General features: G+C 59.5%; 115 protein-coding genes and 1 tRNA gene (2 of these 116 only partly in view). 62 read left to right on the forward strand and 54 right to left on the reverse strand.

What is annotated here, in order from left to right; translation table 11 throughout:
• A protein-coding gene (locus tag JL05_RS06570) for a quinone oxidoreductase (protein ID WP_004936764.1) crosses the window boundary here: on the reverse strand, positions 1–720 show its 5' portion. It extends 264 nt beyond the left edge of the window; only the first 720 of its 984 coding nucleotides appear in the window; it begins with the start codon at positions 718–720; its stop codon lies beyond the left edge, outside the window.
• 167 nt (positions 721–887) lie between these two features.
• Between JL05_RS06570 and dnaB the strand changes: the two genes are divergently transcribed.
• Positions 888–2,312, forward strand: coding sequence for a replicative DNA helicase (gene dnaB / locus JL05_RS06575; protein ID WP_033631974.1), 1,425 nt, complete (start codon positions 888–890; stop codon positions 2,310–2,312).
• Positions 2,313–2,329: 17 nt separating this feature from the next.
• Positions 2,330–3,409 carry an alanine racemase gene (gene alr / locus JL05_RS06580; protein ID WP_033631975.1) on the forward strand — a complete coding sequence of 360 codons (1,080 nt, stop codon included), beginning with the start codon at positions 2,330–2,332 and terminating at the stop codon, positions 3,407–3,409.
• Between the two features lie 44 nt (positions 3,410–3,453).
• Here alr and JL05_RS06585 read toward each other — a convergent pair whose 3' ends face one another.
• On the reverse strand, positions 3,454–4,221 hold the full coding sequence (locus JL05_RS06585; protein ID WP_033631976.1) for a transporter substrate-binding domain-containing protein: 768 nt from the start codon (positions 4,219–4,221) through the stop codon (positions 3,454–3,456).
• A 215-nt stretch (positions 4,222–4,436) separates the two neighbouring features.
• Between JL05_RS06585 and JL05_RS06590 the strand changes: the two genes are divergently transcribed.
• From JL05_RS06590 to maa, 5 genes are all read left to right on the forward strand, one after another.
• Positions 4,437–4,904, forward strand: a complete 468-nt coding sequence (locus JL05_RS06590; RefSeq protein ID WP_004936775.1) for an Lrp/AsnC family transcriptional regulator — start codon at positions 4,437–4,439, stop codon at positions 4,902–4,904.
• An 83-nt stretch (positions 4,905–4,987) separates the two neighbouring features.
• Positions 4,988–6,181 (forward strand): amino acid aminotransferase, encoded by a 1,194-nt coding sequence (locus JL05_RS06595; protein ID WP_033631977.1) that lies wholly within the window; start codon positions 4,988–4,990, stop codon positions 6,179–6,181.
• Between the two features lie 124 nt (positions 6,182–6,305).
• Positions 6,306–6,722, forward strand: a complete 417-nt coding sequence (locus JL05_RS06600; protein ID WP_004936779.1) for a secondary thiamine-phosphate synthase enzyme YjbQ — start codon at positions 6,306–6,308, stop codon at positions 6,720–6,722.
• Between the two features lie 4 nt (positions 6,723–6,726).
• Complete coding sequence (locus JL05_RS06605; protein WP_004936783.1) at positions 6,727–7,080, forward strand: MmcQ/YjbR family DNA-binding protein; 354 nt, start codon at positions 6,727–6,729, stop codon at positions 7,078–7,080.
• Positions 7,081–7,228: 148 nt separating this feature from the next.
• The gene (gene maa / locus JL05_RS06610) at positions 7,229–7,786 is read left to right on the forward strand and encodes a maltose O-acetyltransferase (RefSeq protein ID WP_021505134.1); all 558 of its coding nucleotides are present in this window, start codon (positions 7,229–7,231) and stop codon (positions 7,784–7,786) included.
• Positions 7,787–7,817: 31 nt separating this feature from the next.
• Here the strand turns inward: maa and JL05_RS06615 are convergent, their stop codons facing one another.
• A complete protein-coding gene (locus JL05_RS06615) occupies positions 7,818–8,870 on the reverse strand; it encodes an NAD(P)-dependent alcohol dehydrogenase (RefSeq protein ID WP_004936787.1) in 1,053 nt (350 codons plus the stop codon).
• A gap of 229 nt (positions 8,871–9,099) precedes the next feature.
• Entirely contained in the window at positions 9,100–11,928 is a 2,829-nt protein-coding gene (uvrA, locus tag JL05_RS06620; RefSeq protein ID WP_033631978.1) for an excinuclease ABC subunit UvrA, read from the reverse strand.
• Positions 11,929–12,205: 277 nt separating this feature from the next.
• Here uvrA and ssb1 point away from each other — a divergent pair, with 277 nt between their 5' ends.
• Positions 12,206–12,736, forward strand: coding sequence for a single-stranded DNA-binding protein SSB1 (gene ssb1 / locus JL05_RS06625; RefSeq protein ID WP_004936793.1), 531 nt, complete (start codon positions 12,206–12,208; stop codon positions 12,734–12,736).
• Between the two features lie 85 nt (positions 12,737–12,821).
• On the opposite strand, the gene JL05_RS06630 is transcribed toward ssb1, so the two are convergent.
• The 3 genes from JL05_RS06630 to JL05_RS06640 all read right to left on the reverse strand — a co-directional run bounded on the left by JL05_RS06630 (position 12,822) and on the right by JL05_RS06640 (position 15,193).
• Complete coding sequence (locus tag JL05_RS06630; protein ID WP_033631979.1) at positions 12,822–13,778, reverse strand: cyclase family protein; 957 nt, start codon at positions 13,776–13,778, stop codon at positions 12,822–12,824.
• 219 nt (positions 13,779–13,997) lie between these two features.
• Positions 13,998–14,210: a YdgH/BhsA/McbA family protein gene (locus JL05_RS06635; protein WP_004936800.1), complete on the reverse strand. Its 213-nt coding sequence runs from the start codon at positions 14,208–14,210 to the stop codon at positions 13,998–14,000.
• 233 nt (positions 14,211–14,443) lie between these two features.
• The gene (locus tag JL05_RS06640) at positions 14,444–15,193 is read right to left on the reverse strand and encodes a 3-oxoacyl-ACP reductase family protein (protein WP_033631980.1); all 750 of its coding nucleotides are present in this window, start codon (positions 15,191–15,193) and stop codon (positions 14,444–14,446) included.
• Positions 15,194–15,320: 127 nt separating this feature from the next.
• Here JL05_RS06640 and JL05_RS06645 point away from each other — a divergent pair, with 127 nt between their 5' ends.
• Positions 15,321–16,238: a LysR family transcriptional regulator gene (locus tag JL05_RS06645; protein WP_033631981.1), complete on the forward strand. Its 918-nt coding sequence runs from the start codon at positions 15,321–15,323 to the stop codon at positions 16,236–16,238.
• Between the two features lie 55 nt (positions 16,239–16,293).
• Here JL05_RS06645 and bhsA read toward each other — a convergent pair whose 3' ends face one another.
• Positions 16,294–16,554 carry a multiple stress resistance protein BhsA gene (gene bhsA / locus JL05_RS06650; RefSeq protein ID WP_033631982.1) on the reverse strand — a complete coding sequence of 87 codons (261 nt, stop codon included), beginning with the start codon at positions 16,552–16,554 and terminating at the stop codon, positions 16,294–16,296.
• Positions 16,555–16,749: 195 nt separating this feature from the next.
• Between bhsA and JL05_RS06655 the strand changes: the two genes are divergently transcribed.
• The 5 genes from JL05_RS06655 to JL05_RS06675 all read left to right on the forward strand — a co-directional run bounded on the left by JL05_RS06655 (position 16,750) and on the right by JL05_RS06675 (position 21,855).
• Positions 16,750–17,193, forward strand: a complete 444-nt coding sequence (locus JL05_RS06655) for a lipocalin-like domain-containing protein (protein ID WP_033631983.1) — start codon at positions 16,750–16,752, stop codon at positions 17,191–17,193.
• Positions 17,190–17,858, forward strand: coding sequence for a glutathione S-transferase family protein (locus JL05_RS06660; protein WP_033631984.1), 669 nt, complete (start codon positions 17,190–17,192; stop codon positions 17,856–17,858). The genes JL05_RS06655 and JL05_RS06660 overlap by 4 nt, the downstream gene beginning before the upstream one ends.
• Positions 17,859–17,905: 47 nt before the next feature.
• Positions 17,906–18,313, forward strand: coding sequence for a VOC family protein (locus JL05_RS06665; protein ID WP_015379207.1), 408 nt, complete (start codon positions 17,906–17,908; stop codon positions 18,311–18,313).
• Positions 18,314–18,646: 333 nt separating this feature from the next.
• Positions 18,647–20,008, forward strand: a complete 1,362-nt coding sequence (locus JL05_RS06670) for an NCS2 family permease (protein WP_004936819.1) — start codon at positions 18,647–18,649, stop codon at positions 20,006–20,008.
• Between the two features lie 197 nt (positions 20,009–20,205).
• Positions 20,206–21,855 carry a Na+/H+ antiporter gene (locus JL05_RS06675; protein ID WP_004936822.1) on the forward strand — a complete coding sequence of 550 codons (1,650 nt, stop codon included), beginning with the start codon at positions 20,206–20,208 and terminating at the stop codon, positions 21,853–21,855.
• Positions 21,856–21,928: 73 nt separating this feature from the next.
• Here the strand turns inward: JL05_RS06675 and JL05_RS06680 are convergent, their stop codons facing one another.
• Positions 21,929–22,816 carry a LysR family transcriptional regulator gene (locus tag JL05_RS06680; RefSeq protein WP_004936826.1) on the reverse strand — a complete coding sequence of 296 codons (888 nt, stop codon included), beginning with the start codon at positions 22,814–22,816 and terminating at the stop codon, positions 21,929–21,931.
• Positions 22,817–22,956: 140 nt separating this feature from the next.
• Between JL05_RS06680 and JL05_RS06685 the strand changes: the two genes are divergently transcribed.
• Positions 22,957–23,379 carry a CidA/LrgA family protein gene (locus JL05_RS06685; RefSeq protein ID WP_004936830.1) on the forward strand — a complete coding sequence of 141 codons (423 nt, stop codon included), beginning with the start codon at positions 22,957–22,959 and terminating at the stop codon, positions 23,377–23,379.
• Positions 23,372–24,061: an LrgB family protein gene (locus tag JL05_RS06690; protein WP_004936833.1), complete on the forward strand. Its 690-nt coding sequence runs from the start codon at positions 23,372–23,374 to the stop codon at positions 24,059–24,061. Before JL05_RS06685 ends, JL05_RS06690 begins: the two co-directional genes overlap by 8 nt.
• Before the next feature lie 41 nt (positions 24,062–24,102).
• Here JL05_RS06690 and JL05_RS06695 read toward each other — a convergent pair whose 3' ends face one another.
• The 4 genes from JL05_RS06695 to lpxO form a co-directional block, all read right to left on the reverse strand.
• Complete coding sequence (locus JL05_RS06695; RefSeq protein WP_033631985.1) at positions 24,103–28,041, reverse strand: non-ribosomal peptide synthetase; 3,939 nt, start codon at positions 28,039–28,041, stop codon at positions 24,103–24,105.
• A gap of 702 nt (positions 28,042–28,743) precedes the next feature.
• The gene (locus JL05_RS06700) at positions 28,744–29,439 is read right to left on the reverse strand and encodes a CTP synthase C-terminal region-related (seleno)protein (RefSeq protein ID WP_238545835.1); all 696 of its coding nucleotides are present in this window, start codon (positions 29,437–29,439) and stop codon (positions 28,744–28,746) included.
• A gap of 115 nt (positions 29,440–29,554) precedes the next feature.
• A complete protein-coding gene (lpxP, locus tag JL05_RS06705; protein WP_033631986.1) occupies positions 29,555–30,475 on the reverse strand; it encodes a kdo(2)-lipid IV(A) palmitoleoyltransferase in 921 nt (306 codons plus the stop codon).
• A 298-nt stretch (positions 30,476–30,773) separates the two neighbouring features.
• Complete coding sequence (lpxO, locus tag JL05_RS06710; protein WP_004936848.1) at positions 30,774–31,679, reverse strand: lipid A hydroxylase LpxO; 906 nt, start codon at positions 31,677–31,679, stop codon at positions 30,774–30,776.
• A 248-nt stretch (positions 31,680–31,927) separates the two neighbouring features.
• On the opposite strand from lpxO, the gene JL05_RS06715 reads away from it, so the two are divergent.
• Both JL05_RS06715 and JL05_RS25305 read left to right on the forward strand, forming a co-directional pair.
• Positions 31,928–32,269, forward strand: coding sequence for a hypothetical protein (locus JL05_RS06715; RefSeq protein WP_004936850.1), 342 nt, complete (start codon positions 31,928–31,930; stop codon positions 32,267–32,269).
• A 152-nt stretch (positions 32,270–32,421) separates the two neighbouring features.
• Positions 32,422–32,652 carry a hypothetical protein gene (locus tag JL05_RS25305; RefSeq protein ID WP_131165448.1) on the forward strand — a complete coding sequence of 77 codons (231 nt, stop codon included), beginning with the start codon at positions 32,422–32,424 and terminating at the stop codon, positions 32,650–32,652.
• A 74-nt stretch (positions 32,653–32,726) separates the two neighbouring features.
• Here the strand turns inward: JL05_RS25305 and fis are convergent, their stop codons facing one another.
• The 16 genes from fis to acuI form a co-directional block, all read right to left on the reverse strand.
• Complete coding sequence (gene fis / locus JL05_RS06720) at positions 32,727–33,023, reverse strand: DNA-binding transcriptional regulator Fis (protein ID WP_000462905.1); 297 nt, start codon at positions 33,021–33,023, stop codon at positions 32,727–32,729.
• Positions 33,005–34,009 carry a tRNA dihydrouridine synthase DusB gene (dusB, locus tag JL05_RS06725; protein ID WP_004936856.1) on the reverse strand — a complete coding sequence of 335 codons (1,005 nt, stop codon included), beginning with the start codon at positions 34,007–34,009 and terminating at the stop codon, positions 33,005–33,007. Before dusB ends, fis begins: the two co-directional genes overlap by 19 nt.
• 393 nt (positions 34,010–34,402) lie before the next feature.
• On the reverse strand, positions 34,403–35,284 hold the full coding sequence (prmA, locus tag JL05_RS06730; protein WP_033631987.1) for a 50S ribosomal protein L11 methyltransferase: 882 nt from the start codon (positions 35,282–35,284) through the stop codon (positions 34,403–34,405).
• Between the two features lie 11 nt (positions 35,285–35,295).
• A complete protein-coding gene (panF, locus tag JL05_RS06735; RefSeq protein ID WP_033631988.1) occupies positions 35,296–36,741 on the reverse strand; it encodes a sodium/pantothenate symporter in 1,446 nt (481 codons plus the stop codon).
• The gene (locus JL05_RS06740) at positions 36,731–36,973 is read right to left on the reverse strand and encodes a YhdT family protein (protein ID WP_004936865.1); all 243 of its coding nucleotides are present in this window, start codon (positions 36,971–36,973) and stop codon (positions 36,731–36,733) included. Before JL05_RS06740 ends, panF begins: the two co-directional genes overlap by 11 nt.
• Positions 36,974–37,192: 219 nt before the next feature.
• Positions 37,193–37,269, reverse strand: a tRNA-OTHER gene (locus tag JL05_RS06745).
• A gap of 196 nt (positions 37,270–37,465) precedes the next feature.
• Positions 37,466–38,671, reverse strand: a complete 1,206-nt coding sequence (locus JL05_RS06750; RefSeq protein ID WP_033631989.1) for an MDR family MFS transporter — start codon at positions 38,669–38,671, stop codon at positions 37,466–37,468.
• A gap of 47 nt (positions 38,672–38,718) precedes the next feature.
• On the reverse strand, positions 38,719–40,950 hold the full coding sequence (locus JL05_RS06755; protein ID WP_033631990.1) for a hypothetical protein: 2,232 nt from the start codon (positions 40,948–40,950) through the stop codon (positions 38,719–38,721).
• Complete coding sequence (locus tag JL05_RS06760; RefSeq protein WP_015379200.1) at positions 40,950–41,903, reverse strand: lactate/malate family dehydrogenase; 954 nt, start codon at positions 41,901–41,903, stop codon at positions 40,950–40,952. The genes JL05_RS06755 and JL05_RS06760 overlap by 1 nt, the downstream gene beginning before the upstream one ends.
• A gap of 25 nt (positions 41,904–41,928) precedes the next feature.
• Complete coding sequence (locus tag JL05_RS06765) at positions 41,929–43,011, reverse strand: cupin domain-containing protein (RefSeq protein WP_238545836.1); 1,083 nt, start codon at positions 43,009–43,011, stop codon at positions 41,929–41,931.
• A gap of 404 nt (positions 43,012–43,415) precedes the next feature.
• The gene (gene accC / locus JL05_RS06775; RefSeq protein WP_004936886.1) at positions 43,416–44,765 is read right to left on the reverse strand and encodes an acetyl-CoA carboxylase biotin carboxylase subunit; all 1,350 of its coding nucleotides are present in this window, start codon (positions 44,763–44,765) and stop codon (positions 43,416–43,418) included.
• A gap of 12 nt (positions 44,766–44,777) precedes the next feature.
• On the reverse strand, positions 44,778–45,245 hold the full coding sequence (accB, locus tag JL05_RS06780; protein WP_004936889.1) for an acetyl-CoA carboxylase biotin carboxyl carrier protein: 468 nt from the start codon (positions 45,243–45,245) through the stop codon (positions 44,778–44,780).
• Positions 45,246–45,277: 32 nt separating this feature from the next.
• On the reverse strand, positions 45,278–45,730 hold the full coding sequence (aroQ, locus tag JL05_RS06785) for a type II 3-dehydroquinate dehydratase (protein ID WP_004936891.1): 453 nt from the start codon (positions 45,728–45,730) through the stop codon (positions 45,278–45,280).
• Positions 45,731–46,017: 287 nt separating this feature from the next.
• Positions 46,018–46,617, reverse strand: coding sequence for a protein-methionine-sulfoxide reductase heme-binding subunit MsrQ (gene msrQ, locus JL05_RS06790; RefSeq protein ID WP_033631993.1), 600 nt, complete (start codon positions 46,615–46,617; stop codon positions 46,018–46,020).
• Complete coding sequence (gene msrP, locus JL05_RS06795) at positions 46,618–47,619, reverse strand: protein-methionine-sulfoxide reductase catalytic subunit MsrP (RefSeq protein WP_033631994.1); 1,002 nt, start codon at positions 47,617–47,619, stop codon at positions 46,618–46,620. It abuts the gene before it with no gap.
• 156 nt (positions 47,620–47,775) lie between these two features.
• Positions 47,776–48,753 carry an acrylyl-CoA reductase (NADPH) gene (gene acuI / locus JL05_RS06800; protein WP_004936902.1) on the reverse strand — a complete coding sequence of 326 codons (978 nt, stop codon included), beginning with the start codon at positions 48,751–48,753 and terminating at the stop codon, positions 47,776–47,778.
• 203 nt (positions 48,754–48,956) lie between these two features.
• Between acuI and csrD the strand changes: the two genes are divergently transcribed.
• From csrD to JL05_RS06850, 10 genes are all read left to right on the forward strand, one after another.
• Positions 48,957–50,891 (forward strand): RNase E specificity factor CsrD, encoded by a 1,935-nt coding sequence (csrD, locus tag JL05_RS06805; protein ID WP_033631995.1) that lies wholly within the window; start codon positions 48,957–48,959, stop codon positions 50,889–50,891.
• A gap of 412 nt (positions 50,892–51,303) precedes the next feature.
• Positions 51,304–52,347: a rod shape-determining protein MreB gene (gene mreB, locus JL05_RS06810; RefSeq protein WP_003855260.1), complete on the forward strand. Its 1,044-nt coding sequence runs from the start codon at positions 51,304–51,306 to the stop codon at positions 52,345–52,347.
• Between the two features lie 94 nt (positions 52,348–52,441).
• On the forward strand, positions 52,442–53,467 hold the full coding sequence (mreC, locus tag JL05_RS06815) for a rod shape-determining protein MreC (RefSeq protein ID WP_028127540.1): 1,026 nt from the start codon (positions 52,442–52,444) through the stop codon (positions 53,465–53,467).
• Positions 53,464–53,952 (forward strand): rod shape-determining protein MreD, encoded by a 489-nt coding sequence (mreD, locus tag JL05_RS06820; RefSeq protein ID WP_004936918.1) that lies wholly within the window; start codon positions 53,464–53,466, stop codon positions 53,950–53,952. The genes mreC and mreD overlap by 4 nt, the downstream gene beginning before the upstream one ends.
• A 10-nt stretch (positions 53,953–53,962) precedes the next feature.
• Positions 53,963–54,547, forward strand: coding sequence for a Maf family protein (locus tag JL05_RS06825; protein ID WP_004936921.1), 585 nt, complete (start codon positions 53,963–53,965; stop codon positions 54,545–54,547).
• Positions 54,548–54,585: 38 nt separating this feature from the next.
• Positions 54,586–56,055: a ribonuclease G gene (gene rng, locus JL05_RS06830; protein ID WP_004936922.1), complete on the forward strand. Its 1,470-nt coding sequence runs from the start codon at positions 54,586–54,588 to the stop codon at positions 56,053–56,055.
• Positions 56,056–56,143: 88 nt separating this feature from the next.
• A complete protein-coding gene (gene yhdP, locus JL05_RS06835; RefSeq protein WP_033631996.1) occupies positions 56,144–59,947 on the forward strand; it encodes an AsmA2 domain-containing protein YhdP in 3,804 nt (1,267 codons plus the stop codon).
• Positions 59,944–60,804, forward strand: coding sequence for a deaminated glutathione amidase (gene nit1 / locus JL05_RS06840; protein ID WP_033631997.1), 861 nt, complete (start codon positions 59,944–59,946; stop codon positions 60,802–60,804). The genes yhdP and nit1 overlap by 4 nt, the downstream gene beginning before the upstream one ends.
• Positions 60,805–60,811: 7 nt before the next feature.
• Positions 60,812–62,257: a metalloprotease TldD gene (gene tldD, locus JL05_RS06845; protein ID WP_016930234.1), complete on the forward strand. Its 1,446-nt coding sequence runs from the start codon at positions 60,812–60,814 to the stop codon at positions 62,255–62,257.
• A gap of 151 nt (positions 62,258–62,408) precedes the next feature.
• The gene (locus JL05_RS06850; RefSeq protein WP_033631998.1) at positions 62,409–63,173 is read left to right on the forward strand and encodes a CDP-diacylglycerol diphosphatase; all 765 of its coding nucleotides are present in this window, start codon (positions 62,409–62,411) and stop codon (positions 63,171–63,173) included.
• Between the two features lie 59 nt (positions 63,174–63,232).
• Here JL05_RS06850 and JL05_RS06855 read toward each other — a convergent pair whose 3' ends face one another.
• Together JL05_RS06855 and uriH are read right to left on the reverse strand one after the other, a co-directional pair.
• The gene (locus JL05_RS06855) at positions 63,233–64,915 is read right to left on the reverse strand and encodes a PglL family O-oligosaccharyltransferase (RefSeq protein WP_033631999.1); all 1,683 of its coding nucleotides are present in this window, start codon (positions 64,913–64,915) and stop codon (positions 63,233–63,235) included.
• Between the two features lie 692 nt (positions 64,916–65,607).
• A complete protein-coding gene (gene uriH / locus JL05_RS06860; protein WP_033632000.1) occupies positions 65,608–66,549 on the reverse strand; it encodes a uridine-preferring nucleoside hydrolase UriH in 942 nt (313 codons plus the stop codon).
• Between the two features lie 207 nt (positions 66,550–66,756).
• Here uriH and JL05_RS06865 point away from each other — a divergent pair, with 207 nt between their 5' ends.
• Positions 66,757–67,032: a double zinc ribbon domain-containing protein gene (locus JL05_RS06865; protein WP_033632001.1), complete on the forward strand. Its 276-nt coding sequence runs from the start codon at positions 66,757–66,759 to the stop codon at positions 67,030–67,032.
• Entirely contained in the window at positions 67,029–67,373 is a 345-nt protein-coding gene (locus JL05_RS06870) for a hypothetical protein (RefSeq protein ID WP_033632002.1), read from the forward strand. Before JL05_RS06865 ends, JL05_RS06870 begins: the two co-directional genes overlap by 4 nt.
• Here the strand turns inward: JL05_RS06870 and aaeR are convergent.
• Positions 67,364–68,275, reverse strand: coding sequence for an HTH-type transcriptional activator AaeR (gene aaeR / locus JL05_RS06875; RefSeq protein ID WP_015379188.1), 912 nt, complete (start codon positions 68,273–68,275; stop codon positions 67,364–67,366). The two genes, JL05_RS06870 and aaeR, sit on opposite strands and share 10 nt — an antisense overlap.
• Positions 68,276–68,589: 314 nt before the next feature.
• On the opposite strand from aaeR, the gene aaeX reads away from it, so the two are divergent.
• The 5 genes from aaeX to JL05_RS06900 all read left to right on the forward strand — a co-directional run bounded on the left by aaeX (position 68,590) and on the right by JL05_RS06900 (position 72,756).
• Positions 68,590–68,793, forward strand: a complete 204-nt coding sequence (aaeX, locus tag JL05_RS06880; RefSeq protein ID WP_004936952.1) for a p-hydroxybenzoic acid efflux pump operon protein AaeX — start codon at positions 68,590–68,592, stop codon at positions 68,791–68,793.
• 7 nt (positions 68,794–68,800) lie between these two features.
• Positions 68,801–69,736 (forward strand): p-hydroxybenzoic acid efflux pump subunit AaeA, encoded by a 936-nt coding sequence (gene aaeA, locus JL05_RS06885; protein WP_004936954.1) that lies wholly within the window; start codon positions 68,801–68,803, stop codon positions 69,734–69,736.
• Positions 69,736–71,703, forward strand: coding sequence for a p-hydroxybenzoic acid efflux pump subunit AaeB (aaeB, locus tag JL05_RS06890; protein WP_033632003.1), 1,968 nt, complete (start codon positions 69,736–69,738; stop codon positions 71,701–71,703). The genes aaeA and aaeB overlap by 1 nt, the downstream gene beginning before the upstream one ends.
• 280 nt (positions 71,704–71,983) lie before the next feature.
• Complete coding sequence (locus JL05_RS06895; RefSeq protein ID WP_033632004.1) at positions 71,984–72,451, forward strand: ribonuclease; 468 nt, start codon at positions 71,984–71,986, stop codon at positions 72,449–72,451.
• A gap of 5 nt (positions 72,452–72,456) precedes the next feature.
• Entirely contained in the window at positions 72,457–72,756 is a 300-nt protein-coding gene (locus JL05_RS06900; protein ID WP_004936963.1) for a barstar family protein, read from the forward strand.
• 30 nt (positions 72,757–72,786) lie between these two features.
• Here JL05_RS06900 and yjgA read toward each other — a convergent pair whose 3' ends face one another.
• A complete protein-coding gene (gene yjgA / locus JL05_RS06905; protein WP_004936968.1) occupies positions 72,787–73,335 on the reverse strand; it encodes a ribosome biogenesis factor YjgA in 549 nt (182 codons plus the stop codon).
• 179 nt (positions 73,336–73,514) lie between these two features.
• Between yjgA and pmbA the strand changes: the two genes are divergently transcribed.
• Both pmbA and cybC read left to right on the forward strand, forming a co-directional pair.
• Positions 73,515–74,855: a metalloprotease PmbA gene (gene pmbA / locus JL05_RS06910; protein WP_004936970.1), complete on the forward strand. Its 1,341-nt coding sequence runs from the start codon at positions 73,515–73,517 to the stop codon at positions 74,853–74,855.
• 138 nt (positions 74,856–74,993) lie between these two features.
• Positions 74,994–75,380 (forward strand): cytochrome b562, encoded by a 387-nt coding sequence (gene cybC / locus JL05_RS06915; RefSeq protein ID WP_015379185.1) that lies wholly within the window; start codon positions 74,994–74,996, stop codon positions 75,378–75,380.
• Positions 75,381–75,384: 4 nt separating this feature from the next.
• Here cybC and JL05_RS06920 read toward each other — a convergent pair whose 3' ends face one another.
• Complete coding sequence (locus tag JL05_RS06920) at positions 75,385–76,167, reverse strand: AraC family transcriptional regulator (protein ID WP_033632005.1); 783 nt, start codon at positions 76,165–76,167, stop codon at positions 75,385–75,387.
• 283 nt (positions 76,168–76,450) lie between these two features.
• Between JL05_RS06920 and JL05_RS06925 the strand changes: the two genes are divergently transcribed.
• From JL05_RS06925 to JL05_RS06935, 3 genes are read left to right on the forward strand one after another with little or no spacing between them, the layout of a single operon-like run.
• Positions 76,451–77,905: an FAD/NAD(P)-binding protein gene (locus JL05_RS06925; RefSeq protein WP_033632006.1), complete on the forward strand. Its 1,455-nt coding sequence runs from the start codon at positions 76,451–76,453 to the stop codon at positions 77,903–77,905.
• Positions 77,902–78,783, forward strand: a complete 882-nt coding sequence (locus JL05_RS06930; protein ID WP_033632007.1) for a formyltransferase family protein — start codon at positions 77,902–77,904, stop codon at positions 78,781–78,783. Before JL05_RS06925 ends, JL05_RS06930 begins: the two co-directional genes overlap by 4 nt.
• Positions 78,776–79,564 (forward strand): sulfite exporter TauE/SafE family protein, encoded by a 789-nt coding sequence (locus JL05_RS06935; RefSeq protein WP_033632008.1) that lies wholly within the window; start codon positions 78,776–78,778, stop codon positions 79,562–79,564. The genes JL05_RS06930 and JL05_RS06935 overlap by 8 nt, the downstream gene beginning before the upstream one ends.
• A 37-nt stretch (positions 79,565–79,601) precedes the next feature.
• Here JL05_RS06935 and rnk read toward each other — a convergent pair whose 3' ends face one another.
• Positions 79,602–80,012 (reverse strand): nucleoside diphosphate kinase regulator, encoded by a 411-nt coding sequence (gene rnk, locus JL05_RS06940; RefSeq protein WP_004936993.1) that lies wholly within the window; start codon positions 80,010–80,012, stop codon positions 79,602–79,604.
• Between the two features lie 444 nt (positions 80,013–80,456).
• On the opposite strand from rnk, the gene JL05_RS06945 reads away from it, so the two are divergent.
• The 10 genes from JL05_RS06945 (at position 80,457) to JL05_RS06990 (ending at position 89,262) form a co-directional block, all read left to right on the forward strand.
• Positions 80,457–80,783, forward strand: coding sequence for a glycine dehydrogenase (locus JL05_RS06945; protein WP_089192640.1), 327 nt, complete (start codon positions 80,457–80,459; stop codon positions 80,781–80,783).
• Positions 80,784–80,819: 36 nt separating this feature from the next.
• On the forward strand, positions 80,820–81,185 hold the full coding sequence (locus tag JL05_RS06950) for a glycine-rich SFCGS family protein (protein WP_004937000.1): 366 nt from the start codon (positions 80,820–80,822) through the stop codon (positions 81,183–81,185).
• A complete protein-coding gene (locus JL05_RS06955; protein ID WP_004937003.1) occupies positions 81,185–81,481 on the forward strand; it encodes a DUF4312 family protein in 297 nt (98 codons plus the stop codon). Before JL05_RS06950 ends, JL05_RS06955 begins: the two co-directional genes overlap by 1 nt.
• Before the next feature lie 30 nt (positions 81,482–81,511).
• Positions 81,512–82,288: a DUF4311 domain-containing protein gene (locus JL05_RS06960; protein ID WP_004937006.1), complete on the forward strand. Its 777-nt coding sequence runs from the start codon at positions 81,512–81,514 to the stop codon at positions 82,286–82,288.
• Between the two features lie 11 nt (positions 82,289–82,299).
• Positions 82,300–82,950 carry a DUF4310 family protein gene (locus JL05_RS06965; RefSeq protein WP_004937013.1) on the forward strand — a complete coding sequence of 217 codons (651 nt, stop codon included), beginning with the start codon at positions 82,300–82,302 and terminating at the stop codon, positions 82,948–82,950.
• A gap of 63 nt (positions 82,951–83,013) precedes the next feature.
• A complete protein-coding gene (locus JL05_RS06970) occupies positions 83,014–84,153 on the forward strand; it encodes an amidohydrolase/deacetylase family metallohydrolase (protein WP_004937015.1) in 1,140 nt (379 codons plus the stop codon).
• Entirely contained in the window at positions 84,137–85,255 is a 1,119-nt protein-coding gene (locus JL05_RS06975) for a DgaE family pyridoxal phosphate-dependent ammonia lyase (protein ID WP_033632009.1), read from the forward strand. Before JL05_RS06970 ends, JL05_RS06975 begins: the two co-directional genes overlap by 17 nt.
• A complete protein-coding gene (gene dagF, locus JL05_RS06980; protein WP_033632010.1) occupies positions 85,252–85,992 on the forward strand; it encodes a 2-dehydro-3-deoxy-phosphogluconate aldolase in 741 nt (246 codons plus the stop codon). The genes JL05_RS06975 and dagF overlap by 4 nt, the downstream gene beginning before the upstream one ends.
• 87 nt (positions 85,993–86,079) lie before the next feature.
• Positions 86,080–87,294 (forward strand): lactonase family protein, encoded by a 1,215-nt coding sequence (locus JL05_RS06985; protein ID WP_033632011.1) that lies wholly within the window; start codon positions 86,080–86,082, stop codon positions 87,292–87,294.
• Between the two features lie 51 nt (positions 87,295–87,345).
• Complete coding sequence (locus JL05_RS06990; RefSeq protein ID WP_033632012.1) at positions 87,346–89,262, forward strand: BglG family transcription antiterminator; 1,917 nt, start codon at positions 87,346–87,348, stop codon at positions 89,260–89,262.
• A gap of 3 nt (positions 89,263–89,265) precedes the next feature.
• On the opposite strand, the gene JL05_RS06995 is transcribed toward JL05_RS06990, so the two are convergent.
• The 13 genes from JL05_RS06995 to JL05_RS07055 form a co-directional block, all read right to left on the reverse strand.
• Positions 89,266–89,688 (reverse strand): helix-turn-helix domain-containing protein, encoded by a 423-nt coding sequence (locus tag JL05_RS06995; RefSeq protein WP_033632013.1) that lies wholly within the window; start codon positions 89,686–89,688, stop codon positions 89,266–89,268.
• Complete coding sequence (locus tag JL05_RS07000; RefSeq protein ID WP_004937033.1) at positions 89,685–89,996, reverse strand: type II toxin-antitoxin system HigB family toxin; 312 nt, start codon at positions 89,994–89,996, stop codon at positions 89,685–89,687. The genes JL05_RS06995 and JL05_RS07000 overlap by 4 nt, the downstream gene beginning before the upstream one ends.
• A 282-nt stretch (positions 89,997–90,278) precedes the next feature.
• A complete protein-coding gene (gene npr / locus JL05_RS07005) occupies positions 90,279–90,551 on the reverse strand; it encodes a PTS phosphocarrier protein NPr (protein ID WP_004937034.1) in 273 nt (90 codons plus the stop codon).
• Entirely contained in the window at positions 90,548–91,402 is an 855-nt protein-coding gene (gene rapZ / locus JL05_RS07010; protein ID WP_015379177.1) for an RNase adapter RapZ, read from the reverse strand. Before rapZ ends, npr begins: the two co-directional genes overlap by 4 nt.
• Positions 91,403–91,529: 127 nt before the next feature.
• Entirely contained in the window at positions 91,530–91,991 is a 462-nt protein-coding gene (gene ptsN / locus JL05_RS07015) for a PTS IIA-like nitrogen regulatory protein PtsN (protein ID WP_016930212.1), read from the reverse strand.
• A gap of 155 nt (positions 91,992–92,146) precedes the next feature.
• Positions 92,147–92,434 (reverse strand): ribosome hibernation promoting factor, encoded by a 288-nt coding sequence (gene hpf / locus JL05_RS07020; RefSeq protein WP_004937038.1) that lies wholly within the window; start codon positions 92,432–92,434, stop codon positions 92,147–92,149.
• 23 nt (positions 92,435–92,457) lie between these two features.
• Positions 92,458–93,891, reverse strand: coding sequence for an RNA polymerase factor sigma-54 (rpoN, locus tag JL05_RS07025; RefSeq protein ID WP_021505109.1), 1,434 nt, complete (start codon positions 93,889–93,891; stop codon positions 92,458–92,460).
• Positions 93,892–93,943: 52 nt separating this feature from the next.
• Complete coding sequence (gene lptB / locus JL05_RS07030) at positions 93,944–94,669, reverse strand: LPS export ABC transporter ATP-binding protein (RefSeq protein ID WP_004937040.1); 726 nt, start codon at positions 94,667–94,669, stop codon at positions 93,944–93,946.
• Between the two features lie 6 nt (positions 94,670–94,675).
• Positions 94,676–95,215 (reverse strand): lipopolysaccharide ABC transporter substrate-binding protein LptA, encoded by a 540-nt coding sequence (lptA, locus tag JL05_RS07035; RefSeq protein WP_004937045.1) that lies wholly within the window; start codon positions 95,213–95,215, stop codon positions 94,676–94,678.
• The gene (gene lptC / locus JL05_RS07040; RefSeq protein WP_004937047.1) at positions 95,184–95,762 is read right to left on the reverse strand and encodes an LPS export ABC transporter periplasmic protein LptC; all 579 of its coding nucleotides are present in this window, start codon (positions 95,760–95,762) and stop codon (positions 95,184–95,186) included. Before lptC ends, lptA begins: the two co-directional genes overlap by 32 nt.
• Entirely contained in the window at positions 95,759–96,313 is a 555-nt protein-coding gene (gene kdsC, locus JL05_RS07045; RefSeq protein ID WP_021505108.1) for a 3-deoxy-manno-octulosonate-8-phosphatase KdsC, read from the reverse strand. The genes lptC and kdsC overlap by 4 nt, the downstream gene beginning before the upstream one ends.
• A 17-nt stretch (positions 96,314–96,330) precedes the next feature.
• A complete protein-coding gene (kdsD, locus tag JL05_RS07050; RefSeq protein WP_033632015.1) occupies positions 96,331–97,317 on the reverse strand; it encodes an arabinose-5-phosphate isomerase KdsD in 987 nt (328 codons plus the stop codon).
• A 16-nt stretch (positions 97,318–97,333) separates the two neighbouring features.
• Positions 97,334–98,311: a calcium/sodium antiporter gene (locus JL05_RS07055; RefSeq protein ID WP_033632016.1), complete on the reverse strand. Its 978-nt coding sequence runs from the start codon at positions 98,309–98,311 to the stop codon at positions 97,334–97,336.
• A gap of 303 nt (positions 98,312–98,614) precedes the next feature.
• Between JL05_RS07055 and mlaF the strand changes: the two genes are divergently transcribed.
• The 7 genes from mlaF to murA all read left to right on the forward strand — a co-directional run bounded on the left by mlaF (position 98,615) and on the right by murA (position 103,426).
• Positions 98,615–99,430, forward strand: a complete 816-nt coding sequence (gene mlaF / locus JL05_RS07060; RefSeq protein WP_004937055.1) for a phospholipid ABC transporter ATP-binding protein MlaF — start codon at positions 98,615–98,617, stop codon at positions 99,428–99,430.
• A 4-nt stretch (positions 99,431–99,434) separates the two neighbouring features.
• Entirely contained in the window at positions 99,435–100,217 is a 783-nt protein-coding gene (gene mlaE / locus JL05_RS07065) for a lipid asymmetry maintenance ABC transporter permease subunit MlaE (protein ID WP_004937059.1), read from the forward strand.
• A gap of 4 nt (positions 100,218–100,221) precedes the next feature.
• On the forward strand, positions 100,222–100,770 hold the full coding sequence (mlaD, locus tag JL05_RS07070) for an outer membrane lipid asymmetry maintenance protein MlaD (RefSeq protein WP_004937061.1): 549 nt from the start codon (positions 100,222–100,224) through the stop codon (positions 100,768–100,770).
• A gap of 14 nt (positions 100,771–100,784) precedes the next feature.
• Entirely contained in the window at positions 100,785–101,414 is a 630-nt protein-coding gene (gene mlaC, locus JL05_RS07075) for a phospholipid-binding protein MlaC (protein ID WP_004937063.1), read from the forward strand.
• The gene (gene mlaB / locus JL05_RS07080; protein ID WP_004937064.1) at positions 101,414–101,716 is read left to right on the forward strand and encodes a lipid asymmetry maintenance protein MlaB; all 303 of its coding nucleotides are present in this window, start codon (positions 101,414–101,416) and stop codon (positions 101,714–101,716) included. The genes mlaC and mlaB overlap by 1 nt, the downstream gene beginning before the upstream one ends.
• Before the next feature lie 140 nt (positions 101,717–101,856).
• Positions 101,857–102,111: a BolA family iron metabolism protein IbaG gene (gene ibaG / locus JL05_RS07085; protein ID WP_004937066.1), complete on the forward strand. Its 255-nt coding sequence runs from the start codon at positions 101,857–101,859 to the stop codon at positions 102,109–102,111.
• Positions 102,112–102,166: 55 nt separating this feature from the next.
• Complete coding sequence (murA, locus tag JL05_RS07090; RefSeq protein ID WP_004937068.1) at positions 102,167–103,426, forward strand: UDP-N-acetylglucosamine 1-carboxyvinyltransferase; 1,260 nt, start codon at positions 102,167–102,169, stop codon at positions 103,424–103,426.
• A 71-nt stretch (positions 103,427–103,497) separates the two neighbouring features.
• On the opposite strand, the gene degS is transcribed toward murA, so the two are convergent.
• From degS to zapG, 3 genes are all read right to left on the reverse strand, one after another.
• Positions 103,498–104,556: an outer membrane-stress sensor serine endopeptidase DegS gene (degS, locus tag JL05_RS07095; protein WP_004937070.1), complete on the reverse strand. Its 1,059-nt coding sequence runs from the start codon at positions 104,554–104,556 to the stop codon at positions 103,498–103,500.
• 88 nt (positions 104,557–104,644) lie between these two features.
• On the reverse strand, positions 104,645–106,015 hold the full coding sequence (gene degQ / locus JL05_RS07100; protein WP_004937072.1) for a serine endoprotease DegQ: 1,371 nt from the start codon (positions 106,013–106,015) through the stop codon (positions 104,645–104,647).
• 180 nt (positions 106,016–106,195) lie between these two features.
• Positions 106,196–106,597 carry a Z-ring associated protein ZapG gene (gene zapG / locus JL05_RS07105; RefSeq protein ID WP_004937074.1) on the reverse strand — a complete coding sequence of 134 codons (402 nt, stop codon included), beginning with the start codon at positions 106,595–106,597 and terminating at the stop codon, positions 106,196–106,198.
• Positions 106,598–106,828: 231 nt separating this feature from the next.
• On the opposite strand from zapG, the gene zapE reads away from it, so the two are divergent.
• From zapE to sspB, 5 genes are all read left to right on the forward strand, one after another.
• Positions 106,829–107,956, forward strand: coding sequence for a cell division protein ZapE (zapE, locus tag JL05_RS07110; protein ID WP_033632017.1), 1,128 nt, complete (start codon positions 106,829–106,831; stop codon positions 107,954–107,956).
• A 264-nt stretch (positions 107,957–108,220) separates the two neighbouring features.
• Positions 108,221–108,649, forward strand: coding sequence for a 50S ribosomal protein L13 (gene rplM / locus JL05_RS07115; RefSeq protein ID WP_004937079.1), 429 nt, complete (start codon positions 108,221–108,223; stop codon positions 108,647–108,649).
• A 15-nt stretch (positions 108,650–108,664) separates the two neighbouring features.
• Positions 108,665–109,057, forward strand: coding sequence for a 30S ribosomal protein S9 (rpsI, locus tag JL05_RS07120; protein ID WP_004937080.1), 393 nt, complete (start codon positions 108,665–108,667; stop codon positions 109,055–109,057).
• Between the two features lie 325 nt (positions 109,058–109,382).
• Positions 109,383–110,024 (forward strand): stringent starvation protein SspA, encoded by a 642-nt coding sequence (gene sspA, locus JL05_RS07125; RefSeq protein ID WP_004937082.1) that lies wholly within the window; start codon positions 109,383–109,385, stop codon positions 110,022–110,024.
• 5 nt (positions 110,025–110,029) lie between these two features.
• Entirely contained in the window at positions 110,030–110,530 is a 501-nt protein-coding gene (gene sspB / locus JL05_RS07130; RefSeq protein ID WP_004937084.1) for a ClpXP protease specificity-enhancing factor, read from the forward strand.
• Positions 110,531–110,594: 64 nt separating this feature from the next.
• Here the strand turns inward: sspB and JL05_RS07135 are convergent, their stop codons facing one another.
• The 3 genes from JL05_RS07135 to gltB form a co-directional block, all read right to left on the reverse strand.
• Positions 110,595–111,074 carry a hypothetical protein gene (locus tag JL05_RS07135; RefSeq protein ID WP_033632018.1) on the reverse strand — a complete coding sequence of 160 codons (480 nt, stop codon included), beginning with the start codon at positions 111,072–111,074 and terminating at the stop codon, positions 110,595–110,597.
• Positions 111,075–111,238: 164 nt separating this feature from the next.
• Positions 111,239–112,657 (reverse strand): glutamate synthase small subunit, encoded by a 1,419-nt coding sequence (locus JL05_RS07140; protein ID WP_015379170.1) that lies wholly within the window; start codon positions 112,655–112,657, stop codon positions 111,239–111,241.
• A gap of 14 nt (positions 112,658–112,671) precedes the next feature.
• Positions 112,672–112,827: the end of a glutamate synthase large subunit gene (gene gltB / locus JL05_RS07145; protein ID WP_015379169.1), read on the reverse strand. It continues 4,305 nt past the right edge of the window; 156 of the gene's 4,461 nt are visible here — the last part of the coding sequence; its start codon lies off the right edge, out of view — the gene reads right to left on this strand; its stop codon occupies positions 112,672–112,674.

Below are 112,827 nucleotides of genomic sequence, written 5' to 3' on the forward strand. Positions count from 1 at the left end.
GTTGCCGAAGCTGACCATCAGGCCGCGCCGCTTCAGGCTGTTGAGCGAGGCCTGCCAGGTGCTTTGCCCCACTGAATCGTACACCACGCCAACCTTCTCGCCGTGCGTCAGCTCGGCCACCCGCTGGGCGATATCCTCTTTGTGGTAGTTGATGGTGGCCCAGGCGCCGGCCTGTTTCGCCAGCGCGGCCTTCTCGTCGGAGCCGACGCTGCCGATCAGGCGCGCGCCCAGCGCTTTGGCCCATTGGCAGGCGATCAGCCCAACCCCGCCGGCGGCGGCATGGAACAGGAACACTTCACCCGGTTGCACGTCGTGGGTCTGGCGCAGCAGGTAATGCACCGTCAGCCCTTTCAGGAAAGAAGCGGCGCCCTGCTCAAAGCTGAGGTTGTGCGGCAGCAGCGCCACTTTTTCTTCCGGCACATTGTGGACTTCGCTGTAGGCGCCGAGCGACGACTGCGCATACACCACCCGGTCGCCCGGTTTGATCGCGCTGACCCCGGCGCCAACCTTGACCACCACGCCGGCCGCCTCGGTGCCGAGGCCGCTCGGCAGGCTGGGCGGCGCGTACAGCCCGCTGCGCACATAGGTGTCGATGTAGTTGATGCCGATCGCTTTGTTCTCGATCTGCACTTCGCCGGCGGCGGGATCGAGCGGTGTAAAATCAACGTATTGCAAGACTTCCGGCCCGCCGGTGGCGGAAAACTGAATGCGCTTGGCCATATCGTTACCTCGTTTGAGTGTCTGATTTCACCCTATTCTTTTTAGTATCGGAGATCCAGTTCACCCGTGCGGGATTCAATACCTTTTTTGCATCGGTTATGACGCAAAAATCACGTATACTCTCGCGTCAAGATCCTTCATTCGCAACCGGATAAAGACTACGTTTCATGGCAGGAAAAAAACCAACCAACAAAACAAACGCGGACGAAACCAGAGAGCGTTCCAGAGATCGTCAGATGGAAGGGCTGAAGATGCCGCCGCACTCGCTGGAGGCCGAGCAGTCGGTGTTGGGCGGTTTGATGCTGGATAACGAGCGTTGGGACAACGTGGCGGAGCGCGTGGTCGCCAACGACTTCTTCAGCCGCCCGCATCGCCTGATCTTTTCCGAGATGCAGCGTCTGCTGGAGATGAGCAAGCCTATCGATCTCATCACCCTGTCTGAATCGCTCGAACAGAAGGGCGAGCTGGACTCGGTCGGCGGCTTTGCCTACCTGGCCGAGCTGTCGAAAAATACCCCGAGCGCCGCCAACATCGGCGCCTATGCCGACATCGTGCGCGAGCGCGCGGTGGTGCGCGAAATGATCTCGGTGGCTAACGAGATCGCCGACGCCGGCTACGATCCGCAGGGGCGCAGCAGCGAAGACCTGCTCGATCTGGCGGAATCCCGCGTATTCCAAATCGCCGAGAACCGCGCCAGCAAAGACGAAGGCCCGAAGGGCATCGAGCGCATCCTGGAAGACACCGTATCGCGCATCGAGCAGCTGTATCAGCAGCCGCACGACGGCGTGACCGGGGTCGATACCGGCTATCAGGACCTCAACAAGAAAACCGCGGGCATGCAAAAGTCCGATCTGATCATCGTCGCCGCCCGTCCATCGATGGGGAAAACCACCTTCGCCATGAACCTGTGCGAAAACGCCGCGATGACTCAGGAAAAACCGGTGCTGATCTTCAGCCTGGAGATGCCCGGCGAACAGATCATGATGCGTATGCTGGCGTCGCTGTCGCGCGTGGATCAGACTCGCATCCGTACCGGCCAGCTCGATGACGAGGACTGGGCGCGCATTTCCAGCACCATGGGCATCCTGCTGGAGAAGCGCAACATGTACATCGACGACTCCTCTGGCCTGACGCCGACCGAAGTGCGCTCGCGCGCGCGGCGCATTTTCCGCGAGCACGACGGGCTTAGCCTGATCATGATCGACTACCTGCAGCTGATGCGCGTGCCGGCCCTGTCCGACAACCGTACGCTGGAGATCGCCGAGATTTCGCGCTCGCTGAAGGCGCTGGCGAAAGAGCTGCAGGTGCCGGTGGTGGCGCTGTCGCAGCTGAACCGCAGCCTGGAGCAGCGCGCCGACAAACGCCCGGTCAACTCCGACCTGCGTGAATCCGGCTCTATCGAGCAGGATGCCGACCTGATTATGTTCATCTATCGTGATGAGGTGTATCACGAGAACAGCGATCTGAAAGGGATCGCGGAAATTATTATCGGTAAGCAGCGTAACGGCCCGATCGGCACCGTGCGCCTTACCTTTAACGGCCAGTGGTCGCGTTTCGATAACTACGCGGGGCCACAATACGATGACGAATAATCAGCTAAGGAACTGAAATGAAAGCGGCAACCGCTGTAATCGACCGCCGCGCTCTGCGACATAATCTGCAACAGGTGCGCCGCCAGGCGCCGCAAAGCCGCCTGATTGCCGTTGTGAAAGCAAACGCTTATGGACATGGCCTGCTGGAAACAGCACACACCCTGCAAGACGCCGACTGCTACGGCGTAGCGCGCATCGGCGAGGCGCTGATGCTGCGCTCCGGCGGCATCGTCAAACCGATCCTGCTGCTGGAAGGCTTCTTCTGTGCCGAAGACCTGCCGGTGCTGGTGGCGAACAACATCGAAACCGCGGTGCACAGCATCGAACAGCTCGAAGCGCTGGAGCAGGCCGAGCTGGCGCGTCCGGTGCCGGTGTGGATGAAGCTCGATACCGGCATGCATCGGCTGGGGGTGCGTCCCGAACAGGCGGAGGCGTTTTATCAGCGCCTGTGCGCCTGCCGCAACGTGGCGCAGCCGGTCAATATCATGAGCCACTTCAGCCGCGCCGATGAGCCGGAGTCCGACGCCACCCTGAAACAGATCGCCTGCTTCGAGCAGTTCGCGCGCGGCAAACCGGGCCAGCGCTCGGTCGCCGCCTCCGGCGGCACGCTGCTGTGGCCGGACGCCCACAACGAGTGGGTGCGCCCCGGCATCATTCTGTATGGCGTGTCGCCGTTGGATAACGGCAGCGGCGCCGAGCATGGTCTGCAGCCGGCGATGACGCTGAAATCCAGCCTGATCGCGGTGCGCGAGCACAAGGCTGGTGAAGCGGTGGGCTATGGCGGCACCTGGGTAAGTCCGCGCGATACTCGCCTTGGCGTGGTGGCGATGGGATACGGCGATGGCTACCCGCGCAGCGCGCCGACCGGCACGCCGATCCTGATTAACGGCCGCGAAGTGCCGATCGTCGGCCGGGTGTCGATGGACATGATTTCGGTCGATCTCGGGCCGGCCGCCGCCGATAAGGTAGGGGATGAAGCGGTGCTGTGGGGGCCGGCGTTGCCGGTCGAGCGTATCGCCGTCTGTACCGGCATCAGCGCTTATGAACTGATCACCAAGCTCACGCAGCGCGTGGCGATGGAATACATCGGCGACTGATACGCCGCAGGGGCCGACGCGCGTCGGCCCCGTTTCTCAGCGCGTTACTTCTTTACCGCCAACCACTTGTCGATAATCTTCTGATACTCGCCGGTCGCCTTGGCCAGGTGCAGCCACTGATCCACATACAGTTTCCAGCTCAGATCGTCGCGCGGCAGCATGTAAGCCTTCTCGCCGTACTGCATCGGTTTGGTCGGATTCACCGCGCACAGCTTCGGATAGCGCTTTTGTTGGTACAACGCCTCGGAGGCGTCAGTGATCATCACGTCCGCCTTGCGATCCACCAGCTGCTGGAAAATGCTCATGTTGTCGTGCGTCAGCGTCAGTTTGGCCTTCGGCAAATAGGCGTGCACGAAGGCTTCATTGGTGCCGCCCGCCGGTTCCAGCAGGCGCACCGACGGTTTGTTGATCTGTTCTATCGTGCGGTATTTCTTCACGTCAGTGCAGCGCACCAGCGGAATTTTGCCGTCGGTATCCAGCTTGTCGGCGAAGAACACCTGCTTTTGCCGCTCCAGCGTGACGGAGATGCCGCCCATGGCGATGTCGCACTTGCCGGAGGCGAAGTCCGGCGTCAGGGTTTTCCAGCTGGTTTTCACCCACTTCACCTTGGCGCCCAGGCTCTTCGCCAGCGATTCCGCCATATCGATGTCGATGCCTTCATAGCCGCCGTCTTCCTTGAGGAAGGTGTAGGGCTTGTAGTCGCCGGTGGTGCAGACCTCCAGGGTCTTTTGCTGCAGCACTTTGTCCAGGTGGGATTGCGCGCCGGCGCTGCCGGCGGCGAGCAGCAGCGCGAGGGGGAGTAGCTTTTTCATCTGGCGTCCTTTTTATACATTCGTGGTTTTATGCGTTACTTCGCCGTTAATTGTCGTTTGCCTGCATGAGTTAGCCGTTTTTTATGCCGCTTACCGGCGAAAACGCCGGGCGTTGCTGCTGTACGCGATTTAAGCGCCAGGGTGTGACGTCGGCAACGGTAAAAAAACTGGTAGGCTGTAACGTCAACATTTATTAACACAGTTTACAGGTGGCTATGTACAACATTGACGATTTTGATATGAAAATCCTGACGCTGTTACAGGCCAACGGCCGTCTGACCAATCAGGAGCTGAGCGAGCTGGTGGGGCTCTCCGCTTCCCAGTGCTCACGGCGGCGCATCAGCCTGGAGCAGGCGCAGCTGATCCGCGGTTACCACGCGCGGCTGGCGCCGGAGGCGGTCGGCCTGGGGCTGGTGGGGCTGATCGAAGTCAGCCTGATCACGCACGCGCAGGAGCAGATCGACAGCTTTCATCAGATGCTGGAGGAAGTGGACGCGATCCTGGACGCTTACAAGACCACCGGCGACGCCGATTACCTGCTCAAAGTGGCGGTGGCGGACCTGCCGGCGCTGAGCGAGTTCATCAGCCAGACGCTGTCGCCGCACAAAAGCGTGGCGCATATCAAAACGGCGGTGGTGCTCAATCGCATCAAGGAAAACGGTTTATTGCCAGTGGCGAGATAAAGCTAAAACCGAATGCGCTTTTCCGTCTATATTAGGAACGTAACGCTGTGCCCAAAACCACAATAAACCAGGAGAAAAACCCCGTGTTCCAGAACGTTGACGCCTATGCCGGCGATCCCATTCTGTCGCTGATGGAAAAATTCAAACAAGACCCGCGCGCGCACAAGGTGAACCTGAGCATCGGCCTGTACTACGATGCGCAGGGCATCATTCCGCAGATGCGGGCGGTCGCCGCGGCGCAAGCGCAGTTGAACAGCGTCGAGCATGGCGCCTCGGTATACCTGCCGATGGAAGGGCTGCAGTCTTACCGTTCCGCCATCCAGCAGCTGCTGTTCGGCGCGCAGCACCCGATGCTGCAGCAGGGGCGCATCGCCACCATTCAGACCGTCGGCGGTTCCGGCGCGTTGAAAGTGGGCGCCGACTTCCTGAAAAGCTATTTCCCGGATTCGCAGGTGTGGGTCAGCGATCCGACCTGGGAAAACCACGTCGCCATCTTCAGCGGCGCCGGTTTCAAAGTGAATACCTATCCATATTTTGACAGCGAAAGCCTGGGCGTGAAGTTCGACGCCATGCTGGCCGCGCTGAAACAGCTGCCGAAGCACAGCATCGCGCTGCTGCACCCGTGCTGTCACAACCCGACCGGTTCCGACCTGACCCCCGCCCAGTGGGATGAGGTGGTCGAGGTGATCGCCGAACGTGAAATCATTCCGTTCCTCGACATCGCCTATCAGGGCTTCGGCGGCGGCATGGAGCAGGACGCCTACGCCATTCGCGCCATCGCGGCGGCCGGTTTGCCGTGCCTGGTGAGCAACTCGTTCTCGAAGATCTTCTCGCTGTACGGCGAGCGCGTCGGCGGCCTGTCGGTGGTGTGCGAAAGCGAAGAGGCGGCCGGGCGCGTGCTGGGCCAGCTGAAGGCCACCGTGCGCCGCAACTACTCAAGCCCGCCAAACTTCGGCGCGCAGCTGGTGGCCAAGGTGCTGAACGACGCCCAGCTCAAAACCCAGTGGCTGGACGAGGTGGAGAGCATGCGCACCCGCATTCTCGAGATGCGTCACGCGCTGGTGGACACCCTGAAGAGCGCGCTGCCGCAGCGCAACTTTGATTACCTGTTGGCGCAGCGCGGCATGTTCAGCTACACCGGCTTCAGCGCGGCGCAGGTCGATCGTTTGCGTGAAGAGTTCGGTGTCTACCTGATCCACAGCGGCCGCATGTGCGTGGCCGGCCTGAACCACAACAACGTGCGCCAGGTGGCCGAGGCGTTTGCCGCGGTGCAGTAACGCCTGTTAGTCTGAACGGACGTTGATCGGAGCGATAGCGATATCGCTCCTTTTTTATTGCCGGCGCGCCGCCGAAGTTGCCGCAAACCGGAGAGAGAATATACTGATTGAGGGGCGCTCACTCATGTGGCATCAGCAAACGCTAATCCTCAGCGCAAAAGCGCGTGGCTTTCATCTGGTTACCGACGAGATAGTCAACCAGTTAACCCACTTACACCGCCTGCAAACCGGCCTGCTGCATCTGTTGCTGCAGCACACCTCGGCCTCGCTGACGCTCAACGAGAACTGCGATCCCACGGTGCGAGCCGATATGGAGCAGCATTTCCTGCGTCAGGTGCCGGAAAACGCACCCTATCAGCATGACTACGAAGGGCCGGACGACATGCCGGCGCACATCAAATCCTCGCTGCTGGGCGCTTCCTTGACGCTGCCCGTCAGGCACGGGCGGCTGATGTTGGGCACATGGCAGGGCATCTGGCTGGGAGAGCACCGCATCCACGGCGGAGCACGCCGTATTGTGGCCACGTTACAGGGGGAATAACCCAATGAATAACAGCGCATTGCTGGAGTACTGCATGGCGAAGCCGGGCGCGGAGCAGAGCGACCAGAACCAGTGGCAGGCCAGCCAAATCAAGGTGGGCGACGTGATGTTCGCCATGGTGTGCGAGGTCGAAGGGCGGCCGGCGCTGGCGGTCAAGTCCAGCCCGGAGCTGGCGGAAAGCCTGCGTGAACACCATCCGGAGATCGTCGCCTGTGACGGCCTGAACAAGGCGCACTGGAATACGGTGTTTCTCGACGGCAACCTGCCGAACTCGCAGTTTTACACGCTGATCGACAGCTCCTATCAGCTGGTGGTGGACGGCCTGCCCGAACACGTGCGCCAGGAACTGCGCGCCTGATTGCCGGGCGGCGGCGCCGCCCGTTTTTCTTCTGTTTTTTCATGTTAAAGCGTGATCGCGGCCTGGATTTGGGAACGTTCCCCTTTTTATTGCGGCACTAAAACAGCTACGCTTGGGCATTCAAGACACGCGGATGAAGGAGGCCGACATGGCCATGAGCGAAGAAAAGCGCAAGATGATCGCCGGGGAACTGTACGACGCCGGCGATGAACTGCTGCGCAGCGAACGCCGGCGCGCACGCCAGCTAACGCATCGCTATAACCACTCCTCGCCGGAGGAGGGCGAGCTGCGCAAACAATGGTTGGGTGAGTTGCTGGGCCGCTATCAGGGCGGTACCATCGAGCCGACCTTCCGCTGCGACTACGGCTATAACATCTATCTCGGCAAGAACTTCTACGCCAACTTCGACTGCGTGATCCTCGACGTATGCGAGGTGCATATCGGCGACAACTGCCTGCTGGCGCCGGGCGTGCATATCTATACCGCCACCCATCCGCTGGACGCCGAGACTCGCGTCGGCGGGGCGGAGTTCGGTAAGGCTGTCAGGATTGGCGACAACGTGTGGATCGGCGGGCGCGCGGTGATCAATCCGGGAGTGACCATCGGCGATAATGCGGTCGTGGCCTCCGGCGCGGTGGTGACCAAAGACGTGCCGGCCAATTGCGTGGTGGGCGGCAACCCGGCCAGGATCATCAAGCAGCTATAAAAAAACGGGCGCCGCCGGGCGCCCGCCGTCATCAGGCGCGCAGCGAGTCGATATCCACCACGAAGCGGTACTTCACGTCGCTTTTCAACATGCGTTCATAGGCCTCATTAATTTGCTGCATCGGGATCAGCTCGATATCCGACGTGATGCCGTGCTGCCCGCAGAAGTCCAGCATCTCTTGCGTTTCCGCGATGCCGCCGATCAGCGAACCGGCGATGCGGCGACGCTTCATGATCAGGTTGAACACCTGCGGCGACGGATGATCGTGCTCCGGCGCGCCGACCAGCGTCAGGGTGCCGTCGCGGCGCAGCAAGTTGAGGAACGGGTTCAGATCGTGCTGAGCCGCTACCGTGTTGAGGATGAAGTCGAAGCTGTTGACGTGCTGCGCCATCTCATCCGGGTTGCGCGAAATCACCACTTCATGGGCGCCGAGGCGCTTGGCGTCTTCGATTTTCGACGGCGAGGTGGTGAACAGCACCACATGCGCGCCCATCGCCCGCGCCAGTTTGACGCCCATGTGCCCCAGCCCGCCGAGCCCGACGATGCCGACCTTTTTGCCTGGCCCCGCGCCCCACTGGCGCAGCGGCGAATAGGTGGTGATGCCGGCGCACAGCAGCGGCGCGACGCCGGCCGGATCGAGGTTTTCCGGCACGCGCAGCACGAAGTCCTGATCCACCACCAGATTGGTGGAGTAGCCGCCGTAGGTCACGGCGCCGGTGTGGCGATCCTGGCCGTTATAGGTACCGGTAAAGCCGTTCTCGCAATACTGTTCCAGCCCCTCATCGCAGCTCGGGCAGCTGCGGCAGGAATCCACCATGCAACCGACGCCGACCAGATCGCCGATTCGGTAACGCGAGACATGGTCGCCGACGGCGCTAACGCGGCCGACGATTTCGTGACCCGGCACCACCGGGTAAATCGTATTGCTCCATTCATTGCGCGCCTGGTGCAGATCCGAGTGGCAGACGCCGCAGAACAACACCTGAATTTGCACATCGTGGTCGCGCAGGGCGCGCGGCTGGTAATCGAAAGGCACCAGCGCAGACTTCGCGTCATGCGCTGCATAGGCATGAGTAATGTTCATGGTCGCTCCAGTTATCAATGTAGGGGGGACAACGTTTGACCGGCAGCGAAGTGCCGGCGAGACGCGGCCTGAATCAGACAGGGCGGCCGCCGAGGGAACATTGATGATAGAAGCGGTGAGCGCGGAGGGAAATGCCTGAAAATGTCGAAATCTTGCCTGTTTCTGTTCGATTGCGGGGAAACGGGGCAGCGTGCGGACCGCCTGAACGACGGCCCGCACGCCGGCGACATTACTGGTTCAACAGCGGCTTCAGGAAGCGTGCGGTGTGCGATTTCTCGCAGTCGGCGACCGTTTCCGGCGTGCCGGCGACCAGGATCTCGCCGCCGCCGCTGCCGCCTTCCGGCCCCAGATCGACGATCCAGTCGGCGGTTTTGATCACGTCCAGGTTATGCTCGATGACCACGATGGTGTTGCCCTGATCGCGCAGCTGATGCAGCACCGCCAACAGCTGTTGGATATCGGCGAAGTGCAGACCGGTGGTCGGTTCGTCGAGGATATACAGCGTTTGGCCGGTGCCGCGCTTCGACAGTTCGCGCGCCAGCTTGACGCGCTGCGCTTCACCGCCGGAGAGCGTGGTGGCCGACTGGCCGAGGCGGATGTAGGACAGGCCGACATCCATCAGGGTCTGCAGCTTGCGCGCCAGCGCCGGCACCGCGTCGAAGAAATCGCGCGCTTCTTCGATGGTCATCTCCAGCACTTCGTGGATGCTCTTGCCCTTGTACTTCACTTCCAGCGTTTCGCGGTTATAACGCTTGCCCTTGCACTGGTCGCACGGCACGTAGATGTCCGGCAGGAAGTGCATCTCGACCTTGATCACCCCGTCGCCCTGGCAGGCTTCACAGCGCCCGCCCTTGACGTTGAAGCTGAAACGGCCCGGCGTGTAACCGCGGCTGCGCGATTCCGGCACGCCGGCGAACAGCTCGCGCACCGGGGTGAAGATGCCGGTGTAGGTGGCCGGGTTGGAGCGCGGCGTGCGGCCGATCGGGCTCTGATCGATGTCGATCACCTTGTCGAAATGCTCCAGGCCGGTCACTTCGCGGAACGGCGCCGGTTCGGCGATGGTGGCGCCGTTGAGCTGGCGCTGGGCTATCGGGAACAGCGTATCGTTGATCAGCGTCGATTTGCCGGAGCCGGAAACGCCGGTGATGCAGGTAAACAGCCCGACCGGCAGCGTCAGCGTCACGTCCTTCAGGTTGTTGCCGCGCGCGCCGCTCAGCTTCAGCACCTTGGTCGGATCGGCCTGCACGCGCTGCGCCGGAATGGCGATCTCGCGCTTGCCGCTGAGGAACTGGCCGGTCAGCGAGTCCGGCTGCGCCATGATGTCGTCGACGGTGCCTTCTGCCACCACCTGGCCGCCGTGCACGCCGGCACCGGGGCCGATGTCGATCACGTGATCGGCGGCGCGGATGGCGTCTTCGTCATGCTCCACCACGATCACCGTGTTGCCGAGGTTGCGCAGGTGGATCAGCGTTTCCAGCAGGCGCTCGTTGTCGCGCTGGTGCAGGCCGATCGACGGCTCATCCAGCACGTACATCACGCCCACCAGGCCGGCGCCGATCTGGCTGGCCAAACGGATACGCTGCGCTTCGCCGCCGGAGAGCGTCTCCGCCGAGCGGGACAGTGACAGGTAGTTCAGGCCGACGTTCACCAGGAATTTCAGGCGATCGCCGATCTCTTTCAGCACTTTTTCGGCGATTTTGGCGCGTTGGCCGCTGAGCTTCATGTTCTGGAAGAAGGTCATCGCATGGCCGATGCTCAAATCGGAGATCTCCGGCAGCGTGGTGTCTTCGACGAACACGTTGCGCGCTTCTTCGCGCAGGCGGGTGCCGTGGCACGAGGCGCAAGGGCGGTTGCTGATGAACTTCGCCAGCTCTTCGCGCACCGCGCTGGATTCGGTCTCTTTGTAGCGGCGCTCCATGTTGTGCAGCACGCCTTCGAACGGATGGCGGCGCACGGTGGTGTCACCGCGATCGTTGATGTATTTGAATTCGATCGACTCTTTGCCGGAGCCGCTCAGCACTGCCTTCTGCACGTTGGCGCTCAGGGTGTTGAACGGCGCCTCTACGTCGAACTCATAATGCTCCGCCAGCGAGCGCAGCATCTGGAAGTAATAGAAGTTGCGGCGATCCCAGCCGCGGATCGCGCCGCCGGCCAGCGACAGCTCGGGGTTTTGCACCACGCGATCCGGATCGAAGAACTGCTGCACGCCCAGGCCGTCGCAGGTCGGGCAGGCGCCGGCCGGGTTGTTGAAGGAAAACAAGCGCGGTTCCAGCTCGCGCATGCTGTAGCCGCAGATCGGGCAGGCGAAGTTGGCGGAAAACAGCAGCTCGTCCGCTTTCTCGTCGTCCATGTCCGCCACCACCGCGGTGCCACCGGACAATTCCAGCGCGGTTTCGAACGATTCGGCCAGGCGCTGCGCCATGTCGTCGCGCACCTTGAAGCGATCGACCACCACTTCGATGGTGTGTTTCTTCTGCAGCTCCAGCTTCGGCGGATCGGACAGATCGCACACTTCGCCGTCGATGCGCGCGCGGATGTAGCCCTGGGCGGCCAGGTTTTCCAGCGTTTTGGTGTGCTCGCCCTTGCGGTCTTTCACCACCGGCGCCAGCAGCATCAGGCGTTTGCCTTCCGGCTGGCTCAGCACGTTATCGACCATCTGGCTGACGGTTTGCGCCGCCAGCGGCACATGGTGATCCGGGCAGCGCGGTTCGCCAACGCGGGCGAACAGCAGGCGCAGGTAGTCGTGGATCTCGGTGATGGTGCCGACCGTGGATCGCGGGTTGTGCGAGGTGGATTTCTGCTCGATGGAGATCGCCGGCGACAGGCCTTCGATATGGTCGACGTCGGGTTTTTCCATCAGCGACAGGAACTGGCGCGCATAGGCGGAGAGCGATTCGACGTAGCGGCGTTGCCCTTCGGCATACAGCGTATCGAAAGCCAGCGATGACTTGCCGGAACCGGACAGGCCGGTGACGACGATCAGTTTGTCACGCGGGATGATCAGGTTGATGTTTTTCAGATTATGGGTTCGAGCACCACGAACTTCGATATTGTCCATTTACACTTCCCGTCTTGATGATACACCGCGCCTGTCGCGATTTTTGCGGGGGATTTTGTGATGGATCTCGCAAAAAACCGGCACAGCCTGGTCGAAACGCATAATTATGACACAAAAAAACCTGAATGAATATCCAGTATGCGAATGCAACAAGGTCGATCGAAAAGACAATTCTGGAATGCAATTCGCACTTATCAACACGGGTGTGGTTTCGCACTCAGCGTGGTAAACTGACGCGTTTATACTGTGTAGAAATCAATCATCGGGAGAAGTGCTCATGGCCAGCAGAGGCGTAAACAAAGTAATTCTGGTCGGGAATCTGGGTCAGGATCCAGAAGTCCGTTACATGCCGAACGGCGGCGCAGTGGCCAACATTACCCTGGCGACCTCCGAAAGCTGGCGTGACAAGGCGACCGGCGAACAGAAAGAGAAGACCGAGTGGCACCGCGTCGTGCTGTTCGGCAAACTGGCCGAAGTGGCGGGCGAATACCTGCGTAAAGGCTCTCAGGTCTACATCGAAGGCTCCCTGCAGACCCGTAAATGGCAGGATCAGAGCGGCCAGGATCGCTACACCACCGAGATCGTGGTTAACGTCGGCGGCACCATGCAGATGCTGGGCGGCCGTCAGGGCGGCGGCGCACCGGCCGGTCAATCTGCCGGCGGCCAGGGCGGTTGGGGCCAGCCTCAGCAGCCACAGGGCGGCAACCAGTTCAGCGGCGGCCAGCAGCAGTCTCGCCCGGCGCAGAACAGCGCACCGGCGACCAGCAACGAACCACCAATGGATTTCGACGACGATATTCCGTTCTAAGCCTGGCGACAGCGCTAAAAAAACCCCGCTCAGGCGGGGTTTTTTGTGTTCGTTAGCCGCTGATTTTCTGCGGCGGTGTCGCCAATCAGTAAATTGCTACCGGGTTGATATTGACCTGAGTTGAACCGACATACAGCGGTTGCCCCAGTACGAACAGGAATTCCCAGGTTTTCGTGCGTACCAGCGGGCGGCTGTCGATCAGCTCCAGGTTATAGACGCCGCGTTTGGCCAGCAGGTACTGGTTGACCGGGAACTCTTCGTCATTTTTCGGGTTAGGGTAAACTTCGGAGGCCCAGGTATCACCGCCGAAGGCCACGATGCCTTGGTCGGCCAACCATTTCGCCGCTTCCATGCCGATACCCGGTTCAACTTCCAGGAACTTTTTATTGTCTTTGCCAATCAGCTCCAGCCAGCCGGTGTTGAACAAGACAACGTCGCCTTTGCGTAAACTGATGCCCTGCTTTTTAAGCACCGCTTGAATATCCGCAACGGAAAATTCGGTGCCGCCCGGAACGATCGCTTTATTATAATAAGCCGTCATATCGAGTACGACGCCGCGTGTGACCATGGGCGGCACTTTTTCCACGCCCAATTTTTTCACGCCATCTACGGTGACGAAATCCGCCGCTTTATTGCCGTTATAATAAACATTGTCGATGCCGATATGGCCAATGCCATTCAACTGAGTGCCGACGCCGGTCCAGGCATTCACCAATTCATCATTAAAGGTGAATTTATTTGGGCCAAGCGTTTTACCGTCCTGCTGACCAGGCTGAATATTATATAAGCGGAAGCTGCGGTGGCGGAACGCCGGGAAATCTTTATCGACGGGCACCGCCAATGGCAATGTCTTGCCTTGTTTTACCAACTGCACAGACTGTAATACGACCTCTGGCGTGAGCAGGTTGGCCGCGCCGATTTCGTCTTTTGCGCCGTAAACGGAAGGATACCAGTCTGACGACTGCACGGCGGATTCTGCGGCGTGCGCGGGCACTGCGGCCAGCAAGGGCAGCAAGAGGGAGAGGCGATACAATGATTTCATCAGTGACTCATCCTTATAACGGAGTATTGCAGGGCGAATGAAAGTGAGCCTCCGGAAATTGGCGGCGTGAGGCCGCCGAATAATAACCGGTGAGGGAACGGCTCATTTTTTCTGTGTACTGGGTACGCCAGCGTGATTTTTAAAAAGGCGCCCGGCGATGATTTCCTTAATCATGCGGTAATGAATAACGCCGTATGCACGGCGTTATCGCTAAACGCATTATTTTTTCAGTTCTGCACTCATGGTGACGAAATTGCCCATGTAGGCGCTGGTAATTTTGTAGCCGCTTGCGCCGGCTTCTTGCGCTTTTTTAGCGATGAGGGCTTCGGTGGAATCCAGTGTTCTGCCGGTTGCGGTCACGCTTTCTGCCGCGGCATTAAACGACAGCATGGAAAACAGAGCGAGTGAAATAACGGTGGTCATGGTTTTCATATCTTTATCCTGTGTTCGAAGGTTCGAAAAATAAGGGTGTCCGGTACGACACGATGGAGCGAAGGATAAAGACGTCGGCCTGGTGAATAAATAACAGAATCGTCAATAAACTATTCCATTTTTGCGCATAAACTAATTCTATTATTGTCTTTCAAGGCCGAATATGCCGTGCGAGGTGAGAAGCGCTCGTCGGGGAGCGAATGAAAAAAAAGCCCCTTGCGGGGCTTTGAGCGCTACGCCGAGAAGCCGCCGTCGATGCTCAGACTGGCGCCGGTGATATAACCCGCCTGCGGGCCCGCCAGGTAGGTGACGAAACCGGCGATTTCTTCATCTTTGCCGTAACGGCCGATCGCCATCAGCTGCTTGAGCTGATCGGCAAACTCGCCGGCGTCCGGGTTCATTTCGGTGTCCACCGGGCCGGGCTGCACGTTATTGACGGTGATGCCGCGTGGGCCGAGATCGCGCGCCATGCCCTTGGTCAGCCCGACCAGCGCCGATTTGCTCATCGCGTACACCGCCGCGCCGCCGAACGGCACGCGCTCGGCGTTGGTGCTGCCGATGTGGATGATACGGCCGCCGTCGTTCATGTGGCGCGCCGCCTCCTGGCTGGCGACGAATACGCTGCGTACGTTGACCGCCAGCATGCGATCCAGGTCGTCCAGCGCCAGTTCCTCGGTGCCGCCCAGCGTAAATACCCCGGCGTTGTTCACCAGAATATCCAGGTTGCCGAAGTGACTCACCGCCTGGCGAACCGCCTGCTGCAGCGCCGCAGCATCGGCGCTGTCGGCCTTGATGGCGAGGGCTTTGCCGCCGGCGGCGGTAACGGCGCTCGCCACCGCTTCGGCGCGATCGGCCGAGGCGGCGTAGGTAAAGGCGACGGCGGCGCCCTCGCTCGCCAAGCGTTTAACGATGGCGGCGCCGATGCCGCGGGAGCCGCCCTGAACGAATGCGACTTTGCCTTGCAGTGGGAGTGCTGTGGTCATGTTATTTCTCCAGAGTGGATGAGGGTAAAGTGTCGGCATTCAGTATCGGAGATCGCTTGCACGGCCACTAGCCACAAAGAGCTATAATCAGTTAAAACCATTAGTTTAAAATCCATAAGGAAAAAGCATGCTGGGACATCTGGAGTGCTTCGTCAGCAGCGCGGAAAACGGCAGTTTCTCCGCCGCCGGCCGCAAGCTGGGCCTCAGCCCGGCGGCGGTAAGCAAGAATGTCACCCGGCTGGAGGCGGTGGTCGGCGTGCGGCTGTTTCAACGCAATACCCGCAAGTTGATCCTCACCGAAGCAGGCGAGCGTTTTCTCAGTGAGGTGAGCGGCGGGTTGCAATCGATCCAGTGTGCATTGAAGGGGTTGAGCAGCGGCGGCGGCGCGGCGGCCGGCGGCTTGAAGGTCAGCATGGGCACCGCCTTCGGCCTGCACTTCGTGTTGCCGATGCTGCCGATGTTTTTGACGCAGTACCCGGCGATTGTACCGGACTGGCATTTCGACAATCGCCAGGTGGATCTGATCGGTGAGAACTTTGACGCTGCGCTGGGCGGCGGCATCGAGTTGGCGCAGGGGATGATTGCTCGCGAGCTGGCGCCTGCGCATGGCGTATTGGTCGCTTCGGCAGAATACTTGCGGCAGCGGCCGCCGTTGACGGAGCCGGAGCAACTGGCGCAACACGCCGGGATTTTCATCCGTTCGCCGCAGACCGGGCGCATTCGCCACCAGCCGCTGCGAAATGCCCAGAATGAGCAGCGTGCGCCGGGGATGACGGTCAGCATGACGGTCAATGAACCGGAAGCGGCGGCGCGGGCGGCGGAAATGGGATTGGGCATCGCGCTGATCGGCATGCCGAATGCGGCGCCTTATCTGGAAAGCGGCCGTCTGATGCGGGTTCTGCCGGGCTGGTATGTCGATCGCGGCAGCGTGTATCTCTATTTTCCCACCACCAAATTCTTACCGACCAAAACCCGGGTGTTTGTCGATTTCATCACCGAACAGTTCCGCCTGCAGAAGTTGGCGGCGCGCTTCGACGCCCGCTAAAACGAGAAAAGCCCCTTGCGGGGCTTCTTTCTTCCGTCGGTTGGCTGTCCGACGATCAGTTGAAGATTTCTGCGGTGCCGTACAGTTTGTTCTGACCACCGGCGGCGACGATGCGGTAGGCGCTGGCGCCCGACGCGGCGGCTTTGCTGGCCAGTTCGCTTTCCAGCGCGCTCAGGTTAGCGGCGCCGCTCACGGTGACGACGCCGATCTTCTGGGCGCCTGCAGCAGGTTGGTTGGAAGGCAGGTCAGCGGCGAAGGTAGCGAAAGAAGCGGTAGCCAGCAGCGCAGCGGTAGCAAAAATTTTGACGTTTTTCATGATGCGTTCCTCAGAGTGTTTGTTAGGTGAGAGCCCGTTGTCTCTCGATGTGTTAAATACTAGTGCACCGGGTGTGAATAAAAAATCGGAGAGTTTTGAGTATCTCTGTCAAATAAATTGATTGTTTTTCATCCGCTGGCGCGGGGCAACAATCGCCACTACCCTTTACAGACGATCCTTAACCGGAGAAGCGTCATGACGATAAACGCGTTTATCGGCAGTTGGGCGTTGGTGTCGTCGGCGTTCAAAAACCAGAACGGCGAGCTGAATTACCCGCTGGGCGAGCAGGTGTTGGGGCGCATCCACTATGAGGCCAACGGCACGATGGCGGCGCAGCTATACAGCGCCGTGCGGCCGCGTTTCGTCGCCGACGATTTGGCGCAGGGATCCGAGCGGGAGATCCATGCCGCCTTCATCAATATGATTTGCTACTTCGGCCGTTATCAGGTGGAAGAAAGCGAGCAACGGGTGGTGCATCAGGTTGAAGGCTGCTCGTTCCCCAATTGGATAGGCAGCCGTCAGGTGCGCTTTTACGCCTTTAACGCCGATCGGCTGACGTTGCGCACGGTGCCGCTGCAGCTCGGCAACGGCGTGCAGGTTGGCGAACTGGTGTGGCAGCGGACAGGAGCGTCGTCATGATCATCGTTCATCATCTCAATCACTCGCGGTCGCAGCGCATTCTGTGGTTTCTGGAAGAGCTGGGCGTGCCCTATCAGGTGCAACGCTACGAGCGCGATCCCAACACCATGCTGGCGCCGCCGGCGCTGAAAAAGATCCACCCGTTGGGCAAATCGCCGGTGATCGTCGATGGCGATCTGACGCTGGCGGAATCCGGCGCCATTATCGAATACTTGCAGGAAGCCTACGACGCACAGGGCATGTTTATGCCAACCGACTTCCACGCGCGTCAGCAATACCGCTACTGGCTGCACTACGCCGAAGGATCGCTGATGCCGCTGTTGGTGATGAAGCTGGTGTTCAGCCGTCTCGGCCAGCCGCCGATCCCCTGGCTGCTGCGGCCGGTGGCCGGCGCGATCGGCAAAGGCGTGCAGCGGGAATACCTCGACAAGCAGATCGCGCCGCACTGCGAATTCCTCGAACAGCACCTGAATAAGGGCAGTTGGTTCGTTGGCAGCGACTTCAGCGCGGCGGATATTCAGATGAGCTTCCCGCTGGAGGCGATGGCGGCGCGCGGCGCGTTGGATGATTGCCCGAAACTGCGCGGCTTCCTGCAGCGCATTCACGCCCGGCCCGCCTACCAGCGGGCATTGGAGCAGGGCGGCCCTTACGACCTGCTGAGTTAAGCGGATGGGCTATACTCGATGGGGTCATTCTTCATCGGAGGTAGCCCATGGCTACGCAAATCTTCGTTAACCTGCCCGTACGCGATCTGCCCGCCTCAATGGCGTTTTTCACCCAGCTCGGCTTCAGCTTCAACCCGCAATTTACCGACGATACCGCCGCCTGCATGGTGGTCAGCGACACGATTTACGTGATGCTGCTGACCCACGACAAATTCAGGATGTTTACCCCGAACCCGATCGGCGACGCCAAACAGGCCACCGAAGTGTTGGTGTGCCTGTCGCAACCCAGCCGGGCGGCGGTGGACGAACTGGTGCGCAAGGCGATCGCCGGCGGCGGCAATACCTATCATCCGCCGCGGGACTATGGCGTGATGTACGGCCACGGATTTCAGGACCTGGACGGCCATATCTGGGAATTGATGTATATGGATCCCGCGGCGGTGCAGGCGCAATAAGCTCGCCGTGAAGCAGGTCGGCAGGGGCGCCGGATCGCCCCGTCTTTTCGCGCACAAGCCATTCCCGCCGTTTTCTGCATAAATTGCCGCGATCTTTAGTTGATTAGACGCTAGGGAAGGCAGGATAATCGTTTGCCTTGAATAAACCACCATAAATCACCCGTACCGCGCGCTGCGAGTTAAACGTTTGCCTGGGTGCGCATCGCCGTTGGCGGTGTGGCATAAGGGCAGGGATGCGGAACGTGACGTAAACGATTACGTGGCGATCGGGCGCGGGCGAGATTACAGGCCTGCTGTGACGGGCCGATTCATGAAACACAGGGGAAGTAACCTATGTCGAACTCTCAAGCGAACCACGCCGCAAAACCAACCGGCGGGCTTGATGGCTATTTTAAAATTTCCGCGCGCGGCAGCAGCGTGCGTCAGGAGGTGGTGGCGGGGCTGACCACCTTCCTGGCGATGGTGTACTCGGTGATCGTGGTGCCGAGCATGCTGGGCAAAGCGGGTTTCCCGCCGGCGGCGGTGTTTGTCTCCACCTGCCTGGTGGCCGGTCTGGGGTCGCTGCTGATGGGGCTGTGGGCTAACCTGCCGATGGCCATCGGCTGTGCGATCTCGTTGACCGCCTTTACCGCCTTCAGCCTGGTGCTGGGCCAGCACATCAGCATTCCGGTGGCGCTGGGCGCGGTGTTCCTGATGGGCGTGCTGTTTACCATTATCTCGGTCACCGGCATCCGCGCCTGGATCCTGCGCAACCTGCCGATGGGCGTGGCGCACGGCACCGGCATCGGCATCGGGCTGTTCCTGCTGCTGATCGCCGCCAACGGCGTCGGCCTGGTGGTGAAGAACCCGCTGGATGGCTTGCCGGTGGCGCTCGGTGCGTTCACCTCTTTCCCGGTCGTCATGACGCTGGTCGGCCTGGCGGTGATCTTCGGCCTGGAGAAACTGCGCGTGCCCGGCGGCATTTTGCTGGTGATCATCGCCATTTCCATCATCGGCCTGATCTTCGACCCGGCGGTGAAATATCAGGGGCTGTTCGCCATGCCGAGCCTGGCGGACGCTGACGGCAAATCGTTGATCTTCAGCCTGGATATCATGGGCGCATTGCAGCCGGTGGTGTTGCCGAGCGTGCTGGCGCTGGTGATGACCGCGGTGTTCGACGCCACCGGCACCATCCGCGCGGTGGCCGGGCAGGCCAACCTGCTGGATAAAGACGGGCAGATCATCAACGGCGGCAAGGCGCTGACCTCGGATTCCCTGAGCAGCATCTTCTCCGGCCTGGTGGGCGCCGCGCCCGCTGCGGTTTATATTGAGTCCGCCGCCGGCACCGCCGCGGGCGGCAAGACCGGCCTGACCGCCACCGTGGTCGGCATTCTGTTCCTGCTGATCCTGTTCCTGTCGCCGCTGGCCTATCTGGTGCCGGTTTACGCCACCGCGCCGGCGCTGATGTACGTCGGCCTGCTGATGCTGAGCAATGTCACCAAGCTGGACTTCAACGACTTCGTCGACGCGATGGCCGGCCTGCTGTGCGCCGTGTTCATCGTGCTGACCTGCAACATCGTCACCGGCATCATGCTGGGCTTCAGCTCGCTGGTCATCGGCCGCATCTTCTCCGGCGAATGGCGCAAGCTGAACATCGGCACCGTGCTGATCGCCGTGGCGCTGGTGGCGTTCTACGCCGGCGGCTGGGCGATTTAAGCCGCTTGGGTTTCCCTCGCCCGCCGGGCGGGGGAGCCTGTTACGGCAATTCCCTTCTTAAGATAAGTCTTCTTCTGCTCTGCACCGCGTTTTGAAAGGCACAACAAGCTTTAACGGCTGTAAAAAAAGTGATCTACTATCGTGACCAACGCAGGCCCTGAGCCGATGTCGTCTGAATCGTAGAGTCTAAGGAAAGCATGGAAATCTTTTTTACAATCCTCATTTTGATCCTGGTGGTCTCCCTGTCCGGGGTGGTGACGCGCATGTTGCCGTTCCAGGTGCCGCTGCCGCTGATGCAAATCGCCATCGGGGCCTTGTTGGCCTGGCCGCATTTCGGGCTGCACGTCGATTTTGATCCCGAACTGTTCCTGGTGCTGTTCATCCCGCCGCTGCTGTTTGCCGACGGCTGGAAAACGCCGACGCGTGAATTCCTGCATCACGGGCGTGAAATTCTCGGCCTGGCGCTGGTGCTGGTGCTGATCACCGTGGTCGGCGTCGGTTATCTGATCTACGCCATGGTGCCGGGCATTCCGCTGGTGGCGGCCTTCGCCCTGGCGGCGGTGCTGTCGCCGACGGATGCCGTGGCGCTGTCCGGCATCGTCGGCAAAGGGCGGATCCCCAAGCCGATCATGGGCGTGCTCGAGGGCGAGGCGCTGATGAACGACGCCTCCGGCCTGGTGTCGCTCAAGTTCGCCATCGCGGTGGCGATGGGCACCATGGTGTTCACCGTGGGCGGCGCGACCCTTGAATTCCTCAAAGTGGCGATCGGCGGCCTGCTGGCCGGCGTGGCGGTCACCTGGACCTACAGTAAATCGCTGCGGGTGATGAGCCGCTGGAGCGGCGACGATCCGGCGACCCAGATCGTGTTCCTGCTGCTGCTGCCGTTCGCGTCCTACCTGATTGCCGAACATATCGGCGTTTCCGGCATCCTGGCGGCGGTGGCGGCGGGGATGACCATCAGCCAGTCCGGCGTGATCCGCAACGCGCCGCTGGCGATGCGTCTGCGCGCCAACAGCGTGTGGGCGATGCTGGAATTCGTGTTCAACGGCATGGTGTTCATCATGTTGGGCCTGCAGCTGCCGGGCATTCTTGAAACCTCCATCCTGCAGGCGGAGCTGGATCCGACCATCCAGACCTGGTACCTGTTCGCCGACGTGGCCACCATCTACGCCGCGCTGTTGGTGCTGCGCTTCACCTGGCTGTGGGTGATGAAGAAGGCCAGCAACCGCTTTATGAAAAAGCGTCCGCTGCAGTTCGGCGATTACAGCACGCGTGAGCTGTGGGTGGCGTCGTTCGCCGGGGTGCGCGGGGCGATTACCCTGGCCGGTGTGCTGTCGATACCGCTGTTGCTGAGCGACGGCACCGCCTTCCCGGCGCGCTATCAGCTGGTGTTTATCGCCGCCGGGGTGATCCTGCTGTCGTTGATCGTCGGCGTGCTGGCGTTGCCGCTGCTGCTGCGCGGCGTGCAGGTCACCGACAAGAGCGCCAGCAAGCAGGAAGAGCGCATGGCGATCGCCATGGCGGCCGAAGTGGCGATTGAGAGCGTGAATAAAATGGAAGAGCGCCTGGTTGCCGATACCGAAGAAAACCTCGATCCGCAGGTGTTGAAAGAGGTCAGCTCGCGGGTGACGGGCATGCTGCGGCGGCGCATCGCGTCGAAAGACGATATCGAGAATGCGCTGGCGATGGAAAACCTCGAGCGGCGTTTCCGCCTGACGGCGCTGCGCGCCGAGCGCGGCGAGCTGTACCACCTGCGCGCCACGCAGAAAATCAGCAACGAGACGCTGCAAAAACTGCTGCACGATCTCGACCTGCTCGAAGCGCTGCTGATCGAACGCGAAGGGTAAGTCTCAGAAGAGGAATAAACGTTTTCCTCTCAATTTCTGTCCTGAAGGGCCGCCTGTGCGGCCCTTTTTTTGGTTACTTGAGCGGCGGCCAGTAGTCGCGGCAGCAGGCGATCCAGGCCTGCGCGCTGTGCGACAGGTAGCTGCCCTGGCGCCAGATCAGGCCGATTTTCCACTCCATGCGCGGCTCCAGCGGCAGCCAGACCAGGTTTTCCTTGTCCAGCCAGCGACAAACCGGCTCCGGCAGCATGGCGATGCCCACGCCGGCCTGCACCATCGAGGCGAGAAAGTCCCATTGGCCGCTGCGCACCGCGATTTGCGGTTCAAAGCCGGCCAGGCGAAACGCCTTCATCAGCATTTTGTACAGCGCAAAGTCTTCGTTATAAATCAGGATCGGGCTGTCGGCCAATTCGGCGATATTGATGCTGGTGCGGTTGAGCCACTGCGGCGTGCGCGGCGCCACCACGCACATCGGATGGCCCAGCAGCGGCAGAAAGGTCAGCGGCTGCGCCGAATCGAAGGGCAACACGGTCATCGCCAGATCCAGTTCGCCGGACATCACCGCCTGTTCGACCGACAGCCCGCCCAGCTCGGAAATCTTCAATTCGATGCCGGGGTAGGTCTGGCGAAAGCGGCGGATCAGATCGGCAATCTGCCTGCCGACCATCGGCGGAATGCCCAGCCGCAGCACGCCCTTTTTCACCGAGCTGATGTCTTCCAGCTCCGCCTCCAACTGGCGGAACTCGTCGAGGATCGTCAGGCCGCGCTGGTACACCGCCTGGCCGCTGTCGGTCAGGCGCAGCTTGCGGCCTTCGCGGATCAGCAGCGTGCATTCCAGCTCTTCCTCCAGATGCCGCAGCATTTTGCTGATGGTGGGCTGGGTGACGAACAGTTTTTCCGCCGCGCGGGTGAAGCTTTGCTGGCGCACCACTTCAACGAAGTAGCGCAGGGTGCGGACATCCACGTTAGGGTTCTCCTTGGGGACGCTACCGGCGGGAAACTATTCCCGGACGGCATGATGACGATAATTTTAATTCATTTCAGGCGTGGTTTCCCGGCTGCGTATACTGTAGGCCGTCAATTTATTGTTCGAGGTTATCTTTCATGTCTCTGGCGTTACGCCGCGTTGCCCCCTCCCTGCTGACCCGTTTGCAGGTGCCGATCCAGGTGGCGTTGTATGCGGCGCTGTTCCTGATCGCCGATCGTCTGGTGCAACAATTCCACCTGCCGCTCCCCGCCAATATCGTCGGCATGCTGATGCTGCTGGCGCTGATCCTGCTGCGCATTCTGCCGCTGAGTTGGGTCAAGGCCGGCTCCCGCTGGCTGCTGGCGGAAATGCTGCTGTTTTTCGTGCCGGCGGTGGTGGCGGTGGTCAACTATGCCCAGCTGTTGATGGTCGAAGGCTGGAAGATCTTTCTGGTGATCGCGGTCAGCACCATGCTGACGCTGGGCGCCACCGGGCTGGTGGTGGACAGGGTGTATCGGCTGGAGATTTGGCTGCAGCGGCGGAAGCAGCGCCATGAATGATTTTATCCTCAGTCTGGCCTGTTTTCTGGCGACGCTGGCGCTCTATTTCGCCAACAAGAAACTCTATCGCCGCCGCCGCACGTTGCTGCTGATGCCGCTGGTGCTGACGCCGATGATTCTGGTGTTGCTGCTGGTGGTCACCCACATCTCCTATCAGGACTACATCGGTGAAACCCACTGGCTGCTGTGGCTGCTGGGGCCGGCGACCATCGCCTTCGCGGTGCCGGTGTACGAGAACCTGCATATCATCCGTCGCCACTGGCTGTCGCTGACCGCCGGGGTAACGACCGCGGTGCTGGTAGCGGTTTACAGCTCGGTGTGGCTGGCGCGCCTGCTGACGCTGCCGGAAGAGGTGCAGCGCAGCCTGGCGGTGCGGTCGATCACCACGCCGTTCGCGCTGGAGGCCGCCAAGCAGATGGGGGGCCAACCGGACCTGGTGGCGTTGTTCGTGGTGATCACCGGGGTGTTCGGCATGGCGGTGGGCGACATTCTGTTTCTGCGGCTGGCTGTACGCAGCCGCCTGGCTAAAGGGGCCGGATTTGGCGCATCGTCGCACGGCGCCGGCACCGCCCGCGCCTATGAACTGGGGCCGCAGGAGGGCGTAGTGTCGAGCCTGGTGATGATGTTGGCCGGCATTATCACGGTGGTGGCCGCGCCACTGATCGGCCGGCTGATGTGGTAAGGAGGCGGTCTGCGGCGAACTGCGCCGCAGACCGTAGAGCGTCAAGGAAGGTTGCCTAGCATCACCGGCGTGCGCGATGACTGTCGCAAGGCGCGTCCTATCTCCTCGTGGCTGAAGATAATGGAGTGATGATTGCAGGGCAACGGATGCACCTGCAGATGTTGACCGATTGCCGACAGGCCATTGTCGGCAATCGCCAGCAGTTCCCGCTCATCGCCCAGGCCGGTGATATTCAGATTTGCATCTTCGGTCGCCTTGAACAGCGTGATGCGTGCATGTTGCAACGGTGCGCTGAGCGTTTGTTTCGCCAATGCCAGCTCCGTCGGCTCTGCCTTTAAGGCCCGGTCGGCGGCCTCGCCGTCAATACCCAACATGGCCAGCATCGCCGCCAGCATGCCCGGCTCGCTGCGGATCTGGAATGGGGTTCGGTAGAAGGTATCAAGCAGGAACAGTTGGATATCGCGATAGCCCTGGCTTTCCAGTTGAGCGGCCATCTCCAGCGCGATCAGGCCCCCTAGCGACCAACCCAACAGACGGACGGGGCGCGCCGGCGACAGCCGCATATGGCCGAGATAATACGCCGCCAGCTCGCGTAGCGAAGTGATGTGCGGCTGTTGGAACAGGTTGTAATTGTTGATGCCTAACACATTGAAATCTTTCTCTAAATAGTTCGCCAGATCGCGATAAACATCGCAACCGGTGACGGCAGGATGGATCATCCAAACGCTGTCGGGGGTGATGGCGTGGTTCAGGCGCTCTACCTGTTTAAAGGTAAAACTGGCCTGATTCAGACGCGTCAACAGCTGCTGCAGAGGTTCGGAGGTGGCTGGAGCCGTCGCGGGCACGCCGTCGGTGAGAATACGGGCCTGGCCGCGCAGCGTCGAGTGAGCAAACAGCGTCTTAATGCCTAACGAATGCCCGTGTCGCTTCAGTTTAACCAGCAGTTGAATGGCGTGCAGCGAATGGCCGCCCAGCGCGAAGAAATCATCGTCGCGGCCAATGCGCGTTGTGCCCAGCAGTTCGCTCCACAGTTCGGCCAACTGCTGTTCCTGCTCGCCTTGCGGGGCTTCATAAGCAGCGGTTTCCTGCATGTTGGCCGGTGCCGGTAACGCTTTGCGATCCAGCTTGCCGTTGGGCGACAGCGGAAAAGCATCCAGCCGGATAAAACAGGACGGCACCATAAAGTCCGGCAGGTGTTGCTGCAATTGCCGACGCCATTCGGCGGCGTCGGCCGTTTGCTCTGGGGCGATGACATAGGCGACCAAGCGCTTGCCGCCGCTTTCGTCTTCCCGTGCCAGAATGGCGGCGTCTTCAACCCCTGAACACTGTCTGAGCTGTTGCTCGATCTCGCCTAATTCAATGCGCAGGCCGTGGATTTTGACCTGGAAATCGTTTCTGCCCAGATACTCAATGTTGCCATCCGGCAACCAGCGGGCCAGATCGCCGGTTTTATACAGGCGAGCCTGCGGCTCGGCGCTGAAAGGATCGGCGATAAATCGCTCGGCGCTCAGCGCCGCGCGGTTCAGATAACCACGGGCAACCTGAATACCACCGATATGCAATTCGCCGGCGATGCCAGGCGGTAACGGTTGCAGTTGGTCATCCAGAATATGGAGCTGGGTATTGGCGATAGGTTTACCGATCGGTACCAGCGGGCGAGGATCATCGGGCAGGCATTGCCAGCTGGAAACGTCTACGGCGGCTTCCGTCGGGCCGTAGAGATTGTGCAGTTCCGCCTGCGGCAACTGCTGCAGGCAACGTTGTACCGTAGCGAGCGGCAACGCCTCGCCGCTGCACACGATGCGTTTCAGGGAGGCGCACTGCGCCATATCGCCGTGGCGCAGAAACAGTTGCAGCATAGAGGGGACGAAATGCAGTGTGGTGACGCCATGTTGTGCGATGCAGGCGCTGAGATAATCCGGCTCCTGGTGACCGCCCGGTTTGGCGATGGCCAGCCGGGCGCCGACCATCATCGGCCAGAAAAACTCCCAGACAGAGACGTCGAAGCTGAACGGCGTTTTCTGCAGCACGACATCATCCGGCGTCAGTGTATAAGCCTTTTGCATCCACAGGAGTCGGTTGATCACCCCGCGGTGTTCGTTCATCACCCCTTTGGGTTTCCCCGTCGAGCCGGAGGTGTAAATCACATAAGCCAGGCTGCGCTGTGGATCGGCGGCCAGCGGCGGCGGGTTGCCATCCGGCGCTTGCCGCCACAGATGGCTCTCACGCTGAAGATGCAATCGCGGCACGGCGATATCGCGCAGTGGGTGCAGCGCGTGTTCGCCGCCATCGTCGATCAGAACGAATCTGGCACCGCAATCTTGCAGCATGTGGCGCAGGCGGTCTTGCGGATAGTCGGGATCGAGCGGTACATAGGCGGCGCCCGCCTTCAGGATGGCGTACAGGGCAATCACCATATCCGGGCTGCGGTTGACGCATACCGCGATGCGATCGTCAGGCTGTAATCCCTGCAGCCTGAGAAAGGCAGCCAATCGATTCGCCCGCTGATTCAGCTGTTGATAACTGATCTCGTGGTCCCCGTAGCACAGCGCCGGCGCTTCTGGCGTCAGCGCGGCCTGCCGTTCCAGGAATTGATGTACGCCTTGCGGCATGTCTGCCCATGTTTGTCGGGTTTCATTCCATTGATGGAAGATTTGCTGTCTTTCCTGCGGCAACAGCAGCGGTAACTGCCCCAGCGGCAGCGCCGGATCGCCGTCCAGTAGCGTGTTCAGCAGGTGCAGTATGCGGGCGGCGATGCGCTCACCGTCTTCCTGACTGAACCAGGCCTGATTGAGGTTGAACTCCAACAGCGGGTCGTCGCCCGGATGGTAATGGCGCAGGTAGACGCCGAGGGGCAGCTGTTCCTGACCGTGGTGCAGGTTTTCAACCTTGAACTGGCTGCCTTCCAGTTCGATGTCGGTCGGAAAAACCTCCAGAGAAAAGCTGATGTCGAACAGCTGGCGCCGATCCTGCTGATGCAGGTTCAACTGGCGGTTGAGTTCGGCAATGGGAAAACGCTGGTGACGATAGCACTGGCGCAGCTCGCTGCCGATTTGCCGCAGTAAGTGGCCGAAGGATTGCTGTGAATCGACCGTGATGCGCAGTGGGATCATCGAGGAAAACATGCCCAATGTTTGCTTATGTTCGGCGGTACTGCGGTTATGTACCGGCACGCCCAGCGTGAATTGATCGGTTTGCCAAATCCGGGCGAACCAGGTGGCCAGCAAAGCGCTAAAAAAATGCATTGCAGAACCGCCCTGCGCGGCGGCGTATTGTTCCAACTGTAGGAAACGCTCGCGTGGCAACCGCTTGATTATCTGATGGCTGGGGTAGGTTTGTTGCTCACAGTGATTTTGGCGGCGTTCCAGCATGGAGGGGGGCGCGTCGATGAAACGCTTCAACCAGAAATCACGATCGCGCTCGTAGCGTGGAGACTGCTGATAGGTGCGATCGCTGATGACGAAGTCTTGGTAACGCGAGCGGGGGGCTTCGTTTTTTATCCCTGCTTTTAATTGTTTATAGCGCTCCATGATCATTTTGCTCAGCAGGGAAATTGAGGTGCCGTCCGCAATCAGGTGATGGGAAGCAAGCAGCCATAGCGTGCTGGATCCGCTGACTTTGGCCAGGTGGCAGCGCCAAAGCAGGCTGTCATACAGTGAATAAGGCTGCAGGAATTGAGAACGAAGGTGTGTTTCTGCCAGGCTGATGGCATCTTGTCTGTGCGAAAAATCGTGGTAATGCAGGTCGATATAGGCCCGGTCGCAGGTTTCCTGGGTAATGCCTTGCGGCGTTTCTTTCAGCGTGGTTTGCAACGCATCATGTTGTTGCTGTATTTGCCGTATGGCTTCTTGAAAAAGCGGTAGCGAAATCTCGCGCTCTACGCGCCATAAACACCCAACGTTATATAAGGGGATATCGGGGTTTAAAGATTGGTCTAGCCACACGGCTTGTTGCACGGTCGTCAGGGAATAAGCGGACACGGAACCACCTCCACAAATAAGGAATGAATCGAATTAAATAAAATGAGTCGCAGCCAAGCACTCGAACATTATAAAAGGTGATTGTTAAGTTGGCCTGTTTTCACATTAAATATTTTTAATGGTTTTTTTTAATTATAATTAATTCAATGTATTCACTATTAATGATTTATGTTTTATTTATTTTTAAACTAATTTTTTGCCATTACTTTTGTGGCGTGTTAATCACGATTGACTGGCTTTTCTACGTGGTATTGGTAAGTGTAATTGTGTAATTTATTGTTTTGTTTGTATTTTTTTTGTTTTTGGTGAAAAAGAGCGGAGCTGAGGCGGTTCGTGGGCGATAACGGAGTGGTATCTCAGCGGGCAAGTTCGGTTGCTTCTCTGCAAGAGATAACAGGCTGAATCATAAAAAATTATAAAGAATCTCTTATGCTGTATTATTATAAAAGAAATAATAATGAATAATAAGAAGTAAAGCTTATTGTGATTTCATGCATTTCTTTATTCGTAATTCTGCTGTTAACTTTCATAGGAGTGTGACGTTTCAATTAAACTGCGATGAATGATCCGTTATTGGGCAATTAATGGATTAACTTTAATGAGATAATAAATGTGAAACGTTGATGCCGAGTGATACCCGAAATGAAAGGCGCAACGAGAACCCTGTCTCGCTGCGGCTCGATCCTACGGGGAGGTAGCAGGTTAGCAGACGGCGGCTTTGACGAGTTCCACCACCAGCGGCGAAAGCTCGTCGCGCAGTGCAGCGCGTTCCGACTGGAACAGCGTGGCGACGTAAAAACGCCGCTCCGGCAGTTCGATGGCGCGCACGTCGCCTTCGGCATCGTGGCCGCTGATAATCAGCGGGAAGCGCTCAAGGTCGGCGACGAAGTCCGGAGCCACGCCAAAGTTGCAGTGGTAGCCTTCATGGGTGTTCAGGCTGCCGTAGGCCTGCGCGACACGGGTGTCAGGCTGAAAAACGATGTCGCCGGTTTTTTCCACCAGCGAGCAGCTCAGCGGAGCGATCACCAACCGGCCACCGCTGTCGGTTTCCGCATGGCCGGCGTCGTGCCAGCCCATCACGTTGCGGGCGTACTCGATGATGGCGTACTGAAAGCCGCCGCAGGAACCGAGGAACGGCACGTCGTTTTCCCGCGCATGCCTGATCGCCATAAAGGCGCCGTCGTCGTGACAATATGGGCTGCCTGGCACCACCCAGATGGCATCGAAATCTTGCAGGACATCGGGGGAGGTCAGGGTTTCGGTCGGTAGCCACTGGGGCTGCACGTCGATGTCGAGATGGGCGGCGGTGAGTTGGAGCGCCACGGGGATGGCCTGATGGGCCACGGCTTGCGGGTTGTAATCACCGACCAGAGCAATGCGGACTTGAGCTTTCATCATTTCCTTTCCTGTGCGGGTAAAGAAGGAGATTACAGGAAAGCGAAATGTTGAGCCGCAGATTTTTTAAACGCGGCGCACAAAAAAGCCCGGCGTCGGCCGGGCTGGAAAACGGGGCTCAGTACAGCGACGGCGCGCCGACCGGCCGGGTTTTGAAGCGGCGATGCAGCCACAGATATTGCTCCGGCGCCCGCATGATCTCTTTTTCGATCACTTTGTTCATATAAGCCGCCGCCGCCTGTTCGTCGCTGAGCGGGTAGCCTTCCAGGGCCGGCTGGATCAGCAGGTCGTAGCCGCGGCCGCCTTCACGGCGGATCAGCACCACCGGCACCAGCGCCGGGTTGGCCATGCGCGCCAGCATGAAGGTGCCGCTGGTGGTGGCGGCCTGATCGACGGCGAACAGCGGCGCGAATACGCTGCCGCGCGGGCCGTAATCTTGATCCGGCGCGAACCAGACCGCCTCACCGCGCTTGAGTGCGTGCACCATGCCGCGCAGATCCTTGCGATCGATCATCGCCTTGTTGGAGCGCATGCGGCCCTTGGTTTGCGCCCACTCCATCGCCTTGTTGTTGTGCGGGCGGTACATCGCCATCATCGGTTGGCACAGGCCCATTGCCCGGCCGCCCAGCTCAAGCGACATAAAGTGCACGCCGATCACCAGCACGCCGCGGTCGTCACGCTGCGCCATTTTGAGGTGGTTGATGCCGGAGACGTTAAACCAGCGCTTAACGCGTTTATCCGACCAGAACCAGGCCATGCCGGTTTCCAGCAGGCCCATGCCGAGGGACTCAAAGTTGCCCACTACTTTACGCTCGCGCTGTGTTTCGTCCATTTCGGGGAAGCACAGTTCGAGGTTGCGGCGGGTGATGGCGACGCGACGCTTAAGAAAGCGCATCGAGGTGCGCCCCATCCATACGCCAAGGCGGTTAAGCAGCGGGTAGGGGAGTTGCACCAGCAGGAACAACAGGGCCAGGCCGAACCAGGTCAGCCAGTAGCGCGGGTGCAGCAAGGAAAGTTGAAATCTCTTTTGGCGTTTCATAGCAGCTCGTTTATGCGTTAGGGGGTAGCAACCTGTAGCGCATAAAGGATCCACTCGATAGCGATACAACTACTCAGACACCCGGGGACGGCCAGGGTTTAGTCAGAATTCCATAATTGACTAAACATTTACATTCGAAGGGCGGTTTGCGCTGCTATCAGGCTTCGGAGGGATAGCTGTTGGCCAGCGGAGGCGGCTCTAGGAATGCGTATGTTAACACAGGGTACGGGGTACAGAGGAAGAGAGGCATGCGAATATTCTCATTCGCGTTGCCTCTGGATTGACGATTGGCGACGGTTTACAGGCTGGGGAGGATGATGGCGGCGAAAATGGCGGCGATCACCAGCCATTTCAGCAGATAGTAACCGCGGCGATTACGCGCCTTCAGGCGCTGGCCGGCGTCGCGCACCGCGTTGACGTATTTGAAGATGCGGTTGATGCCGCCGGTGCGGTCCTGATCGTCGTTCGGCGAACTGGCCGCCGACATCAGCGTAGCGCCGACCCAGTGGTTGACCGCTTGCGCCCAGCGCCATTTCATTGGCCGCTCGACGTCGCAAAACAGAATGATGCGCGTCTGATCGGTGGCGTTCTGCGCCCAGTGCACGTAGGTTTCGTCGAAGATCACCGCTTGGCCGTCGCGCCAGCTGTGCTGCTCGCCGTCCACCTCGATGAAGCAGCGATCGTCGTTGGGCGTCATCAGCCCCAGGTGATAGCGCACCGAGCCGGCGTAAGGATCGCGGTGTTTACCCAAATGGCTGCCGGGCGGCAGCTCGGCGAACATCGCCGCCTTGACCGATGGGATGCGGTTGAGCAGCTCGACGGTTTTCGGGCACAGCGTTTGCGCCGAAGGGTGGCTGTCGCTGTACCATTTCAGATAGAAACGTTTCCAGCCGCGTTTGAAGAAGGTGTTGAAGCCGGCGTCGTTGTGCGACTGCGCCTTTTTGATGTGATCCTGCAAGCGCACGGCTTCCTCGCGGATCACCTGCCAGTTGTCGGTCAGCGTTTGCAGCTCCGGGAAGCCTTTTTCGTCGAAATAGGGCTGTTTGGCGGGCAAACGTGAGAAACCGGTCATAAACATGTTAATCGGCCCCATAAACGTGGAGTGATCGAACAGCTGACGGGTAAGCTTTTGTTTCTCTTTGCCGCGGGAGTGTGCGTAGAGGAAGCTGATGATAAAAATGCCGATAATGATCGCGGCAACCATAGAATCCATCCCTGTTGGTGCTTGTTAAAAATTCGTACAAATTATAGTTTTGTGACAGGAAAAATTTAACTTTTTCGTGCGCTTTCCCTGCGTGTGCTGCTTGTTGGCATAAAAAATCAATAAAATGATTTGTAATGAAATTTTATATCGATTTTTTTGGTTTTAGTCCTATTCTTAAATCGTTAAAGGGGTGTTTCATGCCATCTTGTTTCATGACGAATAGCACGTATCTGAGAAAAGAGGGACTTATGAAAAAATCAATCATTGCCTTGTCTGCACTGCTGCTCGCTTCCCCGGTGTTCGCTGCTGAAACCGCGACCGACACCGCCGCTCACGCCAGCAACGAAGTCGTCGCCGAGGCGCACAAAGGGGCGGATACCGCCAAAGAAAAGCTGCACCAGTCTCAGGACAAGGGTGAAGAGCTGAAGCTGAAAGCCAAGCATGCCGCCGAAGGCAAGAGCGACAGCGTCGGCAGCAAAGTGAGCGAAGGTTCGCAAAAGGCCTGGCACTCCACCAAACAGGGATCGGAGAAGGCTTGGGACAAGACCAAGCAAGGGGCGGAAAGCCTCAAGAACAAAGTGACCGAGTAAGGTCTCCGCTTTACCCCAAGGGCCGCGCTGCGGCCTTTTTTATTGCCTGCAATCCAGAGCCGATGCCCCGCTTTGTCGCCCCGATTAAAACGTGAGAGTATTCTCCATCTATTGGCTATTGGCGGCTCAATCGTAAGCAAGAAGGAAGCGCTATGAAATCCCACTGGATAAGGCGTTTATTGACACCCCCACCAGCCTGGACAGGCAGAGCATCGGTTATCTTGGGCCTGCTGGTGTTTGTGGTGTTGAGCGGGCTGGATAGCCTGGGCGTGGATTTGGACGGGTGGAAACGCTACGTGATGATCGCGGGCGTGGCGGGTATTTGCTATTTCTTTGCCGGATATATTGATAAGCGCATTCCGCGCAAATCCTCGCCAATGTAGGCACAAGTCAGAAAAAGAAAAAGGCGCTTATCAAATGAGATAAAGCGCCTTTTCAACACGTTAACTGACTAGTATCAGTTCATGCCGTATTTTTTCAGCTTCTTGCGCAGCGTGCCGCGGTTGATGCCCATCATCAGGGCTGCGCGGGTCTGGTTGCCACGGGTGTATTGCATCACCATGTCCAACAGTGGCTGTTCAACTTCAGCCAGTACCAGCTCATACAGGTCATTTACGTCTTGACCGTTCAGTTGAGCAAAATAGTTCTTCAGTGCTTGTTTAACCGAGTCACGCAGAGGCTTTTGAGTCACCTGATCTTGTGAGTTAACGGTAGAAACGGTCAGTACGTCAGAATTTACGCGTTGTTCGAACATAGTTCTGTCAGCTCTTTTTTTACGCTAAGATTTTCGAAATATGCCTCCAACGCCTCCAGCTGTTCGCTGGCATCCTCTATGGCGTTGAATGTGCGCCGAAACTGGTCATTCGGAGCGTGTTCCTGGAGATACCAGGACACGTGCTTACGAGCAATCCGGAATCCCTTGCCTTGGCCATAGAAGCCGTGCAATTCCCGAATGTGCCCAATCAACAAGCGCTTCACCTCGCCAAGCGGCAGCGGCGGCAGCAACTCCCCAGTGTCCAGATAATGCTGGATTTCCCGGAAGATCCAGGGTCTCCCCTGAGCAGCGCGGCCTATCATCAGGGCATCAGCCCCGGTGTAGTCGAGCACTGCTCTGGCTTTATGCGGGTCAGTAATATCCCCATTCGCGATAATCGGAATGGAAACACTCTGCTTAACTGCCCGAATGCTGTCGTATTCCGCGTCGCCGTTAAACAGACAGGCGCGGGTTCGGCCGTGAATCGTCAGGGCCTGAATACCACAGTCTTCGGCCAGTTGGGCAATCTCTACACAGTTACGGTGCTCTGGCGCCCAGCCGGTGCGAATCTTCAGCGTTACCGGCACATCCACTGCGTCAACCACCGCGTGGAGGATCCGTTTTACCAGATCCGGGTACTGCAACAAGGCGGACCCGGCAAGCTTCCGGTTCACTTTTTTGGCCGGGCATCCCATATTGATGTCGATGATCTGCGCGCCGCTGGCCACGTTGATACGCGCGGCGGCGGCCATATCATCAGGATCGCATCCGGCAATCTGCACGGAGCGGATCCCTGGTTCATCGCTATGCACCATACGCAGACGCGACTTATCCGTCCGCCACACCTCCGGGTTGGAGGAGAGCATTTCGGATACAGCCATCCCAGCACCCATTGCATGACAGAGGGTTCTGAACGGGCGATCTGTAATACCGGCCATCGGGGCCGCAATCAGGCAATTAGTAAGCTGGTGGTGTCCAATGCGCATAGACAAAGAGTGACCATACTGTGTCCGCAAGGGCGCGTATATTACGCATTTTTGCGCCGAGATGAAAGGCCAAACTTTAACCAATTGGCTCGCTATTAGGGCAAAAAATGCGCTGCACAGTGATTCATAAAAATATTGTATATATTTTACAATGAGTTGACGAAAAGTGCTTATTTTGTGTGCGGTAAAATATTCGCCTTCGCGCAGGATATTATCTGCATTCGCCCGCTATTTTTGCCGGGATAACCTGCCTGGAAGGCGCATTGTCAGGGCGATCCATCGTTGAAAGGCAAAAAATTGCATAAAATTTTGTCTTGCCCGTGGGGCGATCGCCGGACAAAAAAAATCCACCGGCGCGGGGCCGGTGGATGAGGGAACAATATATCGTGACGCTTACTTACGGCGGCCGGTAATGCGGCACCACTCTTCACGCTCTGCGACCGGATCGAGCGTGAATTTCTCTTCGTAGGCTTGTGCAACGCTGCTCGCCTGGCTGGCCAGCACGCCGGACAGCCCCAAATGACCGCCGGCCTTCGGCAGGCAACCGATCAGCGGCGCCAGTTCGCGCAGCGGGCCGGCGAGGATGTTGGCGACCACCACGTCCGCCAGCAGGTCCGCCGGCTGGTCTTTCGGCAGATACAGCTCCAGACGCTCTGAGACGCCGTTACGCTGCGCGTTGTCGCGGCTGGCCTGAATGGCCTGAGGATCGATGTCGATGCCGATAGCGCGCGCCGCACCCAGCTTCAGCGCGGCGATCGCCAGGATGCCGGAACCGCAGCCGAAATCGATGACGGTTTTGCCGGCCAGATCGAGGCCGTCCAGCCACTGCAGACACAGCGCGGTGGTCGGGTGGGTGCCGGTGCCGAACGCCAGGCCCGGATCGAGCATCACGTTGACCGCGTCGGGATCCGGCACGTCGCGCCAGCTCGGGCAGATCCACAAGCGCTCGCCGAAGCGCATCGGGTGGAAGTTGTCCATCCATTCGCGCTCCCAGTCCTTGTCTTCCAGCTGCTCTATCTTGTGGCGGAATCCGGCGCCCAGCAGCGGGTGCTGTTCCAGCATCGTCACCACGTCGGTCATATCGGTTTCCGCGTCGTACAGGCCGATCACATCGGTATCGCCCCACAGCAGGGTTTCACCCGGCAGCGGCTCGAACACCGGGTTGTCGTGGGTGTCCTGGAAGGTCACCGACACGGCGCCGCTTTCCACCAGCGCGTCGCTCAGGTCTTCCGCCTGGCTGCCGGTGGTGTTCAGTTTGAGTTGGATCCAAGGCATAGCAATTCTCTTCAAGAGGGTAATGATGACGCCGCCCGGCGCTTTTCGCCGACGACGTTACCGAGATAAAACGCCAACAGGCTGAGCAACAGCGAAGGCACGATAGGATGCAGCCCCGCCGGTTGCAGGTTGAAGCTGGCCAATAGCGTATAGCATACCGCACCCGACACCATTGAGCTAAGCGCTCCCTGAGCATTGGCGCGTTCCCAATACAGGCCCAGCACCAGCGGCCACAGGAAGACCGCCTCCAGCCCGCCGAAAGCCAGCAGGTTGAGCCAGATGATCATCTCCGGCGGGCGCCAGGCCGCCAGCAGCACCAGCAGGCCGAGGATCAGCGTGGTCAGGCTGGAGAAGCGCTTGATCAGCCGCTCGTTGTGGATCTGCTGCGGCCGCACGCCAAGGTAGAGATCCTTGATGATGGTGGCGGAGGATTGCAGCAACTGGGCGTTGATGGTCGACATGATCGCCGCCATCGGCGCCGCCAAAAAGATCCCGGCGGCGTACGGCGGCAGCACGGTGATCATCAGCGTCGGGATCACCTGGTCGGGGATCTTGAGATCCGGCAACACCGCGCGGCCGAGCGCGCCGGCCAGGTGCATGCCGAACATCAGCACCGCCACCACCACGGTGCCGAGCAGAATGCCGCGATGCACCGCCTTGCTGTCCTTGTAGGTGATGCAGCGCACGGCGGTGTGCGGCAGGCCGATCACCCCGAAGCACACCAGGATCCAAAATGACGCCATAAACGGCAGGCTGAGGATCTGATCGCCGCCCTGCGGCGACACCAGCGCCGGATCGATCTGCTGCAGTTTGCTCACTGCGCTGTCCAGTCCGCCGGCGGCATGGATCACGGCCACCAGCAGCAGCACGGTGCCGAGCAGCATCACCAGCCCCTGCATGGCGTCGTTCAGCACGCTGGCGCGGAAGCCGCCGAAGGCGGTGTACAGCGCGATGCTGATGCCGAAGATCAACAGGCCGGTGTCGTAAGGAATGCCGGCGGCGGTCTCCAGCAGGCGTGCGCCGCCGATGAACTGCACCGTCATGGCGCCGAGGAACGCCACCAGCAGGCTGAGGCTGGCCAGCCACACCAGCAGGCGGCTTTGGTAGCGGCCATACAGCATGTCATTGAGAGTAATGGCGTTGTAGCGCCGCGCCAGGATGGCGAATTTCTTGCCCAGCACGCCGAGCGACAGCCACACCGCCGGCAGTTGGATCATCGCCAGCAGCACCCAGCCCAGGCCGTATTTGTAGGCGGCGCCGGGCCCGCCGATAAACGAACTGGCGCTGATGTAGGTGGCGGTCAGGGTCATCGCCAGCACAAAGCCGCCCATCGAGCGGTTGCCGAGGAAATATTCGCTGAGGAAGTTTCCGTTCTGGCGGCGTCGATAGGCGTACACCGACAGGCCGAACACCAGCAACAGGTAGGCGACCAGCGGCAGGATCACTTCAGTTTGCATCGCGGTCCTCCAGCGAAATGTCGCGGAACACCGTGCGCACCATCAGCCAGCACAGGCCGATGAACAGCAGCGGCACCAGCAGGCAGGCCATTTCGAACCAGTGCGGCAGGCCGGTGACGCCGATGGCGCTGTCCGGCAGGTAGGCCGCCAGCCCCCAGGCCAGCAGGTAGAGCAGCGTCAGCCCCAGCGCCCAGCGCGCTTCGCGGTGCGCCTGAATAAAGCGTTTGTCCATCAGTGTCCCCCATAGGTTTACGATGATGGCTTGTGACAAGAACAGATGAAGGAACAGGATTGTACGGAATGTGCGGCGTTTGGCTAATAAATTATTTACCTTTCCGGTGAACGCAACGGGGCGATGGAAAGAAAAGAGGGGGGTAAATATATAAATTTTTACCGGTTTACTTCGATGAGAAAATAATTAAAGAGAATGGGAAAGGAATGGGTTTTATATTGGTTGGCGCAACCGGAATCGAACCAGGTGACCTCTGTGAAGTATGACACAGCGCTCTACCACTGAGCTACACGCCTGCAATAAACAAATTTATAACATCTCCTAATCATTCATGTAAATAGATTCCTTTTATTTTTTGGCATTAAATAAATCGTTCGATTAAATAATGACCCGCATATCCTTCGCTATTTATTTACTGTGATTAATATCACGATAAAGCCGCCCCGTTAATACGTTTAAACAAGGGCGGCGTTAATTAGCGGGTTAACAATATCACGCGGTTATCGTTCTTTTCTCAGATATTCTTTCCGAAATAGTATAAAGAACGATGACGCCGATGCATAAAAAGAACATCACGGCATACAGGGCGCCACCGCCACCTTGTTTTAACAGCAAACCGCCGACAAAAGGGGCGAGCGCCAGGCCAAATTCGTAAAACGTGGCGGCACCGAAGTAAGCCCCTTTTAGGTTAGCCGGCGCCATACGATCAATTTGTATATTGAGCGTAGGGAACAGGATGACTTCGCCGAGGCTGAGCAGGAACATGGCGACCAACCACAGCACCCAGCTTTCACTGGAAACCAGCAGGAAGACAATTTGTGAAAGCGCGAGAAAGAACACGCCCAGGCTGGTTTTCAGTGCCAATGACATGCGACGGGTAAAGCGCTCGGTGAAATACTGCAGCGTTATCACCGTGGCTGCATTGATGAATATCAGCACGCTGAGCAGGTATTCGGGGTTGTACACCTGACTGATCATGAGGTATTGCGGCAGCGTCACGTCGATCTGCCCGTAGACCAGCATCACCAAAATGTTGGCGACTACCAACACCTTGAACGCCTGATCGTTCCAGATAATCCGCAAAGAGCCAATGAACGAGAAGGTGGCGTTGCGCGTTTCTTTACCGTGCCCCGCTTTGAATACCGCGAGCACCAGCAGCAAATAGCAAAGGAACGACAATGCGGTGACGAAGAAGGTGGCTTTCTGCGCCGTCAGCCCGAGAGCGACACCCACTAATGGGCCTACGGCTGCGCCCACGTTCATCAGGAAGTAGCGGATGTTCAACGCGCGTTCTCGCTCTTGCCTGTCATGGAGAATATCGCCGATCACCGCTTTGCTGGCGGGTTCGATCAATGAGCGCGAAATGCCATTGAGTAAAATACCGACAAAATACCACGCCGGTGAGTTGGCCAACGCAAGTACGCTAAATGAAATGATAGCGGCAATTGCACCGAGAATAATCAACGTGCGACGGCCATATTTGTCTGATGCGCCACCGAAGAGATAGCCGAAAGAAATAGACACGATAAGTGATACGCTCATCATGACGCCGATTTCCACCGGAGTCATCGCGTAGTTATTTCTCATGAGAATGGTAATGAATGGCCAAATCATGAAAAAGCAGGCGCGCGTCAAAAACGTCCCGATAAAGATAACCCATATTTCTTTTGGGAAATAAGGGATGAATGTTGACCTCAAGGCGGTTTCTCCTTAAATGTTGCTCGTCGTCTGTTGAACCGAGTGTATTACACCTTTTCCAAACTTTCCTTTTCCCATCGGTTAGCCAGAGTGAGTAACGGCGTCACTCCGGTTTCTCTAATCCTCGCGATGAGATTTTTCCGCTGCTCGAAGATAACCGGATGCGGGCTGATGCCTTGAATAATCGCGGCGACAGTCGCCGAGACTGGCGCGCTATGCGCCAGCGTTGGAATCGCCAGAACGTTCATGCAGTATTCGAACATGGAATCGACGGAGTTCAATTTACCCAACATCAAGAACGTCATTTCATCTCCGACGAGGGTAGCGCCAAGGCTGTCGAATATCATTTTGACTTGTGCCACGGGCTTCTCTTTCAGATGGAAACTGAGCAGTGCGCGGAACTGGTCGCGATTCAGACGGCCCTGTTTCATCTCGTCATTCAGCATGGCGAGTGCCTGGCGTACATAATTTTCCTCTTCGTTGAACAGATCTGCCGAAGCGCAGCGGAAATGCTGTTTGAGGAAATACCAGTGAAAGACATATTTGCCGTCGAATTCAAGGCGAACAACGTTGGTGAAGTCTTCCAGATCGTGCCGTTCCGGGTGGAAGTCGCTGAGATCGCAACGAATATCGATGCCGGAAGAGGAGGCGATTCGGCGGCAAATGGTGGTGATATCAGCTTCGCCCAATAGCGCTTGCAGCATATGCTGCATGTTGTTGCCGCCGGCGGCCAACTCGCAATAGGCGTCTTTACCTGGCGTCAGGTATTTGATTCGGTTGTCGCGCGCATTGAGTGATGAGGCAATTTCAGCCCACTGGTTATGTACTTCCTGGCTTCTGATCGTTTCCAAACGAGGGTTTTTTTCATAGAACGCGATGACGCGCGGATCGACAGCCAGGCCGCTGCGTTTGAGTATTCCGGCGTCAAGCTGCGCGCTTGCTTGGTTTTTCACCAGGACATTGATGAAGTTGCGCAGCGAACTCTCCCCGCAATCTGAGAACGAGACGTCAGAATCCGGCGCGGGGCGGCAGGTTTTGGTGATGCACAGCGGCGGAAAATAGCGGCCGTACACTTCGCGATCGTAATAGTCATGGCAGCGATCGGGGAAGTGCGTCTCGCCCGTCGCCGTTTCGCCGAACAGCTCCCCGCTCAGTTCCCGCAGTTGCTGCATGTAGGCGGTCAATTTGCCGAAGTTACCCTTGCATTTCAGCCACAGCGCCGCGTTGAGCAAATGAAACACCTCTCTGTCGTGCTCGGCGGTGCGGCTGGCCGCGATCAGTAAACGACATAAATTGTGCAACTCGGCCAGCAAGCTGTCGCGATCGGCACAGTGGATACTGACGTAATCCTGCACACGTCGCGGCAGATAGCGGTGATACTTGTTGAAAGGCAGATGCAATGCAATGAAGTCAGCGCTGAATTCCTCGGTTTGCAGCCGTGCGACGGTGCTTTCGGTAAAATTTTCCGCCAGCATGCTGGCGCGCAAGGTGGCTTCATCTTTTTGCTGGCGGGCATGTTCGACGGCGGCCTGCGCGTTTTGCCAGGCGGGGAACAGGCCGGCTTGATGCACGGCTTCTTGCTGCGCCGCATTCAGGCGTGCTTCCAGCTCGGTGATTTCGGCATTGAGCGCCAGCAGCTGCGCCTCTTTATTCTCAGCAGCGCTCTTGCCCAGCGTTTTTTTGCCGGCTTTGAGCGCGGCGATCGCGGCTCGACATTGTTGGATCGGCGCCTGCTGCGCTTTAACGGCGTTTTCCGCCTGTTGCAGGATCTGATTCAGCGCTTTTTCTTGCGCTTTCAAATGGGCGCCTAGGGAGAGCGCTTCGCGTTCTGCGGTTGCGATCTGCGCTTTTGTGTCCTCGAACTGTTGCAGTACGCTGTCGCAAAGCCGGCGTATTTGCACAGAAAGCCGATGTTGCTGCTCAATGGCAGCGTGAAAGTCCGTTTCATCTCGTACATGCTGATATAACGAGGCGATATCATTGTCGGTGAAACGCGGGCTGCTCATGAAAGCCACCAGCCGTGCAAGGGTAGAGGGGGAAAACCAGGTGAACGGATTCTTCACCTCTTTGCTTACGTCAAACTCGACCAGGTCAGTACGGTAGAACAACGCGCGCGCCACCTGGCCGATCGGGTGTTCGGCGCCAAGAAAACGGTAATACTTTTCCGCGAGTTCGTTGTTGCACCAGAGCACCCCGTACAGTGGCGAAAGAAAACGATACTCAGGGCGTAACGGCATGTAGAGATCGCGGAAAATCTGTCTGGTTTGATCGGTCGTCATCAGCTAAAACCTTGGATGATGTTTTTTAACTTGAGCGCTGCCTGGTGGATTTGTTGTTGCTCATCCTGATTGGGCATCAGCGACAGCGGCGTAAAGACGCCGTCGCGCAGAGCCAGCGGCCAGGACATGAACACGCCCAGTTCCGGCAGCCAGACCGAACCGCAGCAGGGGGTTTCGTCCCGTTGGATGATGCGCTCAAGCAAGATAAGAATGGAGGCGGCCGGGCCATATTTAGGAGGGCGCCGCATTTTGTGAAATATGTCCAACCCTTGATTGCGGGTATCGGTGACGATTTGCGCCAGCGCCTGCGCCGAAAGTAGCTGGTTCAGCGGTCCCTCGTCGGTTGTTACCTGGCTGAGCAAGGGCACCAACCCGGCGCCGTGCTCGCCGCAGACTGTCAGGCTACGCGCGTCGATGCGCTGCATGTCGATCCCGGAAATGCGGCAGATGCTTTTCAGCAGCCTGGCGGTGTTGTGCGCGGCGCCGATGCCTATCACCCGGCAGCGAGAATCGAGCAGGATTTTATCGATGTAATAGCTGATGCTATCCACCGGATTGACCGCATTGATGATGTGACAGCCGGGAGCAATGAAGGGTTTGGCTCGGCTAAAAATGGCCTCGCTGAGCCGTACGTGATCGTCCAGCAACGCCTGGCGGTCATGCATCGGAAAGGTTGAAGGCACGCCATAGCAACAGAGGATCACGTCAGCCCCGTCGATGTGGCGGTAGTCATCCGTCACAACAATCTTGGGTAAAGACGTTCGGTTATGGCGTGAGAAGAGCGCTTCCGCCAGCAGGCCATCAAGAATATCTTCGCAAACGGCTGAATACTTTTCGGTATTTCGGCAGATGATCACGACTTCATTGACGCTGCCACGTCGCTCGGTCGTACTTAACAGCGCGTTTAGCGTCTCTTGCCCAATGCCGCCGAATCCCAATAAAACAATTTTCATGACCGCTCCTGATGACCTGCCCGGCTTATGCTTCGATCAGTTCGGCCAGTCTTGCATACTGCTTCTCAACCATACTCCACCCTTTATCGAGTACGGCTTTGACACGCTGGAATTGTTCTTCGGTCATCCCCTTGAAGAACGCTTTATCCACTTCCTGATGATCGCCATCGAATTCGGAGTGATCCTCGAAATGGTTCTGTTTGCTCGGATCGAACACGTGTTTGATGTTGTTATAGAACACGAAAGCCGAACCTTCGATGACAAAGTGCACCAGGATAGCCTGTTCCAGATTATCCAGCGTGATCATCTGATGGTTGAACCAGATGCACAGCGCTTCAAAGATCGCGTCTTCGCGAACCTGGAGGTTGTCGCGGCTGTTGCGCAGCACCTCGTCATGGCCGAATTCTTCTTTCAGATGTTCACTGAAGAAACGCGAGAAGCGAACGTCTTCACACAGTGCGCTACGCAGCAGCACCATTTTTTGGAACTGATCGGACAGGATCTGCAGGTAGTCCAGGAACAAGGATTTTTTCGCCTCGGAGAACGTTTTATCCTTGGCGAATGCGGTAAAGATCGGGTTGTCCTGGTAGCGCTCGATGTAGCGGGCGTTATGCGCTTTAAGCTGATGGTAGTAAGCGTAGGGATCTTGATCGAAAGTCACCAGCGGCTTGCTGGGATCTTCATAGAGCCCGCGCTCCTCAAACTGGATTGACAACCCCCAGTAGCCGTTGTCGCCCGCGCCGATGAAGCCGTGATCCGCGCCTGGCGGAATGCAGATGACATCGCCTGGAACGGCCCGGCGGTCAACGCCGTCTCCCAGCAGGATCGCTTCCCCTTCACAAATGATATACAGCGAAGATATTGGATGAACATGCACATCCAGCTTTTCGTTTTTCGCCAGACGCACCCAGCTTACAGCCAGGCGTGCCCGTTCGGGAATAAAGCGGTTCATTTCCTCATTGGCGCGGAAATTCTTCACTTCGCCCAAAAGCTTCTCAATCCCGTTTTCCTTAATGCTTTTTATGGTTTCCATGTCAGCACGGTGGTACAGGGAAAACACGGGCTTACGGTCGTATTCAGTTACATGGCTCATTAAGACATTACTCATCTAAGTCAATAAAAAGGATAAATAAAAAGAGAAAAAGAGCGCGCTGCATTCGATCGACGGCGACAATAGCACGGGCTATCACTGAGCGGATGTGATCGGGGTCAAGCTTTGTAATTAATACGTTAATTTTGTTAAAGTTTATGATGTGTGAAAATGCGATGGATTGAGTTTTTTCCTTGCTAATATTTATTTTTAAGCTATGAGTTAAATATTTTTTGTTTAAAAACAAATTTTTATGTTTTGCATGGTGATGTGGGTGGAAGGCTGGATGAATGTGAAGAGAAAGTTATCTGTGAAGATTTGATTCTATTTTGCGCGGTTGAACGAAAAAATCAGGCGGGCGCGAGAAAAGAAAAAGGCCGGTGATTAACCGGCCTTTCGTCAGACGATGCTGCGTGGCTGCCTTAGGTTTCCTGCAGACCCAGCTTCTTCTCCAGATAGTGGATGTTGGTGCCACCGTGCTGGAAGTTTTCGTCGTTCATGATCTTCTGCTGCAGCTCAACGTTGGTTTTGATGCCATCGATGATCAGTTCAGCCAGGGCGTTTTTCATGCGGGCGATCGCCACGTCACGGTTTTCGCCGAAGGTGATCAGTTTGCCGATCATGGAGTCATAGTACGGCGGTACGGTATAACCGGCGTAGATATGAGATTCCCAACGCACGCCGAAACCGCCTGGCGCGTGGAAGCGGGTGATCTTGCCCGGGCTCGGCAGGAAGGTGTTCGGATCTTCGGCGTTGATGCGGCATTCTACCGCGTGGCCGTGGATCTTCACTTCTTCCTGTTTGATCGACAGCGGCTGACCGGCAGCGATGCGCAGCTGCTCTTTGATCAGATCCACGCCGGTGATCATTTCGGTAACCGGATGCTCTACCTGAATACGGGTGTTCATTTCGATGAAATAGAACTCGCCGTTTTCATACAGGAACTCGAAGGTGCCCGCACCGCGGTAGCCGATTTCCACGCAGGCTTTCGAGCAGCGCTCGCCGATGTAGCGGCGCATTTCGCTGGTGATGCCCGGTGCCGGCGCTTCTTCGACCACTTTCTGGTGGCGGCGCTGCATGGAGCAGTCGCGCTCGGCCAGATAGATGGCGTTGCCCTGGCCGTCGGCCAATACCTGAATCTCGATGTGACGCGGATTCTCCAGGTATTTTTCCATGTACACCATGTCGTTGTTGAAAGCCGCTTTGGCTTCCGCTTTCGTCATGTTGATGGACTGCTCAAGGTCTTTGTCGCTGCGCACCACGCGCATGCCGCGACCGCCGCCGCCGCCGGAGGCCTTGATGATCACTGGATAACCGATGCGCTTGGCGAAGGCACGGTTTTTATCCATGTCGTCGGTCAGCGGGCCGTCGGAGCCCGGCACGCATGGCACGCCGGCTTTTTTCATGGCGTTGATCGCGGAAACCTTGTCGCCCATCAGGCGGATGGTTTCGGCTTTCGGGCCGATGAAGATGAAACCGGAGCGTTCAACCTGCTCGGCGAAGTCGGCGTTCTCGGACAGGAAGCCGTAGCCCGGGTGGATCGCCACCGCGCCGGTAATTTCCGCCGCCGAGATGATGGCCGGGATGTTCAGGTAGCTTTTTACCGATGGCGCAGGACCGATGCAGACGGTCTCGTCGGCCAGCAGCACGTGTTTCAGATCGCGGTCGGCCGCGGAGTGAACCGCAACGGTCTTGATGCCCAGTTCTTTACAGGCACGCAGGATGCGAAGCGCGATCTCGCCGCGGTTGGCGATAACAATTTTATCAAGCATGGGGGCGCCTCGTTATTCGATGACGACCAGCGGCTCGTCATATTCGACCGGCTGGCCGTTTTCCACCAGGATGGCTTTCACGACGCCGGACTTGTCCGCTTCGATCTGGTTCATCATTTTCATGGCTTCAACGATGCACAGGGTATCGCCGGCGTTCACTTTCTGACCCACTTCCACGAAGGCTTTCGCGTCCGGGCTTGGGGTGCGGTAGAAGGTGCCTACCATTGGGGAACGAACGACGTGGCCACTCACGGCCGCCGGTGCTGCAGGGGTTTCTGCCGCAGGCGCGGTGGCAACGGCGGTAGCCAGGGCTGGCTGCTGCTGTGCCGGCATCGCGTAAGCCTGCTGCATGACGGGATAAGCCTGCGCCGGTGCGGCACGGCTGATGCGAACCGATTCTTCGCCTTCAGAGATTTCCAGTTCAGAAATGCCTGATTCTTCAACCAGTTCGATCAGTTTCTTGATTTTACGAATATCCATGAGTGTGATTCCGTACTCTTTTTGTGGAGCAATTAGTGGGTTTTCGACAGACGGTTAACCGCTGCCTGTAAAGCGAAAGCGTAGCCATCCGCGCCGAGGCCGCAAATCACGCCTACCGCTACGTCTGAGAGATAAGAGTGATGGCGGAAAGGTTCGCGGGCGTGCACGTTGGACAGGTGGATCTCGATGAACGGGATCTGCACCGCCAGCAACGCATCGCGCAACGCCACGCTGGTGTGCGTGAACGCCGCCGGGTTTATCAGAATGAAATCGGTGTTGCCGCGCGCCTGATGGATGCGATCGATCAGCTGATGCTCGGCGTTGGACTGCAGATGGCTCAGGGTAATATCCAATGCGGATGCCTGGTTTTCCAATCCGTTAACAATCTCTGTCAGCGTCGTGCTGCCGTACTTCTCCGGCTCACGCGTCCCCAGCAGATTGAGATTGGGGCCGTTCAGAAGCAAAATGTGAAACTTATCCGCCATTGTGCTGGTATCTCCGGCAATAAAACCATCATCGTAGAAAATAACCCGATGTTACCGATTTGTCACCTGTTAAGGGGCAAATTCACCCTGAGAACAGAAACAAGGTCGGGCATTATAACGATATCGTAGCAATTCGCAGCTAAATACTGGTCTTATCAGCGAAGATATTCAACCCCAAATCGACCAACTCGGGGTTCCGTGACAGGAATATGAGCGCTGGAACACAGAAAAAGTTCCCGCCGGCGGCGTGCGTTTTTCAACGACAATAACGCGCGCCGCCGCGCGATTCAGCGCCACCAGGCGCGGAATTTCTTGTAGCGCAGGCCCAACAGCGCCACCGCCAGCAGCGCGTAAATGAACGGCTGGGGGGAAAAGGTTTTGACCGACCACAGGTAGTGGATGGGGGCGAGGATCGCCGCCAGATAGACGAAGTTGTGCAACGTTTGCCATTTGGCGCCCAGTTTGCGCATTGCCCACAGCGTCGAGGTGGCCGCCAGCGCCAGCAGGATCAGCCAGGTGAGGATGCCGAGCGTCAGATAAGGGCGGTTCACCAGCTCGCTGCTCAGCAGGCCGAGATTGCTCAGCCCCAGCTCCAGCGTGGAGTAGCTTATCAGGTGCAGCGTGCCCCAGGCAAAACACCACAGCCCCACCAGACGGCGGCAGCGGATCAGCAGCGGCTGGCGGGCGTAGCGCGCCAGCGGGGCGATCATCAGCGTGGCCAGCAGCAGTTTCAGCGTCATCCTGCCGGTAAAATGCTGGATGTCCTTGGACGGATCGGCGCTGAACCAGCCTTGATCCACCGCCAGTACCAGCCAGAGAAAGGGCAAAAACGCCGCCAGATGCAGGGCGGCTTTCAGCCATTTGATGTGAACAGGCGTCAGGCGCACTTAGAAATTCTCCCGCAGATCCATGCCGCGATACAGCGACGCCACCTGATCGGCATAGCCGTTGAACAGCAGCGTCGGTTGGCGTTTGACGTCGAGAATGCCGCCGGAGCCGATGAAGCGCTCGGTGGCCTGCGACCAGCGCGGATGATCGACGTGCGGATTCACGTTGGCGTAAAAACCGTACTCGTTCGGCGCGGATTGGTTCCAGGTGGTCGGCGGCTGATCGCGCACCAAGCGGATATGCACGATCGATTTGATGCCTTTGAAGCCGTATTTCCACGGCGTGATCAGTCGCAGCGGCGCGCCGTTTTGCGGCGGCAGGGTTTTGCCGTACACGCCGACGGTCAACAGCGCCAGCGGATGCATCGCCTCGTCCAGCCGCAGCCCTTCGACGTAGGGATATTTCAGGCCGCCGCCGATAAAGCGATCTTTCTGGCCGGGCATCTGCTCCGGATCGTACAGCGTCTGGAAGGCTACGTAACGCGCGTTGCTGTTCGGTTCGGCCAGCTTGAGAATCTTGCCCAGCTCGAAACCGATCCACGGCACCACCATCGACCAGGCCTCGACGCAGCGCATGCGGTAAATGCGCTGCTCCAGCGGGAAACGCTTCATCAGATCGTCGATATCCAGCGTTATCGGTTTCGCCACTTCGCCGTCGATGCGCACTTTCCAGCCTTCGGTTTTCAGCCCGCCGGCGTTGGCGGCCGGATCGGCTTTGTCGAGGCCGAACTCATAGAAGTTGTTGTAGCCGGTCACCTTGTCTTCCGGCGTCATCGCCAGCTGCGCCTGCCAGGCGGCCGGTTTGCTGAATGCCAGCGCTTTGCCCGGCGGCGCCTTGGGGCGATCGTTGCCCTTGAACCACGACAGCAGGTCCGCCCGCGCGCCGGTAGGCAGCGCCAGCGTAGCGGCGCTGATGCCGAGCGCCTGCAGCACCTTGCGCCGCTGGTGGAACACGCTCTCCGGCGTGACGTCGGCCTCGGTTAATTTCGGGTGTTTGTTCATGCTTATGTTCTCCGCGACTGATTCCCGCCGCCTGTAAGCGGCAAACGGGTCTCCATGAAATAAGCATGGCGCTAAAGCCGGCCGGAAGCGAGGGGGCGCGGGAAAATATGAAATTTCGCAGAAGCGGGAACTCCCCCCGTCGCCGAGGGGAGAAGGTCAGCGGATTTTCACCAGAGTGCGGCCGGTGATTTGGTTGTTAAGCAGCGCGGCGGCGGTGGCCGGCGCCTGCTCGAGGGCGATTTCGTGTGTGGCCTGCTGATAGAAGCTGTCCGGCAGAATGCCGGCCAGCCGTTCCCAGGCGGTTTGGCGGCGATGCAGCGGCGTATGCACTGAATCCACGCCCTGCAGGCGCACGTTGCGCAGAATGAACGGCATCACGGTGGTCGGCAACTGATAACCGCCCGCCAGGCCGCAGGCGGCGACGGTGCCGTTATAGTTCATCTGTGCCAGCACCCGCGCCAGCAGTTTGTCGCCGACGGTGTCCACCGCGCCGGCCCACAGCTGTTTCTCCAGCGGACGCGGCGTGTCGATATAGCCATCGCGCGACATCACCTCTTTGGCGCCGAGCGCTTTCAGGTACTCGGTATTGCTGTCGCGGCCGCTGATGGCGGTCACCCGGTAACCCAGCGCCGCCAGCAGGGCGATGGCGGTGCTGCCCACGCCGCCGCTGGCGCCGGTGACCAGGATATCGCCGTCGTCCGGGTGCACGCCGCCTTCCTCCAGCGCCATCACGCACAGCATGGCGGTAAAGCCGGCGGTGCCGATGATCATCGCCTTGCGCTCATCCAGCCCGTTCGGCAGCGGCACCAGCCACTCACCGGAGACGCGCGCCTGCTCGGCCAGGCCGCCCCAGTGGTGTTCGCCCACGCCCCAGCCGGTGAGCACCACGCTTTGCCCCTCTTTGAAGCGATCGTCGCGGCTGTGGCGCACGGTGCCGGCGAAATCGATGCCCGGCACCATCGGGAAGTTGCGCACGATCTTGCCTTTGCCGGTGATCGCCAGCGCATCCTTATAATTTAGGCTGGACCAGTTGATGTCGACGGTGACATCGCCTTCCGGCAACCGATCGCTGCCGATATCTTTGATATGAGCCAGAGTTTGGTCGTCTTGTTGTTCCAATAACAGTGCACGCATGTCACTCTTCCTCTCGTTTACACTTTTCTATCAATGGCTGAATCACATTTATTTGACTATATGCATAATAAGCGGCCCAAGTCCTGATAAAGGACAAAAACGGCGCTTGCAGGTTTTATTCCTCGGCAAGGCTTGTTAGGGTTGGACGGCCCCTTTTGGCTAAAGGGGCACACTCACTTAACCATAGCGGACAAGGCACAGGGATGCGATTTACCACCAAACTCTCTGCATTGATCACTCTGTTGGTCGCGCTGGCGATGTTTTTGATGCTGATGGGATGCTCATACAGCTTCTTTTACGTCACGCAAGATCGCGTGGAGCGCCGCTTGGATTCGATGGTCACCTCGCTCGATCAGGCCATGCTGCGTGAGCCCCCCCAGGAGCAGGAAAAATGGTTGCCGCTCGTCATGCGCACGCTCGGCATCGTGTCGATCCGCGTAGAGGCCGGCGCCAGCCAACTGCTCGACTATAAATTGCCGACGGTCAAAAAAGAGCACTGGGATGCGCTGAACGGCTATCGTCAGGCCTCGCGCCCCCTGTTGCAGCACCCGGGCAGCACGCTATACATCACCTACCTCGATCCCTTCGCCAGCGACGTGCGTACGCTGCAATCCACCGCCGCCGTCACGCTGTCGATCGTCATCATGGTGGTGATTTTGCTGTTCAGCCTGCGCTGGCTGCGTGAACAGGCCGACGGCGAAGATCTTCTGGAACGCCGCGCGCGGCGCATTCTGAACGGCGAGCGCGAAAACGTCATGCAGGGCGACGTGCGTGAGTGGCCGGCCAACGTCAGCGGCGCACTCGACCGCCTGCTGGCCGATCTGGCGGAAGCGCGGGAAGAGCGCAGCCGGGTCGATACGCTGATCCGCGCCTTCGCCGCGCAGGACGCCAAAACCGGGCTGAATAATCGCCTGTTCTTCGATAACCAATTGACCACTCAGCTGGAAGATGAAGGCTCGCACGGCATCGTGATGATGGTGCGGCTGCCCGATTTCGAGACCCTGCGCGAGACGCACGGCAGCGTGGCGGTGCAAGAGCTGATGTATTCGCTGGTCAACCTGCTGTCTACCTTCGTGATGCGCTACCCGTCGGCGCTGCTGGCGCGCTACTTCCACAGCGATTTTACCGTGTTGTTGCCGCATCGAACCCTGAAGGAGGCCGACGGCATCGCTTCACAGCTGGTCAACGCCATCGATGCCTTGCCTTCCACGGCGCTGATCGATCGCGAGGCTTTCCTGCACATCGGCATCGTGGCGTACCGCAGCGGTCAAACCACCGAGCAGGTGATCGACTATGCGGAGCAGGCGACGCGCCACGCTACGCTGCAGGGCGAAAACGGGTGGTATGTGTACGACAGCCAGGTGCCGGAAAAGGGGCGCGGCAGCGTCAAGTGGCGCACGCTGCTGGAACAGGTGCTGGCGCGCGGTGGCCCGCGGCTGTATCAGAAACCGGCGGTGACCGTGGAAGGCGAGGTGCACCATCGCGAGATCATGAGCCGGATCTATGACGGCACCCAGGAATTGCTGCCGGCGGAATATATGCCGCTGGTGCAGCAGCTGGGGTTGGCGGAGAGTTACGATCGCCAACAGGTGAGCCGCATCATTCCCTTGTTGGCGCAGTGGCCTGAGGAAACGCTGGCGTTTCCACTGTGCGTGGACTCGATTTTGCAGCGCTCTTTCCAGCGCTGGCTACGCGATACGCTGTTGCAATGCGAAAAAAGTCAACGTCGGCGAATTCTGATTGAACTTGCGGAGGCAGATGTGTGTCAACATATCGACCGTTTGCGTCCGGTGCTGAGGCTGTTGTCAGGGCTGGGCTGCCGCCTTGCGGTGTCCAAAGCGGGTTTAACCGTGGTCAGTACGTCCTATATCAAGTCGCTGCAGGTGGAGATCGTCAAGCTCCACCCGGGGTTGGTGCGGAGCATCGATAAGCGGGACGAAAACCAGCTGTTCGTGCAGAGCCTGACCGGCGCCTGCGCGGGCACGCGCGCGCAGGTGTTCGCTGCCAGCGTACGTACGCGCAACGAATGGCAGACGCTGAAAGAGCGTGGGATCCATGGCGGGCAGGGCGACTTTTTCGCGTCGCCGGAACCGATCGACGCGGGGCGTAAAAAATATTCACGTCGTTATCGTGTTTAAGCTGATTGACGGACAAAAATTGACGTAGAATGAGGGCCGGATCCATCTGGGCCTCGTTACCGTCTTTTTGGAGTTTTTTCCAAACTGCCTGCGACAACAACGCCTATTTGAGATAGGCTCTTGTCTGCCTTTATCTGGTTGACGTTGGTAGGTGCTTACCACCGGCGGCAATCAGGGAATATGTTAGATTTTATGAGCTGTGTTACGCCGTTTCGTGCGTTGACAGGGTGGTAAACTGAGCCTTTGTTCAGGGAATTCAGGCCTCATCCAATTTCCGTGCATTCGAGCAGAAACAATACAGACTATTTTTCACCGAAGTAGAACGTTTTTGCGCCTTGTCGCTGCTTCGTGTGGTTGGTAAAGTAGGCGGATTTTATTTTCCGCCCCCAGCTTGCAGGATTATCCTTTCGTTATGTTTAAGAAATTTCGTGGCATGTTTTCCAACGACTTGTCCATCGACTTGGGTACCGCCAATACCCTGATTTATGTTAAAGGGCAAGGCATCGTACTGAATGAACCTTCGGTGGTTGCCATTCGTCAGGATCGTGCCGGCTCCCCAAAGAGCGTTGCGGCCGTCGGTCATGACGCCAAACAGATGCTGGGCCGCACCCCCGGCAACATCGCGGCTATTCGCCCGATGAAAGACGGCGTGATCGCCGACTTCTTCGTGACCGAAAAAATGCTGCAGCACTTTATCAAACAGGTTCACAGCAACAGCTTCATGCGCCCAAGCCCGCGCGTGCTGGTCTGTGTGCCGGTCGGCGCGACCCAGGTTGAACGCCGCGCTATCCGCGAGTCCGCCCAAGGGGCCGGCGCGCGCGAAGTGTTCCTGATTGAAGAACCGATGGCGGCGGCGATCGGCGCAGGTCTGCCGGTCTCCGAAGCGACAGGCTCCATGGTGGTGGATATCGGTGGCGGTACCACTGAAGTGGCGGTGATCTCGCTGAACGGCGTGGTGTACTCCTCTTCCGTGCGCATCGGCGGCGACCGCTTCGATGAAGCCATCATCAATTATGTGCGCCGCAACTACGGCTCGCTGATCGGCGAAGCGACCGCCGAGCGCATCAAGCACGAAATCGGTTCTGCCTATCCGGGCGACGAAGTGCGCGAAATCGAAGTCCGCGGCCGTAACCTGGCCGAAGGCGTACCGCGCGGCTTTACCCTGAACTCCAATGAAATCCTCGAAGCCCTGCAAGAGCCGCTGACCGGCATCGTCAGCGCGGTGATGGTGGCGCTGGAGCAGTGCCCGCCAGAATTGGCCTCCGACATTTCCGAACGCGGCATGGTATTGACCGGCGGCGGCGCGCTGCTGCGCAACCTCGATCGCTTGCTGATGGAAGAAACCGGCATCCCGGTCGTAGTGGCGGAAGATCCACTGACCTGCGTGGCGCGCGGCGGCGGCAAGGCGTTGGAAATGATCGACATGCACGGCGGCGATTTGTTCAGCGAAGAATAGTCAGCCCCTGGAAGGAGGAATCGTATCGGATGAATGCGCACAGCGAGAATCGGGTACGGTTCCTCTTTCTGTTGTCGAGGAACTCGCATAATTTATGAAGCCGATTTTTAGCAGGGGGCCTTCCCTGCAACTGCGACTTTTTTTGGCGGTGATTGCGGCCATTGGCCTGATCGTTGCCGACAGCCGGCTCGGCACGTTCGTGAAGATACGCAACTACATGGACACCGCAGTCAGCCCTTTCTATTTTCTGGCCAACGGGCCGCGTAAAGTTTTGGACAGCGTGTCAGAGACGCTGGCCACCCGCCAACAGCTGGAGCTGGAAAACCGCGCTCTGCGGCAGGAACTGCTGCTGAAAAACAGCGATATTCTTCTTCTTGGCCAATTCAAGCAGGAAAACGCCCGCTTGCGCGAGCTGCTGGGTTCTCCGTTGCGTCAGGACGAACACAAGATGGTCACCCAGGTGATCTCCACCGGTTCCGATCCGTATAGCGATCAGGTGGTGATCGACAAAGGGTCGGACAACGGCGTCTATGAAGGCCAGCCGGTGATCAGCGACAAGGGCGTGGTCGGTCAGGTGGTGGCGGTGGCGAAAGTCACCAGCCGCGTGCTGCTGATCTGCGACGCCTCGCATGCGCTGCCGATCCAGGTGCTGCGCAACGATATTCGGGTGATCGCCGCGGGCAGCGGCTGCGCCGACGATCTGCAACTGGAGCATCTGCCGAACAACACCGACATCCGCGTTGGCGACGTGCTGGTCACCTCCGGCCTCGGCGGCCGCTTCCCGGAAGGGTATCCGGTGGCGGTGGTTTCCTCGGTCAAGGTCGACAACCAGCGTGCTTACACTGTGATTCAGGCGCGGCCGACCGCCGGTCTGCAGCGCTTGCGTTACCTGTTGTTGCTATGGGGCGCCGATCGCAACGGCGACATGCCGCTGCCGCCGGACGAAGTGCACCGCGTGGCCAATGAACGCCTGATGCAGATGATGCCGCAGGTGCTGCCGCCTGCCGGTTCCGTCGGGCCGCAGCTGCCGGCTCCGGCCACCGGGGTGGCGCCGCAAACCACGGCACCGGCCTCTGCTCAGCCTCAGGTTCAGCCCGCGGCGGCGGGGGTGGTGCAATGAACAGCTACCGCAGCCACGGGCGCTGGATAATCTGGCTGTCGTTCCTGGTGGCGTTGGTGCTGCAAATCATGCCGTGGCCGGAGCAGATCTACATGTTCCGGCCTTCCTGGCTGGTGCTGATCCTGATCTACTGGGTGATGGCTTTGCCACATCGGGTCAACGTCGGCACCGGCTTCGTGCTGGGGCTGATCATGGATCTGATCCTCGGTTCCACGCTGGGCGTGCGCGCGCTGGCGCTGGGCATCATCGCCTATCTGGTGGCGTTCAAATTCCAACTGTTCCGCAATATGGCGCTGTGGCAACAGGCGCTGATTGTCGTGCTGCTGTCGCTGTCGATGGACGTGGTGGTGTTCTGGGCTGAGTTTTTAGTGATCAACGTCTCTTTCCGCCCAGAGGTGTTCTGGAGTAGTGTGGTAAACGGCATTTTGTGGCCGTGGTTATTCCTGTTGATGCGCAAAATCCGCCGTCAGTTCGCCGTACAGTAAGGGTATATCAATGACTTCGCTTTATCTGGCCTCCGGCTCCCCACGTCGACGTGAACTGCTGACCCTGCTGGGCGTGTCGTTCGACATTCTGCTGACGCATACCGAAGAGCAGCGCCGGGAAGGCGAAGCCGCAGAAGCCTATGTGCGCCGCCTGGCGCAGGACAAGGCCAAAGCGGGCGTGGCGCTGGCGCAGGAAGATCGGCCGGTGCTGGGCGCCGACACCATCGTGGTGCTCAACGGCCGGGTGCTGGAGAAGCCGCGCGACGAAGCCCATGCGGCGGACATGCTGGCGGCCCTGTCCGGCAAGCAGCATCAGGTGATGACGGCAGTGGCGATCGCCGATCGCCACGACGTGCGTTGCCAGCTGGTGGTGACCGACGTGACGTTCCGCAGCCTGTCACAACAGGATATCCGCGACTATATTGCTACGGGCGAACCGATGGATAAGGCGGGCGCCTATGGAATTCAAGGAAAGGGTGGTTGTTTCGTCAGAACGATAACCGGGAGTTATCACGCAGTGGTCGGTCTGCCGCTGGTCGAAACACATGAGCTGCTCAGTAATTTTGTCGCATTACGTGATGTAAGAACCGGTTGATGGGCGCTGCCACTATCGACCGGCTCTGAGGAGAAGGCATGACAGCTGAGCTACTGGTTAATATCACACCGTCTGAAACGCGGGTCGCCTATATCGATGGCGGCATTCTGCAAGAGATCCATATCGAACGCGAATCCAAACGCGGCATCGTCGGCAATATCTATAAAGGGCGCGTCAGTCGCGTCCTGCCGGGCATGCAGGCGGCGTTCGTCGACATCGGCCTCGATAAGGCCGCCTTCCTGCACGCCTCTGACATCATGCCGCATACCGAATGCGTCGCCGGCGACGAGCGGAAAAACTTCCACGTGCGCGACATCGCCGAGCTGGTGCGCCAGGGGCAAGACCTGATGGTGCAGGTGGTGAAAGATCCGCTTGGCACCAAGGGCGCGCGTCTGACCACCGATATCACGCTGCCTTCGCGTTATCTGGTCTTCATGCCGGGTGCGGCGCACGTCGGCGTGTCGCAGCGCATCGACAGCGAAGCCGAGCGCGAGCGCCTGAAGGCGATCGTGGCGCCGCACTGCGACGAGCTGGGCGGCTTTATCATCCGCACCGCGGCGGAAGGCATCGGCGAGGAAGAGCTGGCGCAGGACGCCGCATTCCTCAAACGGCTGTGGACCAAGGTGATGGAGCGCAAGAAGCGCAACCAGACCAAATACAAGCTGTACGGCGAGCTGGCGTTGGCGCAGCGCATCTTGCGCGATTTCGCTGGCGCGGCGCTGGATCGCATCCGCGTCGATTCGCGGCTGACGCACGATCTGCTGGTGGAGTTCACCGGCGAGTACATCCCGGACATCACCAACAAGCTCGAGCTCTATACCGGCAGCCAGCCGATTTTCGATCTGTACGATGTGGAAAACGAGATCCAGCGTGCGCTGGAGCGCAAGGTGGAGCTGAAGTCCGGCGGCTATCTGATCATCGATCAGACCGAGGCGATGACCACGGTCGACATCAACACCGGCGCCTTCGTCGGCCATCGCAACCTCGATGAAACCATCTTCAATACCAACATCGAGGCGACGCAGGCCATTGCGCGCCAGCTGCGGCTGCGCAACCTGGGCGGCATCATCATCATCGACTTTATCGATATGAACAACGAAGAGCATCGCCGCCGGGTGCTGCACTCGCTGGAGCAGGCCTTGAGTAAAGATCGGGTAAAAACCACGATCAACGGCTTCTCTCAGCTAGGCTTAGTTGAAATGACGCGTAAACGAACGCGTGAAAGCATTGAACATGTGCTCTGTCACGATTGTCCTACTTGCAATGGGCGCGGCACCGTGAAAACGGTGGAAACCGTGTGCTACGAGATCCTGCGCGAGATTGTGCGCGTGCACCATGCTTACGATTCCGATCGCTTCCTGGTGTACGCCTCTGCGGCGGTCGGCGAAGCGCTGAAGAGCGAAGAGTCGCATGCGCTGGCCGAAGTGGAGATCTTCGTCGGCAAACAGGTGAAGGTGCAGATCGAACCGTTGTACAGCCAGGAGCAGTTCGACGTCGTCATGATGTAGCCCGCCCGACATCGATAGGGGCTCGGCACGCCGGGCCCGTCAGTGCATAGATATTCCCGTTGCCAGGCAGCGGAGCAAGGAGAACTGCGTGAGGCGACTGCCTGGGATTCTGTTAGCAACAGGCGCCACCCTAATCGTGATTGTGGCGCTGCTGATCAGCGGGCTGCGCCTGATGCTGCCGAAGCTGAACGACTACCGTCCCCAACTGCTGGCGCAGGTGGAGAAGCTGTCCGGCGTGCCCGTGCAGATGGATTTCCTACAGGGCAGTTGGGAAACCTTCGGCCCACAGCTTGAAGTACGTAACCTGAGCGTTACGCTGCCCAAAAGCGATGTGCATATCGAGCGCGTGACGCTGGCGCTGGATGTGTGGCAGTCGCTGTTGCACTGGCGCTGGCAGTTCCGCGATCTGACCTTCTATCAATTCCGGCTTGATTTGAACGCCACGCTGGGTGGCGATCGGCAGGGCGATGGCCTTGAACCCGGTAAAATCAGCGATCTGATGCTGCGCCAGCTCGACCATTTCGATCTGCGCGACAGCCGTATTTCATTCCTGACGCCCGCCGGCGCGCGCGCCGAATTCGACATTCCCCAGCTGACCTGGCTCAACGGCCGCGATCGCCACCGCGCCGAGGGGCAGATCAGCCTGTCGACGCTGAACGGCCAACACGGCGTGGTGCAGCTGCGCATGGACCTGCGCGATAATCAGGGCCTGCTGGACACCGGCACGGTCTATCTGCAGGCCGATAACATCGACATGAAACCCTGGTTTACCCGCTGGCTGCGTGCCAACACCGGGCTGGAAAGCGCCGACTTCAGCCTGGCTGCCTGGCTGCAGGTGCAGAACGGCGAGATCGCCGGCGGCCATGCGTTGCTCAAGCAAGGGGCGGCCAACTGGAATACCGGCGCCGCGCAGCACCGGCTGGACGTGGACAATCTGGCGCTGTCGCTGCGCCGCCAGGGCACAGGGTGGCAGCTCGACGTGCCGCAGCTGCGTTTGAGCACCGACGGCCAGGCCTGGCCGCAGGGCGCGCTTTCCGCCCTGTGGCTGCCGGAAAACACCGAATTCATGGGGCCGGCGCAGAATGAAGAGCTGCGGGTGCGCGCGACCAACCTTCAGCTGGAGCGCCTGTCGGCGCTGCTGCCGACCTTCTCGTTCCTCAGCCCGGACGTGCTCGAGCGCTGGAACGATCTGCAGCCGCAGGGGCAGGTGGCAGCGCTGGCGCTGGACATCCCGCTCAAGCAGCCGGAAAAGAGCCGTTTTCAGACGCTGTGGCGCGATGTCAGCTGGCAGCGTTGGGAACTGCTGCCCGGCGTCAACCACTTCTCCGGTGCGCTGAGCGGCGGGGTGGAGAACGGCCGCCTGACGTTGGGGCTCACCGACAGCACCCTGCCTTACGGCGACATGTTCCGCGCTCCGCTTGAAATCAACAGCGCGCGCGGCGCGCTGACCTGGCGTTACAACGATCAAGGGTGGGAGCTGGCGAGCCAGGGGCTGGACGTCAAGGCGAAGTCGCTGTGGGTCAACGGTGATTTCCGTTATCAGCAGCCGGCCAAGGGCGATCCGTGGCTGAACATTCTGGCGGGCATCCGCCTGTATGACGGCGCCGACGCCTGGCGCTATTTCCCGGAGCCGTTGATGGGCAAGCATCTGGTGGACTACCTGAGCGGCGCCATTCAGGGCGGCCAGGTGGATAACGCCACGCTGATTTATTCCGGCGATCCGCAGCACTTCCCGTATCGTAAAAACGAAGGGCAGTTTGAAGTCTTCGTACCGCTACGTCACGCCACCTTCCAGTTCCAACCGGGCTGGCCGGCGCTGACCGATTTGGCGATCGATCTCGATTTCGCCAACGAGGGATTGTGGATGCATGCGCCGCAAACCCGATTGGGTAAGGTGGCGGGTAAAAATATCAGCGCGGTGATCCCGGATTACCTGAAAGAGCGGCTGCTGATCGATGCCGAAGTCGCGGGGGCGGGCAGCGACGTGCATGACTACTTCATGCAGACGCCGTTGCACGATTCGCTCGGGGCGGCGCTGGAGCAGCTGCAGATTGGCGGTGATGTCAGTGGGCGCTTACATCTTGATATTCCCCTGGACGGCGAGCAGGTCAGAGCCACCGGCGAAGTGGCGCTGAACAACAATTCGTTGCTGATAAAGCCGCTGGACAGCGAACTGCAAAAGCTCAGCGGCAAGTTCCGCTTCGACAACGGCAACCTGCAGAGCGACCCCCTGTCGGCCAACTGGTTCGGGCAGCCGGTGGCGGTCAACTTTTCCACGCAGGAAGGCGATCGCGATTACAAGATCAATGTCGGCCTGAAGGGCGACTGGCAGCCGGGCAAGTTCCCCGGCCTGCCGACAGAGGCTGCCGCTGCGCTCAGCGGCAGTGCGCCCTGGCAGAGTCAGGTGGCCATCACGTTGCCGCATCAGGGCTCGGCCAGCTACGATATCGGTCTGGACGCAGACCTGAAGAAAGTGAGCAGTCACTTACCTTTACCGCTGGACAAGGCGCCGGGCGAGGCGTTGCCGGTGAACGTCAAGGTTAAAGGCGGTCTTAACGGCTTCACGTTGACCGGCAGCGCGGGCAAGCAGAACCGCTTCAACAGCGAATGGAACTTCGACAAAAAACAGGTGAATCTGGCGCGTGCCGCCTGGCAAACCAACGGTGGCGGCACCCCGCCGCTGCCGGCCGGCAAATCGATGACGCTGAACCTGCCGGCGCTGGACGGCGAGCAGTGGCTGGCGCTGCTGGCGCCGGCGCTGAAACAGGGCGGCGGCAGCGGTCAGGTGGGCGGTTTCAGCTTCCCCACCACCGTGGCGCTGACCACGCCGCAGCTGCTGTTGGGCGGCCAGGCCTGGCATAAGCTGACGCTGTCGGCCGAAAAACAGCTTGGCGCTACCCTGGTGAGCGCCAAGAGCGACGAAGTGGACGGCAGCCTGCGGGTGGCCGATCGCGGGCCGTGGCGCGCCGATATCAACTACCTGTATTACAACCCACAGTTCGCCGAGACGAAAAACGCGGCGGGTGCGCCGTCGCCGTCGACCGAGAAAGTTTCCTTCCGCGACTGGCCTTCGCTGATGCTGCGCTGCAAGTCGTGCTGGGTGCTGGGGCAGAACCTCGGCAAGGTCGAGGCGGATCTGACTAATCGGGGGGATACCCTGACGCTGGATCACGGCCTGGTCGATACCGGTAAAGGGCGCATGAGCGCCACCGGCTTGTGGAAGCAAAACGCGCAGGAAGAGCGCAGCTCGCTGAAAGGCAAACTGCTCGGCGGCAAGATAGATGAAACCGCCGCCTTCTTCGGCATCACTATCCCGCTGAAGGGGGCGCCTTACGACGTGGACTTCGATCTGTACTGGCACGGCGCGCCGTGGCAGCCGCAGGTCAATACGTTAAGCGGCGCGCTGCAGGTCAAGATGGGCAAGGGCGAGATCGACAGCATGGGCGGCGGCCGCGCCGGCCAGCTGCTGCGGCTGGTCAGCTTCGACGCCCTGCTGCGCAAGCTGCAGTTCGATTTCAGCGATACCTTCGGCAAAGGTTTCTACTTTGATTCCATCCGCAGCACCGCCTGGCTGAAAGATGGCATAATGCATACTGATAATCTATTGATCGACGGCCTGGCAGCGGACATCGCCATGAGCGGCCAGATCGATCTGGCGCGCCGCCGCATCGATATGGAGGCGGTGGTGGCGCCGGCGATTTCGGCGACCGTCGGCGTGGCCACGGCGTTTGTCGTCAACCCGATCGTCGGCGCGGCGGTATTTGCCGCCTCGCAGGTGCTGGGGCCGCTGTGGAGCAAGATTTCGCTGATTCGCTACCATATCGGCGGCGATCTCGACCAGCCGAAGATCAATGAGGTACTTCGTAAGGCAAAGGAGGATAAGGCGTCATGAGGAATGCTAACGTTGCGTTGTTGCAGTTGTGCAGTGGCGATCAGGTGCGCGATAACCTGGCCCAGATTGAACAGCAGATCAAGCAGCTCAATGCCGGGGTAAAACTGGTCATGACGCCGGAGAACGCGCTGCTGTTCGCCAACTCCGCGGCCTACCGCCAACAGGCGGAAAAACAGGGCGATGGCCCGCTGCAGAACGCGGTGCGCGAGCTGGCGCGCCGCTATGGGGTGTGGTTGCTGGTGGGCTCGATGCCCTTGATCAGCCGCGAAAACCCGGAACTTATCACCACCAGCAGCCTGTTGTTTGACGAGCAGGGCGAAATCCGCGCCCGCTATGACAAACTGCACATGTTCGATGTGGATATCAACGATGCGCACGGCCACTACCGCGAGTCGGATACCTACCAGCACGGGCAGCACCTGACGGTGGTGGATACGCCGGTCGGGCGTTTGGGCATGACCATATGCTACGATTTGCGCTTCCCCGCGCTGTTCCAGGCGTTGCGGGCGCAGGGCGCCGAACTGATTTCGGTGCCGGCTGCCTTTACCCGAGTGACCGGTGAGGCACATTGGGAAATCCTGCTGCGCGCCCGGGCGATCGAAAACCAGTGCATGATCCTGGCGCCGGCGCAGGTGGGGCGCCACGGGCCGACTCGTCGCACCTGGGGCCACACGCTGGCTGTTGACGGCTGGGGCAAGGTGCTGGCCGAGAACGCGGACGCCGTGGCGGCGCTGAAGGTGCGCGTGGACGCCGCAAGCCTGAAAAATATTCGTGCGCAGATGCCGGTGCTGCAGCACAACCGATTCCAGACGTCGCTGACGGCGCCGTCTGACAAGCTATCCTCCAATCAAGAGTGAAACCATTATGAGCCTGACGTTTGTCAGTGAGCAGTTACTCGCTACCAACAAGCTGAGTCATCAAGACCTGTACAGGGTACTGGGTCAACTGGCAGAACGCCGTATCGACTACGCCGATCTCTATTTCCAGTCCAGCTATCACGAAGCCTGGGTGATCGAGGACGGCATCATCAAGGATGGCTCTTACAATATCGACCAGGGCGTCGGCGTGCGCGCCGTCAGCGGTGAGAAGACCGGCTTCGCCTATGCCGATCAGATCACCCTGAATGCGCTGCAGCAGAGCGCCCAGGCGGCGCGCAGCATCGTGCGCGAGCAGGGGGACGGGCGGGCGCATACCCTGGGCGAGATCGGTTACCGGGCGCTGTATCCGCTGCTCGATCCGCTGCAAAGCCTGCCGCGCGAAGAGAAAATTGCCTTGCTGCACCGCGTCGACAAGGTGGCGCGCGCCGCCGATGCGCGGGTGCAGGAAGTGAACGCCAGCATCACTGGCGTTTACGAGCAGGTGTTGGTGGCCGCCACCGACGGCACGCTGGCGGCGGACGTTCGCCCGCTGGTGCGCCTATCCGTCAGCGTGCTGGTGGAACAGGACGGCAAGCGTGAGCGCGGCTCCAGCGGCGGCGGCGGCCGTTTCGGTTACGACTATTTCCTGGAAACCGTCGACGGCGACGTGCGCGCCGATGCCTACGCCAAAGAAGCGGTGCGCATGGCGCTGGTCAATCTTGGCGCGGTGGCGGCGCCGGCCGGCAATATGCCGGTCGTGCTGGGCGCCGGCTGGCCGGGCGTGCTGCTGCATGAGGCGGTGGGCCACGGCCTGGAAGGCGACTTCAACCGACGCGGCACCTCGGTATTCAGCGGCCATATGGGTGAGCTGGTGGCTTCCGAACTGTGCACCGTAGTGGATGACGGCACCCTGCAAGGGCGCCGCGGCTCGCTGGCGATCGACGACGAAGGCGTGCCGGGTCAGTACAACGTGCTGATTGAAAACGGCGTATTGAGAGGCTACATGCAGGACAAGCTCAACGCGCGGCTGATGGGTGTCGCCCCGACCGGCAACGGCCGTCGCGAGTCCTACGCGCATCTGCCGATGCCGCGCATGACCAACACCTACATGCTGGCGGGCCAATCGACGCCGGAAGAGATCATCGCCAGCGTCGAGTACGGTCTGTACGCGCCGAACTTTGGCGGCGGTCAGGTGGACATCACCTCCGGCAAGTTCGTGTTCTCCACCACCGAAGCCTACCTGATCGAAAAGGGCCGCATCACCAAACCGGTGAAAGGGGCGACGCTGATCGGCTCCGGCATCGAGGCGATGCAGCAGATCTCGATGGTCGGCAACGATCTGGCGCTCGATAAAGGCGTGGGCGTGTGCGGCAAGGAAGGCCAGAGCGTGCCGGTAGGCGTTGGCCAACCGACGCTGAAACTGGATACGTTGACCGTCGGTGGCACGGCGTAATCTTTCTTCAAGGGGCCATGCGTTGGCCCCTCAACCATTCTCCATTTCGCGGCCTTTCTCGCATTCGTAACGCTAAGCGCGGCAGGACGCCGTAGCCTGCACGACATAATGGAATGAAATTGACGTGGCGAAAAAACAGAGCACGACAAGAATGACGCGCCTGGCATTATCCGCTCGGCGTTGGCTGCTGGTGCTGGGCGTTCTGTCCCTGACGGGCTGCGCCCGTTCCGATGCGCTGTGGGGCGTGGTCGATAAACTCTGCATGGCCAACTATCAGCAAAAACGCAATCCGGCCCCGTGCGAGCAGATTTATATGCCGCAGGGGAAAGCGCAGGGCTTTAGCGTGCTGCAGAACCCGCGTTACCCTTATCACTTTATCCTGGTGCCGACGGCGCCGCTCTCCGGCATTGAAAGCCCGCAGCTGCTGGTTGGAGAACGGACAGACTATTTTGGCTATGCCTGGCTGATGCGTTACCGGCTGGCCGCCGAGTATGGCGGGCCGGTGCCGGATGATATGTTGGGCATGGCGATCAACTCCGCTTACGGCCGCAGCCAAAACCAGTTGCACATTCACCTGACCTGTCTGCGCGAGGACGTGCGGCGCCAATTGCAGGCGGAACGCCCCTACATACAGGAGCAATGGCGGCCTTTGCCGGATAAGTTGTTGCGCCACACCTATTATGCTCGCCGCGTGATGCAGCCAGCCGTGATGGGCATCTACCCGATTAAGGATTTGGCGGATTATTTCCATCTGTCGCCGCCGCAGCTGGCGGAATATGGCGTGGTCGTCGTTCCGACGACGTTTGCCGGCCGGCAAGGGTTTATCTTGCTGGCCTCGAAACGCGGCTGGGACGTCGGCAATCGCGCGTCGGTAGAGTCGCTGCTGGATAAAGAGTGCGCGATTTTGCCACGTTGATTTTGCTACATAAATGACGCAGGTGAGAGCAACGAGGCATCGCTCTCACCTTGTTGTCCCTACCTAAACCGCGCATCCCGCGTAAACAGGAAAGCGGCTTCCCGCAGGCGAGCGTCGGCTTGTGCCTGATCCCCCTGATAGCGCAAGATCATGATCAGCGTGGCGTAGACGTTGGCGTCGATACGGCGCTGCAGATAGGCATTGGCCCACTGCCGATAGCCGGTCAACAGGGCATCATCACGCGTCTGGTTATAGACCAGCAGCGCGTGAGATTGCTCGTCGAAGGTTTTGCGTTCCCGGTAGATCCAGGCAGCCGGCGGCGGCATGTGCTCGATGCTGTCGATGTTGGCCAGCATAGTGCGTTCCGACTGGGTGAGCGCCATGCGCCCTTGCCAGGCGAAGACCGCCATCACCAGCACGCCGACCGCCGCCATCGCCACCGGCAGGCTCAGGGTTTTGGCGAACGGCAGCGGGCGGGGTTCGCCGGTTTGGCCATCCAGCAACGCCAGCAGCAACAGAAACGCCAGCCAGTGCGGCGCAGACAGATAGAAAGGGTATTCCAGCTGGGTGTGCACCAGCATTGGCAGCAGCACCAGGAACAGCCCGACGCGCGCACCGTTCGGCTGCTCGCGATCCCGTTGCCAGGCGCGTTTCAGCAGCAGCGCGCCGGCGATGAGGACGATCATGATACCCGCCAGCGCCGGCAGGCCACCCTCAACCCACCACAGCAGGATTTCATTGTGCGGATGCCCGGCGACTTCCAACACTTCTCGCCAGGGCATTTCCTGCAGGCGAAAGTGCGCGAAGCTGTATTCAAAACCGCCGTAACCCCAGCCCAACAGCGGCTTGGCCAGGATCATGGCGCCGACGTCATGCAGCATGGTCAGACGCGCGCTGTTGGACAGCCCCCGACCGATCAGGCCGGCGCGGCCATCCAGACCGAAACCGGTGAACACCACTGTGAGGCCGATCGCCATCCCCAACAGCAGCGCGCCGCCGGCCCAGCGGCTTGCGGCCGGGCGCCGGCGGGCAAAACGCCACAGCAGCAACGCCGCCGCCAAGGCGCCGCCAAGCCAGGCGGCGCGCGACTGGATCAGCACCAGCAGGGCGGAGAAAACGGCCAGCAGCGCGAGCAGCGGGATTTGCTGCCGCCACGTTGGCGCTGAGAGGGGAGCAAGCAGCAGCCAGAGCGCCAAGGCCAGCCCGGTGGCGATAAAGCTGCCCAGCACGTTCGGTTGCTGAAAGACGCCGTAGACCCGGCTGCCGTTAGGGGCTACCCAGGCCAGCGTGGGGGCGAACAGCTGCAGTGCCGCCAGCAACGCCTGAACGCCGATGGCGAACAGCAGACCGTACAGCAGCAGCTCGCGCTGTCGGGCGGTGAGGCGCAGCTGCAGGCAGGCGACATAGAACAGCCAGCCGCCGAGCAAACCGGCGCAGCGCCACAGGGCATCTTCGCGCCACTCGGGGCGGGTATACAGCAGCGGCAACGCCAGTACGGCGATGCCGAGCAGCAACCGCCGGGCGGTGGGGGTCAGCGAAAGACGGATGCGACCAAGGCAAACGGTGACGGTCACGATCAGCGCTGCGAGCGCCATGACGCCCCAGGCCAGAATGTTTTGCGGCAGCGCCAGGCCGTCGCCGCCCATGTTGGGGTAATAAACCGGCAGGAGCACCGCCATCCAGATCAGCAGCAGGGGCAGCACGGCGATGGTCGCTGCGTTAGCGGGAGATTTATCGGCCATGGTTAACCTGCCATGGCCTGATAGCGTTTATGAAATGCATGTTTTAATTATTCCCTATCCTTTATCCTGATGTTGAAATGCGTGTAATGTTCAATTCGAAAATGTCTCACGGGAAATTTAAATCGTCTTCATGGTGAAGCGATAAATAATGTTTGCCCTGAGAATGCGCGAGGCTGTATGCCTAAAGAAAGGTTAAGCCGTAATTTTCACCCGCAAAAGGCATTTTTGTTGTTTGCAAAAACAGACGCGCTATTTTCTCAAATCTATTGTGATTCAGTCAATTTTTAATCGAATTTTATTTTTGTTTATTAAAATCAGTTGATTGAGTGTTATTTTTGCGTGTATGAATATCGTGGGGTATCTCGGCGATAGCCTATGTCGGCAGTCAATGTGAAGAATAAGATAGGTATCTTATTGTTTAATTTGTTTCGTCAGCGGCGGCGTGATGGCGAAGATTTATTCCATCGTTTCCCATTGCTGATTTTTAAATTAAAATTGATTTTCATCGTTGTATTTTTATTGAGATTATTCTTGTCTTCATCTGTTTTTTTGGTTTTTATAAAATGATTTATTGTTAGGATTGTTCTGCTGCATTGGAAATAAAAGAGGTTATGGCTTGAGCCTCCCCGTTGCCGCGGCAGAATACGGACTAACGCGCCTGCTAAAGCGCGTTCATCTTGTCTCCCGCCCGCTTACTCCACGTCGCCGATCCGCTCCAGCGCATCCACCACCAGATCCCAGAATTTATCCTGATCCAGTTTGACCGCTACCTGGGTGTGGCAATCCGGCGGCGGCGGCGCGCGGAAGTCCGCGACCGTCATGCCTAAGGTGAGGGTGCCGGTCAGCTCTATATTTACCGGCGCTTTGCGCACCGACATGACGCTCGGATCGATCACATAGGCCACCGCGCATGGATCGTGCACCGGCGGGGCGCTGAAGCCCTGCGCCTGTTGGTACATACGGCCAAAGAATGCCAGCAGTTCGCCGACGAAGGCGGCCGGCCGGGTGCCGAGGGCGGCGATGCGTTCGCAGACTGCCGGCGTGGCCAGCGCCTGGTGGGTAAGATCCAGCCCGACCATGGTGAGCGGCCATTTTTCGTTGAACACGATGTGCGCCGCCTCGGGATCGATTTTGATATTGAACTCCGCCACCGCGCTCCAGTTGCCCACATGATAGCCGCCGCCCATCAGCACCACTTCCTTGACCCGTTCGGCAATGCGCGGCTCTTTACGCACCGCCATGGCGATATTGGTCAGGCCGCCGGTCGGCACCAGCGTCACGCTGCCCGGCGGGTGGGCCATCACGGTCTCGATGATCAGGTCTACCGCGTGGCGTGAGTCCAACTGCAGGTGGGGTTCCGGCAGCACCGGGCCATCGAGGCCTGAGTCGCCGTGAATGTCGGGCGCCACTTCGATATTGCGCACCAGCGGACGCGGGCAGCCGGCGGCGAAGGGGACGCCGGTGATATTGGCGATACGGGCCACCGCCAGGGCGTTGCGCGTCACTTTGTCCAGCGTCTGGTTACCCACCACGGTGGTGACCGCCAGCAGGTCGATCTGCGGATTGCCCCAGGCCAGCAACAGAGCGATGGCGTCGTCATGCCCCGGGTCACAGTCCAGTATGATTTTTTTCATGGTTATTCCTGATGCAGGGAGAGGTTTCCGCAGCATAACGCAGCGCGACAGCGTGGGATAATGCCGATGGTGCTTTTGTTAACGGCATCAAAGCCTTGCCACTTTTACGATGTAATGAAACGTAAATCCTGCTCGCCGGGCTTTACCCTGGAGTTTACTCCAGGGTTTACAGTGAGGTTCAGCGTCAATGCACAGAGGAGAGGCGGGATGAACTTACTGAAACGGTTGTTGGGGCAAGGCGGTATTCACGGCGGTCATCAGCGCGCGGGCCACGGCGGCGGGCATCATGGCAACCGCTATAACCAGCATGGCGAGCCGGGGCCGCAGTGCCCGGAATGCCAGGCAGTGAATAAATCGGGCGCCCGTTATTGTCACCGCTGCGGTCAGCCGTTTGCCGCGCTAAGCGCCACCTGCGGCCAGTGCGCCGCGCCGTTGCCGCCGGGCAGCCGCTTTTGTCCGCAGTGCGGCGGCGGTGTGCCGTGAACCGGGGCGGTTGGACACTCGCGCTGCTGCTGGGCGCCATGGCGCTGTGGACGCTGCTGGCCTGGGGCGTAGCCGGGGTACTGGCCTGGCTCCCGGCGTTGGCGGAGGCAGCCGGGAATGCATCGTTGCCGGTGAACGGTGCGCTGAGCCTGGTGCCGCAGGCGGTGCTGGACGCCTGGCTGCCATGGCTGAAACAGCTGGGCAGCGGGCTGGCGAGCTATTTTCCTGTGCTGCTGACCTGGGCGGGCTACGCCGTCTGGCTGCTGTGGGGCTTCGGCATGGTGGCGCTGACGCTGCTGGCCGCGCTGGCGCGCCGTTATTTGAGCGCCGCTCAGCGATAGCCCTGATAGACCGCCGCTACGCGTTCGAAATAGTCGGTTAAATAGTTGATGCACACCTGCACCTTCAGCGGCAGTTTGTCTTTCTCGGTATAGAGCGCGTAGATCGGCCGCGGATCCGAATGGTAGCTTTTGAACAGGATCTCGATCTCGCCGCGTTTGATCTCTTCGATCACCCACATCAGCGGGGCGTAGGCGATGCCGGCGCCGTTTTTCAGCCAACGGATCATGGTGGAGGAGTCGTTGGTGACGAAGCGCCCCTGCGGGGAAATGCGTGTGGTGATGCCTTCCGGCGACATCAGTTCAAATTCGCTGTCGGGCCGCACGCTGTACTCCAGCCAGGAGAAGTTGACCATGTCGCTCGGCTTCTGCGGCGTACCGTGCTGGATCAGGTAGCTTTTGGCGGCGCACACCACCATCGGCATCTGCCCCAGGCGGCGGGAGAACAGGCTGGAGTCCTGCAGCGCCCCGGTGCGGATCACCAGATCCAGTCCGTCGGTGATCAGATCCGGCGCCGGAATGCCGGTTACCAGGTTGACCGTCAGGCCTGGGTACTCTTTCATCATCTCGGCGGTCATGTTCGCCAGCACGTTTTGCGCCATGGTGGATGAGCTGCCGATGCGCAGCGTGCCGGCGGGCGTATTGTTAAACGCGTACAGCTGCTCATGCACCTCGCTGACTTCCTGCAGCATGCGTCGGCAGCCCTGATAGTAGATTTTGCCGGCCTCGGTCAGGCCGATGCTGCGCGTGCTGCGGTTCAACAGCTTGACCTGCAGTTCATTTTCCAGTTTCGAGACGGTTTGACTGATCGATGAAACGCTCATGTCGAGTTGGCGTGCGGCCGCGGTAAACGACCCGAACTCAACCACTTTGGCGAATACCGACATCCGTTTTAATCTTTCCATTATTCACTCTGGCTTAAAAGTGATTTAGATCACAGATTGTTGATGCCTTGATAGTAAGCAGGCTAATATAACGTGGTCGGGTGAATAGACCTTACCAACGTGCGAGAGCGATCGGCAACGCAATCCTGCCGCTCCTCCGGCACCCTCGCAATCCCTGTCGTGGATGTCTGCCCCCAAGTTTAACCTTTTTTCGGGTTCGTGACCTGGACAAGCTGCCTGGTCAAGATTTGTGGCGCGCGCACGCTAAAATGTAAAGAGAATGTGAATGGCGAGATGTGTCTTTCCCCGGCGTAGTGAACAATAAGGAAAAAGTGATGAGTTTGCTTCCGGTTATGGTCATCTTCGGGCTGTCGTTTCCGCCGGTGTTTTTCGAGCTGCTGGTGTCGCTGGCGCTGTTTTTTCTCCTGCGCCGCCTGCTGCAGCCGACGGGGATTTATGATTTTGTCTGGCATCCGGCGCTGTTTAACACCGCGCTGTATTGCTGCTTGTTTTATCTGATTTCGTGTCTTTTTGTTTGAGGTCGCTGTGAAAAATTTTTCGATAAAAATAACCCGAATCGCGATCACTTTGATTCTTGTGCTGTTGGGCATCGCCGCGATATTCAAGGCCTGGGTGTTCTACACCGAGTCGCCGTGGACGCGTGATGCCAAGTTTACCGCCGATGTGGTGGCGATCGCCCCGGACGTCAGCGGCCTGCTGACCGACGTGCCGGTGGTGGATAACCAACTGGTGAAGAAAGGTCAGGTGCTGTTCGTGGTCGATCGGCCGCGTTATGAGCAGGCGCTGGCGGAAGCCGGCGCCGACGTCGCCTACTATCAGACGCTGGCGGCGGAAAAACGGCGCGAGGCCGGCCGCCGCGTGAAGCTGGGCGTGCAGGCGATGTCGCAGGAAGAGATTGACCAGTCGAACAACTCACTGCAGACCGTGCAGCACCAGCTGGCGAAGGCCATTGCGGCGCGCGAGCTGGCGCAGCTGGATCTGGAACGCACCACGGTGCGGGCGCCGGCCGATGGCTGGATCACCAACCTCAACGTCCATGCCGGCGAATACATCACCCGCGGCTCGGTGGCGGTGGCGCTGGTGAAGAAAGATTCCTTCTACATCCTGGCGTACCTGGAAGAAACCAAGCTGAATGGCCTGAATAAGGGCGACCGCGCGGAGATCACCCCGCTCGGCAGCAACCGCATCATGCACGGCACCGTCGACAGCGTGGCGGCGGCGGTGAACAACAGCAGCAGCACGGTGAACAACAAAGGGTTGGCCTCGATCGACAGCAACCTGGAGTGGGTGCGCCTGGCGCAGCGCGTGCCGGTGAAGATCCTGCTGGACGCCAAGGATCAACAGCATCCGTACCCGGCCGGCACCACCGCCACCGTGGTGATCGTCGGCAAGAACGATCGCAATGCCGACAGCGGCTCGCCTTTTGTGCGCCTGATGCACCGGCTGCGTGAGTTCGGCTAATGAGCAGCCCAACCTTTATCCGGCTGAGATTCGCCTTCAAACTCAGCTTCGCGATTGTGTTTGCGCTGTTCGTCGGCTTCCATCTCAATCTGGAAACCCCGCGCTGGTCGGCGATGACCGCCGCCATCGTCGCCGCCGGCCCGGCCTTTGCCGCCGGCGGCGAACCCTTCTCCGGCGCCATCCGCCACCGTGGCTGGCTGCGCATTATCGGCACCTTTATCGGTTGCTTCGTCGGCCTGATCATTATCATCACCACCGCCCGTGCGCCGGTGGTGATGCTGTTGCTGTGCTGCATCTGGGCCGGTTTCTGCACCTGGATCTCTTCGCTTATCAAGGTGGAGAACTCCTATGCCTGGGGGCTAGCCGGGTATACCGCGCTGATCATCATCGTGACGGTCGCCACCAGCGAGTCTCATCTGCTGGAAGCGCCGCAGTTCGCCATCGAGCGTTGCAGCGAGATCGTGCTGGGGATCGTCAGCGCCGTGTTGGCGGATCTGCTGTTCTCGCCGCGTTCGATCAAACAGGACATCGATCGGGCGGTGGATCAACTGCTGGTGGCGCAATACCGCCTGATGCAGATGTGCATCAGCAATGCCGACAAAGAGGATATCGACCGCGCCTGGAGCAATCTGGTGAAGAGCACCACGGCGCTGGACGGCATGCGCAACAACCTGATGATGGAGTCCTCGCGCTGGCAGAAGGTCAACCGCCGGGTAAAAGCGCTGCATACGCTGTCGCTGACGCTGATCACCCAGGCCTGCGAAACCTATCTGATCTTGTTGAATCACCCGGACGCGCTGAAAGACAGCCTGCGTGAGCAGCTGATGGTCCCGGCGGAAACCCCGCAGGAGATCCACAAGCGCATGAAGCTGCTGCGCCAGGTGCTGACCACGCATCGTTCCGAGGAAACGCTGCCGACCCTCACCGGCTGGGTCGGCGCGGCGACGCGCTACCTGCTGCTGTCGAAAGGCGTGCACGCCAACTGCAGCATCAGCGCGGTGGAAGAGGGGGTGTTGAGCAACGAAACCGTGGTCAAGCCGACTTCGGCGGAAGGGCATCACGCGATGATCAACGGCCTGCGCACCTTTGTGGCAACGGCCTTCGGCAGCCTGCTGTGGCTGTGGACCGGCTGGACGTCCGGCAGCGGTTTTATGGTGATCATCGCGGTCATCACCTCGCTGGCGATGCGCACCCCGGCGCCGCGCATGGTGGCGATGGATTTCGTGCTGGGCATGCTGGCGGCGATCCCGGTCGGCTCTCTGTTCTTCATGGTGATCCTGCCGGCAACGCAGCAGAGCATTTTGCTGCTGTGTCTCAGCCTCGGCCTGCTGGCGTTTTTCATCGGCATCGAGGTGCAGAAGCGGCGGCTCGGTTCGCTGGGGCTGCTGGCCGGGACCATCAACATTCTGGTGCTGAGCAACCCGATGGAGTTCAACGTCACCCAGTTTCTCGACGGGGCGCTGGGCCAGTTCCTCGGCAGCTGCGTTGGGCTGATGGTGCTGCTGCTGATCCGCGACAATTCGCGTGAACGCACCGGCCGCACGTTGCTCAACCAGTTCGTCAGCAGCGCGGTGTCGGCGCTGACCACCAAGGCGGCGCGTCGTCGGCAAAACCACCTGCCGGCGCTGTATCAGCAGCTTAACCAACTGCTGATGATGTTCCCGAACGACATCGCCAAGTATCGTCTGGCGCTGAACCTGATCATTGCCCACCAGCGCATGCAGCGGGCGGAGATTCCGGTCAGCGAAGAGCTGTCGGCCTTCCACCGCCAGATCCGCAGCACCGCCGATCGGGTGGTCTCCGCCAAGAACGACGTCAAGCGCGCCTATTACTACGATCGCTTGCTGGGTGAAATGAACGAGTACCAGCAGAAGCTGGTTGACAATCAGGCGCCGCTCAGCGTCACCGGGCCGGTGAAACGCCTGGCCGACATGCTGCATCGCTATCGTCACGCCTTGATCGATTGATGCGTTCCCTCCTGTTGCGCCGCGTTGTGCGGCGCCTTCCCTGACTATACTGAAAGCAGCGCCTGGCATGGCGAGCCGTCTCATGTGAGGCGGCCTGTTTTCAGAGAGACTCCGAGTGCCAGAACGACTGGAAAGTGGCATCATTGTCATGAGTGGATGAAACGCTTACCGCCGCGAAAACGTGACGTGCCGGTCATCTTAGTTTCATCCAGGTCGGCTATATACCTAACTAGCCTGGGGGAGCTGCGGCGCCTTCGGCGGCATAATTTCAGGGAATGTCATGAACAAGCGGATTCTGTTGGCGATTGTCATCGCCGTGGTCATCGCCGTCTTCAGCGCGCTGCGCGGCAACGAGCACCGTGCGATCGGCGGCAATGCGGCGGTGGTGCAAGCGCCGGCGGGGCAACAGCAGAGCATCGATCGGCTCACGCAGCAGCAAACGGTGGTGAGCTACCTGCAGCAGCATCAGCGGCTTCCGGGCTATTACGTCACCAAGAAGCAGGCGCGCGAGCAGGGCTGGGACCCGCGTTCAGGCAACCTCTGTGCGGTATTGCCGGGCAAGGCGATTGGCGGCGATCGATTCTCTAACCGTGAAGGGCAACTGCCGAGCGCCGGCGGCCGGGTTTGGCGCGAAGCGGACATCAATTACCAGTGTGGCCGGCGCGGCGCCGATCGCCTGCTGTATTCGAGCGACGGTCTGATCTTCGTCACGCGCGACCATTACAAAAACTTCATTCGTGTGGAGTGAGTTTGATGGCAAAAGTAGAGTTTGATTTTGAACAGATCCAGGATGTGCCGACCTTCTACCGCGATTTTGCGCACAAGTTTGCGCTGGACGAGGGATTCGGCGCCAACCTCGACGCGCTGTGGGACGTAGTGACCGGCGATATCGGTCTGCCGGTGGAAATCGAGTTCACTCACCTGAATGCCCGCAGCAAGCGTCGTTTCGGCGCGATCATTCTGCTGTTTGAAGAGGCGGAAGAAGAGCTGGAAGGCAGCCTGCGCTTCAATATCCGCGAAAGCAGCGGCGAACCGGCACATCACCGGGGATGAAACGGGTTCATCCCGGGATGGCGGCGGCGCTTAGTCGGCCGCTTCGGCCAGCTCGCGCAGGTATTGGAAGATCTGGCGGTAAGCCTTAGGCGGCTTGTTGGCGGCCTTCTCTTTCTGCGCGTTGCGCACCAGTGAACGCAGCTGTTGGCGATCGGCGGCCGGATACAGATCCAGGATCGACGGAATGACGTCATCGCCTTCTTCGACCAGACGGTCGCGCAGCGCTTCCAGCTTGTGGAACAGCGAAACCTGCTGGTTGTGGCGGTTTTTCAGCTTGTCGAGCGCGGTCTGGATCGGCTCGATATCGCGGGCGCGCAGCATCTTGCCGATCAGCTGCAGCTGACGGCGACGGCCCTCTTTTTTGATCTTCTGCGCCAGCTCGATGGCGGCGCGCAAATCTTCGTCCAACGGAATGCGATCCAGCGCGTTTTTGCCCAGATCGACCATTTCGGCCCCCAGGTCTTTCAGCGCTTCGGCATCACGTTTAATTTCACTTTTACTGACCCAGATAATCTCGTCATCGTCCTCGTTTTCATTCTCCGGGACATCGTCGAGCCAGTCTTCAGGCTGTTTGTTCATGGTAGGCTCCGTTAAAAAGAGGCTAATCCTAACAGGTTGCCGGCTTTATGCGAAATTCAACGCGGTTCCTGTTAGACTCAACGGCAGAGATCTCAGGATTTTTGCGCGCCGCTCCGCGTGCACAACTACGCCGCTCCGGCACTTTTCTCAACGATTTTCTGATTAATTATGGCAGATTGATGAAAGTAGTCACTCAAGTTGCAGAACAGCGCAAGGCGCTGGAACAGGCCGTTTCTCAGGCGCTGGAGCTGGCCCGCGCCGGTTCCGACGCGGCGGAAGTCGCGGTCACCAAATCGACCGGCATCAGCGTCAGCACCCGCTTCGGCGAAGTGGAAAACGTCGAGTTCAACAGCGATGGCGCGCTGGGCATTACCGTGTATCACCGCCAGCGCAAAGGCAGCGCCTCTTCCACCGATCTCAGCCCGGACGCCATCGCCCGCACCGTACAGGCGGCGCTGGACATCGCGCGCTATACCTCTGAGGATCCCTGCGCCGGCCCGGCGGAGAAAGATCTGCTGGCGTTCGAGGCGCCGGATCTCGATCTGTTCCACCCGACCGAGCTGGACGCCGAGCGCGGCATCGAGCTGGCGGCGCGCGCCGAGCAGGCTTCGCTGGCGGCGGACAAACGCATTACCAACACCGAAGGCGGCAGCTTCAACAGCCACTACGGCATCAAGGTGTTCGGCAACAGCCACGGCATGCTGCAAAGCTACTGTTCCAGCCGTCACTCGCTGTCCAGCTGCGTCATCGCAGAACAGGACGGCGACATGGAGCGGGATTACGCTTACACCATCGGCCGGGCGATGGGCGATCTGCACAGCCCGGAGTGGGTGGGGCAGGAGTGCGCCCGCCGCACGCTGGCGCGCCTCGCGCCGCGCAAATTGTCGACCATGAAGGCGCCGGTACTGTTCGCCTCCGAGGTGGCCACCGGATTGTTCGGCCATCTGGTAGGCGCCATCAGCGGCAGCAGCGTTTATCGCAAATCTACTTTCCTGTTGGACTCGCTCGGCAAGCAGATCCTGCCGGCGTGGCTGACCGTCGAGGAGCATCCGCACCTGCTGAAAGGGCTGGCGTCGACGCCGTTCGACAGCGAGGGCGTGCGCACCCAGCGGCGCGATATCGTCAAGGATGGCGTGCTGCAAACCTGGCTGATGACCAGCTACTCGGCGCGCAAGCTGGGCCTGCACAGCACCGGCCATGCAGGCGGCATCCATAACTGGCGCATTGCCGGGCAGGGCGCAGACTTCGCCGGCATGCTGAAACAGCTTGGCACCGGCCTGGTGGTCACCGAATTGATGGGCCAGGGCGTCAGCGGCGTCACCGGCGATTATTCTCGCGGCGCCGCCGGTTTTTGGGTGGAAAATGGCGAGATCCAGTACCCAGTCAGCGAGATCACCATCGCCGGCAACCTGAAAGACATGCTGCGCAACATCGTCAGCGTCGGCAGCGATATCGAAACCCGCAGCAATATCCAGTGCGGTTCGGTGCTGCTGCCGGAAATGAAGATCGCCGGCCAGTGATCCGCTGCGCGGCCGGCGCCCGCCGGTCGCGCGTTATCCCGTCTCAACCTTGCTTACAAATCTCCGGTTTCGATTTTTCCCGGCCTTGCCTATGGTAACGGTGGGTTAATTAAAACAATAACTGGAAGGTGAGCAAACATGCAGAATACCCTGAAAGCGCTGGCGGCGTTGACGCTGCTGGCAGCCAGTTCGCTGGCGGTCGCCGCCGATCTTGGCGACGATATGGACACCCTGGCGGAAAACTACAAAACGGTGCTGAATACCGACTCCGCCGCTACCCTCAAACAGAGCCTGCAGAACATGCGCGCCGCCGCGCAGGATGCCAAACAGGGCACCCCGCCGAAGCTGGAAGACAAAGCCGCCGACAGCCCGGAGATGAAAGATTTCCGCAGCGGGTTGGATACCCTGATCGGCCAGATCGATCAGGCGCTGGCGCTGGCCAATCAGGGCAAAGTCGCTGAAGCGAAGCAGCTGGCGCAAGGCTTCAAACAAACCCGCGACGCCAACCACAAGAAATTCCGCTAATCCGTCAACCGTCGCGCCCGTCTTCCGTCAGATAGGAGGAGGGCGCCTGCCCCAGCACGCGGCGGAACATGGTTGAAAACGCCGCGCTGCTGTCATATCCCATCTCCATCGCCACCTGCGTCACGCTGCGCCCTTCGGCCAGCAGCGCCAACGCCAGCACCACGCAGGCGCGCTGGCGCCATTGCGAAAAAGGCAGGCCGGTCTGCGCGCGAAAGAAGCGGCTGAAGGTGCGAATGCTCATGTACAGACGGGGCGCCCACCGCTGCGCGGAGTCGTGGGCGTCGGGGTGTTGCAAAAAGGCGCGGCACAGCTCAACCAGCCGAGGATCGGCGGGCAGCGGGATGTGCAACGGCAAAGGTTGCAGCCGGGCCAGCTCGTGCAGCAGCAGCGCCGCCAGCGCTCCGTCGCGGCCCTGTTGTTCATACTCCAGTGGCATATCCACCGCCGCCATCAACAGCTGGCGCATCAGCGGCGTGACGCTGACCACCTGACATACCTGCGGGCGTTCGGCGGGCAACGCGCCGGGTTCGAGGTACAGACTGCGGGTGGTGACGCCGACCATCCGCACCGCGTGCGGCATCTGCGGCGGCAGCCACACCGCGTGCTGCGGCGGAACGACCCAATTGCCTTGCTGCGTGAAAACGTGCATGACGCCGGTAGCGCCGTACAGCAACTGCGCGCGCCGGTGGCTGTGCATTGGCAGCAGGTGCCCCGGCGGATAATCGGTGCCGATGGCGATCACCGCGCGGGTTACGTGGTCGATGTCATCAATGCGGACGTTGCGCATGTGTTCCCTTTGGCGGGCAAATTGGCCGAAACGCAATGATAGTTGGCCTTTCATATAAAGCAAGCCAGCGACGGTCGCCCTACTATCGGGGCAGAAAAATAACGCTTGTTCGGGGCGCCGTTATTTTATCGGCCATGAAACCCGTGCAAGTTTTCACACCAGGGTGGGACGAAGGTTCTCGTTCTCGCAATACAAGAAGTTAATAAGGAATAAAGCGTCATTTTATTCCAACACCTGAAGCAATAGTTCTTAGCGCAGTTCAATGACTATAAGGTGATATTTCATGTATAAGTTCGGTGTGATTGGCGGCGGGGCCGCCGGCATCTCTTTTGCGTATAACTTTATAAAAAATAAGTCGGTTAATCATTGCAAAAGGCCGCTTTCCCTGACGGTTTTCGACAAGCAGGGATTTAAAGGCGGTATGGCATACAGCAGCGATTTTGACAGCCATATATTAAATATGACGCCGGAAAATATGTCGGCGGATATTTTCGACGATGCGCACTTCGTTGATTGGATCGCCATGCATTTCCCGCAGTTTTGCCAGGATCGTTATCCGCCGCGCTGGCTGTATCGGGAATATCTCGATTTTATTCGCGACATGACGATATATATGGCGGCGGACAGTAACGTAGCGCTGAATTTCGTGACCGCCGAAGTGAATGCCATCGCGCCGCACGAGGCCGGCTACCGGCTGACCACCGCCTGCGGCGGCGCTGAGCAGATGAACGCGCTGGTGCTGTGTTCGGGGCACAACCCGCCGGAATGCCTTTACCCAGTGGATGGGGTGATCGCTTATCAGGCTCATCAGGATCTGCCGCCGATCAACCCTTATTCGAGCATCGGCGTGATCGGCTGCAGCCTGACGGCGATTGACGCCATCGTTGAACTGATGGAGCGGCTGGGAGCGACCGACATCTGCGCCCTGTCGCGCTCGGGCCTGTTCCCCAGCGTGCAGCCGGCGCTGATGCGTCCGCCGCCGGAGGCGTTTGTTGAGGCGCTGCGGCGCTTTGTCGCCGGCCGCGATTTTATTGACGCGCATCAGCTGGTGCATGCGATCAACGCCGCGCTGGCGCGCCACTATCCGGGGCCGGAGCGGCTGACGGTGCTCTCGGCGCTGGGGGAAAGGCGCGATTGCTACCGCGATCTGGCGGACAGCCTCGATCGCGCGCGTTTTGCCCGGGAGCATATCTGCAGCTATCTGGCGGCGATCCACCCGGCGGTGTGCGCCGCCTGGGTCAAGATGGATGCCAACAACCGGCAGGTCTTCATGCGCTTTTACAACTCCTCCTGGATGCGCAATCGGCACGCCATGCCGATCAAGAATGCCTACAAGATCGTGGCGGCGCTGGAGAGCCAACGCCTGCGCGCCTGCGGCGGCCTGGTGGATATCAGCAAGGCAACGGACGGGTTTATCCTTCGTTGCCATGAGACGCGGGTGCACGCGCAGTATCTGTTCAACTGCACCACGCCTTCCTATCAACTGCCGCCCAACCGCCTGAGCCGGCAGCTGCTGCAAGACGGGCTGGTGCAAGAGAACCTGTTCGGCGGCGTGAAGTGTAACCCGCATACGCTGAAAATCGCCGACCGACGCGGCCGTGAGCAGCATCTTTACTCGCTCGGCGCGCCCGCCAAGGGCGATCTTTTTTATACCTCGGCGATGGAATCCATCACGCGGGATATCAGCAAAATCGTGTTCAACAACCCTATTTTCAATGCAAAGAAGGCTGAAGTATGAAAAACGTAGCGCTCTTTGTCGGCAACGACATTTTCTCCTGGCTGGTGTGTCAGGATCTGATCGCCGCCCTGAAAGGCGAGTGTGCTTTTACGGTGTATTTCCCCCTGGCGAAAAGCGGCGGCCGCACCCAGGAGCCGGCGGTTCGCCGCCTGGGGCTGTACGAGCGCGAGGTGCTGAACGATTTTGTGCTCCCGTTCGTTGGCCGCAACGCCGCCGCCTGTGAGGGTGCCTATCAACCGCCGGCCCTGTTCCTGGCCGCCGCCGGGGTCAAAGCGCATCGCGTTCTCGACATCAATGACGCCACGTTTATCAGCAGCCTGGAGCATATGGACGCGGTGATCTCCCTGCGCTGCTATCAGAAATTCTCCGCCGACTATGTGCGCGCCTTCAGCCGACGCGGCAAGCTGCTGTGGAACCTGCACCCCGGCGACTTGCCGCGTTATCGCGGGGTGATGACGCTATTCCGCGCAATGATGAACGGTGACAAGGGCTGTGCGGTGACGCTGCATGAAATGGATGAGCACTGGGACGCCGGCCCGGTGCTCGCCCGTCTGCCCGCCGAGCTGCGTCACGATCTGTCGTTCCTGGAAAACATGATGTTGCTGGGCGTGCAAAGCGGCACCTTCCTGGCGCGCCAGCTGATGCGGGCGGAACGGCGCGAAGCGATAGCGGCGGAAAAGCAGGGTGATTCGCGCTATTGGGGCTTCCCGGACGCACAGACGCTGGCGCGGGCGGAACAGGCGGGCATTGAGCTGGTGGATCACGACGCCGTGCGCGAGCAGTATCTGGGGCTGTTCGTCGGCGATCGTTTCCACCCGCTGGCGGGGCAGTTCTGCGCCGGGTTCGATGACTTCGTGCGGGCGCACGGCCATGATTGAAATGTTAATCGTTCTGGGTGCCGGTTTTCTGACCGGCATCACCACCATTCTGTTCGGCTTCGGCGGCGGCTTTGTGGTGGTGCCTTTTGTCTATCACCTGATCTCCGCCTCGGGCGAGCAGCCCGGCCAGGCGATGCATATTGCTGTAGCGACCTCGACAGCGGTGATGATCCTCAACGCGAGTTATGCCACCCTGACCAACTGGCGCAGCGGCAACCTGCTGCGAGAAACCATCGTACCGCTGATCTTTTTCATCGGCATCGGCGCGGCGCTGGGCGCGTTCGCCTCCTCGCTGCTGGCGGACGGCGTGATCCGCTGGCTGTTTGTGGTCTATATGGCGGTGACCATCGCCGACTGTCTGTTCCGCCGGGGCTTCCTGATCAAACCGGCGCGCGCCGAACTGTCTCCCGCCACGTTGTGGGGCGGCGGGCCGTTGATCGGCGGCATCGCCACGCTGCTGGGGGTGGGTGGCAGCGTGATGACCGTGCCGCTGCTGCGTCGCCATGGTTACGACATGAAATATTGCGTCAGCGCCGCCAACCCGCTGTCGATCCCGGTGGCGGTGATCGGGGCGCTGATGTATATCGTGTTGGGGTGGCGCGAGATGAGCGGGCCGCAGTATCTGGGTTACGTCAATCTGAACATTCTGGGGCTGCTGGTGGTAGCGGGGGTTGCGGGGATCGTGTTTGCCAGGCGCTGTTTGCCGAAGGTGAGCGACGCGCTGCATGCCAAAATCTACGTGCTGCTGCTGATCGCCGTGCTGATCGCCATCTGCCTCTGAGACAGAAAGGGCGGCCGGATGCCGCCCTGAAAACCGCTTAACGGTGGTATTCGCCCGCCGCTTCCGGCTGGTACAGCAATTCCAGCACTTCAATCCGCGCTTCTTCACCGTTCGGCAATTGCCAGGAGATCTGCTTGCCGACGTGCATGCCGAGCAGCGCTGCGCCCAGCGGCGCCATCACCGACAGCTGATCGTGGCTGTCTTTCAGCGAGGCTGGGTAGACCAGCGTGCGCACATGCTCTTCATCGGTGTGCAGATCGCGAAAACGCACGCGGCTGTTCATGGTCACCACGTTGGCCGGCATTTTCTCCGGCGGCAGGATTTCCGCGCGATCCAACTCGTCGTTCAGCGCGGCGGCGACGTCGGTGTTGGCAAAGGCCGGTTGTTCCAATAGCGCATCCAGGCGTTCCGCATCCAGCTCATTAATAGTAATGATGGGTTTGGTCATTCCACTCTCCAGTCAAATCAAAGGGCGCCAGTCTGTGCGCCCATAAATTCGGAAAAACAACACAAAGCAACACCCCCGCGCCAGAGGAGCGGGGGTGTGGGTAATGTCGATTTGTCCCATTGATAGTAGGCGGTTGGGGCGAGAAAAGAAAGAGATCCCGATCACGAAGGCTTTTATCGTCAATCGAGACAAAAAAAACCGTTAGCCGGGTTATGTATTTGTTATCTCATTCACTTTTTCGCCGTAGCGCCGTTTTGCGAAATGGATCTCCGCGCGTCATTCGATTTCCACTTCGAACTGGAAAAAACCGGTCTCCACAGAAAATCTTGCCGGGGGTAGGGTAAAGACATCACAGAAAGCGGGTTATTCAGGTGATGCGCTTTACGGCTTACTGATTAATGTGGGATCTAGGGGTACTGAAAAGTGAATGATGGATCTGCTTCGATAAAAGAAATTGAACAATCCGATATCAGCGAAGCCGGTGAGATCACCGCTCGGGTGCTGGCGGATATTACCGCGATGCTGAATGCTGAGAATATTTATACCAATGCGGTGCAGCAACAGATGCTGGAATCGCATATTCGCGCCATGGTGCTGCGCTCAATAACCGGTGAGCCGTTGCCGGAGGTGGATAAATCATTGTTCGACGAAATTTCCGCCGAGTCCATGCAAATGGCGGAGCGCGTGGTGGATCAGTTTGGCACATTGCCCATCGAAGAGGCCTATTTGCTGTCCGTGCACTTCGAAGTGGCGAAAGATAATAACGCATAGCGGTTAACGCATCGATTTCAATCAGGAGAATATACCATGGGTCAAATTACCGTAGTGATCGGCGATCGTTTGGGCAAAGGGCAAAAAGTCGGCCAGGGCGTTGAAAACGCAGGCGGAAAAGCGGTGGTCATCCCCGGCGTGGCGGCGGATATGAAGCTGGGCGACGTCATGAAAGCGGAAAACGCGCAGCTGGGCATCTCTTTTTGCGGCAGCGGCGGCGCCGGTGCGATTACCGCGCAAACCAAATACGGCTACAAGGCCAAATACGGCATGCGTTCGGTGGAAGAGGGCGTAACGGCAATTAACGAAGGCTGCAACGTGCTGGGTTTCGGCTTTATGGATAAAGAAGAGCTGGGCCAGAAACTGGTGGAAGCCTACGTCAAAAAACATGGCAATCCATAATGAAAGAGCAATATACCACATCGGTGAAGGTGGAGGGTAAAGGCGACAGCAAAGCGAAAGCTTTTGCTTCCGCCTTGGCTAATGTGCAGGGCGCGGTATTAAAGTCCACCAACAATATTCTGCTGCGCATCGAGCCGCAGGACGTCAGCGTAGTGAAGGCGGAAGAGAAAATAACTAAAGAGAAATTTCTTTTCTTCTTTTTGCCGCGTGAAAGAAAGAGCTATGCCGTTTCTCTGGAAATAACCGTGAACGTAACCATTATCAATACCGAGAAGGTTGTCTTCGTCACGAAATAAAAACGTTAGCATAAATGAAAGGGTATACTGATGTTTTTAATCATCTTATTTAAATCGATTATTATCGGTGGGCTGGTGGGGGTCGGCGTAGGGGCCGGCGCCGCACGCATGTTCCACGCGCCGACAACACAGGGCATGGGGGCGTTTCGCACCCTGGGCGAGCTGAACTCCTGCGAGGGCGATCCGGCTTCCCACTTCTCATTCGGTCTGGGCTTCTTCTTCAACGCCTGGGCGTCTTCCGTGGCGGCGGGCTCCTTCACGCAGGACGTCGATCACCGCATCATCCCCCACTGGGGCGCGGCGGCCCTGATGGTCAAGAACCGCAATCTGGCGCAAACGCTGCACGATCCGAAAAAAATGGCCATCGCCTGCGGCATCATCGGCATGCTGGTGGTGGCCTTCCTCAATACCACCGCTTCCGCCGTGCCTGCCGCGCTGCAGGTCACCGCGATCAAGGTGCTGGTGCCGGCGGCCAACCTGCTGGTGAACACCGTGATGCCGGTGATCTTCTGGCTGGCGGCGATCGACGCCGGGCGCCGTTCCGGCTTCTGGGGCACCATCTTCGGCGGCCTGGCGCAGCTGATCATGGGCAACGCCGTACCGGGCCTGGTGCTGGGCATTCTGATCGGCAAGGGCGTGGAAGAGAGCGGCTGGAACAAGATCACCAAGATCATGATGGCGGTGATCGTGCTGCTGTTCGTGCTGAGCGGCTTCTTCCGCGGCTTCGATATGAAAGTTCTCGAGTCCTTCAGCCTCGGCGTGCCGGGCTGGCTGGACGCCATTCACAACACCCTGAGCGGTAAATAAGGAGCGGGATGATGGAAGAGCAAACCCAAAAAGGCTTCTGGTACGCCGACTGGTCATTCCCGATTTTTGTTGGCCTGCTGTCCTCCGGCGTGTTCGCCGGGACGCACATGTACTACCTGTACGGCATCGGCGCCTTTAACGAAGTGGCCTTCGTCTCCATGCTGCGGGCGGGGATGGATACCGGCGTATACGGCGCGGTGGCGGCGTTCGGCGCCAGCTTCCTGTTCGCGCGCATCATCGAAGGCTCGCTGGTGGGCATCCTCGACATCGGCGGCGCGATCCAGACCGGCGTCGGGCTGGGCGTACCGGCTCTGCTGCTGGGGGCCGGCATCGTGTTCCCGGTCGCCAACTTCGCCGCGTCACTGGCCACCGGTCTGATCATCGGCCTGGCGATCGGTTACGTGATCATCCTGGCGCGCAAATTCACCATCAATCAGAGCAACTCCACCTACGGCGCGGATGTGATGATGGGCGCGGGCAACTCGTCGGGCCGTTTCCTCGGGCCGTTGATCATCCTGTCGGCGATGACCGCTTCGATCCCGATCGGCATCGGTTCGCTGCTCGGCGCACTGCTGTTCTATATCTGGGGTAAACCGATCACCGGCGGAGCGATCCTCGGCGCGATGATCCTGGGGGCGATCTTCCCGGTAGCCATTTCTTAAGAGGCCTGCGCCAGGCGCCGCCCGAGGCTGCGGCGGCGCCCGGGCTAACAGGAGCAATGCGGTATGTATGACTTAGTAATCAGAGGCGCCAGACTGGCGGACGATACGCTGATCGATCTGGCGGTAAAGGACGGCAAAATAGCCTCGGTGGGGCGGCTGGCGGCGGACGTCAGCGCCGTTCGCCAGCTGGATCTGGCGGGCAACTGCCGCCTGAGCGCCGGTTGGATCGACGCGCACGTGCACTGCTATCCCGAATCGCCGATTTACCATGACGAGCCGGATCGGGTCGGCGTCGCCAGCGGCGTCACCAGCGTGGTCGACGCCGGCAGCACCGGCGCCGACGATATCGACGCCTTTTATCAGCTGACGCGCAGCGCCAAAACCAACGTTTTCGCCTTCCTCAACATCTCGCGCATCGGTCTGCTGCGGCAGAACGAGCTGGCGGAGTTGACGGACATCGACAAGCGCGAGGCCGGCCAGGCCATCGCCAATCACCCCGGTTTCATCATCGGCATCAAGGCGCGCATGAGCAGCAGCGTGGTGGGGAAAAACGGCACCCGGCCGCTGGTGTTGGCCAAAGAGATCCAGCAGGAAAACCGCCAACTGCCGCTGATGGTGCATATCGGCAACAACCCGCCGGATCTGGACGACATCGCCGATCTGCTGACCCGCGGCGACATCATCACCCACTGCTACAACGGCAAACCGAACCGCATTCTGACGCCGGCGGGCACATTGCGCGAGTCTATCCAGCGCGCGCTGCGGCGCGGCGTGTTGCTCGACGTGGGGCACGGCACCGCCAGCTTCAGCTTCGAGGTGGCGCGCCAGGCGATCAAACTGGGCATTTTGCCGCACACCATCAGCTCCGATATTTACTGCCGCAACCGCATGAACGGGCCGGTGCATAGCCTGGCGACGGTGATGTCCAAATTCTTCAGCGTCGGCCTGACGCTGCCGCAGGTGATCGCCTGCGTGACGGAGAACGCCGCGTCGGCGCTGCAACTGAGCGGCAAAGGGCGGCTGGAGCCGGGCTATGACGCCGATTTCACGCTGTTTGAACTGCGCCGCGAACCGCAGGTGTTCGCCGACGCCGAAGGGCAAACCGCCGAGGGCGAACGGCTGTTGGTGCCGCTGGCTGCGGTAGTGGCCGGGGAAATCCTATTAACCGAACAAGGGGAGGCAAGCCATGTCTTCGATTTATGAAAAATACGGTTTGAAGCAGGTGATCAACACCTCCGGCCGCATGACCATTCTCGGCGTTTCCACGCCGCGCCAGGACGTGATCGACGCCGTTGATTACGGCCTGAACCACTATTTCGAAATCAAGGATCTGGTCAACAAGACCGGCGCCTACATCGCCGATCTGCTCAACGTGGAGGACGCGGTGATCGTTTCCTGCGCTTCGGCGGGGATCGCCCAGTCAGTGGCGGCGGTGATCGTTAAAGATAACGCCAATCTGCTGGTGAACCTGCACTCGGCGCCGATCGCCGTGCCGCGCGAGATCGTGCTGCCGCGCGGCCACAACGTCAACTTCGGCGCGCCGGTGGACACCATGGTGGCGCTGGGCGGCGGCAAGGTAGTGGAGGCGGGCTACGCCAACGAATGTTCGCCGGAGCAGATTGAAGCCTGCATCACGCCGCAGACGGCGGCGATCCTGTACGTCAAATCGCACCACTGCGTGCAGAAAAGCATTCTGTCCGTCGAACAGGCGGCGGTGGTGGCGCGTAAACATAACCTGCCGCTGATCGTCGACGCCGCGGCGGAAGAAGATCTGATGTGTTACTACCAGATGGGGGCCGATCTGGTGATCTACAGCGGTGCCAAAGCCATCGAGGGGCCGACCAGCGGCCTGGTTATCGGCAAGAAACGGTACGTCGAATGGGTGAAGCTGCAGTCCGGCGGCATCGGCCGGGCGATGAAGGTCGGCAAAGAGGGCATCCTCGGCCTGACGCAGGCAATTGAAAGCTATCTGACGCTTGAGAAAACCACCGGGCAACAGATGGTGGAGCGGATGACGCCGTTCCTCAACAGCCTCAACACCCTGACCGGCGTCAGCGCCAAAACCGTCTGGGACAGCGCCGGCCGCGATATCGCCCGCGCCGAGATCACTTTCGACGAAGCGGTGCTGGGGCGGTCGACCTATGACATCGTCCAGGCGCTGAAAACCGGCGACATCGCCATCTACTTCCGCGGCTACAAGGCCAACGAAGGCAAGATTGAGGTCGACGTGCGCAGCGTCGACGAGCAACAGCTGATGACCGTCTTTAGCTGTATCAAAAACCTGTTTACGGAGAAACAAGCATGAAGCTGCAGCCTAACTACTATCGCGACCGCGTCTGCCTGAACGTGCTGGCCGGCTCCAAAGCCAACGCGCAGGACATCTACGCCGCGGCGGAAGGCCATGTGCTGGTGGGCGTGCTCTCCAAGAACTACCCGGACGTCGACAGCGCGGTGACCGACATGCTGCGCTATGCGCGCCTGATTGAAAACGCGCTGTCGGTCGGCCTGGGCGCCGGCGATCCGAAGCAGTCGGCGATGGTCAGCCTGATCGCTCAGCAGGTGCAGCCGCAGCACGTTAACCAGGTGTTTACCGGCGTCGGCGCCAGCCGCGCGCTGCTGGGCCAGAACGACAGCGTGGTCAACGGCCTGGTGTCGCCGACCGGCCGCGTCGGCTGGGTGAAGATCTCTACCGGCCCATTGAGCGCCGCGGCGCCGGACGGCATCGTGCCGGTGGAAACCGCCATCGCTTTGCTGAAGGACATGGGCGGCAGTTCCATCAAGTATTTCCCGATGGGCGGCCTGAAGTGCAAGGAGGAATACCAATACGTCGCCAAGGCCTGCGCCGAGCATGACTTCATGCTGGAGCCGACCGGCGGCATCGATCTGGAAAACTACGAGCCGATCGTTGAGATCGCCCTGGCGGCCGGCGTGAAACGCGTGATCCCGCATATCTACAGCTCGATCATCGACGCCGCCAGCGGCGACACGCGTCCGCAGGACGTGAAAACCCTGCTGGCGATGACCAAAAAGCTGGTGGGCTGAACGCGTAATGGGATGAGGTAAACGCTGGGAGGCGAAGGTTTTCCCGTGGCGCGGCATGCCGCGCCGTTACCTATACTGAGGATTACTATGCGAAACTGGCAGGTTCCAACCCGACGCACCGCGTTGTTCCTGGCGCTGCTGGCCGTGACCGGCCCGGCGCTGCATGCTGAGGATGCAATGAACTCCACGTCATCTCATTTCGCCTATATCGGCACCTACAATCCCAACGGCGAAGGCGTTTACCGGGTGCAGGTCGATCCGGCCAGCGGCGCGCTGAGCCACGCCACGCTGGTCAGCAAAGTGCCGAATCCGGCGCAGCTGACGCTGAGCGTTGACGGCAAGACGCTGTATGTCGCCAGTGAAGTGGCCGACTTCAACGGCGGCAAACACGGCGGCATCACCGCTTACCGGGTCAATCCGGCCGATGGCGCACTGACGCAGCTCAACCAGGTAGATTCGCAGGGGGCAGGGCCGGTGTATCTCTCCTCGACGCCGGACGGTCGCCATCTGCTGGTGGCGAACTATGTCAGCGGCAGCGTGGCGGCTTTCCCGATTGAAGCGGACGGCAGCCTGGGCGCCGCCAGCTCGGTGCAGCAACAGCAGGGCCCGGCGGGCGCGGCCAAACCGGCGGCGGCGGTGAACGGCAGCTTCGCCATCAGCGATCACAATGGCCCGCATGCCCATATGATCGCCAGCGATCCGAGCGGCAAGTTCGTGTTCTCCACCGATTTGGGGTTGGATCGCATCTACCAATGGCGCTTTGACACCGCGAGCGGCCGGCTGACGCCGAACGATCCGCCGTGGATCGCCGCCTCTTCCGCCGGCGCCGGCCCGCGTCATTTTGTGTTCCACCCGGACGGCGACACCGTGCTGCTGGTGAACGAAGAGGCCTCGACGTTGACCAGCTACCGTTTTGATCGCCAAAAAGGTACTCTGAAACAACTGCATGCGGTTTCCGCGCTGCCCGCCGACTATCAGGGCACCAGCTTCGCTTCGGGGCTGGCGCTCAGCAAGAACGGCGACACGCTGTACGTCGCCAACCGGCTGCATAACAGCATTGCCCAGTTCAGCGTGGGCGCCGGCGGCGAGTTGAAACCGGTGGCGGAAACCTGGACCCGCGGCGATTATCCGCGTTCGCTGGCGCTGAGCCCGGATGGCCGCTATCTGTATGCGCTGAACCAGCGCAGCGATAACGTCACTCGCTTCAGCGTCAACCCGACGGACGGCAAACTCAGCTTTGTGGGCGGCTATCTGCCGATCGGCAGCCCCTCGCAAATGGCGTTCCTGCCGCCGGCGAAGTAACCCGTGGCCCGCCCGGTTCGCCGGGTGGGCCGCCTGATTGACGGACACAGAATGGTGCGATTTCCTTACCCGCGTTTGGCTTACTTGTTCGATGCTTTGCAAACCGAGACTTTGCCGCAGGATGAGCTGGCGAAGCGTTTCGCCGTGTCCACCCGCACGGTGCGGGCGGATATCACCGCGCTGAACGAGATCCTGGACAAATACGGCGCGCGCTTCGTGCATAGCCGCGGGGCCGGCTATCGTTTGCAGGTCGATAACGCCGCGCTGTTCAGCGCCCTGCAGCATCAGGAGCGCCGCAAACAGGCCACCCCGCGCAGCGCGCAGGAGCGGGTGCATTATCTGCTGGTGCGTTTTTTGACCTCAGCCTTCTCTCTCAAACTGGAAGATCTGGCCGACGAATGGTTCGTCAGCCGCGGCACGCTGCAAAACGACATGGCTGAGGTGAGAGAGCGTCTGGCGCACTATCAATTGACGATCGAAACCAAGCCGCGCTACGGCATGAAGCTGTTCGGCGCGGAGATGGCGATCCGCGCCTGCCTGACCGATCTGCTGTTCCAGCTGCAGCTGGCCGACGCCGAGAACCCGTTGCTCAACAACGAGATCCTGTTGCAGCCGCAGGTGGCGGCGTTCGCCGGATTGCTGCACCCGCTGTTGTCGCAATACGCCATTCGCCTGACCGACGAGGGCGAGCAGTACCTGATCTTCTACTGCGCGGTGGCGCTGCGGCGCATCAACGACGGTTATCCGCTGCCGGACTTCGAGGTGGAGGACGGCGACGAGGCGGTGCGTCAGGTGTCGACCCGTCTGGCGGCGGAGCTGCGCGCGGCCTCCGGCAAAGAGATCTCGATGGCCGAAGAGGCCTATCTGCGGGTCAACATCGCCGCGCGGCGCGTGCAGGACGTGCAGCCGACCGAGATCAACGCCGACGATGAAGAGGCGCTGGTGGACTACATCCTGTCCTACATCAACGCACACTATAACTACAACCTGCAGGGCGACGAGCAGCTGCGGGCCGATCTGCTCACCCATATCAAGACCATGATTACGCGGGTGAAATACCAGATCAACATCCCCAATCCGCTGCTGGCCAACATCAAGCAGCACTATCCGATGGCTTACGACGTGACGCTGGCGGCGGTCTCCAGCTGGGGCAAGTACACGCCTTATACCCTGAGTGAAAACGAGATCGGCTATCTGGTGTTGCACATCGGCGTGGGGCTGGAGCGGCATTACAACATCGGTTATGAACGCCACCCGCAGGTGATGCTGGTGTGCGACACCGGCAACTCGACGGTGCGCATGATCCAGGCGCAGATTGCGCGCAAGTACCCGCAGCTGGTGATGACGCGCATCGTTTCGCTGCGCGATTACGAGATGCTCGCGCACATCGACGAAGACTTCGTGATTTCCAACGCCCGCATCGGCGAGAAGAACAAGCCGGTGGTGGTGATGTCGCCGTTCCCGACCGATTATCAGCTGGAACAACTGGGCAAATTGGTGCTGGTGGATCGCACCAAACCGTACATGCTGGAGAAGTTCTTCGACGCCGAACATTTTATGGTGCTCAACGAGCCGCTGACGCAGGCGGAGCTGTTCAGCCGGGTGTGCGGCCAGCTGGAGCGAGAAGGGTATGTCGGCGCGGATTTTTATCCGTCGGTGGTCGAACGCGAGGCGATCGTTTCCACGCTGCTGGGCGAGGGCATCGCGCTGCCGCATTCGCTGGGGCTGCTGGCGAAGAAGACCGTGGTGGTGACGCTGCTGGCGCCGCAGGGCGTCGCCTGGGGGGAAGGTGAGGTTGCGCACGTGATTTTCCTGCTGGCGATCAGCAAGAGCGATTATGAAGAGGCGATGGCGATCTACGAGCTGTTCGTCACCTTCGTGCGTGAACGTTCAATGAGCCGCCTGCTGGGCAGCGACAGCTTCGACAGCTTCAAAGCGGTGGCGCTGGACTGCCTGAGCCGGAGTTGAGGGCTAATCCGCTTCCGGCAGGAACAGGGCCGGGGGCAGATTGAAACGCTTGGCCAGCGCCATAATGTGCGGAATGGTCAGCGATCTTTTGCCGTTCAGGATTTGGTTAACCAACGACTTTTTACCGATCTCATGTTCAAAATCACTTTGGCTGAGTTGGTGCTGTTCCATCAGTACGCGAAGCGCGGCCACCCCCTGCGGGAGTTGGGTTATACGCTGGTTGAATGCGGTAAATTCGGCGCTGTTGTCTTCATATTCGGCGATTTTTTTTGCCAACATGTCAATCAGCGGATGGCGTTCATCGTTTTCCAGCAGGTATTCCACCAATTCGAGCGCTTCCCGGTAGTCTTGCTGAGCGCGGCTGCCCTGCAACAAGGGCACGGCGCGCAGTAGCGCATCGGCCGCCTTAATGGCATCTGTAATCATGATGAACTCCTTCGATAGTGCTGCATCAGCTTGTCGTATTCGGCGTGGCTAACGATATGCTTTATGAAGACTTTCTGTGTCTCGAAGCTGGCAAAGAACAAGATCCGCAGGTGGTTGCCGCCGACGTCAATGACCCACCATTTCTCTTTGTATTTCATACGATCGAGCGAAGGAAAAAGCGCTTTTAACTCGTCCGGCGTGCGGAACTCGCCCCGTCGCAACGCTTTATAAATGGCCTCGAGAGCAGTGGCTTCATTGGGATATTGTTTCGTTGCGTTATTGAACGGTTCCCTGGAAATGATATGCATCGTTCCTTCGATTCCTACCCGGTGAACATTATAGCGACTGCCGGTGAAGTTCACAAATTGTAAACTTTCCGTTGTCCCACAAGCAAAGCGTGGGGAAACACCCGCCTGTTGTCTGTTTTTGCGTTACACACTATTGCGATTACCAAATCCATGATGTGAATTTACAGGCGGTTACGGCTGATTCTGGAAGCGGATTCGCAAAGTGAGAAACGGGAGGGCTACGTTATGGGAGGGGCGGAGGAACACATGCGCCGAGGCGACGCATGGGGAGAGTTTCAGCGACTAATCTTCATCAAACCCGGAGTTGAACAGCTCGACCACTGCCGCCAGCGCGTTGACTTCGTCGGGGCCGGTCGCTTCGACTTCGATATGCCGGCCCTGGGCGGAGTCCAGCATCAGCAGCGCGATGACGCTGCTGGCTTCGGCCTCGGTGCCGCTTTCGTTGCGCAGCATCACCTCGGCATCGAAGCTTTGCACCAGTTCGAACAGTTTCATCGCCGGGCGCGCGTGCATGCCCAGCTTGTTTTTGATTTCAACCGTCTGTTTGACCGTCATTGTTTACGCTTTTCCAGCGTGCGGTGGCGCGACTGCACGTTCTTGCCGCGCGAGCGGAAGTAATCGGCCAGCTGTTCCGCCACGTACACCGAACGGTGCTTGCCGCCGGTACAGCCGATGGCGACCGTCAGGTAGCTGCGGTTGTTGGTTTCCAGCATCGGCAGCCACTGTTCCAGATAGCTGCGGGTCTGGTAGATGAAGTTGTGCACTTCGGTATGGCGATCGAGGAACGACGCCACCGGTTTGTCCAGGCCGGTCATCGGCCGCAGCTTCGGATCCCAGTGCGGGTTCGGCAGGAAGCGCACGTCGAACACGTAGTCGGCGTCGATCGGGATGCCGTGTTTGAAGCCGAAGGATTCGAACACCATGGTCAGTTCGCGCTCGCGCTTGCCCAGCAGGCGGGTGCGCAGCATTTCGGCCAGTTCGTGCACCGACATTTCCGAGGTGTCGATAATCAGGTCCGCCCGCGAGCGCAGCGGTTCGAGCAGATCGCTCTCTTCGTCGATGGCGCTTTCCAGCGACAGGTTTTTGCTGGAGAGCGGGTGCAGGCGGCGGGTGTCGCTGTAACGGCGGATCAGCGTGTTGCGATCGGCGTCGAGGAACAGCAGCTGCGGCGAGAAGCTGTCCGGCAGCTGAGTCATCGCGTATTCGAACACTTCCGGTGATTCCGGCATGTTGCGCACGTCGATGCTGACCGCCGCGGAGATATTGCGTTCCGCCAGCGTATTGGCGAGCTGCGGCAGCAGCACCACCGGCAGGTTGTCAACGCAGTAAAAACCCATGTCTTCCAGCGCCCGCAAGGCGACGGATTTTCCGGAACCGGAACGGCCGCTGACAATCATCAGCACCATGTGGCAACTCCCCTGGCATCGCGGCGGCGTTCATCGCCACCGTTAAACTTTGTTATTCCGGCCGCAGCCGGATCCATCATCGTAAAACAGTATCGTTATCCGGGCTGGAAGTCACGCCGGCCGGGCATCACTCGGTGATGATTTGGTAAAGTTCTTCGTCGCTCTGCGCGGCGCGCAGGCGGCGGCATACGGTTTTGTCGGCCAGGCGTTTGGCGACCAGCGACAGCGTATGCAAATGGGTTTTGCACTGATCGGCAGGCACCAGCAGCGCGAACAGCAGGTCGACCGGCTGGTTGTCGATAGCGTCGAAAGCGATGGGTTGGTCGAGACGGATAAACACGCCAACGGCCCGCAGTGTGTCCTCTTCCAGTTTGCCGTGGGGAATGGCGATACCGTTGCCGATACCGGTGCTGCCCATGCGCTCCCGGGTGAGAACCGCGTCAAACACCACCTGCGAAGGCAGGTTGAGCTGTTTGGCGGCCAGTTCGCTGATAATTTCCAAAGCCCGCTTCTTGCTGGTGCAGTGTACCGAGCTTTTGGTGCACTCGATGTTTAACACCGAGCTTAATTGCATATATTCGTTGTTCATCTCATCTTCACTTAAAACCGCGCCGCCGGGCGAACCCGGCAAGGCGGTTTTTCGTCGGTTTTAACCCTGATTACCGTTCGGCGCGTCACCCATGCGGGTCACGCGCCGAAGGGTGAGGCGGCGACGGATGCCGCCTCATGGAATGGGTTAGGGTGTCAGTGTTGCTTCAATTTGTCTTTATGTTTGTTCAATTGACGTGCCAATTTGTCGATCAGCGTATCAATTGCGGCATACATATTCTCGTCTTCCGAGGTGGCGTGCAACTCGCCTCCATTCACGTGCACCGTTGCTTCCGCAATTTGCTGCACTTTTTCCACACTTAATACAACATACACCTGATTGATGCGATCAAAGTACTGTTCGAGTTTGGCGAACTTGTTGTTCACGAACTCGCGCAACGGATCGGTGATTTCGATGTGGTGTCCGGTAATGTTGAGCTGCATAGTGTCTTCCTTCTCAATAGAGGTCAAACCAACTGTTTACGCTGGTTCGACGGCGGGATGGACAAAGACTCTCGGTACTTGGCGACGGTGCGCCGCGCCACGATGATCCCCTGATCGGCGAGCAGGGTGGCCAGCTTGCTGTCGCTGAGTGGTTTGGCGGGGTTTTCCGCCGCAATCAATTTCTTCACCAACGCGCGGATCGCCGTCGAGGAGGCTTCGCCGCCGCTGTCGGTATTCACGTGGCTGGAGAAGAAATATTTCAATTCGAAAATGCCGCGCGGGCTGTGCAGAAACTTCTGCGTGGTGACGCGCGAGATCGTCGATTCATGCATCTCCACGGCCTGGGCGATATCCGCCAGCACCATGGGTTTCATAAACTCTTCGCCTTGCTCGAAGAACGCCTGCTGTTGATCGACGATGCAGCGGGTGACCTTCAGCAGCGTCTCATTGCGGCTCTCCAGGCTTTTAATCAGCCACTTGGCTTCCTGCAGGTTGCTGCGGATGAACTGGCCGTCGGCTTCACTGCGGGCGCTGTTGCCCAGCGCGGCGTATTGCTGATTGATCTTCAAACGCGGCACGCTGTCGCCGTTGAGCTCGACCGTCCATTTGTTCTGCGTCTTGCGCACCAGCACGTCCGGAATCACGTATTCCGATTCGCCGGTATTGATCGACTGCCCCGGGCGCGGATCGAGCGACTGAATCAGCAGCATCGCTTCTTTCAGTGTATCTTCTTTTAGCCGGGTTGATCGCATCAGGCTGCGAAAGTCGTGGTTGGCCAGCAGATCCAGATGGTCGCTGATGATCAGCCGCGCTTCGGCCAGGTAAGGGGTGTCTTTGGCGTATTGGGAGAGCTGCACCAGCAGGCAATCGCGCAGATCGCGCGCGGCGACGCCGATCGGATCGAAACGCTGCACGCGCTTCAACACCGCCTCGACTTCCTCGAGGGTCACGTTTTCGTCGCCCAGGCTTTCCAGAATGTCTTCCAGCGGCACGGTGAGATAGCCGGTGTCGTCCACCGCGTCGACGATGGAGGTGGCGATGGCGGCGTCGGTATCGGAAAACGGCGTCAGATCCACCTGCCACATCAGGTAATCCTGCAGCGTTTGGGTGGTCTCGCCCTGATAGACCGGCAGCTCGTCGTCGCTGTAGTCGGTGCCGGTGCCGGACGGCGTGCCCGCGGTATAGATTTCATCCCACGTGGCGTCCAGCGGCAGCTCTTCCGGCATGTCTTTCTGCTCCAAGGCCTCGCGGGTATCGAGCCCCTCGGTCTCCTGGGTTTCTTTGGCGTCGATTTCGTCGTGCAGATCGGTCTGTTCAAGCAGCGGATTGCTCTCCAGCGCCAGCTGGATCTCTTGCTGAAGCTCAAGCGTGGACAACTGCAGCAGGCGGATCGCCTGCTGGAGCTGAGGAGTCATGGCCAGCTGTTGACTGAGCCTGAGTTGCAAACCTTGCTTCATAGTTTTCTGTCTACTTCCGTTAACGGTGTCGCCCCGCAGGGCGCGCCGGCGCTTAGAGGCGGAACTCTTCGCCCAGATAAACGCGTTTAACCTGCTCGTCGGCCAGAATAGCATCCGGCGTGCCGTGGGCAATCAGTTTGCCCTGGCTGACGATGTAGGCGCGTTCACATACGTCCAGCGTCTCGCGCACGTTGTGGTCGGTGATCAGCACGCCCAGGCCGCTGTCACGCAGGTGCTCGATGATTTTTTTGATGTCGATAACGGAAATCGGATCCACCCCGGCGAAGGGTTCGTCCAGCAGAATGAATTTCGGGTTGGCCGCCAGCGCGCGGGCGATTTCGACGCGGCGGCGTTCACCGCCGGACAGCGCCTGGCCGAGGCTGTCGCGCAGATGGGAGATATGGAACTCTTCCATCAGCTCCTTGGCGCGGTCTTCGCGCTGTTCGCTGGTGAGGTCGGGGCGAATCTCCAGCACCGCCATCAGGTTGTCGTACACGCTCAGGCGGCGGAAGATCGACGCTTCCTGCGGCAGGTAACCAATACCGCGGCGCGCGCGGGCGTGCAGCGGCAGCAGGCTGATGTCTTCTTCGTCGATCACGATGCGCCCGGCGTCGCGCGGCACGATGCCGACCACCATGTAGAAGGTGGTGGTTTTACCCGCACCGTTCGGGCCGAGCAGGCCGACGATCTCGCCGGATTTCACTTTCAGGCTGACGTCTTCGACAACTTTACGGCCCTTGTAGGCTTTCGCCAGGTTTTCTGCGATGAGTGTTGCCATAAGTGATTAGTTACTCTTTTTTTGCTCGTTTTTGTCTTGCAACTGCGACGGTACCAGAACCGTTGTCACGCGTTTGCCTTTATCGCTAAACGCCTGCATTTGCTGCTGTTGCACCAGATAGGTGATGCGATCGCCTTTCACGTTGCTGTCGAGCTGCTCCAGATAGGCGTTGCCCGTCAGGGTCACCAGCTGGGTCGCCACGTCGTAACGCACTTTCTGCGCGTGGCCTTTGACCGGCTTGCCGCTGTCCTGCATCTGGTAGAAGGTTACCGGGTTGCCGAACGCTTCAATATAGGTCTTATTCTGATCCCCGCCCGGGCGGGTGACCACCACCTTGTCGGCGCGAATATCGATGGTGCCCTGTTTGATCACCACGTTGTCGGTGAAGGTGCTGACGTTGCTTTGCATGTCCAACGACTGCTTGAGCGAGTCAATGCTGACCGGCTGGCTGGAGTCGGATTTCAGCGCCAGAGCGGGGGCGCTGGCGGCCAAAACTAAGCTGCCGAGCAACAGGTTACGGAGTTGGTTTTTGGTTCTGAATTTCATAGTTGGTCTTAACCTTATCAATCAGCTCAGCGGTTTTGGTCCGCAGGTTCCCACGCATTTTCATGCCGTTAGAGGTAAAATTGGTCCCGTAAAGCGTGACTTCGTCATCGGAGGTGACGTCCTGGGTGACCAGGTTTACCTGAGCGTTGTCCGTCTTAATTTTTTCCAGCTGCGAGGTGGTGGTCAGGCTGTTCACCTCGACGTGACCATACAGATACAGCATTCGGTCTTTAGTCAGTTTGGCGCGATCGGCGCGAACTGACCAGGTGGCCACCGCATTCTCATCGAACAGCGTCATCACTGGCTGGGTGAACCAGCTCAGCTCGCCGGCGGTGTAATACTTCGCGTCTTCCGCCACCAGTTTGTAATTCAGCTTGCCGGCCGGGTTGTACACCACGGTGACCGTGTGCTGGCTCTGGTAGGTCGGATCCTGATCGTTGACCGGGCCAGGGGCCGTGTCGTCGCTGAAGTCCGTCATGTTCCAGCCGATCAGCGCCAGAACGATCACCGTCAACAGGATGGTGATCCACAGTTTGGTTTTACTCATATCGACAGCCCTTTGGCGTCCTCCAGCTTATTTTGAGCCAAAAGAATGATGTCGCACAGTTCGCGCACCGCGCCGCGGCCGCCGGCAATGCGGGTGACGTAGTGGGCGCGCGGCGTCAGCAGCGGATGGGCGTCCGCCACCGCGACCGCCAGGCCGACCTGCGCCATCACCGGCCAGTCGATCAGGTCATCGCCGATATAGGCGACCTGATCCGCCGTTAACGACAGTTTATCCAACAGTTCGCGGAAGGCCAAAAGCTTATCGGACTGCCCCTGATACAGATGGGTGATGCCGAGCGTCTGCGCGCGGTCCTCCAGCAGCTTGGCGGAGCGCCCGGTGATGATCGCCACCTCGATGTCTGAGGTTTTCAAGCAGCGGATGCCGTAGCCGTCGCGCACGTTGAACGCCTTCAGTTCTTCACCGTTGTTGCCCATGAAGATCAGGCCGTCCGACAGCACGCCGTCAACGTCGCAAATCAACAGGCGGATGTTCCCGGCACGCGCCATAACCTCTTGTTCTACCGGCCCGTAGCAGGTTTCTACCATACCCATTCCGTTCTATTCCTTAATTAAACGACGCCGGCGCGCAGCATGTCATGCATATGTACCACACCCAGCAACTGGTCGCCATCGGCAACCAGCAGCGCGGTGATGTGGCGTTGTTGCATCAGGTTCAATGCATCGACCGCCAGGAGGTTGGGGCGCACCCGCACGCCGCCCGGCGTCATGACATCGGCAATCTTCGCCTCGTGCAGGTTGATGCCCATGTCGAACACCCGGCGCAGGTCGCCATCGGTAAAGATGCCGGCGATTTTCATCAGATCGTCGCAGATCACCGTCAGGCCCAGATTTTTGCGGGTGATTTCCAGCAACGCGTCGCGCAACGAGGCGTCGGCGCTGACGTGGGGGATTTCATCGCCGCTGTGCATGATATCGCTAACCCGCAGCAGCAGTTTGCGGCCGAGTGCGCCGCCCGGATGCGACAGCGCGAAATCTTCCGGCGTGAAACCGCGCGCTTTCAGCAGCGCGACGGCCAGCGCATCGCCCATCACCAGCGTGGCGGTGGTGCTGGTGGTCGGCGCCAGCCCCAGCGGGCAGGCTTCCTGCGGCACCTTGATGCACAGGTGGATATCCGCCGCTTTACCCATCGAGCTTTCCGGATTGTTAGTCATACAGATGAGGGTGATCTGTTGGCGTTTCAACACCGGGATCAGCGCCAGGATCTCGCTGGACTCGCCGGAGTTGGAGATGGCGAGCACGATGTCCTGCGGGGTGACCATGCCCAAATCGCCATGGCTGGCCTCCGCAGGATGAACGAAGAATGAGGGCGTGCCGGTGCTGGCGAAGGTGGCGGCGATCTTGCAGCCGATGTGGCCGGATTTGCCCATGCCCATCACCACCACTTTGCCGCCGCAGGCGGCGATGGTTTCGCAGGCGCGGGTGAAGTCTGCGTTGATGTAGCTGTCGAGCTGAGCCAGCCCTTCACGCTCTATCTGAAGCACTTCTTTGCCGGCCTGTTGAAAATCGAAGCCCGGTTGCAACTCAATGTTCGACATACTCATTCCCGTCGGTTTAGCCGAAAGTACTGAAAGGGTTAAAGAACAGCACCGCAAGATACGCAATAAAGCCGCATAATAACAGCGCGCCCGCCAGGTGGCCGATGCGATGTTTGCGGCCGATGCACAGCACGCTCAGCAGCACGCTGGCCGCCAGCATCACCCAGTAATCGCGCTGGAAGGCGGCGGTGTCTACGCTGCCCGGCGACAGCAGGGCGGGTACGCCCAGCACGATCACCGTGTTGAAAATATTGGAGCCGATGATATTGCCAATCGCCATATCATCCTCGCCCTTGAGCGCCCCGGCGATGGAGGTGGCCAGTTCGGGCAGGCTGGTGCCGATGGCGATAATGGTCAAACCGACCACCAGTTCGCTCAGACCGAAATAGTGCGCGATCACCGTCGCGTTATCGACCACCATTCTTGAAGAGAGCGGCAGAATGATAAACGCCAGCACCAGCCACAGCACGGCCACGGTATTGCTGCTGTCCTGCGGCAGCTCGGCGATCTGCTCCATGGTCAGGCTGTCGCTGCCCTCGCGCTGCGCCAGCCGGGCGATTTTCAGCATCAGCAGGATGAAGCCGGCGGCGGCGGCCAGTAGCAGCACGCCGTCCAGCCTGCTCAGGGTGCCGTCCACCAACACGAAACCGCATAATACTGTGACCGCTAACATCAGCGGCAGTTCGCGCCGCAGTATCTCAGAGCGCGCGGCCAGCGGGTGAATCAACGCCGCCACGCCCAGGATCAATAAAATGTTGGTGATGTTGGAACCTAATACGTTGCCAACGGCCATATCTATCTGCCCGTTCAGCGCGGCGGTGGTGGACACGATCAGCTCCGGCAGCGAAGTGCCGATGCCGACGATGGTCATGCCGATGATCAGCGGCGGTACGCCGAGCGAGCGGGAAATCACGGCAGCACCATAAACTAAGCGGTCTGCACCGTACACCAGTAGAAATAAACCAACGATTAATAATGCTATCGCGAGAAACATGCAGGGTCCTTTGTCGGGTATTATCCCGGTTCGTTGGTTAAAGCCGTCAATGCGGCGGTATTGCTTGCCCTCCGTTGCGCGCGTTTGAGCCGCAGCAACGGTTTTCCCCGGCTCATAGTTGAACAGTTTCGTTTTTTTTCGTTATGGCGCCAATTTTGACCGGGTGGCGCGGAAAAGTAAAACCAATGGCACCATTGGTTGCGAAATGGCAGTAAGTTTTTGTAAAGATGAGACGGATTGCGCCCATTGCTTTAACATCACGGGTAGATTCAGCAAAAGATGAGTCGTAAAGGGTCCATTAACATGCTCCAAAAGGCAGATAATTTGGTCGAAGTGCGCGACATGAGCTTCTCGCGCGGCGACCGACGGATATTTGAAGACATCAACCTGACGGTGCCCCGCGGTAAGGTCACGGCGATCATGGGGCCATCAGGCATCGGCAAAACCACGCTGCTGCGCCTGATCGGCGGCCAGCTGGCGCCGGACAGCGGGGAGATTTGGTTCGACGGCGACAACATTCCCGCGTTGTCCCGCCGTCAGTTATACGACGCGCGCAAAAAGATGAGCATGCTGTTCCAGTCGGGCGCGCTGTTTACCGATTTGACCGTATTCGAAAACGTGGCCTACCCGCTGCGCGAGCACAGCAACCTGCCGGAGCCTTTGTTGCGCAGTACGGTGCTGATGAAGCTGGAAGCGGTGGGGCTGCGCGGCGCGGCCCAGCTGATGCCCAATGAGCTTTCCGGCGGCATGGCGCGCCGGGCGGCGTTGGCGCGCGCGATCGCGCTGGACCCGGAGATGATCATGTTCGACGAACCCTTCGTTGGCCAGGATCCGATCACCATGGGGGTGCTGGTCAAGCTGATCGACGAGCTGAACCATGCGCTGGGCATTACCTGCATCGTGGTGTCGCACGACGTGCCGGAGGTGCTGAGCATCGCCGACTACGCCTACATCGTGGCCGACAACCGGGTGATCGCCGAAGGCACCACACAGCAATTGCAGAACAATCCTGATGCGCGCGTGCGCCAGTTCCTGGATGGTATAGCGGATGGGCCGGTGCCGTTCCGCTATCCGGCCGGGGATTATCAGACCGAACTGCTAGGCTTAGGGAGTAAATAAGCTCATGTTATTAAGAGCGTTAGCGTCGTTGGGGCGCAGTGGCATCAACACCAGCGCCAGCTTCGGCCGCGCCGGGTTGATGCTGTTCAACGCGTTGATTGGCCGGCCGGAACCCGGCAAGCAGTGGCCGCTATTGTTGAAACAGCTCTACAGCGTCGGCGTGCAGTCGCTACTGATCATCATGGTCTCCGGGCTGTTTATCGGCATGGTGCTGGGCCTGCAGGGCTATATCGTGCTCACCACCTACAGCGCCGAGGCCAGCCTTGGCATGATGGTGGCGCTGTCGCTGCTGCGCGAGCTGGGGCCGGTGGTCACGGCGCTGCTGTTCGCCGGCCGCGCCGGTTCCGCACTCACGGCGGAAATCGGCCTGATGAAGGCGACGGAGCAGATCTCCAGCCTGGAAATGATGGCGGTCGATCCGCTGCGGCGCATCGTGGCGCCGCGCTTCTGGGCCGGGCTTATCAGCATGCCGCTGCTGACCATCATCTTCGTGGCGATCGGCATTTGGGGCGGTTCGGTGGTCGGCGTGGACTGGAAGGGCATCGACAGCGGCTTCTTCTGGTCGGCGATGCAGGGCGCCGTGGAGTGGAAAAAAGATCTGCTCAACTGCCTGATCAAAAGCGTGGTATTCGCCATTACCGTAACCTGGATTGCCATTTTCAATGGGTACGACGCCGTGCCTACCTCTGAAGGGATTAGCCGGGCGACGACGCGTACCGTGGTGCATTCGTCACTGGCGGTGTTGGGATTGGATTTCGTGCTGACCGCACTGATGTTTGGGAATTGATTCGATGCAAACGAAGAAGAGTGAAATCTGGGTTGGGGCATTTATGCTGATCGCGCTGTGCGCCATCGTGTTTATCTGCCTGCAGGTGGCGAACCTTAAATCGATCGGCAGCGAGCCGACCTACCGCATTTACGCGACGTTCGACAACATCGGCGGCCTGAAACCGCGTTCGCCGGTGAAAATTGGCGGCGTGGTGATCGGCCGCGTGGCGGACATCGAACTCGATTCGAAAACCTACACGCCGCGCGTAGCGCTGGATATCCAGAAAAAGTACGACCAAATCCCGGATACCAGCTCGCTGGCGATCCGCACCTCCGGCCTGCTGGGCGAGCAATATCTGGCGCTTAACGTGGGCTTTGAAGATCCTGATATGGGCACCACCATCCTGAAAGATGGCGGCACCATTCAGGACACCAAATCAGCCATGGTTCTGGAAGACCTGATCGGCCAGTTCCTGTATAAAAGCGGCGGTCAGGACAGCGCCAAATCGGGAGACGCGGCCGCTGAGCCGGCTGCCGGCGCCGCACCGCAACCCGCTGTTCCAAATCATTAAGAGAGGATACCTGCATGTTTAAACGTTTACTGATGGTGGCTCTGCTGGTGGTTGCACCGCTGGCGAGCGCAGCCGACCAAACCAATCCCTACAGCATGATGCAAGAAGCGGCGCAGAAGACTTTCAGCCGTTTGAAGAACGAACAGCCGAAGATCAAGCAGGACCCGAACTACCTGCGTGCCATCGTGCATCAGGAACTGATGCCGTTCGTGCAGGTGAAATACGCCGGCGCGCTGGTGCTGGGGCGTTACTACAAAGAGGCAACGCCTGCGCAGCGCGAAGCTTACTTCACCGCCTTCCAGGCTTACCTGGAGCAGGCTTACGGCCAGGCGCTGGCGATGTATCACGGCCAGACTTACCAGATCGCGCCTGAACAGCCGCTGGGCAATGCCGACATCGTGGCTATTCGCGTCACCATCATCGACAACGGCGGCCGCCCGCCGGTGCGTCTGGATTTCCAATGGCGCAAGAACAGCAAAACCGGCTACTGGCAGGCGTATGACATGATCGCCGAAGGCGTCAGCATGATCACCACCAAGCAAAATGAGTGGGCGTCTACGCTGCGTACTCAGGGCATCGACGGCCTGACCAAGCAGCTGCAGGCCGCCGCCGCGCAGCCTATCACGCTGGACAAGAAAAACTGATGTCGGCAGCGCTCAGCTTCGAATCAGAGCGGCAGACGCTGATCCTGCGCGGTGAACTGGACCGGGAAACGCTGCAGCCGCTGTGGCGGCAGCGCGCCGCGCTGATGGCGGATAAAACCGCGATCGACGTGGCGCAACTGCAGCGCGTGGACTCCGCCGGGCTGGCGCTGTTGCTGCATCTGCAGGAAGAGCAGCGCCAACGCGGCGTAGCGCTGAAAATTTTCGGCGCTACCGAGCGCCTGAAAACGCTGATCGCGCTCTACAACCTGCAGGCGATAATGCCTGTCGATACCGCCGGTTAGCGGCGTTTTACGCCGCTCTTGCGTGGTAAAACGATACAAAGCCCCTGTTATGCAGGGGCTTTTTCTTTAGTTTAAGAAAACATCGTATTCCACTAAGATACTAGGCTGTTTATGATCCTTTAGCGGCAGAACTGGATACTATGGAAACCAACGAGATTAAAGACGTGCTGATGCAGGCATTGGCACTGGATGAAGTACATGTGACGGGCGACGGTAGCCATTTTCAGGCGATCGTGGTCGGTGAACTGTTCGCCGGCATGAGCCGCGTCAAAAAACAGCAGACGGTTTACGCACCGCTGATGGAATACATTGCGGACAACCGCATTCATGCCTTGTCTATTAAGGCGTACACCCCTGAAGAGTGGCAGCGAGACCGCAAACTCAACGGATTTTAAGGCTGTTTGCCCTGCCGGGCGGGCAGCTTCAGATTAGATAACAGAGAGTAGTCAGATGGATAAATTTCGTGTGCAGGGTCGGACCCGCCTGAGCGGTGAAGTGTCTATTTCCGGGGCCAAAAACGCCGCCCTGCCGATCCTGTTCGCCGCCCTGTTGGCGGAAGAGCCGGTCGAGCTGCAGAATGTCCCCAAGCTGAAGGACATCGACACTACCATTAAACTACTCAACCAGTTGGGTACCAAGATTGAGCGCAACGGTTCGGTCTTCGTGGACGCCAGCGGCGTGAACGAGTTTTGCGCCCCTTACGATCTGGTGAAAACCATGCGCGCTTCCATTTGGGCGTTGGGGCCGCTGGTGGCGCGTTTCGGCCGCGGTCAGGTTTCCCTGCCGGGCGGCTGCGCGATTGGCGCGCGTCCGGTCGATCTGCACATCACCGGCCTGGAGCAGTTGGGTGCCGAGATCAAGCTGGAAGAAGGCTACGTCAAGGCGTCCGTCGAGGGCCGCCTGAAGGGCGCGCACATCGTCATGGACAAGGTGAGCGTGGGCGCGACCGTGACCATCATGAGCGCCGCGACCCTGGCGACCGGCACCACCGTTATCGAAAACGCCGCGCGTGAGCCGGAAATTGTCGATACCGCCAACTTCCTCAACACGCTGGGCGCGAAGATCAGCGGCGCCGGCAGCGACAAGATCACCATCGAGGGCGTCGAGCGTCTGGGCGGCGGCGTGTACCGCGTGCTGCCTGACCGCATCGAGACCGGCACCTTCCTGATCGCCGCCGCGGTTTCCGGCGGCAAAGTGATGTGCCGCAACACCCGTCCGGACACGCTGGATGCGGTGTTGGCCAAGCTGCGCGAAGCCGGTGCCGATATCGAAGTGGGCGAAGACTGGATCAGCCTGGACATGCACGGCAAGCGCCCGAAAGCGGTCACCGTGCGCACCGCGCCGCACCCGGGCTTCCCGACCGACATGCAGGCCCAGTTCAGCCTGCTGAACCTGGTGGCGGAAGGCACCGGCGTTATCACCGAAACCATCTTCGAAAACCGCTTCATGCACGTGCCGGAACTGATCCGCATGGGCGCACACGCGGAGATCGAGAGCAACACCGTGATCTGCCATGGCGTTGAACAGCTGTCCGGCGCTCAGGTGATGGCGACCGATCTGCGCGCTTCCGCCAGCCTGGTGATCGCCGGCTGCATCGCCGACGGCGTGACCGTTGTCGATCGCATCTATCACATCGATCGCGGCTATGAGCGTATTGAAGACAAGCTGCGTGCGCTGGGTGCGAACATCGAGCGCGTGAAAGGCGAGTAAGCCATTAGCGCCGGCGCGGCTGCGTCGGCAGGATGAATAGCAAAGGGCCGGCTATCAATGCCGGCCCTTTTTTAATTGCTGTCTTCCGGGAATTCACCCACCGTCATTTTCAACGTAATGCGTTTGCCGTCGCGCAGCACGATAACCGGTATCTCGGTGCCCGGCCTGATCTCCGCCACCTGGTCCATGGTTTCCAGCACGGATACCGCCGGTTTGTTATCCACGTTGATGATGATGTCGTTGATCTGGAAACCGGCGTTGCTCGCCGGGCCGTTCGGCGTAATTTCGGTCACGATGATGCCCTGCAGGCGATCGATGCCGGAATTGGAGGGGCGCAGCGGAATGATCTCCTTGCCCTGAATGCCGAAATAGCCACGGATCACGCGGCCGTCGCGGATCAGCTTGTCCATGATCTTGGTAGCCAGTTCGATCGGGATCGCAAAGCCTAGGCCTTCCGGCGTTTCGCCGTCGGTGATTTTGTCATAGGTCAGGGTGTTGATACCGATCAGCTCACCCAGCGAGTTGACCAGCGCGCCGCCGGAGTTGCCGCGGTTGATTGAGGCGTCGGTCTGCAGAAACGTCTGCCGGCCGGTGGTGCTCATACTGATGCGCCCGGTAGCGCTGAGGATGCCCTGAGTCACGGTTTGCCCCAGGTTATAGGGGTTGCCGATCGCCAGCACCACGTCGCCGACGTGGGCAACGCGATTTTTATTGGTCGGGATCACCGGCAGGTTGCCGGGATCGATCTTCAGCACCGCCAGGTCGGTCAGGCCGTCGGAGCCGACCAGCAGCGCTTCATAGCGGCGGCCATCCTGCAACACCACGGTGATCTGCTGAGCGTCTTTGATCACGTGGCGGTTGGTGATGATGTAGCCGCGTTCGTTCATGATCACGCCGGAACCGAGCGACAGCACGTTGGCGGCGCCGTTCAGGTTGCGGTTGTAGATGTTCACCACGGCAGGGGCGGCGCGGCGCACCGCCTTGTTGTAGCTCACCGGCGTTTCGTCGCTGGTATTCTCGGTTTTCTCTGCAAACAGGCCGTTGGAAGAGCGCAGCATGGGCAGGGCGGCCAACAGAAGGCCGGCAACGATGAGACCGATAACGACAGAACGCAAGAGCTTAGCAAACATGGAGTTTTCGTGGTGTGGTGAACGATGTTCGGAGGATAGCATGAGTTAACCGGGCGCAGTATGTCACCGAGCCCGGTTTTTGCACAAATTAACGCAGCAGCAGATAAATGGTTTCGTTACCGCGCACGATATTGAGCGCCATCACCGGTGGCTTGGCTTCCAGCACCTTGCGCAGCGCGGTGATACTGTCCACGCGCTGGCGGTTGACGCCGATGATCACGTCGCCTTTTTGCAGGCCGATTTGCGCCGCCGTCGAGCCTTTATCCACGTTCTCCACCTTCACGCCCTTGTCGCCGCTCGGCAGCGCGCCGTTGCTGAGGGATACCCCCTGCAGCGCCGGCGACAGCGTTTCGGCATTGGTCGAGGCGCTCTCGCTGTTGTCCAGCGTGACCGAGACTTCCTGCGGTTTACCGTCGCGCAGCAGGCCTACCTTGAGGGTTTTGCCCGGCGCGGTGGTGCCGACCTTGGCGCGCAGTTCGGCAAAGCTGTTCACCGGTTTGCCGTCGACGGAAACCAGAATATCCCCGGCTTTGATGCCGGCCTTGGCGGCGGCGGATTTCGGCAACACTTCGCTGACGAAGGCGCCGCGCTGCGCGTCGGTGTTGAAGGCTTTGGCCATGTCCGGGGTCATTTCACTGCCCTTGATGCCAAGCAGGCCGCGTTTCACTTCGCCGAATTCGATCAGCTGCTGGCTCAGGTTCTGCGCCATATTGCTCGGAATGGCGAAGCCGATGCCGACGTTGCCGCCGCTCGGCGCCAGAATGGCGGTATTGATGCCGATCAGTTCGCCGTTCAGGTTAACCAGCGCGCCACCGGAGTTGCCGCGGTTGATGGAGGCGTCGGTCTGAATGAAGTTTTCCAGCCCTTCCAGATTCAGGCCGGTGCGGCCCAGCGCCGAGATGATGCCGGAGGTGGCGGTTTGGCCCAGGCCGAACGGGTTGCCGACCGCCACGGCGAAGTCGCCGACGCGCAGTTGGTCGGAATCGGCCATCTTGATGGCGGTCAGGTTTTTGGTATCGCTGAGCTGCAGCAGGGCGATGTCGGACTGTTCATCGCGCCCGACCAGCTTGGCGTCCAGCTCACGGCCGTCGTTCAACTGTACGCGGATTTTATCGGCGTTGTTGATGACGTGGTTGTTGGTCAGCACGTAGCCCTTGGCGGCGTCGATGATCACGCCGGAGCCCAACCCCTCAAACGGGCGGGAACTCTGCTGTTGACCGGGGAAGTTGGGGCCGAAGAAGCGTCTGAACTCTTCCGGCAACTGTTGACGCTGCACCTGGGTGCCAGCGACATGCACGCTCACGACGGCGGGCAAGACTTTTTCCAGCATCGGCGCCAGGCTCGGCAGCGGCTGCCCCTGCACGGCGACGGGCAGGGCCGCGTTGGCCGCCGGTGCGGCGCTGAGCGCCAGACCGAGGCTCATTGCCAATGCACTAAGAATTAACGACTTTTTCTTCATTGATGATAACTCTCTCAATACCTGCCGATGAAAATTTGATGATAAGGCAATCGCCTTGTCATAGTGAAGGGTAAGACCGTGAATTTGCGTGCAAAGTTCAGTAAAGGTAATGCGAAGGAAGGTCAATATGGCACAAACGGGATTAAACCCGCGGGAGGCCCCGCGGGCGAAGAAGGAATATCAGTCGCGGCGTGCGCTTTGACCGCGCAGCAGGCCGGAGGCTCCTTCAGAGTAGTCGCGCGGCATTTCCACCGGCGCCTGATCGTTGTCCGCTTCCGCTTCGGTCAGGCGATAGCGGAACGGGTTCTCCTGCATCGGCAGATCCGGCAGCAGGTTGTTGGAGCTTTTCGCCATGTGCTGATACAGCTGGCGATAATCGCGCGCCATGTTGTCCAGCAGCTCGGCGCTGCGGGCAAAGTGGCCGACCAGCTCCTGACGGTACTCTTCCAGCTCGGTTTTGCTCTTGTCCAGCTCGTTCTGCAGGACTTGTTGTTGACGTAATTTACGGTTGCCAAAACGCATCGCCACCGCACCAATCACGATACCGACGACCAAACCAATCAGCGCATACTCCCAGGTCATGATGACTCCTATTTTGACTTCGTTGTTCCGCAGGGATTTTTCACTTAATAATATCCACTATAACCGTTAACCTTGTCCGAGTGGAATCCTGATGCGCTTCCACCTAATTTTTACAGGGTTTTCAGCGGCGCCCGCAGCGGGCATTTGTGGCGATAACGGTGCGAATCGGCATCAACTTGCCGCCAACGTTGGCTAAATAATTTCTAAGCGTTCTTAGGGAACATCGAACAGATGCAGGCACTATCACCGTTATCTCGCTACCAGCAGGCGCTGGAGGCGGGGGAGTATCAGGCCGATGAGGTTCAACGCCGGGCCGTCACTCAACTGGATCGCATTTATCAGGCTCTGTTGCAAAAGCCGGCGGCGAGCGCGCCGGCCGGCGGGCTGCGCGGCAAGCTCAGCCGTTTGCTGGGCAAGGGCGGCGACACGGCGCCGCAGCGCCCGGTGCAGGGGTTGTATATGTGGGGCGGCGTCGGGCGCGGCAAAACCTGGTTGATGGATATGTTCTTCCACAGTCTGCCGGGCGATCGCAAAATGCGCCTGCACTTCCACCGCTTCATGCTGCGGGTGCATGAAGAGCTGACCGAGTTACAGGGGCGGGAAAACCCGCTGGACATCGTCGCCGACGGCTTCAAGGCCGAGACCGACGTATTGTGCTTCGACGAGTTCTTCGTCTCCGACATCACCGACGCCATGCTGCTGGCCACGCTGCTGCAGGCGCTGTTCGCCCGGGGCATCACGCTGGTGGCCACGTCGAACATCCCGCCGGACGATCTGTACCGCAACGGCCTGCAGCGGGCGCGTTTCCTGCCGGCCATCGATCTGATCAACGAGTACTGCGACGTAATGAACGTCGACGCCGGCATCGACTATCGTCTGCGCACCCTGACCCAGGCGCACCTCTACCTGACACCGCTGAACGACCAGACGCGCGAGGCGCTGGATCGGATGTTCGTCAAGCTGGCGGGCAAGGCGGGGGAGGACGCGCCGGTGCTGCAGATCAACCATCGGCCGCTGCAGGCGATCCGTTCGGTGGACGGCGTGCTGGCGGTGGATTTCCACACGCTGTGCGAAGAGGCGCGCAGCCAGCTGGACTACATCGCGCTGTCGCGGCTGTATCACAGTGTGATCCTGTATAATGTGCGGGTGATGGGGCCGCTGAAAGAGAATACCGCGCGCCGTTTCCTGGCGTTGGTGGATGAATTCTACGAGCGTCACATCAAGCTGGTGATCGGCGCCGAAGCGTCGATGTTCGAGATCTATCAGGGGGTGCAGCTGAAATTTGAATTCCAGCGCTGCCTGTCGCGCCTGCAGGAAATGCAGAGCGAAGAGTACCTCAAGCTGCCGCATCTGCCCTGAGCCCGCCGGGCCTATCGCCGGTTGTCCGCCGCCGGCGATAAATTTATTTTCCATTCAAAAACCGTTCGATCTTTGTGAGCGACTTCTCTATAATCTTGCGACCCCACGTTACAACAAAGTTTTTTTTCCCAAAAACTTTATAGTGCCGGCAATGGCTATTCGAAGGGGTAGGTTTGCTGGACTTGTATGGTCGTGTGAGCCTCAACTGTTTTCGAGCGTTTGGGTGTTCACCAACGTGTAACTAATTATTGGGTAAGCTTTCTAATGAAAACTTTTACAGCTAAACCAGAAACCGTAAAACGCGACTGGTACGTTGTTGATGCAGATGGTAAAACTTTAGGCCGTCTCGCTACTGAACTGGCTCGTCGCCTGCGCGGCAAGCATAAAGCGGAATACACCCCGCACGTGGATACCGGTGATTACATCATCGTTCTGAACGCTGACAAAGTTGCTGTAACCGGCAACAAGCGTACAGACAAAGTGTACTACCACCACACCGGCCACATCGGTGGTATCAAGCAAGCGACCTTTGAAGAGATGATTGCCCGCCGTCCTGAGCGCGTGATTGAAATCGCGGTTAAAGGCATGCTGCCAAAGGGCCCGCTGGGTCGTGCTATGTTCCGTAAACTGAAAGTTTACGCGGGCACCGAGCACAATCACGCGGCACAGCAACCGCAAGTTCTGGACATTTAATCGGGATTAATGGCAATGGCTGAAAATCAATACTACGGCACTGGTCGCCGCAAAAGCTCCGCCGCTCGCGTCTTCATCAAGCCGGGCAACGGTAACATCGTTATCAACCAGCGCAGCCTGGAACAGTACTTCGGTCGCGAAACTGCCCGCATGGTAGTTCGTCAGCCGCTGGAACTGGTCGACATGGTTGGCAAACTGGACCTGTACATCACCGTTAAAGGTGGTGGTATCTCCGGTCAAGCTGGCGCTATCCGTCACGGTATCACCCGTGCACTGATGGAATACGATGAGACTCTGCGTTCTGAACTGCGTAAAGCTGGCTTCGTCACCCGTGACGCTCGTCAGGTTGAACGTAAGAAAGTCGGTCTGCGTAAAGCACGTCGTCGTCCGCAGTTCTCCAAGCGTTAATTTTCGCTGCTTCGGCAGTGCGATTTACGCAAAAAACCCGGTGCTTCACCGGGTTTTTTTACGCCTGAAATCCGCCGTCCCCGACTAAAATCTGTGGCATATCAGACAATTCAACATGAATTCGCCGCACCGCCCCCACAAAACAAGCAGAATCTGGTAAACTATCATCCACTTTTGCGCCTGTTCGCCGTGCAGTTGACCTCCTGGGCCGGTTTTTTATGGGCTCGGGTCGCGCTGCGTGCTGCCGGCCTGCGGCAAGATTATTCAGGATAGCAGCCTGTCAGTTGGCTATTCGCAGTATTTTCTAGATAACTTGGAGGTTTTCATGGCTGTCGCTGCCAACAAACGTTCGGTAATGACGCTGTTCTCTGGCCCGACCGACATTTTTAGCCATCAAGTACGTATCGTACTGGCGGAGAAAGGTGTCAGCGTCGAGATCGAGCAGGTCGAAATGGATAACCTGCCGCAAGATCTGATTGACCTCAACCCTTACCAGACGGTGCCTACGCTGGTCGATCGCGAACTGACCCTGTATGAATCCCGCATCATCATGGAATATCTGGATGAGCGTTTCCCGCACCCGCCGCTGATGCCGGTTTACCCGGTTGCCCGTGGTGAGAGCCGTCTGATGATGCTGCGCATCGAGAAGAACTGGTACTCGCTGATGGACAAGATCGAGAAGAGCAGCGGCCAGGAAGCGGAATCCGCCCGTCGCCAACTGCGCGAAGAGTTGCTGGCGATCGCGCCTATCTTCGGTCAGGCGCCGTATTTCATGAGCGAAGAGTTCAGCCTGGTGGATTGCTACCTGGCGCCGTTGTTGTGGCGTCTGCCGCAGCTGGGCATCGAATTGAGCGGTGCCGGTTCCAAAGAGCTGAAAGGCTACATGACCCGCGTCTTCGAACGCGACGCCTTCCTGGCTTCCCTGACCGAAGCCGAGCGTGAAATGCGCCTGCAGACCCGGGGCTAAGCGCGATGGACATGTCTCAGATGACGCCGCGTCGCCCGTATCTGCTGCGGGCGTTCTACGACTGGCTGCTGGATAACCAACTGACGCCGCACCTGGTGGTCGACGTGACTCGCCCGGACGTGCAGGTGCCGATGGAGTTCGCGCGTGACGGCCAGATCGTGCTGAATATCGCGCCGCGCGCGGTAGGCAACCTGGCGTTGGGTAACGAAGACGTGCAGTTCAACGCGCGCTTCGGCGGCGTGCCGCGTCAGGTTTCGGTGCCGATGGCCGCCGTGCTGGCGATCTATGCGCGTGAAAACGGCGCCGGCACGATGTTCGAACCGGAAGCCGCCTACGACGAGAGCGAAGGCGTGTTCGAAGGTCTGGACAATGAGACGATCCCTTCGGAAACCCTGATGTCAGTGATCGACGGCGATCGCCCGGATACCGCGGAAGACAACGGTCCGGATGACGAACCGCCGCAGCCGCCGCGCGGTGGCCGCCCGGCGCTGCGCGTGGTGAAATAACCCCGTGAGAACAAAAGAAAAAGCACCCCATGGGGGTGCTTTTTTTTTGCCCGGCAGAAGCGGGTCAGCCTTTCAACGCGGCAATGCAGGCGTCGCGCGGCGCGCTGAGATCGCCTACGCGTACGGTAGATAGGGCGTGGGTTGCGCGCTCACGGAAATTGGTGATGGCGGTATCGCCTTGCACTTCCGGCGGGGCGGTACAAATGTCATTGAGCGGCAGATCGTTGCCTTTGTTGAGCGCCTGCAACACCGCCGCCGGATTGTAGATCAGGGCTGCGGCGAGGGCCGATTTGATGCCGGCGGTAAAGCCGGCATTGCCGCCGCCGGCCAACTTGGGCGCCAGGGCAATCCAGCTGTCGTCCCCCAGCCGGATGCTGTTTTCCACGGCGCCGAACTGCCCGGCCTTGCCCAACTGCGCCACGACCGGCCGTGCGCCGCGCGCTTCGATATTGTAACCAACCTCCTGCGAATCCAGCGCCATGGCTGAAGCGCTGAAACTGACGGCCAGCAGCGCGCCGGCCAACAGGGAAATGGAGCATTTCATGTTCGCTATCCTTATCTCGGTGTCAGGCGCAGCCGCGCCCCGCAATGGTGCTAACTCAATACTATAGCGCGTTGAGGCGGTGAGGAGCGGGGAGGTTGTTACAAAGCGTGGCCGATTAAAACAAAGGCCCGGCAATGTGCCGGGCCTTTGGCGGTACGGAAGGTTTACACTTCCAGGTAGTTCATGATGCCGTCTGCCGCTTTGCGGCCTTCGGCGATCGCCGTCACTACTAGGTCAGATCCGCGCACTGCGTCGCCACCGGCGAAGATTTTCGGGTTGCTGGTCTGGAATGCGTTGTCGCTGCCTTCCGGCGCCAGGATGCGGCCCTGTTTATCCAGCTGCACGTCGTGCGCCGCCAGCCAGTCCATGCGGTGTGGGCGGAAACCGAACGCCATCACCACCGCGTCCGCGTCGATCACGTGTTCGGAACCCGGCACCTGCTCCGCCGTCTGACGGCCGTTGGCATCCGGCGCGCCCAGCTGAGTGCGCACCATTTTCACTCCGGCCACGCGGCCGGCGCTGTTCAGTTCGATGCTCAGCGGCTGCAGGTTGAACTGGAAGTCCACCCCTTCTTCCCGGGCGTTCTTCACTTCGCGCTTGGAGCCCGGCATGTTGGCTTCGTCGCGGCGGTAGGCGCAGATGACCTGCGTTGCGCCCTGACGCACCGAGGTACGCACGCAGTCCATGGCGGTATCGCCGCCGCCCAGCACCACCACCCGTTTGCCTTCCATGCTGACGTAAGGCTCGTGCTGCTCGGTTTCATACCCCATCAGCTGCTTGGTGTTGGCGATCAGGAACGGCAGCGCGTCGTACACGCCCTGCGCCTCCTCATTCTCCAGGCCGCCGCGCATCGACTGATAGGTGCCGACGCCGAGGAACACCGCATCGTACTCGCTCAGCAAGGTCTCCATGCTGACGTCTTTACCCACTTCGGTGTTCAACTGGAACTCGATGCCCATCTCGCTGAAGATGCCGCGGCGTTTGACCATCACTTCCTTTTCCAGCTTGAAAGCCGGGATGCCGAAGGTCAGCAGGCCGCCGATCTCCGGATGACGATCGTATACGACCGCCTTGACGCCATTGCGGGTCAGCACGTCGGCGCAGGCCAGCCCGGCGGGGCCGGCACCGACGATCGCCACGCGCTTGCCGGTCGGCTGCACGTGCGACATGTCCGGCTTCCAGCCCATTTCGATGGCCTTATCGCTGATGTAGCGCTCGATATTGCCGATGGTGACCGCACCGAACTCGTCGTTCAGGGTGCAGGAGCCTTCGCACAGGCGATCCTGCGGGCATACGCGGCCGCACACTTCCGGCAGGCTGTTGGTCTGATGCGCCAGGTCCGCCGCTTCCATGATGCGGCCTTCGTTGGCCAGTTTCAGCCAGTTCGGGATGTAGTTGTGCACCGGGCACTTCCACTCGCAGTACGGGTTGCCGCAGGACAGACAGCGGTCCGCCTGGGCCTTGGCCTGGGTTTCCGAAAACGGTTCGTAGATCTCGACGAACTCGATTTTGCGGATCTTCAGCGGTTTCTTTGGCGGATCAACACGCTGCAGGTCGATAAATTGATAAACGTTCTGGCTCATTAATGACCTACCTCTTACTGCGCCTGCACCCGCAGCTCGGCTGCGGAACGGCTACGGTGACCCAACAGCGCTTTGACATCGCTGGACTTCGGTTTGACCAGGGCGAACTTCGGCGCCCACTCCGGCCAGTTGGCCAGGATCTCTTCCGCGCGGGAAGAGCCGGTCGCCTG

The organism is Serratia nematodiphila DZ0503SBS1 (assembly GCF_000738675.1).
GTDB lineage: Bacteria > Pseudomonadota > Gammaproteobacteria > Enterobacterales > Enterobacteriaceae > Serratia > Serratia nematodiphila.

Bases quoted from the DNA above. Each gene is read 5' to 3' on its own strand.
- dnaB (WP_033631974.1), top strand. From the start codon at position 888: ATGGCAGGAAAAAAACCAACCAACAAAACAAACGCGGACGAAACCAGA.
- alr (WP_033631975.1), top strand. From the start codon at position 2,330: ATGAAAGCGGCAACCGCTGTAATCGACCGCCGCGCTCTGCGACATAAT.
- JL05_RS06585 (WP_033631976.1), bottom strand. From the start codon at position 4,221: ATGAAAAAGCTACTCCCCCTCGCGCTGCTGCTCGCCGCCGGCAGCGCC.
- JL05_RS06590 (WP_004936775.1), top strand. From the start codon at position 4,437: ATGTACAACATTGACGATTTTGATATGAAAATCCTGACGCTGTTACAG.
- JL05_RS06600 (WP_004936779.1), top strand. From the start codon at position 6,306: ATGTGGCATCAGCAAACGCTAATCCTCAGCGCAAAAGCGCGTGGCTTT.
- JL05_RS06605 (WP_004936783.1), top strand. From the start codon at position 6,727: ATGAATAACAGCGCATTGCTGGAGTACTGCATGGCGAAGCCGGGCGCG.
- maa (WP_021505134.1), top strand. From the start codon at position 7,229: ATGGCCATGAGCGAAGAAAAGCGCAAGATGATCGCCGGGGAACTGTAC.
- JL05_RS06615 (WP_004936787.1), bottom strand. From the start codon at position 8,870: ATGAACATTACTCATGCCTATGCAGCGCATGACGCGAAGTCTGCGCTG.
- uvrA (WP_033631978.1), bottom strand. From the start codon at position 11,928: ATGGACAATATCGAAGTTCGTGGTGCTCGAACCCATAATCTGAAAAAC.
- ssb1 (WP_004936793.1), top strand. From the start codon at position 12,206: ATGGCCAGCAGAGGCGTAAACAAAGTAATTCTGGTCGGGAATCTGGGT.
- JL05_RS06630 (WP_033631979.1), bottom strand. From the start codon at position 13,778: ATGAAATCATTGTATCGCCTCTCCCTCTTGCTGCCCTTGCTGGCCGCA.
- JL05_RS06635 (WP_004936800.1), bottom strand. From the start codon at position 14,210: ATGAAAACCATGACCACCGTTATTTCACTCGCTCTGTTTTCCATGCTG.
- JL05_RS06640 (WP_033631980.1), bottom strand. From the start codon at position 15,193: ATGACCACAGCACTCCCACTGCAAGGCAAAGTCGCATTCGTTCAGGGC.
- JL05_RS06645 (WP_033631981.1), top strand. From the start codon at position 15,321: ATGCTGGGACATCTGGAGTGCTTCGTCAGCAGCGCGGAAAACGGCAGT.
- bhsA (WP_033631982.1), bottom strand. From the start codon at position 16,554: ATGAAAAACGTCAAAATTTTTGCTACCGCTGCGCTGCTGGCTACCGCT.
- JL05_RS06655 (WP_033631983.1), top strand. From the start codon at position 16,750: ATGACGATAAACGCGTTTATCGGCAGTTGGGCGTTGGTGTCGTCGGCG.
- JL05_RS06660 (WP_033631984.1), top strand. From the start codon at position 17,190: ATGATCATCGTTCATCATCTCAATCACTCGCGGTCGCAGCGCATTCTG.
- JL05_RS06665 (WP_015379207.1), top strand. From the start codon at position 17,906: ATGGCTACGCAAATCTTCGTTAACCTGCCCGTACGCGATCTGCCCGCC.
- JL05_RS06670 (WP_004936819.1), top strand. From the start codon at position 18,647: ATGTCGAACTCTCAAGCGAACCACGCCGCAAAACCAACCGGCGGGCTT.
- JL05_RS06675 (WP_004936822.1), top strand. From the start codon at position 20,206: ATGGAAATCTTTTTTACAATCCTCATTTTGATCCTGGTGGTCTCCCTG.
- JL05_RS06685 (WP_004936830.1), top strand. From the start codon at position 22,957: ATGTCTCTGGCGTTACGCCGCGTTGCCCCCTCCCTGCTGACCCGTTTG.
- JL05_RS06690 (WP_004936833.1), top strand. From the start codon at position 23,372: ATGAATGATTTTATCCTCAGTCTGGCCTGTTTTCTGGCGACGCTGGCG.
- JL05_RS06700 (WP_238545835.1), bottom strand. From the start codon at position 29,439: ATGATGAAAGCTCAAGTCCGCATTGCTCTGGTCGGTGATTACAACCCG.
- lpxP (WP_033631986.1), bottom strand. From the start codon at position 30,475: ATGAAACGCCAAAAGAGATTTCAACTTTCCTTGCTGCACCCGCGCTAC.
- lpxO (WP_004936848.1), bottom strand. From the start codon at position 31,679: ATGGTTGCCGCGATCATTATCGGCATTTTTATCATCAGCTTCCTCTAC.
- JL05_RS06715 (WP_004936850.1), top strand. From the start codon at position 31,928: ATGAAAAAATCAATCATTGCCTTGTCTGCACTGCTGCTCGCTTCCCCG.
- JL05_RS25305 (WP_131165448.1), top strand. From the start codon at position 32,422: ATGAAATCCCACTGGATAAGGCGTTTATTGACACCCCCACCAGCCTGG.
- fis (WP_000462905.1), bottom strand. From the start codon at position 33,023: ATGTTCGAACAACGCGTAAATTCTGACGTACTGACCGTTTCTACCGTT.
- dusB (WP_004936856.1), bottom strand. From the start codon at position 34,009: ATGCGCATTGGACACCACCAGCTTACTAATTGCCTGATTGCGGCCCCG.
- prmA (WP_033631987.1), bottom strand. From the start codon at position 35,284: ATGCCTTGGATCCAACTCAAACTGAACACCACCGGCAGCCAGGCGGAA.
- panF (WP_033631988.1), bottom strand. From the start codon at position 36,741: ATGCAAACTGAAGTGATCCTGCCGCTGGTCGCCTACCTGTTGCTGGTG.
- JL05_RS06740 (WP_004936865.1), bottom strand. From the start codon at position 36,973: ATGGACAAACGCTTTATTCAGGCGCACCGCGAAGCGCGCTGGGCGCTG.
- JL05_RS06755 (WP_033631990.1), bottom strand. From the start codon at position 40,950: ATGACGACCGATCAAACCAGACAGATTTTCCGCGATCTCTACATGCCG.
- JL05_RS06760 (WP_015379200.1), bottom strand. From the start codon at position 41,903: ATGAAAATTGTTTTATTGGGATTCGGCGGCATTGGGCAAGAGACGCTA.
- JL05_RS06765 (WP_238545836.1), bottom strand. From the start codon at position 43,011: ATGAGTAATGTCTTAATGAGCCATGTAACTGAATACGACCGTAAGCCC.
- accC (WP_004936886.1), bottom strand. From the start codon at position 44,765: ATGCTTGATAAAATTGTTATCGCCAACCGCGGCGAGATCGCGCTTCGC.
- accB (WP_004936889.1), bottom strand. From the start codon at position 45,245: ATGGATATTCGTAAAATCAAGAAACTGATCGAACTGGTTGAAGAATCA.
- aroQ (WP_004936891.1), bottom strand. From the start codon at position 45,730: ATGGCGGATAAGTTTCACATTTTGCTTCTGAACGGCCCCAATCTCAAT.
- msrP (WP_033631994.1), bottom strand. From the start codon at position 47,619: ATGAACAAACACCCGAAATTAACCGAGGCCGACGTCACGCCGGAGAGC.
- acuI (WP_004936902.1), bottom strand. From the start codon at position 48,753: ATGCGTGCACTGTTATTGGAACAACAAGACGACCAAACTCTGGCTCAT.
- csrD (WP_033631995.1), top strand. From the start codon at position 48,957: ATGCGATTTACCACCAAACTCTCTGCATTGATCACTCTGTTGGTCGCG.
- mreB (WP_003855260.1), top strand. From the start codon at position 51,304: ATGTTTAAGAAATTTCGTGGCATGTTTTCCAACGACTTGTCCATCGAC.
- mreC (WP_028127540.1), top strand. From the start codon at position 52,442: ATGAAGCCGATTTTTAGCAGGGGGCCTTCCCTGCAACTGCGACTTTTT.
- mreD (WP_004936918.1), top strand. From the start codon at position 53,464: ATGAACAGCTACCGCAGCCACGGGCGCTGGATAATCTGGCTGTCGTTC.
- JL05_RS06825 (WP_004936921.1), top strand. From the start codon at position 53,963: ATGACTTCGCTTTATCTGGCCTCCGGCTCCCCACGTCGACGTGAACTG.
- rng (WP_004936922.1), top strand. From the start codon at position 54,586: ATGACAGCTGAGCTACTGGTTAATATCACACCGTCTGAAACGCGGGTC.
- nit1 (WP_033631997.1), top strand. From the start codon at position 59,944: ATGAGGAATGCTAACGTTGCGTTGTTGCAGTTGTGCAGTGGCGATCAG.
- tldD (WP_016930234.1), top strand. From the start codon at position 60,812: ATGAGCCTGACGTTTGTCAGTGAGCAGTTACTCGCTACCAACAAGCTG.
- JL05_RS06850 (WP_033631998.1), top strand. From the start codon at position 62,409: ATGACGCGCCTGGCATTATCCGCTCGGCGTTGGCTGCTGGTGCTGGGC.
- JL05_RS06855 (WP_033631999.1), bottom strand. From the start codon at position 64,915: ATGGCCGATAAATCTCCCGCTAACGCAGCGACCATCGCCGTGCTGCCC.
- uriH (WP_033632000.1), bottom strand. From the start codon at position 66,549: ATGAAAAAAATCATACTGGACTGTGACCCGGGGCATGACGACGCCATC.
- JL05_RS06865 (WP_033632001.1), top strand. From the start codon at position 66,757: ATGAACTTACTGAAACGGTTGTTGGGGCAAGGCGGTATTCACGGCGGT.
- aaeR (WP_015379188.1), bottom strand. From the start codon at position 68,275: ATGGAAAGATTAAAACGGATGTCGGTATTCGCCAAAGTGGTTGAGTTC.
- aaeX (WP_004936952.1), top strand. From the start codon at position 68,590: ATGAGTTTGCTTCCGGTTATGGTCATCTTCGGGCTGTCGTTTCCGCCG.
- aaeB (WP_033632003.1), top strand. From the start codon at position 69,736: ATGAGCAGCCCAACCTTTATCCGGCTGAGATTCGCCTTCAAACTCAGC.
- JL05_RS06895 (WP_033632004.1), top strand. From the start codon at position 71,984: ATGAACAAGCGGATTCTGTTGGCGATTGTCATCGCCGTGGTCATCGCC.
- JL05_RS06900 (WP_004936963.1), top strand. From the start codon at position 72,457: ATGGCAAAAGTAGAGTTTGATTTTGAACAGATCCAGGATGTGCCGACC.
- yjgA (WP_004936968.1), bottom strand. From the start codon at position 73,335: ATGAACAAACAGCCTGAAGACTGGCTCGACGATGTCCCGGAGAATGAA.
- pmbA (WP_004936970.1), top strand. From the start codon at position 73,515: ATGAAAGTAGTCACTCAAGTTGCAGAACAGCGCAAGGCGCTGGAACAG.
- cybC (WP_015379185.1), top strand. From the start codon at position 74,994: ATGCAGAATACCCTGAAAGCGCTGGCGGCGTTGACGCTGCTGGCAGCC.
- JL05_RS06920 (WP_033632005.1), bottom strand. From the start codon at position 76,167: ATGCGCAACGTCCGCATTGATGACATCGACCACGTAACCCGCGCGGTG.
- JL05_RS06925 (WP_033632006.1), top strand. From the start codon at position 76,451: ATGTATAAGTTCGGTGTGATTGGCGGCGGGGCCGCCGGCATCTCTTTT.
- JL05_RS06930 (WP_033632007.1), top strand. From the start codon at position 77,902: ATGAAAAACGTAGCGCTCTTTGTCGGCAACGACATTTTCTCCTGGCTG.
- JL05_RS06935 (WP_033632008.1), top strand. From the start codon at position 78,776: ATGATTGAAATGTTAATCGTTCTGGGTGCCGGTTTTCTGACCGGCATC.
- rnk (WP_004936993.1), bottom strand. From the start codon at position 80,012: ATGACCAAACCCATCATTACTATTAATGAGCTGGATGCGGAACGCCTG.
- JL05_RS06950 (WP_004937000.1), top strand. From the start codon at position 80,820: ATGGGTCAAATTACCGTAGTGATCGGCGATCGTTTGGGCAAAGGGCAA.
- JL05_RS06955 (WP_004937003.1), top strand. From the start codon at position 81,185: ATGAAAGAGCAATATACCACATCGGTGAAGGTGGAGGGTAAAGGCGAC.
- JL05_RS06960 (WP_004937006.1), top strand. From the start codon at position 81,512: ATGTTTTTAATCATCTTATTTAAATCGATTATTATCGGTGGGCTGGTG.
- JL05_RS06965 (WP_004937013.1), top strand. From the start codon at position 82,300: ATGGAAGAGCAAACCCAAAAAGGCTTCTGGTACGCCGACTGGTCATTC.
- JL05_RS06970 (WP_004937015.1), top strand. From the start codon at position 83,014: ATGTATGACTTAGTAATCAGAGGCGCCAGACTGGCGGACGATACGCTG.
- JL05_RS06975 (WP_033632009.1), top strand. From the start codon at position 84,137: ATGTCTTCGATTTATGAAAAATACGGTTTGAAGCAGGTGATCAACACC.
- dagF (WP_033632010.1), top strand. From the start codon at position 85,252: ATGAAGCTGCAGCCTAACTACTATCGCGACCGCGTCTGCCTGAACGTG.
- JL05_RS06985 (WP_033632011.1), top strand. From the start codon at position 86,080: ATGCGAAACTGGCAGGTTCCAACCCGACGCACCGCGTTGTTCCTGGCG.
- JL05_RS06990 (WP_033632012.1), top strand. From the start codon at position 87,346: ATGGTGCGATTTCCTTACCCGCGTTTGGCTTACTTGTTCGATGCTTTG.
- JL05_RS06995 (WP_033632013.1), bottom strand. From the start codon at position 89,688: ATGATTACAGATGCCATTAAGGCGGCCGATGCGCTACTGCGCGCCGTG.
- JL05_RS07000 (WP_004937033.1), bottom strand. From the start codon at position 89,996: ATGCATATCATTTCCAGGGAACCGTTCAATAACGCAACGAAACAATAT.
- npr (WP_004937034.1), bottom strand. From the start codon at position 90,551: ATGACGGTCAAACAGACGGTTGAAATCAAAAACAAGCTGGGCATGCAC.
- rapZ (WP_015379177.1), bottom strand. From the start codon at position 91,402: ATGGTGCTGATGATTGTCAGCGGCCGTTCCGGTTCCGGAAAATCCGTC.
- ptsN (WP_016930212.1), bottom strand. From the start codon at position 91,991: ATGAACAACGAATATATGCAATTAAGCTCGGTGTTAAACATCGAGTGC.
- hpf (WP_004937038.1), bottom strand. From the start codon at position 92,434: ATGCAGCTCAACATTACCGGACACCACATCGAAATCACCGATCCGTTG.
- rpoN (WP_021505109.1), bottom strand. From the start codon at position 93,891: ATGAAGCAAGGTTTGCAACTCAGGCTCAGTCAACAGCTGGCCATGACT.
- lptB (WP_004937040.1), bottom strand. From the start codon at position 94,669: ATGGCAACACTCATCGCAGAAAACCTGGCGAAAGCCTACAAGGGCCGT.
- lptA (WP_004937045.1), bottom strand. From the start codon at position 95,215: ATGAAATTCAGAACCAAAAACCAACTCCGTAACCTGTTGCTCGGCAGC.
- lptC (WP_004937047.1), bottom strand. From the start codon at position 95,762: ATGAGTAAAACCAAACTGTGGATCACCATCCTGTTGACGGTGATCGTT.
- kdsC (WP_021505108.1), bottom strand. From the start codon at position 96,313: ATGGGTATGGTAGAAACCTGCTACGGGCCGGTAGAACAAGAGGTTATG.
- kdsD (WP_033632015.1), bottom strand. From the start codon at position 97,317: ATGTCGAACATTGAGTTGCAACCGGGCTTCGATTTTCAACAGGCCGGC.
- JL05_RS07055 (WP_033632016.1), bottom strand. From the start codon at position 98,311: ATGTTTCTCGCGATAGCATTATTAATCGTTGGTTTATTTCTACTGGTG.
- mlaF (WP_004937055.1), top strand. From the start codon at position 98,615: ATGCTCCAAAAGGCAGATAATTTGGTCGAAGTGCGCGACATGAGCTTC.
- mlaE (WP_004937059.1), top strand. From the start codon at position 99,435: ATGTTATTAAGAGCGTTAGCGTCGTTGGGGCGCAGTGGCATCAACACC.
- mlaD (WP_004937061.1), top strand. From the start codon at position 100,222: ATGCAAACGAAGAAGAGTGAAATCTGGGTTGGGGCATTTATGCTGATC.
- mlaC (WP_004937063.1), top strand. From the start codon at position 100,785: ATGTTTAAACGTTTACTGATGGTGGCTCTGCTGGTGGTTGCACCGCTG.
- mlaB (WP_004937064.1), top strand. From the start codon at position 101,414: ATGTCGGCAGCGCTCAGCTTCGAATCAGAGCGGCAGACGCTGATCCTG.
- ibaG (WP_004937066.1), top strand. From the start codon at position 101,857: ATGGAAACCAACGAGATTAAAGACGTGCTGATGCAGGCATTGGCACTG.
- murA (WP_004937068.1), top strand. From the start codon at position 102,167: ATGGATAAATTTCGTGTGCAGGGTCGGACCCGCCTGAGCGGTGAAGTG.
- degS (WP_004937070.1), bottom strand. From the start codon at position 104,556: ATGTTTGCTAAGCTCTTGCGTTCTGTCGTTATCGGTCTCATCGTTGCC.
- degQ (WP_004937072.1), bottom strand. From the start codon at position 106,015: ATGAAGAAAAAGTCGTTAATTCTTAGTGCATTGGCAATGAGCCTCGGT.
- zapG (WP_004937074.1), bottom strand. From the start codon at position 106,597: ATGACCTGGGAGTATGCGCTGATTGGTTTGGTCGTCGGTATCGTGATT.
- zapE (WP_033632017.1), top strand. From the start codon at position 106,829: ATGCAGGCACTATCACCGTTATCTCGCTACCAGCAGGCGCTGGAGGCG.
- rplM (WP_004937079.1), top strand. From the start codon at position 108,221: ATGAAAACTTTTACAGCTAAACCAGAAACCGTAAAACGCGACTGGTAC.
- rpsI (WP_004937080.1), top strand. From the start codon at position 108,665: ATGGCTGAAAATCAATACTACGGCACTGGTCGCCGCAAAAGCTCCGCC.
- sspA (WP_004937082.1), top strand. From the start codon at position 109,383: ATGGCTGTCGCTGCCAACAAACGTTCGGTAATGACGCTGTTCTCTGGC.
- sspB (WP_004937084.1), top strand. From the start codon at position 110,030: ATGGACATGTCTCAGATGACGCCGCGTCGCCCGTATCTGCTGCGGGCG.
- JL05_RS07135 (WP_033632018.1), bottom strand. From the start codon at position 111,074: ATGAAATGCTCCATTTCCCTGTTGGCCGGCGCGCTGCTGGCCGTCAGT.
- JL05_RS07140 (WP_015379170.1), bottom strand. From the start codon at position 112,657: ATGAGCCAGAACGTTTATCAATTTATCGACCTGCAGCGTGTTGATCCG.